Below are 114,688 nucleotides of genomic sequence, written 5' to 3'. Positions count from 1 at the left end.
ACAGGTAGCTGTGCACCTCAACACTTTTGGAGTGACAACACATGGCTGGAAAAGCTAAAGGCGGACGGAAGGTCCGTGGCGCAGAAAAGATCGTCAAGGCCAAGGCCTGCACTTTCTGCAAAGAGAAGAACCTGCTGATCGATTACAAGGACACCGCGCTTCTGCGTCGTTTCTTGTCTGACCGTGGCAAGATCCGCTCGCGTCGGGTCACCGGTAACTGCGTCCAGCATCAGCGGGACGTGGCCATCGCGGTGAAGAACTCGCGCGAAGTTGCCTTGCTGCCCTTCACCTCCACCTCTCGATAAGCGGAAAGGACCAAGAACATGAAACTGATCCTCACCGCAGAGGTAGAGAAGTTGGGTGTCCCCGGCGACACCGTCGAGGTCAAAGACGGCTACGGCCGTAACTTCCTGCTGCCTCGTGGGCTGGCCATCGTCGCCACCCGCGGAGCAGAGAAGCAGGTCGAAGGCATCCGTCGTGCACAGGACGCTCGCGCAGTGCGCGGTCTCGAGCACGCCAACGAGCTCAAGCAGGCCATCGAAGGGCTCGCCGAGGTCACGTTGGGTGTCAAGACCCACGACTCGGGCAAGCTGTTCGGTTCGGTCTCGGCCGCTGACGTGGTCAGTGCCATCAAGAGTGCCGGCGGACCTGCTGTCGACAAGCGCAACATCGAACTGCCCAAGGGCCACATCAAGGCCACCGGTACCTACCCGGTCTTGGTGAACCTGCACAGCGACGTTGTTGCACAGTTCAACCTCACCGTGACTGCCGGCAAGTAGTCACCAGGTTCTACACACAACAAACCCCCGACCACATGTGGCCGGGGGTTTGTTGTATCTGCGATCGATCAGACGGTGCAGAGCGGACGGATCTCGTTCGAACCGCCGGTGGTCGGAGAGGTGAGGAGCAGGCAGGCGTTGTAGCCGCGGTCTTCGGCGACCTTGCGGATCTGCTTCCACTGGTCGGTGCTCACGGCCGGCTCACGCGACAACACGAATGCTGATGTGCGCTCGGGGCTTCCGACAAATGCCCAGGAGTAGTCATCGGCGATGTAGGTGACCACATAGTTGGTGGGCCCATCCTTGGACTCCTGCGTCGGAACGCCCGGGAAGCTGACGTGAAGCTGGGCGCCGGTCACCTTGTCGTTGACCCGAGCGTTGCCGACGATCCGGTTCTCCTGGTTGGTCCAGGTGGTGCAGGTGTTCTCCACCCGGATGTTCGTCGGGTCGATCAATTGGTAGTTCGCCATCGTGTCGCGCGCACAGATGAGGTTGAACGGCTGCGGGATGGCGGCGATCTGATTCCAGTCACCGAGATAACGCTGGGTGTCCAGCTTGGCCACCGGCTTCAGTGGCTGGGGTAGCGAGCTGGTGTCCGCCGAAGCGGGAGCCGCACAGGCAAGAGCGAAAGCGATTGCAAGACCGCCGATCACGATGCGACTGAGTCGGCGAGGTGAAAACGCCATGGTGTCATCTCCTACTTCTGTTGTTGTAATTCCGGTTGTGGACGCGCTTTTTGGTCCACGGTGCCTGGCCACCAGATGCGGGGCCCGATCACGCTGAAGAGCGCGGGAATCACCACGGTCCGAACCAGGAACGTGTCGAGAAGGATTCCGAGTCCGACGATGATGCCCAGCTGGGTCAGTGTGATGAGCGGGAGGATGCCGAGCACGCAGAAGACTGCGGCCAATACGATTCCCGCACTGGTGATCACGGCACCGGTAGAGGCCACTGCGCGCACGATGGCGTCTCGCGTGCCGTGGCCAGGTGTCTCTTCCCTCGCGCGGATCACCAAGAACATCGTGTAGTCGATTCCCAGGGCAACCAGGAAGAGGAAGGAGTAGAGCGGGACGTTGTTGTCCAGGGCCGGGAAACCGAAGATGTGTTCGCTGATGAGGCTGCCGATTCCGATGGCGGCGACGGTGCTCAGCACTGTTGTCGCGACCAGCACCACCGGTGCCACCAGAGCGCGCAGGAACACGATCAGGATGACGAACACCGCGGCGAGGATCAGCGGGATGATCAGGAGTCGATCACGTTCGGACGCGTTTGCGACGTCGAGGGCTTCGGCATCGGATCCGCCGACGAGTGCCTGCGCATCGGGAACGTCACCCGTGACGTCGCGTATTTGATCGATGATGTCGAAAGCCCGCTCGGACGCCGGGTCGGCGTCGATGACCACGGACCACTTGGTGAGGCCGTCGTCGGACCGGCCCGTCTCGGTCGCCGAGATCACTCCGTCGGTGCTGTCCAGGACGGACTGGATCTCTTCGGCCGCAGCGGTGTTCGCGATGACGATCGTGGGGTCGGACTGCCCGGCGGGGAAGTGTTCGGCGAGGGTGTCGAAACCTTCGACGGAGTCGGCGCTCACGCGGAACTGCTCGGTCTGTGAGAGGCCGATGTTTGCGCCGAGCAGGCCCAACGAGCATGCGATCAATGCCGTGAGGGCGACGGCGAGAACGCGAACCGGGTGCCGGGAGACGGCGTTTGCGATCTTGAACCAGTTACCGCCCTCGGTCGGCACCGGATCGCCCACCTTGGGGATGAACGGCCAGAAGAGGCGAGTTCCGAACAGCGCCAACAGGGGTGGCAACACCAGCAGGGCGAAGATCACTGCGACAACAAGTCCCGCAGCCGCCAGTGCGCCGAGACTGCGGGTACTTGGTAGTGCGGCGAGCAGGAGTGTGAGCAGTGCCAGTACCACTGTCGCGTTCGAAGCGAGGATGGCCGGGCCAGCATGACGGACCGCGTGCTGCAACGCAATCCGGTGGTCCTGCTCTTTGCGCAGCTCTTCCCGATATCGCGAGATCAGCAGCAGGGCGTAGTTGGTGCCCGCGCCGAACACCAGCACGCTGGTGATGCCCGAGGTGGATCCGTCAAACGAGAGGCCGGTCAGCTCGGCCAGCCCGGTGCCGACCGAACTCGCCAGCCGATCGGCAAACCCGATGACCAGCAAGGGAACCAGCCACAGAACCGGCGAGCGATACGTGACGATCAGTAGAAGGGCAACAACGAGTGCCGTCACTGCCAACAGTGTGACGTTGGCACCGGAAAACGAGTTTGCGGTGTCGGCGCCGAACGCCGGGCCACCGGTCACGTAGGTGGTCAAGCCGCTCGGTAGGCCGTCGTCGGCGGCGTCTCGCAACTCGTCGACGAGGTCGGTGAGCTTGAAGCCGTTGAGCTCGGCGCTGACAGGCACAACGGAAATGGCTGCGATTCCATCTGGAGAGACAACAACGCCCGGACCGGCCGATGCATCGGTGGGCACCGAGCGGTCGACGGCGAGCATGCGCTGTTGTGCTTGCTCGACGGCGGCCTTGTCGTCGCCGGACAGCGGAGCGCCGTCGCTGCGAACCGTGACGAGTACGGCTGCCGATACGTCCGAATCGGGGAAGCTGTCGAGCAATTCGTTGACCTGTGCCGAATCAGCCGATGGTGGAAGCGAATCCGGCGCTTGATCTCCCGAGTCGTTCTCGCCGATGAGTCCCATGGCGGCGCCGGAGATCAGGATGACCGCCAGAGCGATCCACCACGATCTACGGCCGCTCACTGCGGCAGCAAAGCGATCCCACCAGGTGGGTGAATGAGTCGACGTCTTTGGGGTCGCCATGTCCCAACAATCTCACATTTTAAAATATTGAGCAACTAAACTATCTCCAGGCCTTATAGTCCTGGCAGGAGGTACCCATGCCCGACAATCAACCGGCGCAGGACAACCGCGCAGCGCTCGAGTCCCAGATCTCATCGGATGTCCGGGCGCTCAACGCCGAGTCCGACCAGATCTCGCGTGTGTTCGCGACCCTGAATGACCTCAGTGCAAACGACTTTCGAGCCCTGCTGCACGTGATGGTCGCTGACGCGGCGGGCGCGCCGTTGACGTCGGGTGGTCTCGGTAAGCGTTTGCAGGTGTCGGGCGGGGCTGTGACGCATCTCGTGGAACGCATGATCGGTTCGGGGCACATCCGGCGGGAGGCCGACGAACGCGACCGCCGAAAGGTGATCCTGCGCTACGACGAGCACGGGATGGCCGTGGCGAGGGCGTTCTTCGCGCCGCTGGGCAAGCACACCCATGACGCGATGGTGGATCTTCCCGACGAAGATCTTGCTGCCGCCCATCGGGTGTTCACGGCGTTGATCTCCGCAATGCACACGTACGAAGACGAACTCGGCAATCCCGGTGGGGCGACGCCCGGGCGGTGACTCGTGGGCTCGGTGTGTGTTCCCCAGACCCTCCGACTCCGGCGACTTCCTCCGGTTGCAGTCGGAGGATGTGACCACTGTCGGAGGGTTTGTCGCCCAAGGCGATTGGGTCAGCGCTGATCGGGAGGAAGGAACTCGGGGGACCGGTTCGCGTCGTGGTACTGGTCGCCCGCGGGCGTCACGAACTTGTACCAGGACTGGGTCAACGTGAACGCTCTCGGACCGGCCACACACGTCACGCCGACGGGGCTCACCGCGCAGCTCGATCCGTCGACGGTGATCGACTCACCGATCTGAAGCAGGGGTGGTTGGAACCAGCCCCGCGGACGCACCGTGTACGAAGTGTTCGGAGGGACCCAGTAGGGGCCCGTCTGGCCCGCAGAGATGGCCGCACCGACGATTCCCGGAGGCGCGGTGGACGGGTGGCCGGTGCACGCCGTGTAGGCGTAGCCGGGGCCCAGGGCGCAGACCCGGCCGCTGGAAGTGACGAAGAACGTCTTGCCGTTGTCGGCGAAGTCGGGGGATCGGTAGCCGTAGGGGTCCACGGGCACGTAGCCGGCGAGATCGGGGACCTGCGTGTACGTGGGACCCGGTACCGCCGAGGCCGGGGAACCTGCCGACAGCAGTCCGACAGTGGCCGCAACAGCGGCAATCACCCCGATGATCTTCCTCATGAACGCCTCCCCAGATCATTCGTTCGTGCCCGATCATTGCACCACTGTTGGCCCGCTCGTGTGACCGGTTCGGTGAGCACAGATCTATGCACGTCACGGTCACTTTAGGGCAAGTGATGGAAGTTCGTGCGTTTGTAGTACAACTCGATTTGTCAAACCGAACACGCCCGAAACCGCACTTGCAGAGACACGCCGTGTGAATGGGTATCCACAGTAAGAAAAAGTGAGTGACCATGGCTGAGCTGCGATGATGCTTCTATTCACCTCACTTATCCACAGGTAGCCAACAGGGCGCTAACAACTATCCGCACACCGTCCACAGTTGGTGCACAGGATGGTCCACAGCTCCGTTTGGCCGGATCGGCCTGAGCCCTTAGTGTCTGGCGGGTGCGCATGCAGATCGGCGGCGATCTGAGGCGATTGGGTTGTCAGACCCTCTTGAAATAGTGGTCCAGACAACCTGAAGCGAAAGGGGTGGCACGTTGGCCGTAGTTGACGATCGTGGGCATACAACTCCGCGTGAACAGGTGCCCCCGAGCGAAGACTTCGGCCGCCAGCCCCCGCAGGACATGGCCGCCGAGCAATCTGTTCTGGGCGGCATGATGCTGTCCAAGGACGCCATCGCCGACGTGCTTGAGAAGCTCCGCCCGGGCGACTTCTATCGGCCCGCGCACCAGGCGGTCTACGACGCCATTCTCGACCTGTACGGCAAGGGGGAACCTGCCGATGCTGTGACCGTTGCCGGGCAGCTCGACCGCGCGGGCGAGCTTCGACGTATCGGAGGGGCGCCGTACCTCCATACGCTGATCTCGACGGTGCCGACCGCGGCCAATGCCGGCTTCTACGCGGAGATCGTCGCCGAGAAAGCGATTCTTCGTCGCCTGGTGGAAGCCGGCACCCGCATCGTCCAATACGGCTACGCCGGGGCCGACGGCCAGGATGTCGCCGAGGTCGTCGACCGCGCGCAGGCCGAGGTGTACGAGGTCACCGAGCGTCGTACCGCCGAAGACTATGTGGCGCTTGAAGAACTGCTTCAGCCAACAATGGACGAGATCGACTCCATCGCGTCGCGTGGTGGTCTATCCCTCGGTGTGCCAACGGGTTTCCACGATCTTGATGAAGTGACCAACGGTTTGCACCCGGGTCAGATGATCATTGTTGCGGCGAGGCCTGGTGTGGGTAAAGCGCTCGCACTGAGTACGCCTCTGCCGACGCCGTCGGGTTGGACAACGATGGGGCAAGTCAAGGTCGGTGACCACCTGATCGGCGCCGATGGCAAACCAACCCGAGTTGTTGCGGCGACCGAGGTGATGCAGGATCGGCCTTGCTACGAAGTCGAGTTCTCGGATGGGTCTGTGCTGATCGCTGATGAGCAGCACCAGTGGTTGACGGACACCCGTGCTTCGCGCCGCTCTCCCCGCTTTCCTGCGGAGGTACGCACCACGGGACAGATCTTCTCGACGCTTCGCACCAATACCGCGGACCAACGAGCGAACCACTCCGTTACGAACGCGCGGGCGGTTCAGCTTCCGAAACAGGATCTCCTGGTTCAGCCGTACACGTTGGGCGCTTGGCTTGGCGACGGGTCATCCGATGGTGCGGTCCTGACGTCAGCAGATCCCGAAATCCCGATGAGAATCGAAGGCGAGGGCTACGTCTGCCGGAGGAGTGCAAACGTCAAGCTCCGATACGGAATCAGCTTGCCTGGCGATGAACCGTTTGCGAAGAAGTCCTGTGTCGTGTGCGGCAAGGAGTTCTCTCCGGCGTTCGCCCACGTCCGTACATGTGGTCAGTCATGTGGCGGCAAGTCGCGGTTCATGTCTGCGGCAGTTGCTCCGAACCCGTGCAAGTGGTGTGGTCGAGAGTTCACCGGCAAGTACGCCTGCCAGGAATGCCTGTACTCGGTCGGTAGCGTTCAGGGTCGGTTGCGCATGCTCGGGGTGTTGGGCAACAAGCACATTCCGACTCAGTACCTGCGCGCATCTGAGGAGCAGCGGCGGGCATTGCTCGCTGGGCTTCTCGACACCGATGGCACTGTGACAGCGGGCGGCTCGGTTCAGTTCACTGGGACAAGCCCGACGCTGGTGGCCAATGTGCGCGAGCTCATCGTGAGTCTCGGGTACCGCTGCGGCACATCGACGAAGCGGGTCGATGGTCATACCGAAGCCTCATCGACCGCGTACTCGCTGACATTCGCGACCGACGATGAGGTCTTCGGTCTTGCTCGAAAGGCTTTGCTGCACAAAGAACGTCGCCGCGCCAAGAACTTGTCACGCTCGTCTTCTCGGTTCATCGTGGATGTGCGGCCCATCGACAGCGTTCCCGTGCGGTGCGTGCAGGTCGACAACAACGACCACATGTACCTCGCCGGTGAGGCCATGATCCCAACTCACAACTCGACACTCGCGATGGACTTCCTGCGGTCTTGCTCCATCAAGCACCAAATGACCAGTGCCATGTTCTCTTTGGAAATGAGCAAAACCGAGATCGTGATGCGGTTGCTCTCCGCCGAGGCGAAGATCAAACTCGGCGACATGCGCTCGGGCCGGATGAGCGATGATGACTGGACCCGATTGGCTCGTCGAATGGGTGAAATTTCCGAGGCGCCTTTGTTCATCGACGACTCGCCCAACCTCACGATGATGGAAATCCGTGCAAAGGCAAGGCGTTTGAAGCAGCGTCATGATCTCAAGCTCGTGGTCATCGACTACATGCAGCTGATGTCGTCCGGCAAGAAGGTCGAGTCGCGCCAGCAGGAAGTCTCCGAGTTCTCGCGAAGCATCAAGCTGCTCGCCAAGGAGCTCGAGGTTCCAGTGGTCGCCATCAGTCAGCTGAACCGTGGTCCCGAGCAACGTACCGACAAGCGCCCGCAGGTCTCCGACCTCCGTGAGTCCGGTTCGCTGGAGCAGGACGCCGACATGGTGATCCTGCTACATCGCCCCGACGCGTTCGAACGCGATGACCCCCGTGCCGGCGAAGCCGACATCATCTTGGGTAAGCACCGTAACGGCCCCACGTCGACGATTACCGTTGCGCACCAACTGCATTTGAGCCGGTTCGTGGATATGGCGCGCGGCTGACCGGTTGGTATCGTGGCAGTGCGCCTGGGCCAGCGATGCTGGGGTTCGAATGCTTGGGGCGAGTCCGCACTCAGTCCAAACTCATCTACGTTTCCTGTCCGAGAACGAACGGTTGTACGGCATCGCGTCGATTGGATTGCCCGCGTAGATGTCGGCCTCTTCGGGCGTGATCAACGCTCGTTGGGTGCCGCAAATCTCACCGAGTTCAGGTCGCAGAAGTATGGCCGCGTTGTCGGTTCAGATGACGCCATGGAATGCGGGGCTATCGGCCAGCGGGTGATGCAGTGCTTTTGTCGTCGACCTGGGTGCGTTGCGCAATGATCTTGTGTATGTAGCCAACTGATGCTGTGTCCATTGCGCTGCCGTGCTCAGTCAATAGTGGCATGACGACGTTGACGATCAGGTCAAGGGCGTCGTCGTCATCCGCACAAGCGGGAATGAGTCGGACGCCATCGGCCACGTGGGCTGCTTTAATATCGCAGATCAGGCCGGCGAGACCGCCTGGCGTGCCGATGTAGTTCAGGCGGCCGGTGAGTGTGTGGGCGACCGGTGCGGCTTGTGTGCGGGCGGTGTCGGCGTTGGTGGCGACGTGAAAACGTAGCTCGGCGAGAACGCACGGGCGTGGGAACCCTGGTTGGCGGTGATCGAGAAGCGCGCGGCGAGAGAGTTTTTGCGCATCCTGCAGGTCGGCAGGAGCGGTGATGATCGGGTTCGTCGGCATTGGGAGTGTGAGTCCTACGACTCCGAGTGCCTCATGGACGAAAGTGACGATGGGCGCGAGTTGACGGGCCATGTGCACTCCTTCGATGGTAGGGAATGTCTGCGTCGGGACAGATGGGTGGCTCGCTGGGCGTGTTCACGGCCAACGAATGAAATCAACAGGAGGACGGTGTCAGTGTTGTCCCGCAGGCGGCACAACGTTGGACGTCGGGATCCAGATTGGTCAAACGCCGTTGAGGTAATGCGCTGCGCTGGAGGTGCTCTCGGTACCGGAGAAGCGGTCGTTGCGACGCACCGTGTCCGCGGTCGAGGCGCGCCGTCGGGTGGCTATTGCGCATTGCTGTCACGGCCTCGTTGGCAGGTGACCTACACCTGACCCTATGACGCGAGCTTTCGGAACGCGCTGCGATGGAACACGATCGGTTCGACACCGACATCCGTGTTGCCGCTGTGGACGGCGTTTATCCGCATCACCACGATGGTGTGGTCTCCGGCGAGAATTTCTTGGTGCACCGTCACGTCCATCCAAATTCCGCACCCGGTGACGAACAGAGCCCCGCCGTCGTGGGTTTGGGTTTCGATACCGGCGAAGCGGTCGCCGTTCTTGGCAGCGAGGACCCGAGCGGCCGTGTCGTGATCGGCGCTGAGGACACTGACACCCAGGCGCGGTAGAGCAGCGAGCTTCGGCCAGGTGGTGGAGGTGTTCTGTACGCAGAATGACACCAGCGGCGGATTCAGGGACACAGGGACAAATGTGCTCGCTGCCATCCCGATCCGTTCAGTACCGGTGTCTGCACAGATGGCGATGACTCCGGCGGGAATGTGCGCGAAGGCGCGTCGTAGGGCGGTACCGTCCAGCGGTTCGATACTCATGCTGCGTCCGTTCGTCGAGTCGACCGCAGGGTAGGAGCCCAGCGTTTGGTGTACTCGTCGATCCGGGTGTCGGTGGTGTAGCTCGAATCGATCAGGTAAAGGCCGGGGGACGGACAGGTGGCACCGAGTTCGACGAGCACCGGTTTGAGTAGTAGATCGGGGGCCATCGCGTGGGCCGGCCCGGCGCCAAGCATCAGGGGCACCGCGGTGACGTCACGCAGCCCGTCACCGGTCGCGAACTGGTCGAGGAATAGTTTGAGGATGCCCGTATAGGTGGCTTTGAAGGTGGGACTCGCGATTACAACCAGGTCCGACGCGGACACAGTCTGCACCGCGGCCTTCACCTGGGCATCACCCCACCCGAGCAGGCCCGGTCCGAGGTCGACGACGTCGATGAGGTGGTCGGGTTCGGTGTTGGTGAGCGCCTTCGCCAGCTGACGTGCGGCGTCGAGGGTGCGTGAACCGGATTTCGGATTGCCTGCAACAACGGTGATTGTCATGGAATTACCTTTCTCGTGAGAAGACGTGAGTGGGTCATGTCGCCGACCGTGACGTGGTCCGGCGCCGAACGGCGCCCGATAGCGCCACGGCGACGATCAGAGCGCCTCCGTAGAACAGCTGTTGGACAAAACTCGCAGCACCGAGCATCTGCAGACCGACGACGCCGGCGACGAGGAAGTAGACCGCGATGAGCGTGCCGAAGGCATTGAAGCGGCCTGGGATGATTGCCGTGGCACCCAGGAACGCGGCTGCGAACGACGGCAGCATGAACGACTGCCCCGACGATGGGTCGGCCCCACCGAGCATGCCGGCGTAGACGACTCCGGCCAGCGAAGCGACCAGCGACGACATGACGAGTGAGCCGCCCCGGATGCGGTCGACGTGCAGTCCACTCAGACGAGCCACTTCAGCGCCACGGCCGACGAACAGCAGCCGTCGGCCCACCGGCGTGTAACCGAACACCAAAGCGATGACCACGACCAAAAACAGTGCGTAATAGAACTGCAGAGACACACCGAAGAGTCGGGTGCCGACGGTGGCGTCGACGAGGGCGGAGTCGATACCAGTGACGGATGTGGAGCTCGACATCCACTGCACCACAACGAGGACAACCGTTCCGCTGCCGAGGGTGGCGATGAAGGAGTCGATACGCAGTTGCACCACCAGGACTCCGTTTACCACGCCGACTATCAGGGCGGCGAGGATCGCCACCACGATGGCCGACGGTAATGACCAACCGTGCTGCACGTTGAGCACTGCAATGGTCATCGCGGACAACGACATTGTCGACACCGCGGACAGGTCGAACTCACCGGCGGTGAGGGGGATGATCAGGCCGAGCGCCAGGATGAGCAGCACTGCTTGCGATCCGAGAATGTTCTGCAGGTTGCTTGTGGTCGGATAGACCTGCGGCCGTAGCACACTGAATACGACGACCACGACGATGAGCGCGAGCACCAGCGCGTACTTTTCGAGGGCAGGCCCGCCGCTGACGCGACGGCGTCGCCGGGTTGGCTCAGTGGCGGGAATGTCGTTGGTGGACTTGGTATCAACGGTGAGGGACATCAGACGGACACTTCCTCTGGGGTCACGCCGAGAACGCTGTCGGATATATGGCGTTTGTCCAGCAGTTCGCCAGTCAGTTCAGTAGCGATCCGACCGCGTGACATCACGATCACGCGGTCACACAGCACGGACAGTTGTTCGTAGTCCGAACTCGCCACGACAATCCCCGCGCCGCTGCGGGCGGTGTCGCGGAGTATGTCGAAGATGCGAGCGCGCGCTCCGACGTCAACACCCTGGGTGGGTTCGGCGAGCAACACCAACTTGGGATCGGTCTGCAACCATTTACCGATCAGTGCCTTCTGCTGGTTGCCGCCCGACAACGACCCGTACACGGCACGAGGATCACGGGGTCGTACATCGCATTGCTCGGCGATTCGTCCGGCGATCGCATCAACCGCCTTCGGTCGCAGGATCCTGCCGAGCACCGGAAGGGTGACGTTCTCTGCGACGGTGAGTTCCGGTGCACTGCCGTCGATCTTGCGATTGGGCGGTACGTACACGATCGAGGCCGCGAGCGCGCCGATCGGAGTCACCGAGCTCAGTGCCAAGGTGCGCTCACCGATGGTCAGGATTCCTTCCCGGGCGGGGTCGGCGCCGTAGAGGGCGGGCAGGACATCGTCATAACCCGATCCTGCAATGCCGGTGATGCCAACGATCTCGCCCGGAAGGATGTCGACGTCGAGGCTGTCGATCGTGGCGGTACCCAATCCTCGCACCGCCGCCAGCGGTGGATCGTCCCGCGCCGCGGCGGGAGCCGGGGCGCGCCGTTCGGCTGCCGCAAGTGTGCGACCGACGATCAGATCGATCAGTGAAGACGAGGTCAGTTTGGCCGTGTGATGAGTGCCTTGGGACACGCCGTCTCGGAGCACGGTGACCCGGTCGGTGTGTGCGAGAACCTCGTCGAGATCATGTGAGACGAACAAGACGGCGGCCCTGCTGTCGGCAACGATCTCCCTGACCACCGAAAACAGCAGGTCTGTGCCCTCGCGAGGAAGGAAGACGGTCGGTTCGTCCAACACGAGCAGGGTGCGTCGGTCGCCGAGGTCATCGACGGCACGCAGGATCGCCAGCAGGGCGCGGTCGGTGGCACCCAGTGACGACACCGGCGCGGTCGGATCAATACGTAATCCGTATCTGGCAAACAACTCTCGCGCGACCTTCTTCTCGCGGCGCCAAGAGATCCACGGTCTTGACCCGGCGATGGTCGAACCGACACGTAGGTTCTCGACCACCGAGAGGTCCGGGACGAGCGCGAGATCTTGGTGCACAAAACTGATGCCGATATCGCGGAATCCCCCGGACGCGATCGGGAGCGCGACATCTCGCCCGCGAACCTGCAGGGCTGCACCGGGATCCGGTGCGTGAAATCCTGCGAGCACCTTGATGAGGGTGGATTTACCGGACCCGTTCTCCCCGAGCAGACCGTGAACCTCACCGGCGTGGACGGTGAGACCGACGTTCTTGAGGACCGTGTTCTCACCGAACGTCTTCGACAGGCCAACGATATTGACGATGGGGTCAGGACTGGGCACTGGTGCCCCACAGGGTCTCGTAACCGGTGACATAGGCGGTTCCGTAACCTTTGTCAGGTTGCGGCGGGGTGCCGGTTTCGCCGATGTTGTCTTTGGTGATCAGTTTGAGCGGTGTCTGTTCGGCGCCGTCGGCAACCGGAGGCAACCCGAGCAGAAGCCGGCCGGCCTGATCCATCGTTGCCCAGGCCAACCAAGGGATGGATTCGCCCACGTTCATGGTCACGATGCCGTCGTCCTGCTGAATCTTCAGCACCGCCGGGGTGCCGTTGACCGACGAGATCTGGACCTGGCCGGCTTTGCCCGCTGCTTTGATACCAGCCTGGGCGTAGAGCGACATCGAATCGTAGATGGGAAGAACGAAATCGATCGACGGGTCCGCCGACAGTGCGGTCTGGATCTCCGGCTGAATCTTGGTGGCCCATTCGGCGACCGGGACGTTGACGACCTTGTAATCGCAGTTTGGACAGTATTTGTCGATCTCATCCTTCATCGCTGCCACCTCCGCCTTGGCGGGCGGGACTTCATCGGAGGTGATGATGAGGGCATTGCCCTCGCCGCCGGTCTGATCGATCATCCAGTCGACGGTGAGCCGGTTGGCCTCGGCGAGGGGCGCATCGGTGTAGGCGTCGATGAGCCCTTCGAGACCGGCGGGGATGGTCTCACCCCGAAGGATCGTGTGTGTCAACAAAACCGGTATGCCTGCCGCGTCGGCCTTCTGCAGAGCAGGTTTGATGAGTGAACCGTCAATGCCCTGAGAGAGGACGATGAGGTCCACCTTCTGGTTCACAGCCTGTTCGACCCCGGTGCTCCACTGGGCCGGTTTGCCCTGATTGACGTATTCGATCCAGGTGGCTCCATACCTTTCGGCCACCTTCTTGGACTCCTCGTCCACCGCGACGTTGTAAGGGTTTTCGCTGTTGGTGGGAATCGCGAAAATCTTCTTGCCTGCGATGTCCTTCATCGGAAACGGGTCGGCCTGCAGCGTGAAACTGGGATCGCCGGTGAACTTCGCGAGCTGGGATTGGGCATAGGCGATGCCGGCAGACGCGTCGCCACCGGCGCCCCCGTTGGATCCGGAACTGCTACACGCCGAGAAGCCGAACACGGCGGCGAGACCGATCGCGGCGATCGAGACGCCACGAGATGACGATGGTGCCATGAAAACTCCTGATGAGTAAGGGAAGTCGATCAAAATTGAGTGCGACGGGGGCGGCGTTGCCGAGTCGGAGATGCAATCATGACTTCGAATGCATTGACCCGAATCTATCGGATCACGTATTTCAACAGGCAACCGTTTTGGTTCGGTCGTGTTAACTAAACGGCAGCGACGCTGCTCATGTACTCCTGGGCGCGAGACAGCGGCCAGACCTCAGCCATCTTTTGCTGCATGTCGAAGAGGTTGGACGCGTTGATATCCGGATCACGGTCCCCGACAGCATCTTCCACGACGATAGGGATGAATCCGTGCTGCATGGTGTCGAGGGTGGTCGCCCGGACGCAACCGCTGGTGGACAGTCCGGCGATGAGGACGGTGTCCACAGCGAGCGAGGTCAGGTACGAGCTCAGCGATGTGCCGAAGTAGGCACTCGCGTACTGTTTCGTCACCAATAGTTCGCCCTTGCCTGGCGTGAGCCCGTCGATCAGTTCACCGAACGGACTTCCCTCACAGAACGCCACGAGTGTGCCCGACTTCCGGAAGAACACCCCAGCGTCCGCACCGTCGGCGCGTAGCCGCACCTCGGTGAACACAATCGGAATACCGGCTGCGCGGGCCGAACCCACAAGGGTTTTCATGGCTTCGACGTTTTCTTCCACTCCCGCGTACAGAGGACAGTCGGGATCGACATAGGCTCGGGCGGGATCGACGACGAGCAGGGCGGGGCGTGTACCTGGTTCGAGCTCCTGTCCGAATCCCGCGCGTGCATAGTCGGCGGCCTGGGCGGTTCGACTGGTAGGGGGTGGGGAAGAGATCATGCGGATTCCTTTATCGTCGTGACGGATTCGGGCGGTGTCCCCCGCGATGGGGCGAGAACCTGCCGCCGTGGAAAGGCAAGACAGACGACCACCCCGACAACGGCGATCAACGTCAGCACCACTCCAGCGACACGGAGATCGTCGACATAGTCGACGAGTTCGTTATGCGACGCGGCTGCCCCGATGCCGGTCGGCACTATCGCCAGCACGAGGGCCGTGCTCAGCAGGTTTCCGACGTTCTGCATCGTCGATCTCATCCCGTTGGCGATTCCGCGGCGCTCGACCGGGACGGTCAACATCAACGCACTGGTGCTAGGGGTCATGAACATTCCGATGCCGCATCCGACGACAAACAGGAATGCCGAGCTGACTAGCAGGTGGACGCCGTTCACGGACAGCGTCAGTGTCATGCCCAATAAGCCGACGACGTTGAGCGCCATGCCGATTGCGGTGAGTGTGCGCGGCGCTGTGCGAGTGACCAGTGCGCCGGCGACCACCGCCGCGACGATGGTGCCCACCGCGACCGGAGTGACCAAAAGGCCCGCGACGAACGGCGACGTGCCGTCGACTGCCTGCTCGAACAGCGAGATGATCAGTGGTACTGCATAGGTGGCGGCACCGGTCAGCATGCAGGCGACGAGAACCAGTGCTATCCCGCGGGTGCGGAAGAGCTGCGCATCGATCAGTGGGTGAGCTCGACGGACCTGTACCAACACGAAGACGAACGCCGTCGCGATGGCCACGCCACCGCAGAGCCACGGCAGCCAGGATGACGTGGTCAGCCCAGGGGTAAGTGCGAGGACGACGACGGTGAGGAGAACGGTCGACAGCATTGCTCCGGTCAGATCGAAGGGCTCGCGGTCGGCGGTACTGGTCGACGTCCGGGGAATGACTGCAAACGATGCCGCCGTGGCGATCAGGCCAATCACCAACACCACTACGAACAAACCGCGCCACCCGATGAGAGCGGTCGCTGCACCGCCGATCACGGGTCCGATCACCTGGGCCACAGCGGCGACGGTTGCATTCCAGCCCAGGGCGCGACCGAGCACGTGCCGGGGGAAAGTGTCGGTGAGCAACGCCGTGTTGTTGGTGACTACCGAGGCCGCCCCGACACCCTGCAGAACTCGTGCGGCGATCAACCATCCGGGCGACGGCGAGACGATGCAAAGGCCGCTGGCAACGGTGAACACCACTAGGCCGGCCAGGTACAGGGGACGACGACCGACGATGTCCGCGAGTCTGCCGAAGACCAGGATCAGTGCCGTTGTCACCACCATGTAGCCCACCAGGATCCATGTCGACTGGGCCGGCGACGCATCGAGTTCGGCCGCCAGGGTCGGCAGGGCGACGGTCAGTCCGCTCATGCTGACAAAGACTGCTATCACGCCGATACTGGTAACGGCGAAGACCCGCCACGGGTGCGGCTGGCGTGGGGCGACAACGCGATCGTTCGTTCCACGGGCCCGAGGTCGGCTACCCACGAGGCCGGTCATCCATGCGCACGGCGATGGTGGTGGCCGGTGACGTGCTGAAGTGCCCGGGCGAGGCCGATGACCATCGCATCCGACCACGGGCGACCGACGATCTGAACCCCCACGGGCATGCCGTCGACAAACCCTGCCGGGGTCATCACGGCCGGGAGTCCGAGATGGTCGAACAGCGCAGTGTTGCGGCCGACAACAGACTGCATGGGGTGCCGAACCCCGTTGACCTCGAGTGTGACGTCGGACAACCGTGGGGCGGTGGCGCCGACGCCAGGGGTCACGAGAATGTCGACTTCGGCGTCGTCGAACGCACGCAGTGTTGCGCGTAGGGCGCCCGCCCGACGTCGCAGAGCGCGGAGGTAGTCCACTGCCGACGGCACGGTGCCGCGAGCGATACGAATCTGGGTTCCGATGTCGAAGCGGTCGAAATGACCCATCGCGCCCTCCTGATTAGAGGCCAGTTCGGTGGTCAGCAGAATAGTGAAATCGTCGTGGAGCAGGGAAGCGTCAGGGATCTCGACCGGCACGGTCTGTGCCCCGTGTCGCCGTAGAACGCCCAGCGACTCTTGCCACGCCGCGATGACCGCGTCATCGCACATGTCGGTGAACCAGGCGGTAGGGATGCCGATACGGAGTCCATCGAGTCGAACGGCGCCCGACCCGTTTGCGCCGAGCCGGTCACGTACCTCCTCGGCGCGCACCGATGGCGCTGCCCCGGAATCGGCGGCGTCAGGGCCGAGTAGTACCCCGAAGACGGCGCTCAGGTCGGCGGCTGATCGAGCCATCGGCCCGACGTGGTCGAGGGTCCACGACAACGAAGCCACTCCCGTACGCGGGATCAAACCATAGGTGGGTTTGATTCCGGTGAGGTTGCAGAGCGCGCTGGGGACCCTAATAGATCCGCCGGTGTCGGTACCGAGCGCCAGGGGTATCAACTCCGAGGCCAGTGCACCCGCCGATCCCGTAGATGACCCTCCCGTCCAGCACTGTGGGTCCCACGGGTTGGTGGCCACTCCATAGCGCGCGTTGTGCGGTGCGCCGCAGGCGAACTCGGTGGTCGCGGTGATGATCGCAGGGATGGCGCCTGCCGCGCGCAACCGGGCGATGACAGTGGCGTCACGGGCAGGCACGCGGCCGCCCGTCAGATGCGATCCAGCGGTGACCGGTGTACCTGAGACGTCGATGATGTCCTTGACGCCGAAGAAGATGCCTTCGAGGGGCCGCGGTGTGCCGTTGTCCCACCGGCGGTCGGCCTCGGCCGCCGCCGCGGACGCGGTCTCCACCACGGCGAGAATCGAACCGCCGGCCAGCTCAGGGTCGGACCATCGCGTCCGCAGCGCTGTGAGCACATCGGTCGGGGTCGTGATTCCCGATCGGTAGGCGGCGAGCAGGTCCAGTACGCCGAGTCCGTGTAATGCATGGTCGGTGTCCGGCACATAGTCGGGGGCCGAAAAGTGTTGATGTGGAACCGATGTTGATGTCAACTCCAGAGCAAAGTCGGCCGGCTCGGTGCCGAGGGTGTTGGGTGAGGCCGGTAGGGGCAATGATCGCGAGGAAGCGATGGGCTCGCTCATGTCGATACCGGCCTGGGGGAGCAGGTCACCGAGGGTGTGTGCGGCGGGTGCGGTGAGGTCGGGATAGTCGGTGCTCGTCACCCGGCGGCCTCCACCGCGGTCGGCGCAGCCGCGACTGTGGCCGACCGGGACAGGGCGGACGGCCGAGATAGAGGGGCCGGCCGCACCGTGCCGTCAGCGAGTCGTGCAAGTAGTTCGAGCACGTCGGGACGGCGGTCACGACGAAGTGGGAATGCTGCGCGCACCGACGCGACTAGGTCGAGGTCAAGTGAAAAGCGAAGGGTGGCACCGTTTTGGTGCGCCGGTGCCTGGGCGACAATCGTCCCGTCCGGTGCGATAAGGCAGGACAGTCCGAAGTAGTCGACGGTCACGTCGTTGAGCGTCTCGGGGCCGGCGCGGTTCGCTGCGATGATCCACATCTGCGACTCGAGGGCACGAGTCTGCAGTTCGGCGAGAAACAGGTTCTCCCGGGTGCCGAGTGATGAGACGATCGCCAGCATGACCTCGGCGCCGAGACCGCGTGCCACGCCCCAGTTCTCGGGGAACGTGCGGTCGTAGCAGATCACGCAACCAAATCGGGTTCCGAGGAGATCGGCGGTGGCCGGAGAAGCACCGGGGGCGAAGTGGTATTTCTCGTCGATGTCTATGCCGCTGACCTTGTTCGCGGGCAACGACAACTTTCGGTACGCCGGGACGTGCCCGCCGTTTGGGGTGTCCCACCAAACGATCTCGCCGGTCGGGTCGATGAGAACCACGGAGTTGTGCGTGATGTCATCGACGGTGCGCTCGTAGGTGCCGAAGGCGATTGCGCAGCCGAGTTCGGCCGCGATCTCGCCAAGCACCTCGGTTGCCGGGCCAGGCAGGGTCTGAGCCCAGGCGGTGCGGTCGACGTCGTGGCTGGTGCAGAAGTACGGCGTGGTGATCAATTCGGGCAATACCACCAGATCTGGTGTCGCGCCGTGTTTATCGGGCGCCCCGGCCTCGCGTACGCGAGCGCCGAGCCTGGTCAAGTTGGCCGGGATGTCTTCGGTGAGTTCACCGATTTGAACGATCGCAACGTCGAGTGTGCGCGAGTACAAGGAGGGCTCCGTCGGGCTGGTGGTGGGTGGACGGGCGAATCGCCCACCCACCATCGGATTCAGGCTGCAGCGGTGGTGATGGATTCACGGCTCTTCATGAGCGGCTGAATGCGGGTTCCGAAGTTCTCGATCCCCTCGACGAAGTCGTCGAACGTGAGCATGATGCCCTTGATCCCCTGAAGTTCGGCGACCTCGTCGAGCATCTTTGCGATCGACTCGTAGGACCCGACGAGCGTTCCCATGTTGAAGTTCACCGCGCCCTCGGGAAGTGAGATGGTCTTGGCGGTCGAGGAGTCGTCGGCGGATGCGTCGGTCGCCGACTGATCGGCCATGTACCCGAGTGCGGCAAGGTCGGCGTTGTCGTGGTAGTCCTTCCACTTCGCCTGTGCCGCTTCATCGGTCTCGTCGGCGATGATCATGAACAGAGCCATGGCGCCCACATCGCGACCGGTGGTCGCGGCGGCCTCGACAAGAGTGGAGGTGGCTTCGGACATGGCGGTCGGAGTATTTATCCCGGTGCCCATGATGAAGTTGAAGTCGGCCATCTCGGAAGCGAACTTCATGCCGGTCTTGGACTGACCGGCGGCCACGATGGGAACCGCACCCCCGGTGGGTCGCGGCGACAGCACGCAGTTGTCCATCGTGTAGTGCTTGCCCTTGAAGTCGGACACGCCGTCGGCCCACAACTCGCGCATGATCTGCACGTACTCGGTGGCCTGTTCGTAGCGGTAACCGAAGTATTCCTCGCCCGGCCACATTCCCATCTGGGTGTACTCGTTCGGTGCCCATCCCGTGACGATGTTGACCCCGAACCGGCCGGGTGCGATCGAGTCGATCGTCGATGCCATGCGGGCGACCATGGCCGGCGGAAGGGTGAGGATCGGAGTCGAGGCGAAAAGTTTAATTCTGTCTGTGGCCGCGGCGAGTCCAGCCATGAGGGTGAACGACTCGAGGTTGTGATCCCAGAACTCGGTTTCGCCGCCGAACCCCTTCAGCTTGATCATCGAGAGGGCGAAATCGAGTCCGTGGTGTTCGGCCTTTTGCACGATGGTCTTGTTGAGCTCGAACGATGGCATGTACTGCGGTGCGCTCTTGGAGATGAGCCAACCGTTGTTGCCGATGGGGATGAAGACGCCGATATCCATGTCACTCCTGAAAATGCTGTGGGGATGGGTGTTCACAAGCTGGTTGGCGCGCCGTCGAGTCAGCCATGACTTCGAATGTATGCAGGGCTTTTTGCGGTCCCGTGGCTGCAAGGTAACGAAGGTGTTGCTTGGTCAGTGATCCCGGGCACAGGGCCCGGCGCTGCCCCGGCGAACCCACTCGACACCGAACTCGCGATGGACCGGAGTGCCCGCGGCGCCGTTGATACGAGCCAGTAGCAGTTCGGCCGCGGCAAGTGCCATGTCTTCGAGAGGCTGGCGGACCGTGGTGAGATCGAGGATTGACCACCCCGAGATGTCGAGGTCGTTGTAGCCCACGACCGACACGTCGTCAGGGACGCGGAGGCCGAGACGCTTGGTCGCGTCGAGGGTGCCGAACGCGACGTAGTCGGTGACGCAGAAGATCGCGGTCGGCCGGTCGGCGCGGCCGCATAATTGCAGTCCGCCGGTGAGTCCAGTCGTCGCATCGACGGCGCCCCGATGAACCAGACTCTCGTCGAGAGGAAAGCCATGCTGCGCCAGACCATCTCGGAACCCAGACTCGCGGAGCTTGACGCTTGCGTTCGCCACCGGTCCCGAGATCAGGCCGATCCGACGATGCCCCAGCTCGATGAGATGGTCGGCGACAAGTCGTCCGCCGCCGACGTTGTCCGAGGTGACACGATCCACCCGGCCTGCCTGGGCGCCATCGACGTCGCGACTGAGAATCACCAGCGGGATCTTCGAGTCGATCATCTCCGACACGATAGGAGAGTCGAGCCGCGCAGAGACGAACACGACGCCGTCCACGAGACCTCCGCGTAGCGCCAAGATGTCCTTCTCGAGCGTCCCCTCGGTGCGGTCACTCATCAGTAGTACGCGGTAGTCGTCGCGGGCGAAGCGGTCCTGCAGTGTATTCACCAGCGTGGGGTAGGACGGATTACGCAGGTCCCCGCTCACCACGGCAATCGACATCGAGCGGCGCGTGATGAGACTGCGGGCCGTCACATGCGGGACGTAACCCATGTCCTTGGCGAGCGCCTGGATCTCGTCCCGGGTCTGCTGAATTACACGCGGATCGCCGCGAAGCGCCCGCGAGACCGTCGACTGCGACACCCCCGCACGCCGTGCGACGTCGTAGCTCGTGACCGGCTTGTTCCGCACAGTCCGATTGTATGGACAAGCAAGCGCGGACCCTTGGTCGAGACCGCGCGTGTGCAGGGCCGCAACCTCCAGCTGCGATCCAGTGGGGGTGGTCACTGTCGCATACTCGTTGACCTTCGGAGGCCTACTGCTGACCGCCGGGTCGGTCGCCGACAGATTCGGCCGCCGACGGGTTCTGCTGATCGGGCTCGCGTTTTCGGCACGTTGAGCCTGCTGGGTCCTGGCCGTGACCACGACGGGCGAACTCCTTGCACTACGTGCGGCCCCTGGTCTTGCTGCCGCCGCCATGGCCCCGATCACGAACTCGCTGGTCTTCCGACTCCCTGACGACAAGACGCTGCGCATGCGCGCCATGACCGATCGCTTGCCTCATCGGCGCCTGCCGTCTCGCTGGATCCCTGGCCGGTCTGTCGTGGGGCGTCGAACACGGATATCTCGCCATCGCCGTCTGCATGGTTGTGATGACGATCGGGCTGCGCACCGTCATGACGATCTGCGCAGTCGCGCTTGTCGAGGCGATGCCTGCCAATCGCACCTCGATAGGCACAGCTCTCAACGACACCGCGCAAGAGGTCGGCACCAGTGTCGGTACCGCACTGGTCGGAACTCTCATCGCAGTCCTGGGCACCACCCAACTGCCCGTCGGCACCTGGAGCAGCAGCCTCGTGCACTCGTTCTTCGACGGCGAGCAAATCACCTATGGAGTCCTAGCTGTCGTCGTCGGGCTGATAGCCGCGGGCGGCGCGCTCATGCTCACCAACTCACGCACCACCGACGACGCCGATCGGTAACATCAGCACTGATCCTCGGTCACTGCGAAAGCCCTTGAGAGCAGGCCGAGTTCACACTGCAATCGCGAGAGCATGTGTCCGAATTGCTTAGAGAAAGCAGTGTCCGCAATCTCCTGATTTATCAGACCGCAATTTCCGCTTGAATTGGGTATAGCTTCACCGCGCGGTGAAGAGGGAATCGGCGACGTCTTTTCGTAGGAGTCACACGCCATGCGACGCTGAAGTACCCCGAGAACTAGATCCGACGAGTGTCGAACTGGCTACTCGATGACGATGTCGAGGCTGTCGGAAACAGGCACGGACTGACATGCAAGCCGCACGCCTTTGCCTATTTCGTAGTCGTCGAGCGTGTCGTTGACACGCATCTCGACTTCGCCGGCTTTGAGGGTGAAAGCGCATGCGCCGCAGTTCCCTTCGCGGCAGACGAACGGCGCGTCGATACCGTTGTCGAGCATCGCGTCGAGGAGAACGGTGTCGGGCGGGCAGCGGAAGGTGTAGTCCTCCCCTTCGACCTCTGCGGTGACAAGCGTACCCACGTCCGTTGCGGACGGAGAATCGGCGACCGAGGTATGAAACGGGTTGGCCTGGATGGAGGTGAAGACCTCTCGATGAATGGCATCGGGGGAGAGCCCCGCGGCGACGAGGGCGTCATGCGCGAGGTCCATGAATACTGCAGGGCCGCACAGGTATGCATCCGAATCGGGCGATGGCGTCACCAGGTTGCGCAGCCCGGTGACGGTCGGCAAACCGTGGTCGGACTCGAACCAGTGGATCACCTCGAGGCGCGTTGGATATCGCTGGAGTAGGTCGGCCAGGGTGCTCGCGAACATCACCGATTCGGTCGACCTGTTCGCGTAGACCAGCACGACCCGCTCCTGGTGGACTTCCAGCGCGGTTTTGAGGATGGACAGCACCGGGGTGATGCCACTGCCGGCCGCGACAAGAACGAGTGGCTTGTCCCACCGTGACGGCACAAAAGAGCCCGCAGGCCTCAGCGCCGACAGGGTCATTCCGACGGTGGCGTTGTCGCAGAGCCAATTGGACGCGTAACCGCCCAGGGTGCGTTTGACCGAGATTGCCGGCCGATCGTCGCAGTCTGGGCTGCTCGACAGCGAGTAACAACGTGCCACGGACCGGTCTTCTTCATGCGGGATCTCGAGGGTGACGAATTGTCCGGGCCGGTAGTCGAACGGCGCCAGACGGTCGGTCTCGGGAGTGGAAAAGACGAGGGTGACGGCGTCGGATGTTTCCTCGATGACGTGCTCGACCTGCAGCCGAAGGGTCCGTGCACTGGTGGCCGCGCCGGCCGAATCGATCGTCAAGAGTCATCCTTTCGTGCACTGTCTGCACTCGGCCGACACTGGCAGGCCTGCTCCGGTGGGATGAAGTGCGTTGATATGTGTGAACAAACCGTACCATTGACAAATGGCACAGTTTCCGATGATGCTGTCGTTATGACAATGAGAGGCGCGGTCGTGCCACTGCGGGGATCCCTGCGGTCCCGGTGTGCTGCGCGGGTGACGGCAGCGACGCTGCGTCCGGTCGCGTCGCGGCTTCCGTACGACAAGGGTGGCGTGCAGGTCGCGCGTGTTCTCGTCGAGGTCGCAATGCGTTTGTGCGGCAGCCGCTTGCGCGGAACCAGGGTCACGGCGGTCAGCGACGACGGTGTCGTCGGTGAGTGGGTAGACGCCACGAAACCGGGGTTCCCGGACCAGAATGTCGCGGGCGGGGCCGCCGGGGTGGTGCTGTATCTGCACGGCAGCGCCTATGCGATCTGTTCGGCGCGCACGCACCGTGGCCTGGCATCGCGGCTTTCCCGTGAAGCGGGTCTGCCGGTGTTCGTGGTGGAGTATCGACTCGCACCCGAGCATCCGTTCCCGTCTGCCGCCGACGACATCGAGCGGGCGTATCGATGGCTGCTCGAGCGTGGCTATGACCCCGGCAACATCGTCGTCGCGGGAGACTCCGCGGGCGGGCACCTCGCGCTGGACCTGGTCATCGACAATGCCCGCCGCTCAATACCTCAGCCTGCTGCGGTGGTGCTGTTTTCCCCCTTGATCGACCTGACGTTCGATTTGGCCGAGGGCCGCGAGCGCGTGCGGCGCGATCCGATGATCTCCGCTGCCGGCGCGCGGGCCCTCACCACGCTCTACACAACCGGGCAGGAACCGGATATCCCGCGCCTGCGACTGGCGGTGGAGGCCGGAACGGTGCTGCCGCCCTTCCTGGTTCAGGCGGGCGGCGCCGAGATGCTGGTCGCCGACGCCGAATACCTGCGTGACCTCGTCGAAGCCAACGCGGGTACATGCACGCTCGAGATCTGGCCCGACCAGATGCACGTCTTCCAAGCGCTTGATCGCGTGTCTCCGGAAGCGGCGCCCGCGTTGCGGCGGGCAGCACAGTTCCTCCGCTCCGAACTCGGTCTCACCGCAGCCCCTTTCGGCCACTCAGCCCTCTAACAGAAATCGAGAAGTCATGTTCGGATTCCGATCGACCCCGCCACCGTCATACGGCGCCGATGCCGTGGTGACCGGCGCGGGAAGCGGTATCGGCCGCGCCTTTGCCATCGAGCTCGCCCGGCGCGGAGGCCGCGTTGTGTGCGCCGACATCTCACTCGAACGGGCGGAGGAAACCGTTCGGCTTCTTGCAGGCCGTGGCTACGCAGTGCAGTGCGACGTCGCCGATCGCTCGCAGGTGGAAGATCTCGCCTTGTTCGCCGAACTCGAATTCGGTGGTGTCCCAACGGTGGTGATCAACAACGCCGGCGTCGGCATCGGCGGGCAACCGGTGGGCAGCATCGGTTTCGACAACTGGAACTGGGCCTTGGGCATCAATCTGTGGGGCGTCATCCACGGGTGTGAAACGTTCGTTCCACAGCTGCTCGCAGCCGGGCGCGGGGGCGTCATCAACGTTGCCTCTGCCGCGGGGTTCGCCGCCGCGCCGACCATGGCCCCCTATAGCGTCGGCAAGGCCGGTGTCATGTCACTCTCGGAAACCTTGGCGGCGGAGTTGTCGGGAACCGGTGTGCGCGTGAGCGTACTGTGCCCGACGTTCGTCAAGACCAACGTCGCCGTGGACGGCCGTATCACCGCGAAGTCGTCCCAACTCGCGCAGAACCTGATGCGGTGGACCGGCTTCTCGCCCGAGCGCGTCGCCGTCGGCACGCTGGATGCCTTCGACAAAGGCCGCCTCTACGTCGTTCCGCAGCTTGATGCCAAAGCAATCTGGCTGGCCAAGCGACTCACCCCAGCTCTCTATGCCCGCGGTGCCGGGCTGCTCAATCGACTGATGCCGGACGAGCCCGCGCCGCACAGCCAGCTCCAATCCGCTTCAACGACAGGAAAGTGACGATGACTCAGAACTTCGATTTCGATGCCATGCTGGACAAGATCAAAGACCGTCAATGGGCCCTCGCCGACATCGACTGGGACGCACCGGGTGCGGAGCTGATCAGCCCCGAACTGCACGCCAAACTCAAGCCGTTCATGTCGGATCTGATGTGGATCGAGAACGTCGGTGCCCGCGGCTTCGCCGCCATGGCCCGCAAGGCCCCGACCGAGACCCTCCGAGACATCTACCGCCACTTCCACGCTGAGGAACAGAAGCACGCCAACGCCGAACTGGCGCTGATGCGCCGGTGGGGGATGCTCGAGAACGACGAGATCCCTCAGCCCAACGTCAACGTCAAACTCATCATCGACTGGCTGGACAAGTACTCCGACCAGACCCCACTGGCCGTGCTCGGCACAGTGATTCCGATGCTCGAGGTAGCCCTCGACGGTGCGCTGGTGAAGTTCATCGTCGATGAGATCGACGACCCGGTGTGCCAAGAGGTGTTCAAACGCATCAACGCCGACGAGTCACGGCATCTCGCAGTCGATTTCGAGGTCATCGAGCTGCTCGGACATGCGAAGATGCGCAAGATCATCGTGGAAACCGTCGGCGCCTGGATGCACCCGTCGCTGATCATCGGCACCCTGCGTTACATCCCGTTGCTGAACAAGATGCGCGACAACATCGTTGCGATGGGTGTTGACGAGGAGCGTCTCTACACCGCCATGAAGCGATTCAAGAAGGTCGGTGAGCGCACGCCGTTCCCGAAACGCTTGCCCATGTACCGCTTCATCGCCTGGCACGGATCGGTGGTGATCAATCGCGACCACCCGTACCATTACTTGGCCGATTCGATGGTCACTCTGACCGCCAAGTACCCCAAACGTCTGCTCCGCAGCCAGCCCACCTGGTCGAAGGAACTGACCTACGAGCCTGTCGCATGAGCGGCCGTGAGGTGTTGTCCGTTGCCGTCATCGGCGGCGGTTTCGCCGGCGTCGGCGCGGCGATCCGGCTCAAGCAACGCGGCATCGGCGACATCGCCATCTTCGAGCGGGGCACCCGTCCCGGGGGGACGTGGCGTGACAACACGTATCCCGGTGCAGCGTGCGACATTCCGTCGCGGCTGTACTCCTACAGTTTCGCGCCGAACCCGGACTGGTCGCACACCTACTCCGGCAGCGAGGAAATACTCGCTTACGTCGATTCGATGATCGACAAGTTCGAGCTGGGCCAGTATTTCCGGTTCGAACACAACGTGGCCGATCTGACCTGGCACGAGGACTCGTCGCTGTGGGAGGTCACCATCGACGACCGCGAGCCGGTCTTCGCTCGCGCCGTTGTCATGGCATCGGGCCCCCTTGCCAACGTGAGCCTCCCGAAGATCCGCGGCATCGAATCCTACGAGGGCGAGAAGATCCACAGCGCCCGCTGGAACCATGACTACGATTTCGCGGGCAAAAAGGTTGCCGTCGTGGGCACCGGGGCGAGCGGGGTGCAGATCGTGCCGGAACTGGTCCGTGTGGCGGACTCGGTGAAGGTCTTCCAGCGCACACCCGGCTGGGTTCTTCCGCGCACCAACCTGAGCACACGGCCGGTGACCCGCGAGGTGTATCGACGCCTGCCGTTCACGCAGTCGCTGGCTCGCAAAGCCTGGTTCTGGGGCCACGAATCCGTCGCCTTGGGTGTGGTGTGGAAGTCGCCGCTGACCCGCGTGGTCGAAGGGGTGTCCAAGCTGCACCTGCGCGCTCAGGTGCGCGACCCGTGGATGCGCCGTCAGCTCACACCCGAGTTCCGGGCCGGATGCAAGCGGTTGCTGATGACCAGTCAGTACTACCCGGCTCTGCAGAAGGACAACTGCACTCTGGTGACATGGCCGATAGCCAGTATGTCCCCGAAGGGGATTCGCACGGTCGAGGGAATCGAGCACCAGTTCGACGCCATCGTCTTCGCAACGGGGTTCGACGTCTCCAAGGCGGGCACACCGATTCCGATCACCGGCCGCGGCGGCCGAGTCCTCGCCGAGGAGTGGAGCAAAGGCGCGTACGCCTACAAGTCCGTTGCCGTCTCGGGATACCCGAACATGTACTTCACCTTCGGTCCGAATTCCGGCCCAGGCCACAGCTCAGCGCTGGTGTACATGGAAGCGCAGATCGACTACATCGTCGACGCCATCGCCACCGCGGTGAACCAGGACTTCGTCCTCGACGTCCGCGCGGATGTGCAGGCGGAGTACAACGAGGATCTGCAGCGACGGTTGACCAAGACCACGTGGAACTCGGGCTGCTCGAGCTGGTACCTCACCGAAGACGGCTTCAACGCCACCATGTACCCCGGCTTCGCGACGCAGTACGTCAAACAGCTCGACACGGTTGTCTTGCCGGACTACTCGATCACGGCCGCGAACACCGCCGGCGTGGATGACGCTGTTCTGGCTGGGACTCCGTGATCTTCACAGCCAACTAGGGGACCCAAGCCCCACCGCTGCAGGGATACACGAGGGGAGTGATGCGGAGAACCGCATCACTCCCCTCGCTCGTATGTCCGCCGGGAGCTAACGCGCAAGCTGTGCCGTCAGGACGGGACCACGGAGCGGGAACTGCCCGAGACCAGCAACGCCTGGTCGTCAGCGAGAAGCCGCAGAGTGAATCGCGCACCGAATCGATGTCTGAGCTCGTCGATGATCGCCCGACCCGACACAATGCCGTCGGCGTGGGGCACGATGACTTCGTCGATCCAGCCGAGCCCGGATGTGGAGTCAAGACTGCCCGCCTCGGCCGGATCGTCGAGCAGCGCGAGCGGTTCGATATCTGCGCCGATGACGCACGCACCTGCACTGGCGCCGATGTAGGGCAGGCCGGCCTCGACGCGTTCGGTGAGGACATCGGCGAAACCCGTGCGCCGCAACACCTCGAGCAAGTGGAAGACGTTGCCGCCGGAGACGAAGACGGCATCAACCGCGTCCAAGGACTTTGCGAGGTCGATTGCCGTCATGGCTTCGATGTCGAGTTCGACTGTAGGCCAGCCCTGTTCGTGGAGAGTTGTGCGATCGAAGTCCACCCAGGCTCGGTCGTCATAGATCGACGATGCGGTCGGAATGAAACCGATGGTTGCGCCAGGGCGGGTTCGGGGCGTCAGGAAGCCCGGTACCGCCGACAACCATCGGCTCACCAACAGGAGTTCAGCCACAGCACCAGCCTGCCACGTTGCGTATTGGGACCGGCAACTATTGCGGTGGGCACAACAGCAGTATTTCGCGTCAGAGCGGGGTGAGGCCGATCATCCGGCGGTCGGAGGAGAGAATCCACCCATTGTCGTACGGTGTCACCGCACGGCCCGAACGGAACGTCTCGGGATCTGCGTCGATGGCCACAAATGGCGCTGTCCACACCATCTCGCCGGTACCGATGTCGACTGCCATCAGCGCCTCGGACCCGGCGACCAAGCCGGACCCGGTGAGCAGCCCGCCGCCGGCCGAGAGGGGGGTGAAAGAACCGTCCCCATCGGTGCGCCACATCTGCTTTCCTGTTCGCAGGTCGACGCCCATCGCGCTAGAACGCGTCGGATCGCTCAGGTAGGCCATGTTCCCGACAATGGCCGAAATGGTTCCTGACCGCCCAGCGACGAGATCCGGGTTTTTCCAGAGAAGTTCACCGGTGGTGCGGTCGTACGCAGAATCGCCGAGAAGGACGGGGTCCTCTGCGTCGGCGTGCTCGAATACCGGATGCTGCACTTCCGGACTCTGCGATGTCGCGAGCACCTTCCCGTCCGGGGCCCGAAGAATTTGCTCTGACTCGGTGTCGCCGGACCCACAGCCGCTGTTCGATTGCACCACAACACCTCCGGACTCGAGGGTGGCGCTGGAGACGCAGCTCTCGCCGCTGCCCCACAACAAGTTGCCGGAATGGGCGTCGAATTGGGCCATAGAGACGCCCATCCGGACGAGCCCGACCCCGTCGGCCACGGTCAGTACGCCCGACTGGTACATGTCCCATCCGCCGCTGACGTCAAAGCTCTGCGTCCAGTTGGCAGAAACGTCGTCGAAGCTGCCCGAATGGACCCGTACCCCGCCGTCTTCGGGGCTCCCTTCGATGATGAACAAAGCGTCGGCGGTGGTCGTGATGCCAAAAACGGACTCCTCGACGGGATGCCTTTCGGACGCACCCGACTTCAGGTCGTATGTGACGATCGCGTGCCCATCGGTTTGTGCGTAGCAGTAGATCTTCCCCTCGATCGGCTGCGCGCTGCATTGCTCGAGATCCGCGGCGGGCGCTCGCCAGCGGACAGAACCGTTTTCGGGGTCGACACCGATCAATGCGGCCTCGTCGAGGACGTACCTATCGGTCGGGATACCGACAAGTGTCACGAGAGTGTCTGCTGCCAGGATGAATCCGGGGGTGCCCGACATATACGACGATCCCCCACGGGGATCAGAGAAGTCGGCGAAAGGACGGCCCAGGTACTCCGCGGCATCGAGCGACCAAGCGAGCCCCGGCGTGTGTTCGTTTGTCCCGGTGATCTTCTTGACCGACGTCGGACCCTGGTCGGCCACCACGACCGCCGCTGCAGTGACCGTCACGACGGCGGCTGCCGCAGCTGCGATAAGCGCCCGCGTACTCCTGTTGGGCACAGCTACAGCTCCAATCCGTCTGTGAGTGCAATCGATTCGAGCTCCTCCAACGAAAGTGGCGTTGTGGGTACCACGGCGCTGGAACTGACGGAGATCTGAGTTCCACCGGGACGCGTCACGATGACGGAGTTGGTAATCTCCCTCTGCGAGTTGTCGGGACTGTACGTTGCTGAGAATGAACCGGAGGACTGTTGCGTCTGCACGACGGTCCCGTCAGGAAGCGTCCGCATCTCCCGCTGGTCACTCGACCCGGGGACCGGGCGTTCTGCGGTAGGAAGTGGCTGACCTCCGGTGATCGATATCTTGAGTCCTGCACCGTCCTTCACGCCCGGATTGTCTGAGCACAGAACATCATTCCCGGACCCGCCCGGTTGCAATGGATTCAAGCGCGGCCCACCGAGGTCGAGGGTGGCAAGCACAGAATCCAGCCTCTGCGCCTGCTGGCGGTCAATACGTGGGGCGTTCAGGTCACTGTTCGAGCCAAAAGAGTGGCGACAATCTTGTGGCGGCGGGGGTGTGCCCGGCGGTGCGGGGGTGCTGACGCGAAGTCGAGGGTCGGTGACGATTCGCACCAGGTCATCGATCGTCAGGGGAACCTTGCCGGTCTGCTCGAATTGTCCGTCGCCCGAATTGTCGTATGAGGTTGCGTGAATCCATGATTGGTCGGACACGTACGCGTGTGCGGACCTTGTCAACGTTCGGACCTTGTCCACTTCGCGCCACGTGTCTTGTACATCGACCACGATGCCCTCAGCCGTGGTGCGACGCTCATCGAGATAGCCCGCCACACATGCGGGAATAGGGTCGGAGTTCTTCTGGACCTGTAGGAAGACGCTGCCTTTGGCGTCACCGTTGACCATCGCGGCAGTAGCGTAGGTATAACCTTTCGGCTCTGGTTGCGCGTCGCCGAAGTCAGAGATCGGCTGGAACACAAGTGACCGCTCCGGGCTTGCGAACTCGATCTCGGCACTTGGGGGCAGCGACTCGACCGCAGCGTTCGACATCGCGGTCGCCTTCGGGCCGTTGAACCAGGGGAATTTGGGGTTGTCGTAGCTGTCTTCGGCGATCGAGAAGCTCGAAGTGTACTCAGCCTCGCCTGGTATTTCGACCGTCTCGCACCCCGGAATCGGTGCGGTCGGGTCCACAGGTTCTTCAACGATGTCGACGTCCACAGGCGCAGCCGGATCGGGCTCCGTCGTCGATGTTGTTGGAAGCGTAGTCAGTTCCGGATCCGGCGATGGCCTCAGCAGACCGGCCACCGCGATCACCAGCGCTACGACGGACACCATGGTCAGCGCGTAGGTCCATGCCTGCTTCGCGCGTGACGATTCCTGCTCGTTCATCCACTTCCTCCCCGTTGCGGACGCTACGGCAGCGATGGCGATAAGGCCAGCGCTGGCCACCTCGGCCGGTGGCTACAGCGCCGTAACGGGCCCTACTACCTAGATGCGAGGCTCACCCGCGGCGCTCGAGAGCACGATCCCGAGCGAGCAGGAAGAAGGGGATCGCGGTTGCGATACCCACACCGAAGGTGAGCACAAAGGACGCGACCCACCATCGGATGATGTTGAGTTTCTTCGCTTCCGAGAATGCCCAGATATGGAATCCGATGACCACGTACATGAGGTCGACCATCGCGAAGCGGCCCGGCGTTGTCTTGTGGATGTCTCCGATGAAGAAGTCCAGCACCGACTTCGGGCCGTTCTCGCGGACGTAGGGAATTGCGATGGCGTTCTGGGTCACCAAGGCCGCCACGAACGTGACCATGAGTGACCGGCGCCGCCATATGTCATTGGTGGTGGGTGATTTCGACATTTTGCTCCTCTGTCCTGAGTTTCAGCTGCACAAGTCTCATCTGCAATATTCACGTCGGGGCCTAGCTGACTCTCGTCAGTCACTTCACTTTGCGTCGACCACTTCCTCACTGTCGGCGGCACTTCGGGCCAGTGCAACTGCGGCGGCGACTGTGGCGACGAGCGCGATGGCCAGGATCGCGGCCACTGCCTTGTCGGCATGCAGGTACTCGCCGAGCACAACGAAGCCAAGCAGCGACGCGACCATCGGTTCCATCACCGTGGTTGCCGGAAGCGAGGCCTGCAATGCGCCGACCTGAAAAGCGGACTGCTGCAGCGAGATAGCGATCACCGCCACAACGATCAGCGCGTAGGGTTCCACTGACGTGAGCAGCGCACCGGGGCCGCGCCCGACGAGGTGGACAACCCCTTTGGTCAACACTGCTGCAACGCCGAAGAGTGCGCCTCCGGCGAGTCCGAGAAGTAGCGCACGCCGCGACCTGGACCCGGTCCGCGACAGCAGCACACACGCTGCGACAAACGGTAAACCGATGGCGCAGATGATGATCCAGTGCTGCGTCTCGGCGCGTTCGACACCGGGCCGCGGGTCGCCCACCACTACGAGTACGGCGACAGACAGGGTCAACGCCGCCGCCCACGCCCAATCCAGTGGTCGGACGGTACGTCCGGAGAACTTCGCGCCCAGCGGTAGGGCGAACAGCAACGACAACACAAGAAGGGGCTGCACGAGCAGAAGTGATCCGAGCCCCAGCGCAACCGCCTGAAGGCCGTAACCACCGAATCCCACCAATGTGCCCAACCACCATTCCGGTCTGCGGACGAGTGTGGTGATCGGCCCGAGTGCGCCCACGTCGTCATCGCTGATCACCGACGCCGACCGCTGTCGGATCACCGTGCCCACCGCGATACACAGAGCGGCGCCGATCGCGCACAGAACCGCCAGGAACGAGTTACTCACTCACAGAACGTACCGTGAGCGCATCACGTCCAGCAGTAGTTGTCTCGCAGCACAGGAGATGACACCTGATGTCGGATGATCCGATCTGCACCCGCGTGAACGGCGGCGAAACAGCGCGTGTACCAACGGCTGTAGATGTGTTCGCCTCAGGAGACGCGCTCTGCGGCGAGGCGCTCGATCCGAGGCACCGCGATCGCCATGATGCTCAGGTAGGCCGGCGCCCACACCGGCACAGCCATGCTGAGCACGCAGCCGCCCCGTGTCGGGATCACCTCGTGCCGAGTGGCGGGCACACCCGCCACTCGCCAGGCCCATACCCGGCCGTCGATGAACTCGTTGATCTCGAACGGCAGCGGCACGCCGACCGGCGTCCACACCTTGCCGTGGGCTCCCAGCTTCAGCGGCCCCGGCTCATCGAGTTCAGCGCCAGCAACTGTCGGGCCCCACTTCGGCCATGACGTCAGATCCACCAGGACGTCCCACACCGCATCCGACGGCAACGACATTGAGAGTTCCACAGTCGGCATTCGATGTCGGAAACCCAGGCGCATGGGTAGGGCGTAGCCAGAACGCCTCGGATTCAAACCGGTCTCGCCGGTGCTGCTGGACCGAGCCGGATGGAGCGGTCAGGGAATCGGTGTGGGCGCGAGGCTGTTGCCGGGGGGAATGCCGGCGCAGTTGCTACGGGTGGGGATACCCGCAAAACGCTCGGTCAGGTACTCGAAGCCTTGTGCTTCGAACGGTGGGAACGATTCCTGATGCGTGAGACCGTTGTACTGCGCGTAGGTGACATCGACTCCGCGGCCGCAGTATGCGTGGGCCAGACCGACCACGTCGTCGGTGACCATGATGGTGTCGCCGATGGGGTCGGCATGCCCGACAGCCAGGAACAACGGCGCCTTCGGGGTTCCCTGGCTACCCATGATGTTGTCGTCGATCGCGCCGACGACCTGCGGCACCTGCAACAGCGAGGTGTACGGGGCCTTCACCATCTGCGCGTCCGTCAGGCCGGGATAGTCACCGGCAAAAGTGGCGATGCACTCCGAGCTCACTGTTTGCATCAGCTGCTGGCCGTAGTCGGAGATGAACTTGCTGGTGTCGAGGTTGTAGGCGCGCTGGTAGGCGACGATCAGCGCCGGGATCACGCCCGCCCACTTGGTGCCGCCGCTGATGTAGGGAAGGTTGTGGGCGAGGTCGACAGGCAATCCTCCTGCCGCAACGCCGATGATGTTCAGTTCGGGCGCATACTTCGGCGCCACTTCGGCACCCCACTGGGTGGGTACCGAACCGCCTGAGTACCCGAGCAGGCCGACCGGGGTGGAGACCGGCAACTTCAAGAACGCCTCAGCAGCCCGGACACCATCGAGCGCGGCATAGCCGGACTGGCGTTCGATGGTCCACTCCAGCTCTTCACCCTCGTAGTCGGGCGCCACCACGGTGTATCCGGCGGCCAGGTAGCCGGCGATCACCGCTTGCTCGGCCTCGGCGATGGGACTGGATGACCCGCCGCTGAGTGTGTACGACGGATCGCACTGAGACCCGAGCGCGTCGTAGGCCATGTGGTACGAGATGAGTTTGGTAGGTCCGGGGACCAGCGGTCGCAGGACTGTTGCGACGGTGACCGCGCCTCTGCCTTGTTGATCGGTTGTGCGGTAGAGAACCTGGTCACCAGTGATCGGGGTGTCGAGCGTCGGGGTCCGGAAAGTCATCGGCCGGCTCCTCAGTACCGTGCCCGGCGTGATGTCGGTGAGCGACCCGTCGTAACTGTAGAAGGGGTCGGCCGACGGAAGCGGTGACCCGGGCCCCGGATCTGCCTGCGCGGCAGGGACACCCGCCAGGGCCAACGATCCGACGAGGAGACCTACTGCGGCGATGACACGGAGGGCGAGAGTCCGACCACTAAATGACATGGCGATATTAGAACACCGGTGTCGCGACCGCGGTGACAGTTCGACGACTGTTCACGAAACCTGATGCACCGCAACAAAACAACGATCATTCATTTCAGTTTTGGGAAAAGTCATTCGCTAGCGGATCCTGCGGTTACTGCGAGTGCAGGTAAGCGATGATGGCGTGAACCAGCCCGTCGCGGGCGTCGTCGAGGTCACCGTACGTTCCCAGGGTTCGCTCCGAGGTGATGCCGCGCATGGCTGCCGGGATCAGTGCCGCCATCTGCCGGATTCGCACCGGATGCACACCCAGGTCGGCGAATGCACGCTCACACGCATTGTCCCAGCGTGGTTTCCACGAAGCGAGCTCGGCTGCGGTGAGCGGGAAGTCGCGCTCTAGCTCCGTGCGTTCGCGAGGCAGCGCAGCACGCAGAGTCTCGATCGCCAGCGATTCGGGCGATCGCAGCCCGACGTACATCGCCTCGATGAGCCCGGTCACCCGTTCTTCGAGGGTGCCACCCGGCTTGACGTTCGCGGGCAGATCGCCACGTTGCTCGGCGGTGTAGCGGAGTACGGCGGCCCACAATCCGTCGATGTCGCCGAACTGGTACTTCACCACGCCCCAGGTGGCGCCGATGTCCCGGGCGATCCGGTTCCCGGACACGGCGCCGGGGTCGCCCGTTGCCAACGCGGTGATCGCGGACTTGATCATGCTCTCGCGGGTGGCGATTCCTCGCTTGTTCGCCCGCCTGCTCGGCGCCGCCACTTCGGTCATGACAGCTGATGGTAGTCGGTGTCGGCCGCGACGCCTACTTTCAAAGAACCCTCTTTACAAGTTTCACAGATGGTTCTACGGTTGTGGTCAGCGCGGCCGCCGCAGGGTGCGTGGTCCATTCGAGTGGCTGCTCGGCGTCTACTGCGGCACAACGTAATTCGGAGAACGTGGAGGTTCGGAGTGGCCAAACCCACACTGTCCATGAAGCCCACCGGCTGGTTTCAGGTGGCATGGTCGGCCGAGGTCACCGTGCGCGAAGTCCACCGGATGACGTATTTCGGTCGCGAGATGGTGGCATGGCGAACCACGTCGGGCCAGGTGGCGGTCTTCGACGCGTACTGCGAACATCTCGGCGCGCACCTCGGCTACGGCGGACATGTGGAGGGCGAGAACCTGGTCTGTCCGTTCCACGGATGGGAATGGAACTCCGAAGGCCGGAATGTCTGCATTCCCTATGAGAACCATCCGAACAAGGGCCGTCGGATCCGCAGTTACCCCGTCGTAGAGCGAAACGAATCCATCTGGATCTGGCACGACGTGGAGGGCCGAGCTCCCTACTTCGATGTTCCGGATGTGTTCGCCGATTTCGACGACGGCAAGAGCGCGGACGACTATTACCCATCGTTCCCCGTCGGCGTGCTCTACCGCGAACGTCTCGAACTGCATCCGCAATACATCATGGAAAACGGCGTGGACTTCGCCCACTTCAAGTTCGTGCACAAGACGCCGTTCATCCCCGAGTTCACCCGGCAGGACTTCGACGAGCCGGTCTCGTACGTCGACTTCACGGTGGCCTTCGACGATGCGGTGTCCGAAGACGATGTCAGCAGCGGGGTGGAGGCCATCAACGGTGGACTCGGCGTGGCGGTCACCAAAAGCTGGGGCATGGTCGACAACCGCACTCTGTCCGCGGTGACCCCCGTCGACGACAACACGTCCGATGTCCGGTTCACGGTGTGGATCGGGCGCAAGCCCGGTGACCAGTCCGCAGAGATGAACGACTACGCGAAGACGATGGCGAACTACATCATCGAACAGTTCGCGGCCGACATCAACATCTGGGCGCACCAGCGGTACTCCGACCCACCGGCGCTCTCGCGCAAGGAGTTCGAGGGCTTTCGAGCCCTGCGCGCCTGGGCCGCGCAGTTCTATCCAGATGAGCAAGACCGCGCCCACGCTCGCACGTCGACAGTCGAGGCCACGTCGTGATCGGTGGTCGAACCGCGGGTCCGATGATCCGTACACAAGCCGAGATCAACAGGGAGACAACACATGAGTGCTGCTGAGAAGATTCGCGTATTCCAGGTGGCCACAGGAAATGTGGGAACCGAGATGATCAAGCGCATCGCAAGTCATCCCGACCTCGAGCTGATCGGCTTGCACTGCTACACCCCGGAGAAGGTGGCCCGGGACGCGGGTGAGATCGCGGGACTGGCAGCAAACGGAGTCATCGCCACCGGATCAGTGGACGACATCATCGCTGCGAAGCCGGATGTGTTGACCTTTCACGGGGTGTTCCCGGACGAAGAACTGTACGAGCGTGTGCTCGAAGCCGGCATCAACATCGTCACCACGGCCGATTGGATCACGGGGCACCACAGAAACCAGAACCACCCGCACCCGTCCGGCAAGAAAACCACCGAAGTCCTCGAAGCCGCTTGTAAGCGTGGAGGTTCCACCTTCTATGGCACCGGTATGAACCCGGGACTGTGCCAGATACTCGGAGTTGTCCACTCCGCCGATGTGGCAGACATCGAGAACGTGACCGTCATCGAATCCGTGGATGTGTCGTGCCACCACTCGGTGGAGACGTGGAAGGAGGTCGGGTATGGACGTCCCATCGACGACCCGTCGATCCCCGGATCACTGGAGAAGTACACGAGAGTGTTCTCCGACAGCGTCTACATGATGGCCGACTGTTTTGATCTGAAGCTGGACGAGGTCAAGTTCTCCTACGAGCTGGGTGCGTGCACCAAAGACGTGGACCTCGGGTGGTACCAGATGCCGAAGGGTTCGCTGGGCGCGAATTACATCAAGTACCAGGGCATGGTGGACGGTGTGCCGCGGGTCGAGTCACACCTGGAATGGCAGATGACGCCGCACACCGCGCCCAGCTGGGATATCAAGGGTTGCTACATCACCCATATCCAGGGCGACCCGAACATCTACAGCAAGCACATGATCTTCCCGAAACCCGGAGTGCGGCTTGACAATCCCGAAGATTTCGCCTCCATCGGCATGACCGTCACCGGTTTGCCCGCGCTGAACTCGATCCGCTCGGTGGTCAACGCGCGACCAGGAATCATCACAAGCGCAGACATGCCCTTGCGGGGCATGGCGGGCCGTTTCAAGCTCTGAGCCCCCAGCCGATCAGGACGCGTCTTGCAGGCCGGAGGCGCGGCGGATGTCGACGACCGGAGCAGGTGCTTCGGTGAGCAGGCGCTCGTCGGCGAACAGTTCGAGGACCTGACGCGCTGGACGGACCGGCGCGAAGACCCTGAAACTGTCGGGCCGGTGAGCGTATGCCTCGAGCACCACGTCGACGGCGGCAGAAGAGAAGAAGTTCACCTGAGACAGGTCGAGTACCACCTCTGAGTAGTTGCTGATCGCTGCATTGATCACCGCCAGCAGCTGCGGAGATGTGACCATGTCTGCATTGCCGCTCACCCGGACGACTGCGTGTGCGTCGGTGAAGGATTCGACACTGATCTCGAACGGCCATTCGTGGTCGGAGAACTCGGTTGCCAGGAAATCTGTGCTCATTGTTCTGCCTTTCTCGTTCGATACGGGAATCCACGCAAACTCGGGCGTCAGGTTGGTGGGTCTGTTTGAACAGTAGAAAGTTGCACTCACCCAAGCAATACTCACCGAGCTTTGGCGCGCAATCGTGACGAACGGTAACGGAAAGGTAACGGCGGGCGAGGTGCGCCCCGGATGTGCAACCACGGCGCCGGCGCGCACCTCTGCCGGTGTCAATCGATCACGGCGCGATGAATCCGCCACCGCCAGGAAGGGAGGGCTGGCCCGCATTCGGGTATGCGGACGATCCCTTCAACGAAACCGTGAAGGCGACGGGCCCCGATCCGGTGTTCACCGTCTGGTGGGTGGGGGCGGGATCGAGGAAGTAGCGGCAGGGTTTGACCGTGCTGCTCCCGCGAATGCCGGTGGAGAGATTGATGTAGTTGATCTGCACAAGTGCGCCTGCTGCAGTGGTCGAACATGTCACCGGGCTCGCGGGAGCGGAGAACGTGGTGAGTCCGGGAGCTTGCGCACTGGCCTGGACTGATGCCAGGAGAGGGCCGCCGGTGAGGAGGCCACTGATCTGTAGCCCGATTGCCGGAATCTGGTAGACGGTGACCGGCGCTGCGGTCAGCGTCGGTCCGACTGGAGCGGCACTGGCGGCCGGTGCGGTCGCCACCGAGATGGCAAGCGCTGTCATCGCGGCCCCTGCTGCTGCCACGCACCTTTTCACAAATCGCATTCCTGACCTCCACGCTGTTCGGGATTCTCGAACGTATTTTGATTTCGTCGAACAATCGCAAAGCAGAATTGCGATGCGATCGTATTGTCGATATCGAAGAATCCCGGCCGCCGTGTTACCTACCGAACAAAGGTGGTCCAAGTGAATGACGTTCGTTCGATGGAGTCGTCTGTTCGATCAAACCGTTTGGGCGAGATTTCCGGATCGGGCTAATCGCGAAATGCCTCGACCACGTCCGCAACCCGTTGCAGTTGACCGAGGTCTGAACTGGTCGGGATGAGGTGGATTTCGTCGGTTCCGATGGCAGCGAACTTCGCCAGTACCTCGGCCAGCTGATTCTCGTCGCCCGCCCAGCCGGTGGTGGGAGCGATGGCGTCGACGAAGTCGGCAGGAATCCAGTTCATGTACCGACGTAGGTGATGGTGGATCTGCGCGCGGGCGGGTTCGGGATCGCCGAGTGCGAACCAGAAGGACGTCGCCAGATGCGGTGGCTTCTTACCCGCCTCCGCCCACGAGGTGGTCGCGACGTCGAACAGCTCTTTCTGCTTGTCGACGTCCAGGTCAAGCGTGGTCCCGGCCAACCCCTCAGCCCAATGTGCCGCAGAGCGAACCGTTTTCGGGCCGATGGTTCCCACCATCAGCCGAGGCCCGCCCTCCTGCTCGGGTGGGGGACCAACGGGGAGCACCGAATCGGTGATCCGTTCGCCGGCCCACACCCGTTTCATGATCGCGACGCGGTCGGCCATGCCGCGGATGGTCTGAGTCTTCGGGTCGGCGCCGACTGCTCGATAGTCCTCGTGCCGTCCGCCCACCCCGAGCCCGACCGTCAACCGCCCGCCGGAGAGCATGTCGCCCGTCGCGAGCGCCTTCGCCAGCATGACCGGGTCGTGGAGCTGGGGCACGATCACCGTGGTGACCAGCTGCACCCGATCGGTCCAGGCGGCAACTGCACCCAGCATCGTGAGACTGTCCGGGTTGTCGAAGGCCATACGCTCGCCCCAGCAGATGGACGAAAAAGGCCCATCGTCAACGGCTTTCGCCCATTGTTTGAGAACAGTTGCATCGAGATCCGGTTCCATCACCGGCAACGTCATTCCGACCTGCACGAACCTGATCCTCCATCATCGTCCAGGGTGGGGTGCCGGTTTCGCCGAACTTCAGATCAGGCCCTGCGCGAGCATCGCGTCGGCAACGTGGGTGAATGCGCTGATGTTTGCTCCCGCGGTGTAGTTGCCGGGAAAGCCGTAGGCCTCTGCGGTGTGCAGGCACCGATCGTGGATCGAACGCATGATCTCGGCGAGCCGTTCCTCGGTGTGGTCGAACGACCACGAATCCCGGGACGCGTTCTGCTGCATCTCCAGAGCGCTCGTCGCCACGCCGCCGGCATTGGCTGCCTTGCCCGGAGCGAATCGAACACCGGCGTCAGAGAACAGCTTGATGGCCTCAGGTGTGGTGGGCATGTTCGCGCCCTCGGCCACGATGCGGCAGTCGTTGGCGATGAGCGCTTTCGCGTCATCGGCGTCGAGTTCGTTCTGCGTGGCACACGGCAGTGCGATGTCGACCGGAACATGCCAGATACTCCCGGCCGTGCCGAGCTGGGCACCCCGGCCTCGTGCCTGCACGTAATCTGCGATCCGCCCACGCTGATTGATCTTGACGTCTTTGAGAAGCTCCAGGTCGAGGCCGTTGTCGTCCACCACGTATCCGCTCGAGTCAGAGCAGGCCACCGCGATCCCGCCGAGTTGCTGGATCTTCTCGATGGCGTAGATGGCAACGTTGCCCGAGCCTGACACTGCGACACGTTTGCCGTCGAAGGAGTCGCCCATGGCTGCGAGCATCTCGCTCACGAAGTACACCGTGCCGTATCCGGTGGCTTCGGTGCGGACCTGCGAACCACCCCACGACAAGCCCTTCCCGGTCAGAACTCCGGACTCGTAGCGGTTGGTGATGCGTTTGTACTGGCCGAACAGGTATCCGATCTCTCGTCCACCGACACCGATATCACCGGCGGGGACATCGGTGTGCTCGCCGATATGCCGGTAGAGCTCGGTCATGAACGACTGACAGAACCTCATCACCTCGTTGTCGGAGCGGCCCTTCGGGTCGAAATCCGCCCCGCCTTTGCCGCCACCGATCGGCAAGCCGGTGAGGGCATTCTTGAATATCTGCTCGAAGCCGAGGAACTTGACGATGCCGAGATACACGCTGGGGTGAAAGCGCAGACCGCCCTTGTAGGGGCCGAGTGCAGAGTTGAACTCCACCCGGAACCCGCGGTTGACCTGCACGCCGCCGGCGTCGTCGGTCCACGGCACTCGGAAGATGATCTGCCGTTCGGGTTCGCAGAGGCGACGGATGATCGCAGCGTCCGTGTAGTGAGGGTGTTTGGCCACCACCGGACCGAGACTGTCGAAGACCTCGCGTACGGCTTGGTGGAACTCACCTTCGGCGGGGTTGCGGGCGACGATGTCCTCGTAGAGGTCATGTAGCTTCTCATCGATCACTTGGAACAGTGCTCCCTCTGCGGTCTTGTCGAGGTGTCGGACGTGCCGTGTTGCCCGATCAGCCTATCGATCGACAGAAATTGCCTTTCGCCGGAGATGTCCATCGCTCAGTGTCTATTCACGCTGCGGCCATCGTGAAAGAGTTGCGCCGATCATGTGACCGAGGGGGCGAGCGTGCCGTTGTACTACCCGTACTGGTGGGGGATGTATTGGTGGGGGCCGTACATGCCCTACGTGACACTCATCGTGCTGATGTTGATGATCGCCTCTCTTGTCGACATCGTCGGCGGGGAAGGTGAGCCGAAAGGCATGCCGCGGTGGGGCTGGCTGCTGTTGGTGATCATCCTCCCGTTTGTCGGACCGGTGGTGTGGTTTCTCAGCGGTCGCCCTCGTGTCCGCAATCGTCGCCGGCCCGCCGACCGTGGCGCCGGGTCACTGTTTCCCGAATATGACCGCAAAGGCCGGTTCGTCCCGCAAGACCCCGTCGCGGACGCGGAGTTCTTGCAGCGCTGCCGCGAACGAGCTGAACAGCAGCGGCGTGACGCCGATCTCGAATGGCGGCGGCGCCGGCGCGAGGAACGCTGACAGCCCGTCCGGTCACGCGAAACCCACTCGGACCTGCGAACCGACGACGTACCGTTGGCAGAGTCGTCGAAAAAGGGGCCCGATATGCGCTCACTGGTCAAGACATCCGCCGCCGCAGGTCTGGCAGCAGGCATCGGCGCGCTGGCGTCGCAAGACGTGAACACCCGCTGGTACCGCAAGCTGTCGAAGCCGCCGTTCCAGCCACCGTCCGTCGCGTTCCCGATCGTGTGGACCGCGCTCTACAGCGATGTCGCCATCAGCTCAGCAGTGGTGGTCGACCGGCTGCATGAGCAGGGTCGGCACATCGACGCGGCCGCGTTCGAACGCGCGCTGTACCTGAATCTTGTCCTCAACGGATCCTGGACCTGGGTCTTCTTCAAAGCGCATCGTCTCGATGCCGCGACCGCGACCGCAGGTGTGCTCACGCTGAGTTGTGTCGATCTGGTTCGGCGCGCGCAACCAGGGTCACCGATGGCTTCGGCGGCGCTGGTTCCGTACGCCGCGTGGTGCGCTTTCGCGACGGTTCTGTCGGCCGCGATCTGGCGTCGTAATCGCTGACCGCAGAATGTGCAGGCTTTGTGTTTCCTTACAGACGTTGCAACACCTGTAAGGAAACACAAATCCTGCGTTTGGGCGCCGGTATTGTTGTGCCGGTGTCCGAGGGCGACGACGACCTGACGGCCCGGCCCATGGAGTACCCCGGCCGAGCTGTCGCGGGCACCGGCGTGCTCGTACGCGGCGAGTACCGCCAGCTTGCAACGGTGGAGGACATCGAGCGCGAACTGCACAGGGCGGCGAAACCTGCACTGTCGCAACGCCGACCGGTGGTCGCGGTGGGATCAAATGCCTGTGCGGCGGTGATGAGGCGAAAGCTCTCGAAGGTCGATGGATGTGTTCCCTTCCTCCGTGGCACCGTCAGCGACATCTCGGTCGGTCACAGTGCGCACCGCAGCGTCGCCGGATTCATCCCCGCGGCCCCGTTCCGTCGCCCCGGCCCGCCGATCCCGGTGGTGATGACAATGCTGACGCCGGAACAGCTGAGCGCCGTCGACCGCACCGAGCCCAACTACCGCCGCGTCGAGATCGAGTGCGACACCGCCGGGCTCGGAGTCGGTACGGCGGAGGTGTACGTCTCGCTGTGGGGTGTGATCGCACCACCGGGCGAGGAACCGTTCGGTCTGACCTCACAACAGCTGTTACACAACGAATTACGAGCCCGCTGCCCACGATTCGGCGTCACCGAGCCTCCTTGCGCCACCGTCGCCTTGTCGAGGGTGCTGGCGGAGGAAGGCTGGGTGGCCGACAGCAACCTATGAGACGAGCCGAAAGTCAGTATTCGATCGCCTCGACGAGAGGCGACGGCTGGTCCATCAGCGCCCAGAACCTGTCTCTGATCGCAACCGTCATCGGACCGGGCTCACCATCGCCCAGTGCCTCGCCGTCGAGTGAAGTGATCGGGGTGATCCCACCGGCGGTGGTCACTGCGATCAGTTCGTCGGCCTCGTACAGCTCGCGGCTTGTGATGTCGCGCAGGGTGAACTCAATCCCCATGTCGGCCGCAAGCTCCATGACCGTGAGCCGGGTGATGCCGGGCAACGCATTCCGTGACGGGGACGACAACTTGCCATCCTTGACCATCACCACGTTGAATCCTGGACCTTCGGCGACGCAGTTGTCCGAGTCGAGCAGGATGGCGGTTCGGGCGCCGCGGTCCTTTGCCTCGAAGCTTGCGGCGGTCAGGTCGCCCCACTGGTAGTTCTTCACCGTGGGATCCACCGTGTTGCGTCCGGCGCGGCGCACGTGGCGGGGCACGATTGCCGACGTGCCGAAGATCTGCTCCTCGGGCGGAAATGCCCACAGGTATGGAATTGCGTAGATGTAGATCTGAGACGTCAACTTGCTCAGGTCTTTTTCGCCCTTCCGTGCCCCGTAGCCGCGAGTGATCGTGATGTTGACGAAGGACTCGCGTAGTTGCGACAGACTGACGCATCGCTTGGTGATGTCTTCGACCTCTGCCTTCGACAGCGGCGACTGCAAACGAAGCTTTCTCGCGCCGTCGAAGACCCGGTCGATGTGATCCTTCAGTCGGAAGATGTTGCCATGCCACACATGTGCCACGGTGTACGTCAAGTCTGAGTGGCCGAAACCGGTGTCGAACAATGAGATCCGAGCTTCGGCTGCCGGAACGTACTCGCCTTCGATCCATGCTGCGCCGCCGGCGAACGGGCTCGATTCGTCGAGTTCGTAGTCGCTGTACTGGATCACCGAGCCCGGAGGTGTTGGTTCCCGGATCGCGCCTGGCGCGACGCTCACGAGGTTGCTGGCGGAGTAGTCGATGTCTTTGCTGATGGTCATGTTCGAAGTCCTTTCGATGGTTCGATTGGGAGGGAGGTCTGCTTCAGTCGTGCGTGGCTGCGAAGTCTTTGCCGGCGTCACCACGTTGAAGGCGTGGTCGCAGTGCAGCCACCCACCAAAGGGCGCCGACTGCAACCACTCCCAGGAACACCCAGCCGTTGCCTGCGAATTGCGGGAGCACGAGGAGGGCGATCTCGACAGCACAGAAGACGATGAGCCCGACGATGTAGATGGGCATGCGGGCGCGTCCGAGATCGAAAGTCCCCGGCTCGGCAGCAGGGATGGTGCCCCGCCGGGCTCCGACGATCAGGCCTGCGGTCTGGAGGATGTAGACGGAGAAGAATGCGAGGGTCGCGATCCCGAGAATGTAGGTGAAGGCCTGCTCGTTGACCAGTGCCGACATCAACAGTCCCGCTGACAGGAGTCCCAGCGCGACAACGGCATACATCGGTGTCTGCCGGGTGGGGGACACCCGGCGCAGGATTCCCGAGAACGGAAGCATGTTGTCACGGGCCATCGAATAGGTCAGGCGGGTGGCGACCAACATGTTGGCGAGCAGGCACGCAAGAATGTTGGTGAGCGCGATGGCGATGATGATTTTGGTGGCCACCGAGCCCACCTGCTGGTTGAGGATCTCCTCGATCGGGGACACCGTCGCCGCTTCCAGGGCGTCGGTGTCGCGGATCGCGAGAACGTAGACGATGTACATCGCCAGTTCGATGACAACAGAGGTGGCGAGAGCGTAGAACATCGTGCGTGGCACCACATGTCGAGCCGATTTGGTCTCCTCGGCCACGTCGGCTCCCGCTTCCACGCCGAGCAGGCCGAAGAACGGTCCGAGGGCCGCCGCAAGCCACGCGGCCACATACGTGTCGTGATCGCCCTGGGTTCCGCCGGTGAAGAGAACCGAGATCGGCTGGTGGTCGTCGTGGATCAGCAGCGCGATGACGGCGATGACGATGGTGGCACCGACGGTGATGAGCAGTTCCAGGCTGACGCCGATGTTGTTGACCGTGGTAGCAAAGCGGACACCGTAGATGTTGATGAGAACGCAGACCGCCACCACGGCGATGGTCATCAAGATCTGCTCGGTCTGAGTCATGGTCCAGCCGACGACCCCGCCGAAGTAGCCGGTGAAGACGTATCCGACACCGGTCATTCCGCTGATCCAGCCGATGAGGGCGACATAGCCGGTGAACCAGCCGAGATCGGAACCGTTGATCCGACTGGTCCACTGATAGGCATAACCGGCCAGGGGGATTTTGGCGGCGAGATCAGCGGCTATCAGAGCCCAGATCGCGAACACTGCGGCGGCGAGCACAAGAGTCCAGACGAACGGTGCCCCTGCGGTGAAGTAGCCGGTACCGAAACCGGAGAACACCGCGGTCGTCGCGCTGATGGTTGCGAAGCCGATGGCGAACGACGCGAGCTTTCCGACCGAGCGATCGAGCTTCTGCGTGTACCCGAACTCGGCGAGTTTCGCGTCTTCGGAATTGCCGGCGGCGGCCGGTGCTGCAGCGCGACCGGCGGGAGGCCTGTGCGCGGTGGTGTCTGTCATGGTGGGCTCCAGGTGAGGCATTCGAACGATGCGTGGCTACGACTACGGAGCCGACTGCGGTTAGACAACCCCGTTGCGGGTGGGGCCGGAAGTTCCGAATATCAATCGGGTGATAACCCTGGGTTATCGGACCGCCCGCGATAACCCGAGCGGAATGGTTCAGAGGTCGAGCACCTCTCCGAAGTTCCATTCGGCCTGAACATGGCTCACCATCGCCTCGGCCTCCCGGCTCAGGTGCCGGGGGTTCCACGCCAGCGCTGTGTAGCTGGGCGGGCGGTTCGCAATCGGGACGTAGACGATGCCGGGTCGCTCGTACAGTCGGGCACATGCCGAGGTGGTGAAACTGATCCCGAGACCACGGGAGATCATCGTCGTCTCCGTTTCGTACGTGGCCGCGACCGCCGCGATCGTCGGTTCACGTCCTGCGCGAGCATCCATGCCCAGCCAATAGTCGCGCCAGGTGCCCGCGCTCATCGGGGCACAGACGATCGGATCGTCGAGCAATTGCTCGATGACGACCTCATCTGCGCCGGCGAGACGATGGTCGCGGGGCAGGCAGGCCACCCAGTTCTCGGAGTCGAGGATCAGCATGCGGTGCTCGTCGAGATCAACCGGGGGCCGGATCAGCGCGACTTCGCTCGTGCCGTCGGCGAGGCCGGCGGTCGGGTCGGCGAAGTCGTACTCCGCGGTCTCCACCGTGACGTCGGGGTGCGCGGCCTCGAAGTGACGAACAACCTTGAACAGCAGGTCCGCCCCGGTGCCGATGAGATAGCCGATCCGCAGTGTGCCGTCCAGAGTCCGCGACCGGGTGACAAGGTCATCGATCGCGAGGTCGACGCCGTGCAACGCCTCCCGTACGCGCGGTAGCCACTCGCGTCCGGTGTCGGTGAGCGACACCTCTCGGGTGTTACGGGTGAACAGTCGGACGTCGAACTGCAACTCGAGTTGTTTGATCGCCGTCGACAACGCGGGCTGGGAGATGAACAGCTTCTCGGCGGCCCTGCGGTAGTTCAGCTCGTCGCCCAGTACGGCGAAGTAGCGGAGTTGGCGAAGTGTGACCTCGGTGCTCGTCGTCGTCCTCCTTCACTCCGAAAACCAGGCGACACAAGAGATAACGACTGGTCATCGATAATTACGCAGCCTAACGGACCAGCGGTCGGAAGGCCGGTCAAGTGCAGAACGACCTCAGCGAACAATCTCGAACACCGCGGCCAACCCCTGCCCGCCGCCGATGCACATGGTCTCCAGCCCGTATCGCGCATCTGTGCGGCGCATCTCCCGGGCGAGGGAGGCGAGCATTCGCCCGCCCGTCGCGCCGACCGGGTGACCGAGCGAGATCCCCGAACCGTGAACGTTGGTGCGGTCGAGGTCACCGGCACCGAACTCCCACTCCCGCATCACGGCGAGGGCCTGGGCCGCGAATGCCTCGTTGAGTTCGATGAGATCGATGTCCGACAACGTCAATCCGACCTTGGCCAGCGCCTTCTCCGTTGCCGGGACAGGACCGATGCCCATCACCTCCGGCGCCACGCCGGCGATCCCCCACGACACCAGCCGAACCAGCGGATCGAGGCCGAGTTCAGCCGCCTTTTCGGCAGTGGTCACCACGCAGAGCGACGCCGCATCGTTCTGGCCGCTGGCGTTGCCTGCGGTGACGGTGGCATCGGAGTCGTCAGCAGCCATGATTGGACGCAGTGCACCGAGCTTCTCCAGAGTCACGTCGGCACGTGGATGTTCGTCGGTGTCGATCACCTTCTCGCCGCCGCGAACCGAGACACCGACCGGGATGATCTCCTCGGCCAGGACGCCGTCCTGCTGTGCGGCAACCGCGCGTGCATGAGAGGTCACCGCAAGCTGGTCTTGTTCGATGCGGCTGATGCCATACCGGCGGCGCAGATTCTCGGCAGTTTCGATCATGCCGCCGGGCACCGGGTGGTGCCTGCCACCTGCCGTGGACCGGGCGCGGACGAGGCTGTCGTGCATCTGGACGCCAGTTCGCGCGGCGCCCCAGCGCATGTCGACCGAGTAGAACGACGCGTTGCTCATCGATTCGGTGCCACCGGCGACCACGAGTTCGTTGTCGCCGTTGCCCACCTGGAAAGCAGCCTGGATGACGGCCTGCAGACCTGATCCGCACCGGCGGTCGACGTGCATTCCCGGCACGGTCACCGGCAGGCCGGCGTCGAGGGCCACCACGCGGCCGATTGCAGGGGCTTCACTGTTGCCGTTGCAGTGGCCCAGGATCACGTCTTCGATCAGGTCGGGTGCGATCCCGGTGCGATGGATCAGGCCGGTCATGGCGGCAACACCGAGATCGACGGCGCTCAGCGACTTGAACATTCCGCCATACCGACCGATCGGGGTCCGAATCGGCTCACAGATCACCACATCGCGCACATCGGCTCCTCTCAGCGGATCCATCATGCACGTCGAAGACCGAGAACATGGTGGGTCGGTGCATATGGACCTTCGGGCCGATGCCGGGCAGGGTGTTCCCATGACCATTTGCCTGCAACCCGTGGACCGCCTGCGGTGACCGACGTGCCGACCTCGCCCCTGAAGGGGCTGCGGATCGTGGAGGTGTCGAGCTTCGTCGCCGCCCCTCTCGCGGGGATGACACTGGAAGCACTTGGCGCCGAGGTCATCCGAGTCGATCCGATCGGCGGAGCCGCGGACTATCACCGTTGGCCGGTCACCGATGAAGGTGAATCCATCTATTGGGCGAATCTGAACAAGGGCAAACGGTCGGTCGCGGCCGACTTCCGCGACCCCGAGGCGATCGCACTGATCCGAGATCTCATCACCGAAGCCGGTGTGCTCGTGACGAATGCGGCCGGACGAGATTGGCTGGACTACGACTCCCTCGCCGCGATCCGTCCTGATCTCATCCACGTTCAGATCCTCGGCCGCGCCGACGGTTCCGGTGCCCTCGACTACACGGTCAACGCGGCCACGGGGTTTCCGCTTGTCACCGGCCCAACGACCACTGCGGGTCCGGTGAACCATGTGTTGCCGGCATGGGATGTGGCGTGCGGTCTGTACGCGGCGCTGTCGGTGGCCGCGGCGGTGATCCGTCGATCGGAGACCGGCGCCGGTGCACGGGTGGTGCTGCCGCTGGAGGATGTCGCGCTGGCCACCACCGGGCATCTCGGATACCTGGCCGAGGCGCAGCTCGGCGGCGATGATCGACCGCGGGTGGGTAACGGAATCTACGGCACGTATGGTTGCGACTTCCCGACAGCCGATGGTGAGCGGCTCATGGTGGTTGCGATCACGCCCCGGCATTTCCGCGACCTCGCCGAGGTCACCGGAACGACTGAGGCGGTCAGAGCGGTGGAAACCGCACTGCGGGTGGACTTCACGAAGGACGGTGACCGCTACCGACACCGCCGGGTACTCGACGGTTTGTTCGGGGTGTGGTTCGCCGAACGCACTGTGGACGAGGTGGAGGCAGCCCTCGCGACGACGTCGGTGGTGTATGAACGCTACCGCACCTTCGCGCAGGTTGCCTACGACCCAAAGGTTCTGGAAAACCCCATGTTCGGCCGGGTCGAGCAACCGCGCATCGGCAGCTACCTGGCACCGACCACGCCGATGACGTTCGAGGGCGCCCATCCACCCGTCCGTCCCGCACCGGCCAACGGCGACGACACGGCACACGTGCTGGCGACATACCTGAACCTCACCGACGCGCAGATCGCCGACCTCCACAACCGCGGCGTGGTGCGCGTAGCCACTCGACCAACCACGAAGGACACCGAGTGACCCGACTCGCGCAAACCCCAGGCCTCACCGACGTGCAGAGGGAGATCCTTTCCACGGTGCGCGATTTCGTGGAAAAGGACGTGATCCCGAACGCCCAGGAACTCGAACACTCCGACACCTACCCTCAAGCTCTGGTCGACACGATGAGCGATATGGGACTGTTCGGGTTGATGATCCCCGCGGAGTACGGGGGACTCGGTGAGTCGTTGCTGACCTACGCCCTGTGTGTCGAGGAGTTGGCGCGCGGGTGGATGAGTGTGTCGGGTGTGCTCAACACCCACTTCATCGTGGCGTACATGATCCGACAGCACGGCACTGCTGAACAGAAGTCGCACTATCTGCCGCGGATGGCGACAGGGCAAGTGCGCGGTGCCTTTTCGATGTCAGAGCCCGAGCTGGGATCGGACGTGGCCGCAATCCGTACCCGCGCCACACGCGACGGCGACGACTACCTCGTCAACGGCCAGAAGATGTGGCTCACCAACGGTGGAAGTTCCACTCTCGTCGCGGTTCTCGTGCGCACCGACGAAGGGTCGGCGAAGCCGCACGAGAACCTCACCACGTTCCTGGTCGAAAAGCCGGTTGGGTTCGGTGAGGTGGCGCCTGGGCTCACGATCCCCGGCAAGATCGAGAAGATGGGCTACCGGGGCATCGACACCACCGAGCTCTTCTTCGACGACTACCGGATCTCGTCGGACATGGTCCTCGGTGGCAGCCCCGGCCAGGGATTCCGGCACATGATGGACGGCATCGAGGTCGGCCGCGTCAACGTCTCGGCCCGCGCATGCGGTGTTGCACTACGCGCCTTTGAACTCGCCGCGCGATATGCACAGCAACGCAGCACGTTCGGCAAACCCATCGCGCAACATCAAGCCATCGCGTTCTCGCTGGCGGAGATGGCGACCAAGGTCGAGGCGGCGCACCTGATGATGATCAACGCTGCGCGGCTGAAGGACTCGGGAGAACGCAACGACGTTGCCGCCGGTATGGCCAAATACCTGACGAGTGAGTACTGCTCCGAGGTGACCCAGGCCAGTTTCCGTATCCACGGCGGATACGGCTACTCGAAGGAGTACGAGATCGAGCGTCTGATGCGTGAGGCGCCGTTCCTGCTCATCGGTGAAGGCACCAGCGAGATCCAGAAGACCATCATCAGCAAGGGTGTGATGCGCACATACGCCCTGTAGAAAACCTATCGGGCACGAAACCGGCTCAACGGTGGGCAGATTGGCGTCGAGCCAAGCGTCTGCGGGCGAGTTCCCGGTACGTCCGCTGGAACAACGACGACGGTGCCTGCTCGGGATCCATCAGCTCGTTCTCGGCGAGGGGGTTCTCCTCGCCGTCGATGGCCTCCCGGTCGAACTCCACCAGCGTCTTGCCTTCTCCGCGAAGCGCATCGACGGTGGCCACCAGTGAATTGTGTTTCGTGAGCGCGTCCATGAAGCCCTCGGTTCCGACGTCGAGGTGCTCGCCGAGGAGGCGATCGCGAACGTGCCGAATGCTTGCCCGGTGCTCATCGGCGGTGGCATCGTCGTCGCGGATCTCGACGGCGAGGTCGCATTCGCTGTCGAAACCGAGCGAGCGGTTGTTGAGGTTGGACGAGCCGACCCGCAAAACACTGTCGTCCATGATGAGAATTTTGGCGTGCACGTAGATTGGCTCACCCCCTGTCGTCACGGGATGGAATGCACGGAAACGGTTGTGCACGTCCGCCTTCCACAGGAGCTTGAGCAGTCGGTGGCGGGCACCGTCCATGGTCTGCTGTCCGAGCCAGCCTTCGGCGTTGCGTGGCAGAACCACCATGATCTCGGGGCCGTCGGGCTCGCCGAGACGCTTGGCCATTGCTTCGGCGATGGTCCGTGACGCCAGATACTGGCTCTCGATGTAGAGATAACGCCGCGCACTCGCGATGGCTGCCAGGTACAGCGCCTCGATCTCCCGCACCTCGTCGCGGCCCGGAATCTCCGGCAGGGTGCGTGCGACGGCCACGTCCACCGACTCCAGCGTGGGGACCAGTCCCTTGGGCCACTGGTCACCCTCGGAATCAGCGGCTATCTGCTCGAGCGTTGTGCCGGTCGCGGCCTTCCACCGGTCGCGGGCCATCTCGCCGATCGCTCGCGCGGCGTCCCCGTCGACGGCCGTGGTCGCGTCATGCCATGGGCCGTAGGACTTTCCGCTGGGTTTGGTGCGGAAGTCGTTGCTGTCCTTGTGGTCTGAGGTGTCCCACCGGTCGACCGTCATGTCGATGCCGCCGCAGAACGCGAGCTGGTCGTCGATCACCAAGATCTTCTGGTGATGTGCGGCGCCCACGGGGTGCGCGCCGTCGAGTTCGAAGTGCAGGCTTTCGTCGGTCAGCCAGTTCTCGACGAAGATCGGGGCCATTCCCCGGGTCATGGCGGTCAGAGCGCCGAGATTCCACTTCAGCAGGTGGATGTCGAGGCCGGGCCGGTGTTTCGGCAACCACTTGAGGAAATCGCCGAGACGATTGGGGCCTTCCAGGGTCTGGCCGCCCGGCTCGAGCTTGATGCGGGTGTCGAAGTCCCAGCCGATCAGAATGATCCGATGGCGTGCCTCGAGCATGGCCGACTTGGCGTAGAAGAAGTAGTCGGCGGCATCGATGATGCAGGCGAGGCGGTCGGCTCGAGCGATCTGCCAGCAGGTGTCGCCGGGAACCAGCACTCGGCTGTCTTCGGTCACTGATGTCCTCGACTTCTTCGATGAATAGCGATGCTAAAAGTACATGGTCCGGTTGGACTCATCCATTCGGCGGCGCTGACCAGCGAAGCGAGGGTGCTCAGTCGGTGACGGGAGCGGGTCGCGTCCCGCGAAGATGCCTGCTGACGTCGCCGACCAAATCGATGGTGACCACCCGTTCGGTGAACTGCCAGCCGTCGGCGGTTCTCGTGAAACGATCCCGGTACCGCCCGGCGATGATCGGCTGCAGCGACAACCCGGACACCGCCTGAAGGACCGTGAAGTACGACCGCACGGACGCTGACGTGCCGTCGGTCTCGAGGTGGATGTTCGTCGTCACGTGCTTGGTGCGGGGAGTGCCGTCGTCGTAGGTGATCACGGACTTCTCGAACATCTCCGCGATGGCATCGGCGCCGGTCAACGACCCTTCTGCGCTGCCGAACGACGCATCCGCGAGCAGCTCACCGACACCGGAGAAGTCACCTGCATCGACCAGTTCGGCGTACGACGCGATCAGGTTGGTGATCGCACGTTCGTCGTTTTCGGCCACGGCAGGACAGTAGGCGATCCATACAGGCTTTGTGTACGAATACCGGTGTTGCAGTGCCTGCGGACGAACACAAACCCTGCACGGATCGGTGTTCGGTTGGCATCGGAACCCAGGCGCTCAGCAGTTAGAGTCGCTGGTGTGACCTCCACTTACACCGCACCTGTTGTCGCTGCCGGACTCATCGGTGGCTTCGCCGCCGCCAGGTACTCGGGACGCCGTGAACTCGGCGGAGTCGTTCTGGCCGCGGCCGGCGCCTGGAGCACCGCCCAGTGGTGGCAGACCAAGGGACCTGCTGTGGCGGCCCCGCTGCTCGGTGGCTACCTGTTCGCATTCGGGGCCTCGCATCCTCTCGCCAAGAAGATCGGCGCGTGGCCGTCGGTGCTCACCGTCACCGCGGCAACCTCCGCAGCCGCGTACGCCCTCGGCGACCGCTAGTCCGGTCGCGAGCGTGATGACCCGCTGATGTCCGGTATCGCGCTCACCCTCGCGGTCATCGCCGTCCTGCTTGTCGTGGTGGCGGTGCTGGCCCTGCGCGTGCGCACCCGGCCGACGCTGACGACGCCGGCCGAACGCGTCGTTCACGCAACACTTCACACGGCTTCACTCGCGGCTGTCCCGCTACGCCGCGGCCTGGGGGCCGACTCGGCGGCCGAAGCAGCACCGCATCTGCGGGAGCTGACGTCTGCTGATGCGCTCGGTCTTGCTGACGCGGACGGAACGCTCCTGGCCTGGACGGGGCCACACGAAGCGCTGATCGACGCCTTTGCCCAGGCCGCGGTGCGCGCCGCCGACGAGGGTCGCCGCATCCTCATCAAAGCTCCCGACCTCGACGAGCCCGGTGTGCGCGCGCTCATCGTGCAGCCACTGCTGCTCGAGGATTCCGCATCGGTGGGGGTGATGGGGGTGGTGACGCGCATCCAGCCGGGGCCGGGCATGTTGTCGGCGATCACGGAGGTTGCCCGATATGCGGGGAGCCAGATCGAACTGGCCGAACTCGATGCCTCTCGGGCTCGGCTCGACCGCGCCGAGGTGCGGGCCCTGCGTGCGCAGATCAGTCCGCACTTCATCTACAACGCACTGAACACGGTCGCGTCCTTCGTGCGCACCGACCCCGACCAGGCGCGCGAGCTGATCCTCGAGTTCGCGGACTTCACCCGGTACTCCTTCCGGTCGGCAGGTGAATACACGGTGCTCGCCGACGAACTCCGGAACATCGATCGCTACCTCACCCTGGAGCGGGCCCGTTTCGGCAGTGCCCTGCAAGTCCGCCTCCAGGTGGCCCCAGAGGTGCTCAACGTGGTGCTGCCGTTCCTTGCCCTGCAGCCACTGGTCGAAAACGCTGTGCGGCACGGTATCTCGAGCAAGCCCGACGGTGGCACGGTGATCATCGTCGCCGCAGACGAAGGCACTGACTGTGTGATCAGTGTGGAGGACAACGGGGTGGGAATGGACCCGGATCTGCTGCGATCGGGTGATCTCGACGCCATCGTGTCCGGTGCCACCGCGACTGCGACCGAGTCCGCACACGTGGGTCTCGCCAACGTCGACGACAGGCTGCGGGCAGCATTCGGCAACGACTACGGTCTGGTGGTCGAGACCGCGCCGGGAGCGGGAACCAAGGTGAGCATGCGGGTGCCGAAATTCCGCCCGGGCATCTCCGCGTGAGAAGAGCCGCGAGGACCGATGTGCGTGGCACCATGGATGCGTTGTGACGCAGACACCGAACACTTCAGGACGACCGGGCCGGCATGCGCTGACCGTGCTCGCCGTGGATGACGAATGGCCCGCGCTCGACGAGCTCAACTACCTCCTGGGTGCTCAGGAGGCCGTCGGAGAAGTGCTGACTGCAGGCGATGCCACCACTGCCCTGAGGTTGATCAAGGACCGTCCGGGATCGATCGACGCGGTGTTCCTCGACATCAACATGCCCGGACTCGACGGCCTGGAACTCGCGGGTGTGCTGGCCGCGTTTGCGCACCCGCCGGCCGTGGTGTTCGTGACCGCCCACGAGGATCGCGCCGTCCGGGCGTTCGACCTCGGGGCCGTCGACTATCTCCTCAAACCACTGCGAGCACAGCGTCTGGCGGAGTCCGTTCGCCGGGTGCTCGAGCACAGGGAGCAACGGGGAACATTGACCCCCGCGGGTTCCCGGCCGGACTCCGCGGCGGACGGCGACACCGATGAGGTGATCCCGGTCGAGATGGGTGGGACCACCACGCTGGTGCCCCGGTCGACGGTGAACTGGGTGGAGGCCGACGGCGATTACACCCGGTTGCACACCGCCACCGGTTCGCACCTGGTCCGCATCCCCATCTCCACGCTCGAGGATCGTTGGCGCGACGCCGGATTCCTGCGGGTTCATCGGTCCTACCTCGTGGCCTTGCCCCTGGTCACCGGCATCCGCACGGTGGGGTCGGGGACCGTGGTGTGCCTGCGTTCGGTCCGGGACGGGCGGCCGGTCGAACTCCCGGTCAGTCGTCGGCACACCCGTGAGCTGAAGGACCGCCTGGTGCGGATTCCCCGGCAGACCCGGAACGCGCCGTGACGTCGCCCGCCGACGGTCAGCCGCGGCCCCGTGAGCGGGTGGTGCTCGCCAAGCGGCGTGGGGCCCGCCGGGTCCGGTCCCGGGTGGAGGTGCAAGAGCAGACCGAGGTCGGTGACGCCCTCATCCGCGGGTTGATGCGGGCGCAGCTGGGGCTGGCTCTGCGGCTCGCCGGGTTCACCGTGGCCATGTTGTGTGCGATCCCGTTGCTGTGGGCGGTTTTTCCCGATCTGTCCGAGGTGACCGTATGGGGGATCCGGCTGCCCTGGGTGGTTCTGGGAGTGGGCGTCTATCCGGTGCTGCTCGGGGTCTCGTGGATGTACAACCGGCTTGCCGACCGCAACGAACAAGAGTTCGCCGACCTGGTCGACGATTGACCGTCCGCCATGGAAACCATCACCGGACAATCGGTACCGACTGCGACCTTGCTGGCGCTGATCGCCGCGGCGGTGGCGACCGTGGCGATCGGAACGTACGGAGTGCGGCTGGCGCGCACCACTTCTGACTTCCTGGTCGCCTCGCGCAGTGTCGGGCCGAACTGGAACGCCGCCGCGATCTCCGGCGAATACCTGTCGGCTGCATCATTTCTCGGCGTAGCGGGCCTGATCGCGAAGTATGGGACCGACGCACTGTGGTACCCGATCGGATTCACCGCCGGCTACGTCGGACTGCTGCTGTTCGTCGCGGCACCACTGCGGCGATCAGGGGCCTACACCGTTCCCGACTTCGCCGAATTCCGTCTCGGGTCAACACTGTTGCGCAAGCTCGCAACCGGCGTGGTCGTGTTGATCTGCATCCTCTACATGGTCCCTCAGCTCCAGGGCGCGGGACTGACCCTCAACATCCTGCTGGGTACGTCACCGTGGGTGGGGGCAGTGCTGGTCGGGGTCATCGTGATCGCCAACGTGATCGGCGGCGGCATGCGGTCGATCACGTTCGTCCAGGCTTTTCAGTACTGGCTCAAACTCACGGCCATCGCGGTGCCTGCGATCGTGCTGGCGATCCACTTCTACGGAGAAGACCAGGAATTGGGGTCGGCCGCCCCTCCCACCGTCGCCGAACAGACCACCGTCGACGTCACCACTGACGTGGTGGTGCAGGTCAACAGCGACCTCTGGGTCACCGCGGACGGCACGGTCGACGGTGGGGAGGTGAGCGGCCCGATCAGGCTGACCGCGGGCGACCATGACGTCAGTGCGGGTACGTCTTTGGTGCTGGCGCCGGGCGCGGCCGTACCGGTGGTGTCGGGTGCGCCGGCCACCCACGATCAATGGGCCACTCCCGGATGGGGATTCGGTGGCGACCACCCGATGTACCAGGTGTATTCACTGATCATCGGCATCTTCCTCGGCACCATGGGATTGCCGCATGTCCTGGTCCGCTTCTACACAAACCCCGATGGGCGGGCCGCCCGCGCAACCTCGTTGGCGGTGGTGGGTCTGCTGGCGGTGTTCTATCTGTTCCCCACCCTGCTCGGCGCATTCGCACGACTGTGGGTGCCGCAACTGCTGATCACCGGTGCATCCGACGCCGCGGTACTGCTCCTTCCTGGATCGGTGGTGTCCGGGCTGGGCGGACAACTCCTGGCCGCGCTGGTGGCCGCGGGAGCGATCGCGGCGTTCTTGTCCACCTCGTCGGGGCTGCTGGTGAGTGTGGCCGGCGTGCTGAGTACCGATGTCTTGCGTGGTCGGGTGCGGGACTTCCGGATCGCCTCGCTGCTCGCCGGACTGGTGCCGTTGTTCCTCGCGGTGGCCGTGACGTCGATCGACCTGTCGCGCACGGTGGGCCTGGTGTTCGCGGTGGCCGCGTCGACCCTCTGTCCGCTGCTGGTCCTCGGTATCTGGTGGCGCGGACTGACGGCGGCAGGCGCCGCAGCGGGGCTGATCGTCGGCGGGGTGGTCGCCGGGGGCGCGGCCCTGGCCACGTCGATCACCGGCATCGCCGACGTCCTGCAGGAAGGCTGGATCGCCACGATCATCGGCTATCCCGCAGCAGTGAGTGTGCCCCTCGCGTTCGCTTCGATGGTGCTGGTCAGCAAGCTCACCCCGCATCAGATCCCAGCCGATGTCGGCCGGCTGCTCACCAGGCTCCATGCGCCCGAACGTCTTGGTGTCGGCAAGGACCGAGAGGCGAATCTGCGGCCGGAGTAGGTGCCGTTCGTCGCGCTCAACCGACCGTTCATCGCACAGTTCGACAGCTCGCCGTGTGACTGCGACCACAGTCTTCTGCTGTGACCGGCATCTCACTAACGTCCCATACGAGCTTTTCCCATCACCCCAGGAGTCGTCATGACCACATCCGACCTGACCCCGGAGGCGTCGCCACAGCGACCCGCACCGGACGCGCAGGCATTCATCGACATGCAGGCAAGCCCTGAGTTCCAGGACCTTCGCCGCCGCCTACGCGTCTTCGTCTTCCCGCTGACGGCCTTCTTCCTCGCCTGGTACATGCTCTATGTCCTGCTCGCTACCTACGCCAGTGACTTCATGGCCACCAAGGTCTGGGGAAACATCAACCTGGGCATCATCCTCGGCCTGGGTCAGTTCGTGTCGACGTTTGTGATCACCGCCGTCTACGTCCGTTTCGCCAACCGTGACCTCGATCCCCGCGCTGCCGCGATCCGCGACGAGCTGGAAGGACCGCTCAAATGACCTCGCTCGCTGCAGGCGCCGCCTCTGTCGGCAACCCCGCGCTCAACATCGCCATCTTCGTGGCGTTTGTTGTCATCACCATGACGATCGTGATCCGCGCCAGCAAGACCACCAAGAAGGCTTCTGACTTCTACACCGGTGGCGGTCAGTTCTCCGGGCCGCAGAACGGCTTCGCGATCGCCGGTGACTATCTGTCGGCCGCGTCATTCCTCGGAATCGCCGGTGCCATCGCGGTTTACGGCTACGACGGCTTCCTCTACTCGGTGGGCTTCCTCGTCGCGTGGCTGGTCGCTCTACTTCTTGTTGCCGAATTGCTGCGCAACACAGGTCGTTTCACGATGGCCGACGTGTTGAGTTTCCGGCTTCAGGAGCGCCCGGTGCGGATGGCTGCCGCACTGTCGACGCTGACGGTCTCGCTGTTCTACCTGCTCGCCCAGATGGCCGGCGCCGGTGGACTTGTGGCGCTGCTGCTCAACATCGACGGCAAGTTCGGTCAGGGTGTCGTCGTCGCGGTCGTCGGTGTGCTGATGATCGCGTACGTCCTCATCGGCGGTATGAAAGGCACCACCTACGTCCAGATGGTCAAGGCGGTGCTGCTGATCGCCGGCGCCGGCGTGATGTTCGTCCTGGTGCTCTTCGCTGTGAAGGGCAACTTCTCGCAGTTGATCGCCGATGCCCAAGCCACCGTGAGTGGTTCGGCGAGTGAAGCCGTCGCCGGTCGTGACATCGCTGCACCGGGCGCCAAGTATGGCATCAGCGACATGTCCAAGCTCGACTTCATCTCACTGGGCATCGCTTTGGTCCTCGGCACCGCAGGCCTGCCCCACGTGCTGATGCGCTTCTACACCGTGCCCACCGCCAAGGAAGCCCGTCGCTCGGTCACCTGGGCGATCGCTCTGATCGGCGCGTTCTACCTGTTCACCCTGGTGCTGGGATACGGAGCCGCCAAGTCGGTGGGACCGGACAAGATCCTCGCGGCACCGGGTAAAGAGAACTCGGCGGCACCGTTGCTGGCGTTCGAACTCGGCGGAACCATCTTCCTCGCGGTGATCTCGGCGGTCGCCTTCGCGACAATCCTCGCCGTGGTTGCCGGCCTGGCGATCACCGCGTCGGCATCGTTTGCCCACGACATCTACGCCAGTGTCATCAAGCGCGGCAACGCCACCGAAGAACAGCAGGTCCGGGTCTCGCGGATCACGGTGGTCGTGATCGGTGTCATCTCGATCGTCCTCGGCATCGCGGCCATGGGACAGAACATCGCCTTCCTGGTGGCACTTGCCTTCGCCGTCGCAGCCTCGGCAAACCTGCCGACGTTGCTGTTCTCGCTGTTCTGGAAGCGGTTCAACACCACCGGCGCACTGTTCAGCATCTACGGCGGCCTGATCACCTGCATCGGGCTGATCGTGATCTCGCCTGCGGTGTCGGGCAAGCCGACCTCGATGTTCCCCGACGCCAACTTCGACCTCTTCCCGATGTCGAACCCGGGCATCGTGTCGATCCCGGCCGGCTTCCTGCTCGCGGTGATCGGTACCTACATCGGTGGCCGTCGCAAGGAGAACGCCGCCAAGCAGGCCGAGATGGAAGTTCGATCGCTGACCGGAGTGGGCGTCGAGAAGGCAGTGTCTCACTGAGTCTTCTGCTCGCTCCGCTCGCTTTGTCGGACGTGGCCATCAGGCGGTAGTTCTTCCTTTCTCCTCACATCGCTGCGCTCGCTCGTCGGCAGTCCAGAACGACCGCGGCCACATCCTCCGAAAGACTCGGCCCCACCAATTCAAATGGTGGGGCCGAGTTGGTTTGTCCGCAGGCTCGGGTTGCAGTCGGAGGGTGTGTGGTCGTGCGGGTAGTTCCTCCGACTTGGGTCAGATCCTCCGGTTGCAGTCGGAGGAAGTCGCCGAAACCGGAGGGTGTGGGCCGTGCGGGCCGAAGGCTGGGGTTGCAGTCGGAGGTTCTGTGGCCGTGCGGCTAGTTCCTCCGATTGCAGTCAGTTCCTCCGGTTGCAATCGGAGGAAGTCGCCGAAACCGGAGGGTGTGCACGCACGCCCCGGAAGGTCAGACGAGCAGTCGCCACAAACCGATCAGACCGACCAGGACGATGACGCCCCGCAACGCCGACGGTGACAACTTCCGGCCGTACTTGGCGCCGATCACTCCGCCGAGGAGCGAGCCGATGGCGATGAGACCGGCAGCGGCCCAGTCGATTCGGTCGAACGCAACGATGGTGTAGGTGACCGCGGCGACCACATTGACGATGAGGGAGAGCAGGTTCTTGGCGGCATTGAGGCGTTGCAGGTTGTCGGCGACGAGCACGCCCATCGCGCCCATCAGCAAAATGCCCTGTGCTGCAGTGAAATAACCGCCGTAGATACCGACGAGCAATGTCGCCCCGGTGACCAGGGCCAGACGCGTGGGACTGAGCACGGTGTCGTTGTTGTCGTCGACGGGTGCCGAGGCCATCCGAGAGGCTGTCCAACGCTGGATCCTGGGCTGAAAGATCACCAGTGCCAGTGCGAGGACGAGGAGCACCGGGACAATCGTCTCGAACGCCTTTTCCGGTAGGTGCAGCAGCAACCAGCTGCCGATGAGTGCTCCGACGAACGAGGCGGGGATCTGCCACCGCAGCCGCGGCCACTGTCCGCGCAGTTCACGCCGGTAGCCCCACGTACCCGATACGCCGCCGGCCACCAACCCGATGGCGTTGGTCATCGTTGCGGTCACCGGAGCGAATCCGAACGCAATCAGTGTGGGGAACGTGATGAGTGTTCCGCTGCCGACCACCGCGTTGATCGCACCGGCGCCCACGCCGGCGAGCAGGATCGCGACCACTTCCCAGACAGACATTGCTTCACCGTGCCACGGACGTCGAAGCAGGTTGGTAGCGGCCTGACGTAGCGGAGGCCGGCGTGTGATGACGCAGACGGGCGGTCCCCGGCCACACCCGTGCCTGAACTAACGTGGGCCAGAAGGTTGTGATCGTTGGGGTCGAGAGGGTGATGGATGTGGCGTGGCTGATCGTCGTCGCCGCGGTGGTCGTCGCCGTGCTGATGCTGCTCGGGGGCCTGTGGTTCGCCTACGACTCCAACAAGCGGGTGCGACGGTTCGCCCGCTCCACCGACCTGGTCCCGGGCAAGCCCGGGCGGGCGCCCGCTGAATGGACCACCGCCACCGATCCAGAGGCTGTCCTGCACCGGCGTATCCGCTACGCGATGGGTCTGGTGTACGAGAACCCTTCGCTGCGCAGCGACGACGAACTGCTGGCCGCACGAGGCCGCCTCGACGATGCGGTGTTCGAGCTCGATGACCGGCTCATCGCTGCCGCGGCGTCGCCAGACAAGAGCGGCGACACGTTGCGCGACATCGGGTGGTCGGTGCGTTGGCTCGAGCTGCTTCCCGGCGAGATCTTCTACGCGTCGAAGACGAAGGCGCTCGCCGATATCGATGCGGCGATCGCCAACCTTCGCCGTCCGGTCGAACCCCCGCCCGAGGAACCGGAAAATCCCGACGATCCGGACAACGACCGAATTCTCTAGCGATCATCCACGAGCGACGCCACGGCCTCTGCGATCGACAGGCAGGACGTCAGGCCGGGTGATTCGATGCCGAACAGATTCACCAGTCCGGGCGTCCCGTGTGCGGCAGGGCCTTGGATGAGGAAGTCGCTGTCCCCGTCTCCCGGGCCCGACAACTTGGGCCGGATTCCGCAGTACGCGGGTACCAGTGAGTTGTCCGGCAGGCCGGGCCAATAACGCCGGATCGCGGCGTAGAACTGATCTGCTCTGGCGGCATCGACGTGGTAGTCGATGTGGTCGGTCCACTGGACGTCCGGGCCGAACCGAGCCTGGCCGGCGAGATCCAGCGTGAGGTGCACGCCGAGACCGCCGCCGACGGGTACGGGATAGACCAACTGCGAAAACGGAACTCGGCCGCTCTCGAGAACAAAGTAGCTACCCTTTGCCAGAAATCGCCTCGGGATGGTCTCTGGTGGTACACCTTCGATGCCTCGTGCGACCTCCCAGGCGCTGAGCCCGGCGGCGTTCACCACGGTTCTGCAGCTGATCGCCGTGACGTCGGCCTCGATGACGAGCTGCCCGCGCCGGATGTGCCCGCCCGTGATCCTGGTGCGCAGAGCGGTTGTCGCACCGGCGTCTTCGGCATCGCGATGCAGGGCCCTCATCAGTCCGTGGATGTCGATGATGCCCGTCGACGGTGAGTGAAGTGCGCCTGCACAGTCGAGTCCGTGTTCGATCGAGGCCAGGTCGTCCCGGTTCAGTAGCCGAAGGTCGTCGACCCCGTTCGCGGCGGCGGCCGCCGCGATCACGTCGAGGCGGTCGAGCTGGTCAGAATCGGTGGCCACGATGAGCTTGCCGATCCGCCGATGATCGATGCCCCGGTCGTCGCAGTAGCGGTACAACATCTGCCGTCCGGCCACACAGTGCCGGGCCTTCGCGCTGCCCCGCGGGTAATAGATGCCGGCGTGGATCACCTCGGAATTGCGCGAACTCGTCTGCGTGCCGATCGCATCCGCCTCGTCGACCACCACCACGTCCCGCCCGCCCACGGCCAGGCGCCTTGCGACGGCCAAGCCGATCACGCCGGCCCCGATGACCAGGCAATCGACGGTCACGGGCATGGTGCCAGTCTGACGCATTCCTACCGTGCCGGCGGGACTCTTCGCCAGGTCCGCGGTCACGTCGCTCTGGTATCTCCGTACCGTATGGTGATACGGTACGAACATGAGTGAAACGAGACCGAGTCGCAGTCGCCGAGCGGGCGGCTCGAAGCGCACGGCCGTGCTCGACCAGGTGATCGCGACACTCGCGGACCGCGGGTACGGCGGCACCCGCTACACCGACGTCGCTGCCGCGTCGGGTGTGGCAGTGAGCACGCTGCAGGGCTATTTTGGCTCCCGCGAGGACATGCTGATCGAGGCGTTCGATCGCGCCACTTCCATTGCAGTGGACGCAATGAACGAGTTCGCAGCACAATTCGAAGATCCGTGGGAGCAGCTCGTTGCGATGGTCGACCGCGGGCTCGCCACGGACGTTGCCACCTGGCGAATGCTGATGGAGTTCTGGACCGCCGCCGCGCACGATGTCGAGCTGCAGCAACATGCGGCCACGCTCGCAGAGCAGTACCGCAAGCCCTTTGCCGATGCTGTCCGGCGCGGCATCGATGCCGGTGATTTCCGCCCGCGCTTCGGCTCGGACGCCATCATCGAGGTTGTCGTGGCGAACATCGTCGGTCTGTTGTATCCGGTTGTGCTCGAACATCTGTCACCAAGGAATGTCGACTACCGCGAGGTGGTTCTCGCTCAACTCGCCTTCGCCCTCAACACATCAGAGCACAACCCGACCGACGTCTGACGGACGTCTCGAGAAGAAACGAGTGAAGTCATGTCCCACACCATCGTCAACCCCGAGGGGTTACATGACCCGATTCCGTTCGGGTACAGCCACACTGCGAGCGTTCCGTCCGGCGCAGAGTTGGTGTTCGTCGCGGGCCAATACGGATCGGGCCTGGACGGCATGGTCACCTCGCCAGACTTCGCCGGACAGGTGCAGCAGGCGTTCAACAACCTCGGGGTCGCCCTCGCCGCCCACGGGCTCGACCTCGGCGACGTTGTCCAACTCAGGACCTATGTGGTGGATCCTGACTTCGAGAAACTCGGTGTGATCGGCCAGGCAGTGCAGGGCAGTGGCGTCGCACCGCCCACGCAAACGGTCATCGGAGTTGCGGGACTTGCAATGCCGGACATCCTGTTCGAGGTCGAGGCGGTAGCCGCCCGGCCCTTGGCTGATAAGACCTAGCCGAGGCTTCCGCGCGAAAGTGTCGACACCGCCTCGCCTTTGCGATCGCGGGCCACGGACTTCACGATCTCCCCGGTGCGAACGGCGATGTTCGACAGCAGTGACGACGAGATGCCGTGCGTGTGCTCGGTTCCGCCCTGCAAGAAGATTCCCCCGGGCATGGGCGAGGTGGTGATCAGGCGGTAATCGCGGGCGACCTGAGGGCCGGCAGCGTCGTACGCCACGCTGTCCGTCAGATCTCCCAAGATCTCCTTGAGGTCGAGCGGATCGAAACCGGTGGCGCACACCACCGCATCGCAGACGATGTCCTCGGTGAGGCCTGTCGGCTCGTGACGAACGGTCACCGTCACGCCGGTGCTCGATTCGACCACCTGGGTCACCTCGGAGGCGCCGTGGACGAACAGACGGCGTTGGCCGCGCACCCGTTCGTCGTATTCGCGGGCGTACAACTCCTCGATGAGCGGGAGGTCCACCGCAGAGTAGTTGGTGCTGCGGTGATAGTTCTGCAGCCGACGCCGGAACTCGGGAGCTGACGAGTGGAAGTCGTTGACCGCGTTGGGATCGAAGATCCGGTTCGCGTACGGACTGTCGTCGGCGGGCGTGTATCCGTACTTGGCGAACACCGCGTGTACTTCCGCACCGGGATAGTTGGTGTGCAGGTACTCGGCGACCTCGGCTGCGCTTTGGCCGGCGCCGATCACCAGGAAACTGTCGGCGGTGGGCTCGGGCAACTCGGCGAGGTGCGGGAGCAGTTGGTGGTTGTGGAACACCCGCTGCGACGCCGTGATCCCGAGGGGGAGCCTGGCCACCAAACCGGCTGCGACGACGATGTTCCGGGCCCTGATGATGCCGGCGTGCCGCCCTTCCACGTGGATCTCGAAGCACTCTCCGGAGTTCTCGATGAGCACAGCGCGGGTGCCGTACGAGACGTCGGCATCGACTTTGCGAGCCGCCCATTCGAGGTAGTCGTGGAACTCGTGACGGGTGGGGAAGAAGGTCTGGAAGTTGACGAACTCCGTGAGCCTGTTCACCTCTGCGAGATAGTTCAGGAAGGTGTACTCGCTGCGAACGTTGCGCTGTGTCGCCAGGTCTTTGAGGAACGACACCTGCATCGTCGTGCGGGGCAACAGCATTCCAGGGTGCCAGCCGAACTGCTCCTTGCCCTCCACGAATCGGGCGGTGATCCGCTTCTCTGGGTCCAGTCCGGAGTTCAGTTCCTCCACTGCGATGGCGAGTGCGAGGTTCGACGGACCGAAACCGATTCCGAGGACGTCGACGACCTCCGTGTTGTGGTCATTCATTGCTCCGCGTCCCTTCCGTGTCCTTGGATCGTCCATGCCGCCCACATCCGGGCGAAAAGTCCTTCAGATGCCAGCAGTTGAGCCGGCGTTCCCTGTTCGATGACCGTGCCGCGATCGAGCACGACCACCTCGTCGCATTGCATCGCCTGACTGAGCCGGTGCGCCACCACCAACGTTGTTCGTCCGGCCGTGGCAGCAGCGGCCGAGCGCTCCAGATCTCGCGTGCCGAGACTGCCCGCCTCGGCGGTGGCCTCGTCGAGTACGGCGATCGGCGGGTCCACCAGGACCAGGCGGGCGAGTGCTATCTGCTGAGCCTGCGCATCGGTGAGCTGATGGCCGCCCTCGCCCACAACGGTTTCCAGACCATCGGGCAGATCGCGAACCCACTCAAGTGCCCCGATGGTGTCGAGCGCAGCAGTGACCTCGTCCGTGCCGGCCGACGGCCTGGCCAGACGGAGATCGTCGATCAGTGGTCCGGCGAACACATGGACCTCTTGACTGACCGTGGCCACGTGTTCCCGTACGACGTCGGCAGGCAACGTATCCAACGGGACGCCGCCGATCATCACCGATCCCGATGTCGGGGTGAGGTTTCCGGCGACCATGGCCGCCAGCGTCGACTTGCCGGCGCCGCTCGCTCCGATCAACGCCACTCGGGTGCCCGCCTTGATGCGTAGATCGATCCCGCGAAGAACGGGGCGGCGTGCGTCGTAGCCGAAATGAACGGCGCGCAATTCGACGGCGCCTCCCCGAGGCGTCGTCCCGCCGATCAGAGTGTTGTCGGTCTGGGTGCCGGAATCGACGTCGGTCGAGATTGCCACGCCGATCAGCCGCGACAGGCCGGCCGCTGCGAGCTGGAGGTCGGCGAAGCTGTACAGGATCATGCCGATGGGATTGAAGAGGCGGTGGAACAGCAGCGCGGCGGCGGTCGTCGCGCCCACCGACACGGCACCATCCTCGACGAGCATGAAGCCCACCACCAGAACCGCTGCCAGACCGACGAACTCGGCCCGGTTGACCCGGCCGACCATCCGGGTGAACACCGTGAACGCGGCGATGGAGATGTCGCGGGCCGCAGCGGACTTCGTCTCGACGATGCTCGCCTGCGATGCCTCGAGTCCGTACGCGTGCACGGTGCGAAGGCCGGTGAAACTTTCCACCATGGCCTGGGAGCGCTCGCCGACTGCACGCCGTTCGGCCGCGTAGCGCGGGGACGACCGAGGCAGGTACCAGTGCAGAGCCAGCCCGTAGAGCGGCAATGCGACAGCACCCGCGAGACCGAGGCGCCAATCGAGACCCACCATCGTGGCGATACTCACCACGGTGAGGATGGTCGCGATCACCACGGTGGGCAGCACGGTGATCACGGCTTTGCTCACGGCCGCAACGTCGTTGGTGACGCGCGACAGCAGGTCGCCCCGCCCGGTGTCCTCGATCACCCGGGTGGGCATGCGGAGCGCCCGCCGGATCACGCTCTCACGGAGGTCGGCAAGCAACCCGGCCCCCAGAGATGCCACGGAGTAGACCGAGAGTCCCGCAGCCACTCCGCCGACCAGCGCGGCGGCAGCGGCGACTGCGGCGATGGACACCAGGACGGAGCTACCGGAACCGGCGACCACACGATCGACCAGCACTCCCAGCGCCAACGCCGGAGTCACGGATGCGATTGCGGCAAGGGCGGATACGGCGATGACACGGGCGACCGCCGCGCGGTGGTGGGCCAGGGCAGCGGCGAGCCACGACCTGGTCTCTCGCCCCGAAGCGACCGGGAGGACCCGAGTGTCCTCGTGCAACTGAGGAGTCATCGCAGGACCGCCTCGCGGTACCGGTTGTCCATGGCGGTCAAATCGGCATGCGCGCCGTCGCGTTCGGCCCGGCCTCCGTCGACCAGCACAACACGGTCCATCACCGACAGCAGGGTTGGGCTGCTGGTGATCACCACAGTGGTGCGGTCGGCTCGTCGCTGGTGCCGGAGACGATGGACATGATGCGCCACAGTGCGTTCGGTGACGGCGTCGATCGAAGTGGTCGGGTCGTGCAAGACCAGGACCGCGGGGTCGGCGAGCAGTGCGCGGACAAGTGCCAGTCGCTGTCGCTGCCCTCCCGACAACGAGTAGCCACGGTCCGCGACCACGTGATCGAGGCCGTTTGTGTGGGCCGCGACGACGTCTTCACCCGCCACCGTCCGCAACACCTCGCCGACCGCGGTGGGGTCGAGGTTGTCGTCGCCGGCACGGAGATTGTCCATGACGGATCCCGTGAAGAGGTCAGTCGCGTGCGGAGCGACCAGTATTGGCCGAGGCCGTTCGGATGTGTCAGTGCATTCGGCGGGCACATCCGACACCCAGACGCCCCCGGCCGACGGTGTGGCAACGCCGGACATCAGGGCGAGAATCGCCTGGGCGTCGTGGGCACTGGTGGCGACGATGCCCACGCATTCACCGGGTTTCACGATGAGGTCGAGGCAGCGCAAGCTGCCGTACTCGACGCCTCTAAACTCGATGCCGTGGGGTCCAGGCCCGAGCGGCATGGTCGTCCGCGACTTCACCACGTCGGCGTCTGAGATGAGCGCAAGTCGTTCGGCCGATGCGCGGGCGGTCGACACCTTTCCTGGCAACATCGAGAGCACGGCGAGGGGCTCGAGGAAGAACTGCGCGATCCCCAGCACGGTGACGAGCTCGCCGACGCTGATCCGGCCACTGAGCGCGAACCATCCGGCAGCGGTGGCGACGCCCACGGCGAGGATCGCGCTGATTCCCGCGGCCGCCCCCATGAACATGCCCTGCCCACGCGCCGCGCGGCGCATGGCGACCAGAGCATCCTGGCTCGACTTCTGGTAGCGCGCCGCGGCCGCTTCCTCTGCGCCGATACCGCGTAGCGGTCTCAGGCCGGCGATGAGGTCTGCCGCTGATCCCGACGTCTCGGCCACGCCCTGTTGCTGAGTGATCATCTGCCGGGTCAAACCCGGTGCGGTGAGCTGCAATTCGAGCAACAGCACCGGCACGCCGACGAACACGGCCAGTCCGAGTGGGATGTCGATGACCAGCAGAGCACCGCCGCACACCGCGACGGCGGCCAGGGCACCCGCCGCCTGCGGCAGATACCGGAGCAGTGCCCCGGTTTCGTCGGCATCGGTGCCCGCCACCGCCATCAGTTCACCGCTACGCAGGTCGGTGTCCAGCATTGCGCGGTCGAGCACGCGGCGCGTGGCCTGGACACGCAGCCGATGTGCCTGATCGAGGGCGGCACGCATCGCGAGCCGTGCGCCCAGTCGATAGCAGATCGTCAGGGCCACGAACACCGCGGCGAGCCAGGTGATTCCGGCGGCGAGGGAACCAAGATCGCCGTTGGTCACCGCCCGGTCGATGATCACACCGATCAGAACGGGGACCGCAACCTCACAGGCCTGATGGAGGCACAGCAGAAGTGCTGCGCCGGACAGCAGTGGGACATTACTTCGCACACTGTCGCGGAGAATGGTTGCACCGGAACGGGTGTGCCGAGGCCTCATGTCAGTGTTCTCCGCCGACGAGTGTCACGTCGGACCGGCGGGCGAGATGGCGTGCGATGGAAGGGCCGGTGAGACGAAGCGCGGCGGGGCTGCACATCTGCCAATGGGTGAACGGGATGGCAAGCGTGGAGATCTCGCCTTTCACATGCGACAGCCACGAGTCGGCAGCAGCCGTGGACCCCGGTGAATCACCGTCGGCGGTGACGAAGAGCAGGTCTCCGGTGTAGATGCCCGGTGAATGCTCCCGCAGCAGTGTGCTGTTGTGCTCGGCGAAGTCGACCAAACGCTGAACCTGATGACGCTCGACCCCGTGTGGCAGATCCTCGATCACGGCGAGCACGTCGGTGAGGGAATCCGCGGACATCGCTCCCAGTTGCTCCAGTACGGCACCGTCGAAACCCAGTCCCGCCAGCAGATCTCCCGCGTGAACGGACTCGCCGCCTGCGGATACCGGTGGTGTTGCGAAGCTGTCGAGCATCACCAAGCCGGCCACTTGGCCACCCTGTTCTTCGATCAGCACAGCCATCGCATGCGCGAGGACGCCGCCGAGCGACCAGCCGAGCAGATGGTAGGGGCCGTCGGGTTGTATGCGGCGAATCTCCGCGACGTAGCGTGCGGCCGTCGCCTCTATGGACCGTGGTGGCTCGCTGTCGTCGGTCCCGGGTACCTGGATGCCGTAGATCGGCCGATCCTCTGGCAGTTGCTGCACCAGAGGTCGATAACACCAGGACAATCCGATGATCGGGTGTATGCAGAAGAGCGGTGCTGCCGAGCCGGTGCGGCGGATCGGCAGCACCACGTCGAGGGCGGCGTCGTCCTGAACGGGATCGGTCATATCGATCCGTCGGGCCAACGCCATCGGGGTGGGGTCGGCGAACAACCACTGCAGCTGGACTCGTCTGCCGAGTTGCTCGCCGATCGAGCCGACCATGGCGATGGCCGACAGGGAGTTGCCGCCGAGTGCAAAGAAGTCGTCGTGCACGCCGACTTGCTGTCGTTCGAGTGATCGAGCGAAGGCAGCCGCGACGACGACTTCGGTATGTGTGCTCGGAGCTCGGTACGGAGTCCGCGAATCGAAAGCTGCCGCGGGCAGGCGTGGTTCGTCGAGTTTGCCGGTCGGCGTGACCGGGATGCTTTCCACCGCAACGATTGCGGCAGGCACCATGTGCCGGGGAAGGAACTCGCTGACGAACACCAGGAGGTGCTCGGTGTCCGGTGGGTTGGCGTGTGTCGCCGGCACCACATACGAAACCAGGGCCGGCTCGCCGGTGGGGGTGGCGGTGCCGACAGTGACGGCTTGCCCGACCGCCGGATGTTTCAGCAGAACTGCGTTGATCTCGTCGAGTTCGATGCGGTGTCCGCGGATCTTGACCTGGCTGTCGGTGCGACCGTGATAGCGCAGTTCCAGATCTGCAGTCCAGGCGACCACATCGCCGGTGCGGTACATCCGATCGCCCGGCGCGCCGGATGGATTGGCGACAAACCGTTTTGCTGTCAGGCCGAATCTGCGGTGGTAGCCGCGAGCCAGGCCGGGTCCGGCGAGATAGAGCTCGCCCGGCACCCCAACCGGTACCGGATTCAGGCGGTCGTCGAGCACAAGCAGCGTAAATCCGTGCACTGCAGCGCCGATGGTGACCGGTTCGCCTGGCCGCAGATTGCCGACGGTGGCGATGTCGGTGGCTTCGGTCGGTCCGTATCCGTTGCGCATGTGCCGGCCGGCAGCCCACCGGTCGACAAGCGCTGCGGACACTGCCTCACCGCCGACCCCCAGCACCCTGACATCGGGGAGGTCGTCGTAAGCGAGCGCGGCAAGCATGGTGGGTGTCATCAGGGCGTGGGTCACTCGCTCTGACCGGATGAAGTCACCGAGCGAAGCCGGTGACAGGTGCGGGGGTGAGATGACGAGGGTGGCGCCTGCGGAGAGTGCGGCGATTTGTTCGCCGATGGCCATGTCGAAGCTGGGTGAGGTGTTGTGGAGGAATTTCGAGTGGGGTTCGACGAGGTAGTTGTGTTTTCTTTCGGCGGCGAGGTTGGCCAGTCCGCGGTGGGTGATGACAACACCTTTGGGCGTTCCTGTGGAGCCGGAGGTGTAGATCATGTACGCCGGATGGTCCAGCGAGACCTGGGGTTTCGGCTCGAATGGAACCACATGCCCGGGGGCGGTGAGCTGTTCGTCGATCACCAGCCACTGGACAGTGTCGGGAAGCTGCGAGCGCAAGTTGCTGGTGGTGATGCCCAACCGAGCGCCCGAGTCGGTGAGCATGTGTGCGATGCGGTCGGCCGGGTAATGCGGATCCACCGGGACAAACGCCGCGCCGGTCTTGGCAACCGCCCACATACTGCGCACCGAGTCGGCAGACCGGGGCAGAGCGATGGCGACAAAACGCTCTGGTGCGGCGCCATGTTCCCGCAGGACTCGGGCGTAGCTGTCGGCCCAGGCGTCGGCCTCTCGATAAGTGTGCGCACGGCCATCCCAGATGAACGCGGCTTCGTCGGGGCGTTGCCGCACGGCCGATCCGATCAATTCGGCCATCGACGCTGCCGGAACAGATGCCGGCCCGCGTACGGGCACCAGCTTCGCGTTCTCCTCGGCGGTCAACAGCGGCAGGTCAGCCAGGGGTGCGGCAGCCTCGACGGCGACCGCATCAAGAATCCGAACCAGACGGTCGGCGAGGTCTTGTGCCGAGCGGCGATCGAAGATGTCGGTTGCGTAGCGCAGCGACCCGCGCAGGCAGTCGTCACCGGGGGCCGGCTCGGTGATGGAGAACGCGAGTTCGAACTGGGCGATACCTGGGTCGAGGGGGACGGGAGTCACAGTGAGGCCCGGGAGCTCGAAGCTGCCCGGTAGCCCGGGTTCGAAGTTCAGAACCACTTGGAACAACGGCGAATACGCTTGGGTACGCGGCGGTTGCAGGATGTCGACAAGACGCTCGAATGCGACATCACCATGGGCGTACGCCCCGAGATCAACGGCTCGGGTCTGGGTGAGAAGGTCGGTGAAACCGGCATTGAGGTCCACCCGTGTCCGCAGGACAAGCGTGTTCACGAACATGCCGATGACGTCGTCGAGTTGTTCTTCGCCGCGCCCTGCGATCGGCGTGCCGATCGCGATGTCCCCGGTACCGGACAGCCTTGCGAGGAGCGTGGCCAGTGCGGCGTGAACAACCATGAACATGGATGCACCACGCTGTCGCGCGAGTTCACGCAGCGCGGCGCCGGTCGAGCTGCTGATCTCGAAATCGAGGGACGCGCCGCGGTGTGAGGCGACGGCGGGCCGTGGGCGGTCGGTGGGCAGATCGAGCACCGCGGGCAGGCCGTCGAGTGTTTGTCGCCAGTATCGGACCTGCTGTGCTGCAACAGAATCGGTATCGCTCTCCGAGCCGAGGACACGATGTTGCCACAGCGTGAAATCCACATACTGGACGGGCAACTCGGGCCAGCTGGGCGTAAGCCCCTCTGTGCGTGCGTTGTAGGCGAGCATCACGTCGCGAGCGAGTGGTCCCATGGAGACCCCGTCGGCGAGGATGTGATGGATCACCAGTACCAGCGTGTGGTCGTCGGCGGCGCTGCGAAATAATCGGCTTCGAATCGCGACCCCCGCCGCGACATCGAAACCGTCGCCGGCGAGCGCCAGCACGGCCGCGGCGATGTGGTCGGCCTCGATCGGTCGCGGGGTCAGATCGAGCGACACCGCAGTCGGTGGCAGAACCACCTGCCTGGGTCCGCCGTCGTCATTCGGGAACGTGGTGCGCAGCGACTCGTGGCGGCGGATCACGTCATCGACGGCTGCGAAGAGGGCACTCGTATCGAGTTCTCCGGTGAGTCGGATGGCCAGCGGCAGATTGTATGTGGCAGCGGCAGTGTCGAACTGGTTGAGGATCCACATGCGCTGCTGCGCCGGGGACAACGGCAACCGGGTGGGACGATCACTCCGCCGCAGAGGCGGACGCGCTGCCTGTCCGGTGGTTCCCGCCGCCGCCGCGGCGATGCCGGACACAGTCGGGCTCTCGAACACCGTGCGAACGGTCAACCCGCAGCCCAACTCTGCGTTGATGCGGGAGACCACCCCCATCGCAGACAGTGAGTTGCCGTGAAGGTCGAAGAAGCTGTCGTCAGCCCCCACGTCTTCCTGGTCGATATTGAGCACCTCGGCAAACACCGCTGCGACAACACGTTCGGCGTCGGAACCCGGCGCGCGGTAGGCGCTACGACGGGTGAGTTCGGGTACAGGTAATGCCCGTTCGTCCAGCTTGCCGGTAGGCGTAAGCGGTAGCGCGTCGATCAGCACGACTGCCGCCGGTTGCATGTGGCGGGGGAGCCTGCGCGCGGCGAACTCACGGAGGCGGTCTGCCGAGTGCGGCGCACCCACCACATACGACACCAAAGCCGGATGGCCGCCGGCGAGTTGGCGCACCGCTGTCCGTACGTGCCGGACATCCGGAGAGGACCGGAGCACCGCGTCGATCTCGCCCAGTTCTATTCGATGCCCACGAATCTTCACCTGGCTGTCGGCACGTCCGTGATAGCGGAGCTGGTGGTCGGCAGCCCAGCTGACGACGTCCCCGGTCCGGTACATGCGATCGCCGGGGCTACCGAATGGGTTGGCTACGAACCGTTCTGCGGTCAACGCATGTCGACGGTGGTATCCACGGCCGAGGCCGGGTCCGGCGAGATACAGCTCGCCGGGTACACCGGCAGGCACAGGCTGCAGGCGGGCGTTCAGTACCAACAGCTCAAAACCGTGCACGGCAGTACCGATCGACACCGGTTTGCCTGCCCGCAGGATGGAGACGGTGGCGATGTCGGTGGCCTCGGTCGGTCCGTATCCATTGCGCATCTGCCGTCCGACGGCCCAACGGTCCACCAGGTCGCCGGTGACCGCCTCGCCGCCGACGCCGAGCACCTCGAGCGTGACCAGCGCGTCCGGATCGAGCGCCGACAGCATGGTCGGGGTGATCAACGCGTGGGAGACCCGTTTGCCGACAATCCAATCGGTGAGCTCCGATGGGCTCAGGTCCGGGGGTGAGATGACAAGGGTGGCGCCTGCGGAGAGTGCGGCGATTTGTTCGCCGATGGCCATGTCGAAGCTGGGTGAGGTGTTGTGGAGGAACCTCGAGTGCGGTTCGACGAGGTAGTTGTGTTTTCTTTCGGCGGCGAGGTTGGCCAGTCCCCGGTGGGTGATGACAACACCTTTGGGCGTTCCTGTGGAGCCAGAGGTGTAGATCATGTACGCCGGATGGTCCAGCGAGACTTCGACTTCCGTCGCGCCGGTCGTCGACGCGGTTACCTCGCTGTCGATCCCCAGTTCGTCGATCACCAGCCACTGCACGGTGTCGGGAAGCTGCGGCCTCACGTCGCTGGTGGTGATGCCCAGCCGGGCCCCCGAGTCGGTGAGCATGTGTGCGATGCGGTCGGCCGGATAGTGCGGATCCACCGGGACAAACGCCGCTCCGGTCTTGGCAACCGCCCACACGCTGCGTACGGAGTCCAGTGACCGGGGCAGGGCGATGGCAACAAATTGCTCGGTGGATGCGCCGGCATCGCGGAGCTCTCGGGCCAGCTGATCGGACCAGGCGTCCACTTGGCGGTACGTATGCGTCGTGTGCATCTCCAAGGCGACGGCATCCGGGTCGGCCCGCACTGCGGCCCTTGTCATTTCGTTCAGCGTTGCCCGGGGCACAGCCGCCGGGCCACGAGATGGCACAAGCGTGCGGCGATCGTCGGCTGTCAAGACATCGAAGCCGCCGACCGCGGCGTCGGGTGGGGCTGTGGCCATCGCCTGCAGGAGTGTGACGAACCGGTGGTGGTGCGCGCGCAGCTCATCGCTCTCGTAAGCGTGCCGGTTGGCCTCGAAGTCGACGCGGGTGTTGCCGTCGGCACTCGGGTAGAGATTCACCGACAGGTCGTGGACCGGCCCGGTCGACAGGATCTGGAACCGCCCGGTGACCGGCCCCAGACGGATGTCCGACGGGAAGTTCATGATGTTGATGACCGGCCCGTAGAAGCCGCGCGAGTCCTCGCCTGCACCGAGATCGCGTCGCAGATCCTCGGCCCGGTAGCGCTGATGGCGCAAGGCCCCGGTGAGTTCGAGCTGGATGTGCGAGACGAGGTCGCCGACTGTCGTTGTCGGCGTGATCGACGCGCGGATGGGCACGATGTTGGACACCATCCCGCCCGACTTGCGAAGCACCGCGTTGGTCCGGCCCGACACCGGAAGGCTCAGGACCACGTCCGTCGAACCGGTGATCCGGGCGATGTAGACGGCGAGGGTTGCGATCAAGAGCGGGGTCTCGAAGGTCTTCAATCTCGTTGAAGCGGCCTCGAGTTGCCGGGTCACCTCGGTCGAGAGGAGCTCGCCGACTCGCCGTGGCGTGACGTCGGGCGCGGATTCGGACGGCGACAACGACTGCGGCTCGGGGAGATTGGCGGCCTTGGCCAGCCAGTAGTCGCGGTCGCGCTGGAAACGGCTGGACGACCGGTAGTCGTTCTCGGTGGTGATCAGCGCCTGCAGCGGAGGGACGGCCTGGGTGTCGGCCTCGCGTCCGGCCAGCTTTGCGGTGTACATCTCGGCGGCACGATTGATGAACAGGATGGCGCCGTAGCCATCGATGACGATGTGGTGGATGCAGGAGTACCAGAGGTAGTGCTCGTCGCCGACGCGGAGCACCGCACCCTTGATCAGCCGGTCGGAGAGCAGATCGATCGGCGCCGAGTAGTTCGCGTGAATCCATTCCTGCGCGGCCAGTTCGGGGTCGTCTTCGCCGCGCAGGTCGATGCGTTCGAATCGATCCGAGAGGGTCTGGTCGACCACCTGGAACGGCTCACCGTCGATTTCGACGAGGCGGAGCATCCCGCAGTCGATCTCGTGCATGCAGGCGCGGACCACGTCATCGAGCAGGTCAATGTCGAGTGGGCCGTGGATCTCCGCATAGTTCGCGATGACGATGGGCGTCTGGGGCGTCAGGTGCTGGGCGAACCAGATACCGCGTTGGGCCGCGGTCAGCGGAAACGGTGCCGATCCGGCAGCCTGAGTTGTCGGGGTAGGCGCCGAGGGGGTGGGGTTCCCGGTCAAGGTATGTGCGGAATCCACCTGAGGATCTCTTCTGTCCGGAGCGCGCTGACCCACTCGGCGAGGCCCCGTTGCATCGCTGGGTGAGTTTAGGGAATGCTGCACTAACTTCAATGGTGAATGTAGGTTTGCATAACCTATCTCTGTCGGTCAAGCTGAACGCACATTTGTGGTGCACTCGCGGGCGCCACGTACTTCCGACGACTGAAGAGGCCAGTTTCATGCGAGTAGCGACCTTCGGCTATCAGACCTGGGGACACAAGACTCTCGAAGCACTCATCGAGTCGGATCACGAGGTGGTTCTGGCCGTCAGCCACCCGCCGAGTGAGCACTCGTACGAGTCCATCTGGTCGGACTCGGTCGAGGAACTGGCACGGGCCAACAACATCCCCGTCCACCTCGCGCAACGACCCGACAGCGAACTGATCGAGCAGGTCAAGCACGCCGAGCCCGACATCATCGTCGCGAACAACTGGCGCACCTGGCTACCACGTGAACTCTTCGATCTACCGCCGCACGGCACCCTGAACCTGCACGACTCGTTGCTCCCCAAGTTCACCGGTTTCTCGCCGGTCATCTGGGCGCTGATCAGCGGGGAGAAGGAGGTGGGCCTGACCGCCCACCGCATGGACGACGACCTCGACACCGGCGATGTCGTGGTGCAACGGGCCGTACCGATCGGGCCTCGTGACACGGCCACCGATCTCGTGCGCGCAACCATCGACATCATCCCAGAGGTCCTGATCGAGGCCCTCGACCTCATCGAGTCTGGCAAAGCCGTCTGGAAGCCGCAGAATCTCGCCGACCGCACCTTCTTCCACAAGCGCGCGGACATCGACAGTCAGATCAACTGGAACTGGCCCGCCGAGGACATCGATCGGCTCGTCCGCGCCCAATCGGATCCCTACCCCAACGCCTTCACCCACTTCCGTGGCGAGCGCATCCGGATCACCAAGGCCTCCGTCTCCGAAGGCATCTACGGCGGCACCCCCGGCCGGGTGTTCATCCACGAGGGAGACGGCATGGTGATTGTGGCCGGAGCCGACGCATACCGCGGAAAGAACCACGGACTGGTCGTGGAACGACTGCGGACCGAAGACGGTGTGGAGCATGCGGGTAAAGACTTCTTCCCACGCGGTGGCGGCTATCTGACGTGACGCCGCGCGCGGCCTGAGTCAGGCCCGGTCATGACCCGAACCGCATAACATGATTCGAGTTGTGAACAAGCGGGTATCGCTGCGCCGTCTTGCAGCGAAAGGAGTTGACACCGAATGACTGCACCCGGCCGGCCCCATGTGTTGATCGTGGGTGGAGGATTCGGAGGTCTCTACGCGGCGAAGCGCCTCAAGCGCGCCGATGTCGCGGTGACCGTTGTCGAGCGCGGCACCAGTCACGTGTTCCAGCCGCTGCTGTACCAGTGCGCAACCGGCCTGTTGTCGGAAGGATCCATCGCAAGTCCTCTGCGGCACCTGCTGCGCAATCAGGACAACGCGCACGTTGCGCTCGGTGAGGCGAACGCCATCGACACCGAGGCGCGAGTGCTCACAGCGAGCCGCTTCGACGGATCGACTTTCGAGCTGAAATACGACTACCTCGTGGTGGCTGCAGGAATGCAGCAGGCGTACCACGGTCACGAGGAGTACATCCAGTGGGCGCCGGGCATGAAGACCCTCGACGATGCACTGACCATCCGTCGAAAGCTGGTGGCCGCCTTCGAGATGGCCGAATCGCTGCCCACACCGGAAGAACGCCAGCCCTGGCTGACCTTCGCTGTCGCGGGCGGTGGGCCCACCGGTGTCGAGCTCGCCGGACAGATCCGCGAATTGGCCACGCGCGCACTGACACACGAGTTCCGGTCGATCGACCCGGGTGAGGCGCGGGTGCTGCTCCTGCACGGTGGCCAGCGTGTTCTGGAGTCGTTCGACAGCAAGCTGAGCGACAGCGCGCTGCGCACACTCGACAAGGTGGGGGTCGAGACCCACCTCGGTGTGCACGTCACCGACGTGACCGCCACGGACGTGGAGATCACCACGAAGGCCGAACCGAAGACCAAGACCCGGTTCGACACCCGGACGGTGTTGTGGACGGCAGGCGTGGAAGCGGTTCCTTTCGCACGGACGCTGGCCACCGCCTTGGGTGCCGAGCAAGACCGGTCCGGGCGCATCGCGGTCGAGGCCGACCTGTCCGTTCCGGGGCATCCGAATGTGTTTGTTGTCGGAGACATGATGTCGCGCAACAAACTTCCCGGTGTCGCCGAGGTCGCGATGCAGGGTGGGCGGCACGCCGGCGCGGTCATCGCCGCTGCGGTGGAAGGCAAGACCGACAAGAGGCGGCCGTTCAAGTATCGAGACCTGGGCAACGCGGCGTACATCGCCCGGCATCACGCGTTGGTCCAAGCCGGACCCCTGCACATGTCGGGTATGGCGGGATGGCTGTCGTGGGGCGTCATCCACATCGCGTTCCTCTCCGGCGCGCGCAATCGCACCGGCACTCTGCTGAACTGGGCAGCCACACTGGCGACCGGATCGAGGCGTGAACGCGCGATCACCTACGGCGACCCGGAGACGGCCCGCAAACCGTATACATGACGAGCCGGTCGGTTTCGCGCCATGAGTGAGACAGAGGTGACCGTGCTGACCGCGGCAGACACGGTGGCGCCGATCGACTTCTACAGAGATCCGCCGGACGGTGTGCGCGTCAATATGGTGAACACGCTGGACAACGAGGCGGCATTCGACGGCCGCGTCGCCGCGATCTCCGACCCGACCGACCACCAATTGCTCCTGGATCTGCGCGCGTTCGCCGATGTGTTGCTCGTCGGAGCGGGAACGGTCCGTGCGGAGGCGTATGGGCGAGTGATCCTGACGGAGAGGCAGATACGGCTCCGCCAGGCCACGCTGGGTCTCACCGGCCCGCCACCGGTTGCGGTGGTCACCACCCGAGGGGGACTGCCGAAGGAATCCAGGCTGTTCGGTGTCGAGCCTAGACCGTTGATCATCACAACCGCAGTGGCCGCCGAGGCGGTCGATCCTGATGACGCTCACGAGACGATCGTCGCCGGCCACGACCGTGTCGATCTACCACAGGCAATAGATGCTCTGCGGGGGCGTGGATTTCAGCGGATTCTGTGTGAAGGTGGGCCGTCGTTGCTGCAGGCCCTGGCAGAGCACGACCTCATCGACGAGATGTGTGTGACCGTGTCGCCTATGATTGCCGGCGGACAGGGCGGATCGGCCCAGTCGAAGACCACTTTGGGTGGACCTCGACGGATGAAACTGGCACACGTGCTCTCGCACAACGATTTTCTCTATCTGCGGTACACCCGCTGATTCCTCAAAGCCATGTGGCGGGGGGAGATCAGTAGGGCGGGTACTGGGTCGACCGCAACTGCGCGGCCAGATGTGCCGCGTTCCTCGCCACGGCGGCAGTGGTGGTGGCCACGGGCTCAGGTGTCTCGTCGAGCTCGTTGTAGTCCGTTCCCTGCATCGCCTCACCGTTCCAATAGGTTCCGCCCTGAGCCGGAATCGTGAAACCGATGTCGTTCAGCCCCTGGAAGAGATCTGCTGTGATCTTGTGTGCGCCGTCCTCGTTGCCGACCACCGCCGTCACCGCGACCTTGCCCACCATTGCAGGCCGTCCCTGATCGTCGGTTTCCGACAACTCTGCGTCCAGGCGCTCGAGAACACGTTGGGCGACACTCGACATGTGGCCGACCCAGGTCGGAGTGGCCACCACGAGGATGTCGGCTTTCCGGATCGCTTCTCGGATGACCGGCCACTCGTCGCCGTCGCCCATGTCGCCTTCCACCCCGGGCCTCACGTCGTGGTCGACCACGCGGATCTTCGAGCCGGACACCCCATGGGTTCCGAGCTCGGCGAGCACCTGTCCGGCAAGCAAGTCGGTACTCGATGGCGCAGGTGACGGCTTGAGGCTGCAGATCAGGGCAAGGGCACTGAGTTCAGACATGGCCGTGGGATAGCCATCGACGCCGCACCTAAAACATGGAGGCCGCGACCGTGCGGTTACGCGCCAGACGACTTGGCCCGGTCGACGAGTATGCGCACCGACGCAGCAACTGTCGCGGCCAGGACGTCGGGCGGGTCGCCCTCGAAGACGCGCTTGGTGGCGTCCACCGAGCCGTGATCGAAGACGCCGAACCAGACCGTCCCGGGTTCTTTGTCCTCTTGCGGTTCGGGTCCTGCCTCGCCGGTGACGGCAACCGCGAGGTTGGCGCCCATCAACTCGGCTGTGCTGCGTGCCATCGCCAGAGCCGCCTCTTCGCTGACAACCGGACCCTCGGGCACCTTCAGCAGCGAGTACTTGACCTCCTTCTGATAGGCGATCACGCCCCCGCAGTACCAGTCGCCCGACGACGTCGCCCGGCCGAGTTGCGAAGCGAGGTTACCGGCGGTGAGGGATTCTGCAGTCGCGATGTTCAGGTGGTGCTCGCCCGCCAGCTTCGCCAGTTCCTCACACAGGTCCTGCACCTCGTCCTCGGTGGGCACTCGGTCGTCGGGATCGGCAATCATGTTGTCCTCACGTTCTTTTCGGGCGCGCTGCATCGCTGCTGCAAACATCGTGCAACAGTTGCCATTCGGTTCGCAGGACCGGTGTACCCCGGCTACGGTGAAGTTATGTATTCCCTCGCAGACACAGTCCGAAACGAGTTGAACGTCCGCGCCGACATCGATGTCGACGCGGAGGTCGAGAACCGGGTGCAGTTCCTGGTCGACTACGCGCAAAACGCCGGAGCAAACGGTTTCGTCCTGGGTATCAGTGGTGGGCAGGACAGTTCGCTGGCCGGACGTCTGTGCCAGCTGGCTGTCGACCGGATCAATCAGTCGGGAGGATCGGCCGAGTTCGTGGCGGTCTTGCTCCCGTACGGCGTACAGGCCGATCAGGCCGATGTCGACACCGCCATCGACTACATCAAGCCGAGCCGCACGATCAGCGTGAACATCAAGGACACCGCCGATGCCGCAGCCAAGGCCACGGCCGCTGCGCTGGGCATCGACGAACTCACCGACCTGGTCCGAGGCAACGTCAAGGCACGTGAGCGGATGATCGTGCAGTACGCCGTGGCCGGCCAGTTGAACCTCATCGTCGTGGGCACCGACCACGCGGCCGAGGCGGTGACCGGATTCTTCACCAAGTACGGCGACGGCGGCGCAGACGTGGTTCCCCTCTCGGGGTTGACGAAGGGGCAGGGCGCGCGACTCCTGGAGCATCTGGGGGCGCCCGACAGTCTGTGGACCAAGGTGCCGACCGCCGATCTGGAAGACGATCGGCCCGCCATCCCGGACGAGGAGGCCCTGGGTGTCACCTACCGCGAGATCGATGCGTACCTGACCGGAGAGGCGGTCTCCGACGAGGCCGCCAAGACCATCGAGCAGGCCTTCGTGAAGACCAGGCACAAGCGCACCGTTCCGGTTGCCCCCACCGACCTGTGGTGGCGGGACCCGACGGGCTGACCGTCGTCGACCGGGAGGTGGTGTGCGAGTGCACAACTCGTCGAAAAAAGTACTTGGCACTCACCGCTGATGAGTGCTAAAAATGTAGTGCACAGTGATTGGCTGCCCGCCAGGGTGGCGGGCCGAAGTGTCGAGCAGGAGGTGGGTTGCTGTGCTTCGGTTTGATCCTTTCAGTGATGTGGACACGTTGGCGCGGGGACTGTTGACCGGCCAGGCGGTGGGGTCATCTCGAACGCCGAGGTTCATGCCGATGGACCTCTACAAGGTCGAGGACCATTACGTTCTCACCGCCGACCTGCCGGGCGTGGACCCGGGCTCGGTGGACGTAAGCGTGGACAATGGCACGCTGACCCTCACCGCCCATCGGACGGCCCGGTCGGAAGACTCCGTCCAGTGGATGTCGAGTGAGCGGTTCTACGGAACGTATCGGCGCCAGCTGACGCTGGGCGACGGAATCGACGCGGCGGGCATCACGGCGAGCTATGAGAACGGTGTGTTGTCGGTGACCATCCCGGTTGCCGAGAAGGCCAAGCCTCGCCGCATCTCGATCAACCATACGGATTCGCAGAAGTCGATCGAGACGAGTTCGTCCTGAGAACCACTGACTGACATCACAATTGGTCAACCGCGAAAGAGGGGTGATGCTGTGGAGTTGGATGAAACCGTGATCTGGCCCGAGCCCAGTCCGTTGAACGACTGGTGGGCGAATGTCATGACAACCTCGAAATAACGCAAACACGCTTGTGCCCCTGACCTTTTGGCCGGGGGCACAGGTGTGAGAACTCAACAGAGCAAATATCAATCGGCGATGACGGGCAAGCTCAGGGTCAGCAGCATCAGGACAAACAGGAACCATCCGGCGCCCTGCCATACCGGCCAGCCGCCACCGCGTTTCCACACGCGGTACGTCTGAAAGAACGCCCCCAGTCCGCCCAACAGCAATATCGCCGGGACTCCGATCGCCCAGACCGAACTGCTGGGGTCGATCACAAGGTAGATGATCAGCCAGCCGAATGCCGCGGCGATCACCGCCAGGTCGTAGAGCACAGCCGCCCGGTAGGCCGTCGGGTCATTCCAGCGTTTCTCGACGTCGTCGGTCATGGTCGACCCCCGATGCTGAGAGTTCAGCGGTTCTTTCGCGGGTACTTTGCGCGATAGCGCACTCGGTCGCGGCGAGCCTTGAGCTCTGAGACGTGGTTGTCCTTGAGGCTGTCGGTCGCGCGGTAGGCGAAGAAGCCCCACGCGAACAGCAGCACTGCTCCCAGGCCGAGGATGACCGCTGCGATCATGTGACCGCCGGCAAGTGTCAGGATCGCCATCGCCACGCAGGCGGCACCGCCTGCGATGGCCACGAAGCCCGACCAGCCGACTGGTAGGGAGAGCTTGTTGCGGGTTTCGTCTTTTGTGCGCTGATCCATGTCGTCCTCCTGGTTGACATCAGTCCTTCGGGAGGTGAATACCCCTGCGAGCGCTCCCCGAAACCATCAGCTGCCGGCCGTTTGCCGCGATCGACGCGGAGGTACTTTCCCACTGCGGCGTAGGTCGAGTCGGATGCCGGCGTCGGGTGGGATCGGTCGGGGGACCTGAGGAGGTGTGTGGTGGCCAGTACGGGTTTGGATGTTCCCACGTTCGGTGTCGAAGAGGAGTTGCTGCTCGTCGAGGAAGCGACAGGTGAACCGTTCATGGAAAGCGCCGCGGTTGCCCACGTCGCGAAAACGCTGGGACTCGACCTGGATCTCGAACTCACGCCGTGCCAGATCGAAACCGCCACGCCGATACTCGACTCCATGTCCGACCTCAGGCAGCACCTCGTGGAGAGCCGGAGCAAAGCCGGTGCCGCGGCTCGGGAGATGGGCGGCCGAGTGCTAGCGGCGGGCGTGCCGCCGATCGTCGGAGAACGTCAGCCGGTATCGAAAACCGACCGCTACCAGCGCATCGCACAAAACTTCGGCCTCATCGCTGCCGAGCAAGGCGTGTGCGGGTGCCATGTACACGTGGCGGTGCCGGACCGCGCACGTGCAATCGAGGTGAGCAACTCGTTGCGCCCGTGGTTGCCCGTTTTGGTTGCGCTGACAGCCAATTCGGCCATCCACCGATCATCGGACAGTGGGTACAGCAGCTGGCGGACCATGCTCTGGTCGCGATGGCCGAGCGCAGGGGCTCCTCCTCATCTCGAATCGGAGGACGAGTACGACGCCGCCATAGCGCGGCTCCTCGAGGTGGGCGCTGCGCTCGACGAGGGGATGATCTACTGGGATGTGCGGCCTTCCAGCAACTTTCCGACCGTCGAGGTCCGCGTCAGTGATGTTCCCGCGACAGTGGACGAGACAGTTCTGTACGCAACCCTGGTGCGTGCGCTGGTGATGACGGCCCTCGCTGATGGTCCACCCGCCGCCGCGAGGGCGATCAGTTCCGACGACATTCGCGTAGCAAAATGGCGCGCAGCACGCGACGGTCTGACCGGCGAGTGTCCAGATCTGCTCTCCGGGAGTATGGTTTCGACGCGCGTCGCCGTGGGCAGGATGCTCGCCCACATCGGCCCCGCCCTCGACGCCCTGGGTGAGCGCGCGGCCGTGGATGACGCGCTGAACACTCTCTTCCGCCGTGGGAACGGCGCGATGCAGCAGCGCCAAGTATTCCAGCGGTGCGGCGCTCTGGCGGTTGTCGAGCATGTCGCGGCGCGCACCCTGGACGCAGACACCTTGCGGTGATTCAGCCGATCTCTGGACAGGAGGATGTGATGAACCAATCTCGCGCACCACTGGTCGAGGCACTGGCGGATTATCACAACGCCGGCCGATACGGCTTCACCCCACCGGGACACCGGCAGGGAGCAGCCATCGACGAACGCACGAAGTCGGTCATCGGGGCGGACGCATTCCGCGCGGATGTCCTGGCCTCGGGCGGACTCGATGATCGTTCGTCCAGCAACGGCTACCTGCGGGACGCGGAGTCGTTGATGGCAGAGGCTGTCGGCGCCGACGATGCATTCTTCTCCACCTGTGGGAGTTCCCTGTCGGTCAAAGCGGCGATGATGGCCGTCACGGCGGCGCCAGGGGAGAGCTCCTGGTCACCCGCGATGCTCACAAGTCGATTGTCGCCGGGCTCATCTTCTCGGGTCTGCAGCCACGGTGGATTCGTCCGAGGTGGGACGAAGAACTGCACATCACGCATCCGCCGTCGCCTGCGGCGGTCCGCGAGGCGTGGCAACGTCACCCCGATGCCGCCGGAGCGTTGATCGTGTCCCCGACGCCATACGGCACCTGTGCGGACATCGCCGGGATAGCGGAGGTGTGTCACGAGTACGGCAAGCCGCTGATCATCGACGAAGCGTGGGGCGCGCACCTGCCCTTCCACGCGGAACTGCCGACTTGGGCGATGGACGCCGGTGCCGACATCTGTGTGGTCAGCGTGCACAAGATGGGGGCTGGATTCGAGCAGGGATCGGTGTTCCACGTGCAGGGCGACCTGGTGGACCGGGCCCAGCTCTCGGCATGCGCCGACCTGCTGATGACAACAAGTCCGAACGTCCTGATCTACGCGGCCCTCGACGGGTGGCGGCGGCACATGGTGGCCTCGGGTGAACGGATGCTCGACAGCGCGTTGCATCTGGTGAGGGGCGTTCGCAAGCAAATCCAGGAGATCGACGGTCTGTCCGTGATGCACGAGCGGCTGGTGGCGGAGGAGGCTTCACACGATCTTGATGAACTGCAGGTGCTCATCGACGTCGACGATCTGGGTATCAGCGGATATCAGAGCGCGGACTGGCTACGCGAGCACTGCCGAATTGATGTGGGCCTCAGTGACCACCGGCGCATACTGGCCACGTTCTCCATGGCGGACACCGAACAGACCGCCGGCAGGCTGCTCTCCGCGCTTCGTCAGCTGAGCGAAGCCGCACCATCGATGCCGCAGCCGCACAACGTGTTTCAGGCGGATCCGCCGCAGCTGGAACTGGAAACCGTGATGTTGCCACGCGATGCCTTCTTCGGCGACGTGGTATCCATACCGGCCGACGAGGCAGTCGGACGCATTGCGGCGGAGCAGATCACGCCCTACCCGCCGGGCATACCGGTGGTGGTGCCCGGCGAGCGGATCAACGCTGAGGTGGTCGAGTACCTGCAAACCGGCAAGGCCGCAGGCATGAATCTTCCCGACGCCATCGACAAATCCCTGGAGACCATGAGGGTGGTGCGTTGATCATCCGGCGCGGAAGGTCGCCCGATACTGGCTTGGCGTGGTGTTCATCAACCGGGTGAAGTGATGTCGAAATGTCACAACGGACGCGAATCCCACCAGCGCGGCAACGCGTTCCACGGGTTCGGATGATGTTTCCAGCAGTTCCAGGCTCACATCGATCCGGCGGGCGATCAGCCACTTGATCGGTGTGGTGCCGGTTGTCTTGGTGAACTGGCGCAGATAGCTGCGCCTCGACATATTGCACTGGGCGGCAAGGTCGTCCAGGCTCAGCGGGCGGTCGATGTGTGCGAGCGCCCAGGCCATGCTGTCGGCGATGGCGGTATCCTCCTGGACTGCGGGGAGCGGGTTCTCGATGAATTGGGCCTGTCCGCCCGAACGATGCGGCGCGATCACGAGGCTTCGCGCCACTTCGTTCGCCACGGAGGGACCGTGGTCATTGCGCACGATGTGCAGGCACAGATCAAGCCCGGCCGAGCAACCTGCGCTGGTGAGCACGTCGCCTTCGTCGATGTAGAGGGGTAGGCGGTCCACCTCGATGTCCGGATGGCGCTGCTGGAGCTGCTCTGCGTAACGCCAGTGGGTGGTCGCCCGCCGCCCGTCCAGCACCCCGGCGGCGGCCAGCACGAAAGCGCCCGAACAGATGGAGACCAGACGTGCCCCCCGCCCCGCGGCTTCCCGGACTGCGGAGATGACATCGGGAGAGATGGGGGCGTGTATGTCGCGGATGCTGGGGATGATCACCGTGTGTGCTGCGGCGAGTTCTTCGAGTCCGAATGCTGCTTTCAGGGTCGCCCCGCCCACAACTCTCACCGGATCGGCTGTCTCCGTGCACAGTTGCACCGAGTACCAGGGTCGCACCATGCCCGGCCAGAATGACTCGGACAGCTCGGACAGGCCGAATATCTCGGCGGCGATACCCATTTCGAAAGCGGTCATCCCGTCATAGGCGAGGATGGCCACGGTGCGTGCTGACTCCGGACGGGATCGCTGCGAAGACATGGCACTATCTTAACGAAGATCGGCATCAGTGCCACTTCTTGTTGTCGGCCATGTCCGCCACCCTTGGTACATGGACAAAAAGAACGTGACTGTGATGCAACGATTTTGGCGAGCACTCAGAGAGTTCGCGGCAGGGGTGGACGCGGCCAACGCGTTGGCCCACAACAAGACCCCGTCCGAGGAGTCGGTGGCCAGGGTTCGGCAACGCGAGTTCTGGAAGTCGAGGTCGGTGACATGTTCGCTTGCCGGGGCATCGGCAAAGGCTGACCGGAAGGCAAGTGATGAGTGAGTTCAGCCCTTGGGGTGAGGCCGGATCGGTATGCAGGTAGTCAGTGAATCGGCGCGTCGGCGTGACTGATCTGGTTGCCTCCGGCGCGTTTTGCCTCGTACATTGCGGTGTCGGCTGCTGCGATCAGACCGCTGATGAGCTCGCGGGTGTTACCGGTGACCTCGACGAGGCCGATACTCGAGACGCCGAGGCTGGCTGTCACATTCCACGACATCGTGGCGATAGCTGTGCGGAGGCGTTCGGCGGTGTCGTCAGCTTTGCCGGCTGGCGTGATCTCGGCTACCAGGAACTCTTCGCCGCCGATGCGGCCCACGACCGCGTCCTCGGGACTGGCTCTACGCAAGCTGTCGGCGACGGCGATCAGGGTCATGTCGCCGACGGCGTGGCCGTAGGCGTCGTTGACCGCCTTGAAGGCGTCCAGGTCGATCATCACGACGGTGATGGTTCTCTCGGGATCACCGGCAGCGCCGGTGATGAGATCGGACGCGGCACGAAGAAAACCGCGACGGTTGCGCAGGCCGGTCAGAGCGTCGGTGGACGACTTGAGTGCGTCGACAGACAGCCAGTGAACGAGTACCTGACCACAGAATGGCACCGCAAGGATGCCGCCGCCCATCACCAGTAGCTTCGACAGCGCCATGGCAGGATCGCCGGCGACCGCGATCCGGACAGCGCAGATGATGGCGGTCACCAGCGAGATGGCCAGCGTGAGCGACAGGTAGCGAGCACAGTGGAAGAAGCCGATATAGCCCGCAAGACCGATGAACGCCGTGCATCCGAGCATGCCTGCACGCGGATCGGAGTCAGCCAGACAGGCCGCCGCGATGAAAAGCGTTCCTGCGACCGATACGAGCTGTGACTGCCTGCGCGTCGGCCAACGCCACGCGTAGCCGGCGGCGATCGCGGATAGACCGACCATCACGGCGATGGACACGATTTTTTGGGACGTGTTCTGTGGACCCGAGGGACTCAACATCATCAAGAATGTCGCCACCGCCAGCATGGACAAGATCGCCGCAAGGACGTATCTGGTCGCCGACGTCAGGCTGCGGGCGGCCAAATAGTCAGAGAGCCAGTCAAAGTGGTCTGGCTGCCGCCACCACAGGAGGAGTTGGCGCACTTGACAACCCCCCGTATCGGGACGGTTCGGATGGCCGAATTCAGCCTTGATGCTACCCGTGCACGCCTGAATAGATGAGGCCTTCAGTGAACCCAGCTAACCGGACAGCGCATCGGCACCGGGGTCCCGAAAGCGACCGCCGAGGTGAGATCAGGTTGGAACGAGGTGGCCGCGTGGGACGCGCTCAGTTGTCGTTCTTCTTCTCGCCGTTGCCGTTACCGTTGCCCTCTTCCTTCTCTTTCTCCTTTTCTTTTTCTTTCTGCTTCTCGTCGCCGGTGATCGGTGGCGCCGGAGGAACGGTGGGAGGCGGCGCGATGGGTTGAGGCGTGTTCGTGGTGGTGGGCTCTGTTGCCGTGGTCACCGGTGCCGGCGCGAGTTGCGGAGCGCTCGAGGTCGAGACGCTGGTGGTGCCCGGTGTGGTCGCCGGGGCATCGGAGGAATCGGACCCGAGTGACACCGCGAGGACCCCGGCCACCACCGCGACAATCGCAGCGACGATCGCTGCTACCACCAGCGGTCGACGCCGAGACCGCGACGCGGGTGCTGGTGCCGCTTGTGCCACGTAGGCAGCAGATGGCGGGATGGGCGAGGTGAACGCCCGGGTCGCCGGCGGAACGGCCGCGGGCACCGGTGGCGCAGTGGGGGGATGCATCGGTCCAACCAGCAAGGCTCGCCGCATGCTCTCGGCATCGGGGAAGCGTGCAACAGGGTCCGGTGCCATCGCACGTTCGATCGTTCCGACGAGCATCGGATCGGCAGAGGGCAACAGCGCGCGAAGCGGAGTCGCGTCGTGCTGCAAGATGGCCCGCGCCACCGACAAGATGTTGTCGCCGGCGAACGGACGGAACCCGGCAACCATCTCGTAGCCCATGACGCCGACTGCGTACAGATCGTCGGTGACACCTGCCGGTTTGCCCTCGATCCGATCAGGACTCAGATAGGCCACGGTTCCCAGCACTTCGCCGGTTGCGGTCTGGTTCGACTCAGCGGTCTTTGCGATGCCGAAGTCGGTGACCTTCACGGCGCCCGCCGTACTGAACAGCACGTTTCCCGGCTTGATGTCGCGGTGCAGGACTCCGGCGGCGTGCGCGGCACCGAGGGCGGACAGCACGTCGGCGAGCACCACTCGGACCCGGTCCGGGGTCACGGGAGCCTCGGCGATCTCGTCGGCGAGCGTGCGACCCGGTAGTCGCTCCATGACGATGAACGGGCGGCCACCGTCCTCGCCGCTGTCGTACACGGCCACCACATTCGGATGGTTGATGGTGGCAGCAGTACGCGCTTCACTCTCGAATCGCAGCCGGATATCGGCGGCTGCGGCCAGATCCGAGCGCAGCACTTTCACCGCCACCGGACGTCCGAGTCGCAGATCCCACCCGTCGTACACGTCACCCATGCCGCCGTGGCCGAGCAGACCGCGCAGTTCATAGCGGTCGGCGAGCGTTTCGGGAGCGGGCATTCCCTTACGCTAGCGCCCTTTGTTTCGGGTTTCGCGATCGCTAGTGGTTTCATCTGCCAGTTGATCTGTCGAGACCCGCTTCGAGTGGCGAGGCCCCGTGCCCTGTGGGAGCGTGAACGCTCCTGAGGACGGGACGGAAAACAGTGTCAGAGCAGATCGTCGACAAGGCCGCCGCGGGGCGTGGTGCCCGGCAGTACCACATCGGGATAGCGCCCGGTGAGGTCGGAAGCGTGGCGCTGCTGCCGGGGGATCCATTTCGCGTGCCGTTTGTGGCGGAGTTCCTGACCGACGTCACCGAGGTCGCGCACAACCGCGAACATCGGACCATGACGGGCATGTATCGCGGGAAGATGATCACCGCGACGTCGACCGGAATGGGTTGTCCCTCCACGGCGATTGCGGTGGAAGAACTGGCCCGCGTGGGTGTCACATCCATGATTCGCGTGGGCAGCTCGGCCGCACTGCAGCCGGGTATCGAGCCGGGTGACCTTCTTGTGAGCGAAGGTTCGCTCCGTAATGACGGAACCACTGCCGCCTACGTGCACCCGGGGTTTCCGGCGGTGCCCGACATCGGGATCGCCGGCGAACTGCGTCGCACCGCCGAGTCGATGAGGCAGCAGCGGGGCGGATTCGGCGTCTATTCGGGTATCAACGCCACCGACGACGCCTTCTACGCCGAGGGGCCAGAGTGGATAGCGCAGCTGACCGCGATGGGGATTCTCAACGTGGAGATGGAGAGCTCCGCGCTGTTTGTGGTGGCAAAACTGCGCGGTCTGCGTGCGGGGATGATCTGCGCCTGCTCGAGCAACCTTCTCGAGGGCGTGAGTGTGTATGACAAGAAGGACTCGGCACTCAAGGACGGTTGGATGCGCAGCATCGAGGCGGCGCTCGATACCGCTGTGGCCCTTGACTTGTGACTAGCTGTCCAGAACTTCCTCGACCCGGTCTCCGAGGCCGTTCACGCCGTCGAGGTTGATCCCGAAGTCGCGTTGCAGCACCTCGATCACCTCATCGGCCGATTCGAGACGGGTACGGGTCGACGAGCCATCGCGTCCGTGTACCGCCAAGTTGCGGCCACGCAGATTCCACCGTGCGTCGTCGGTGACCCGAGCCGCGCTCAAACCGACCACAAAGACCGACTCCGGATGTGTCGAGACGTACCAGCTCCCGACTTCCAGATCGATCTGCGGCTGCGGGTCCTCGGTGAACCGGTACAGCGGCTGCCATTCGTCACGGATCAGCGCTTCGAGCACCAACTCCTGATCGCGGCGTCGGATCCGGTAGGGCTCGTGACGCGTCGACTGCACTTCGTCGGTGACCATCTGGATGGGCGATGACAACGTCTGGCCCCCGAAGCCGACGTCGACGAGGTACTTGCCGGCAGTGCCCGGAATGGTGACTGCACACACCTGGTGAGTTCGCGCCGGTAAGTGGTCGTCGGCCTGCATCCACACCACGCGACCGGTAAGAGCCTGAACTTCAAAGCCCAACTCGGACAGCACGTATCGCATCAGACCGTTGTGTTCGTAGCAGTATCCCCCGCGCCCTCGGTGTACCAACTTGTCGGTCAACGCCGCGGCGCTGAGGTCGGCGACGGGCACGCCGAGCAGGGGATCGATGTTCTCGAACGGGATGGTCCGGGTGTGCGCTGCCACCAGCGCGTGCAGTGTTTCGATCGTCGGTGTCGACGGCCCGGTGTGATGGATGCGCCGAAAGTAGGCGTCGATGTCGATGCCGGATGAGTTCGTGACCGCGGGTGCCGGAAGTGTGCTCATGACAAGGATGGTCCAACTTCAAGTACGGGTGAAGTCAAGGGTCTCGATTTTCCACTGAAAACTGTCGGATAGCGGCCTTCCGAGGGCAATATGCCCTCGGTGTCCTCGTATACGGCAGATTTGAGGGAGCAACAGAACAAAACTCTTGCTGAGACAAACCCGTGGCAACCGGCTGTTCGTGTCGTAAGGTCACCGGCGGTCGAACCCGGCCGGCACCGTCATGTCTGGAGTGAGTCACGTGAAAGTCTCTGTAGTCGTCGGAAACCCCAAACCGCAGTCGCGGACCCGCACTGTGGCGGAGGCGCTGGTGCCGGCGCTGCTGACTCCGGGCAGCTACGACCTCGAGGTGGTCGAACTCGCCGACTACGCATCTGAATTGTTCGAGTGGTCGTCGGAGCGACTGAAGGCGGTGACCACCGCTGTCGCCGACAGCGACCTGGTGATCTTTGCGACGCCAACTTACAAGGCGTCCTATACGGGTCTGCTCAAAGCGTTCCTCGACCGCTACGGAACCGACGGGCTGCAGGGTATGGTTGCGATCCCCTTCTTCACCGGCGGCGATCTCACGCATTCGCTCGCTCCCCAAACCACACTGTTGCCACTGCTCGCCGAACTCGGCGCGGTGGTGCCGGGCCGCGGGCTGTATTTCGTGATCGACGACCTGCCCCGACTCGACGAGTTCATCGGCGAAGCTGCTGCTCGGTACGCGAAGGTGTTTGCGTCCCTGACCGCGGTCGCAGATGCGGTCGTGGAGGTTGAATCTGCTGACGTGTCAGGGGAGTAGCGCATCGGGGTGCGTAAGTTGTTGTTACGGTGCAAAGATGTCGGTGACCGCGCACTGGTCTGCGCTGCTCGAGACGATCCATAAGACGCCCTCCAGGACCTTGACCTTCCGTCCTGCTGCGGCGGCGAGTGAAATTGAGCGAGCTGAGGCGTCGACAGGGGCGACGTGGCCCGGTGAGTTGCGGGAGTTCTACTCGCTCCAGGCCGGGCGGGACGCAGATGACCTGGGGGAGCTGTTGCCTCAATCGGAGCTTTTCGGTCTCGAGCGGTTGCTCTACGAGCACAGCATGATGGTTGAGCTCGGCCAGCAGATGATCGCGCACGATCCCGAGTACTACTCGCTTGAGGGCGCCACAGGCCCCGCAGGAGCTGAGGCTGGGGTGTTCCTGCCGGCCTACATTCCGATCAGCGGAGCTGATGGTTGGCTGTTCTACTGCGATACGCGGGCGGGGGACAACTACGGGTGTATTCGGCAGTGGGACAAATACGAGGCCGACACCGCGGGACCTAGTTGGCACTCGCTGACCGACATGCTTACCGCACTACGCATCAGCATCACCGAAAACTCTCAGCTCAACGAGTTTTCTGGATCCGCCGGTTGGTGGCCGCATAATTACGATGGCCAGCTGACGTGGAGCCCGGGCGGACCGGGCGATGCCTAGGATCTAGGGGCCCCAAAGCGGAACCGGAGAACTTCATTACGGTCCTCAGCGGCGACGAGGCTCACGAGTGCGCAGCGGATCTGAAGTTGACTCAACCGCTGCCCCAGCACGAGCGTTCATCCGCGCGTGATCGAGTGTTGACTTCATGCTCACTTGAAGTCTTAGCGTCGTGTCATGACTCAACAATCAGACCCCGTCGTGGCGCCAGAGACTGCTGATCTCAATGCAATCCGAAGAATCATCACCGATGTTCAAGAGGGGTTCAACAACAACGACCCTGTTCAGATGAACTCGCACCTTGCCGAAGACGCGGTCGTCGTGAACGCCCGTGGGGCAGTTCTCGAAGGTCGCCGGGCAATCGAGGAGTCCACGAAAGATGGCCTGGCGTCGGGCTTTCTGAGAGACGCGACCGCCTACTACGAATTGGTCGATGTCACGCTGCTGGCCCAAGACGTCATCGTTGCTCGCAAGAATGCGTGGTCCACCTCGGAGGACGCGCTCGACGGCAGTGCCCCGGAGATGAACGCGTTGTATGTCTTTGTCCGTCGCGAGGGTCGTTGGGCGATCTGGCGTCGGCAGAACACACTCGTCGTATGAATCGATCGACGAGCTAGAGGGCCCGCGGTCCGGTCACAGCAACACACCGCCGGACACTTCGATGCGTTCACCTGTCGCCCAACGGAACTCACGGGATACCAGGGCTGAGATCGCGTCTGCGATATCATCTGGGTTGCCCACTCGCCCGAGCGCGGTTTGTCCGGACAATCCCGCGCGCATCGCTTCGTCGTCGCGCATGGCTCCGCCGTTGAAGTCGGTTGCGGTGGGGCCGGGTGCGATCGAGTTGATCCGGATGCTCCGAGGGCCGAGTTCGGCAGCGAGGCTGCGGGTAAGTGCTTCGAGGGCCTTCTTCGAGGCCGCGTAGACAGAGGTTGCCGGGCTGACGTGTCGGCTGAGCGAACTCGATACGTTCACGATGCTTGCTCCTTCCGACAGGTGGGGCAGGAAAGCCTGGAGGACGAAGAGCGGACCGCGGACGTTGACGGCGAAGGTGGCGTCGAAGTCTTCGGCCGTGATGGCGCCAAGCGGCGCGAACAGGCCCACCCCCGCGTTGTTGACCAGCACGTCGATGGTGCTGGCGTTCCACTCCCGCTCGATGTCGGTGATTACAGCGACACGTGCCGCCTCGATGGAGGCGAGGTCCGCGACATCCACCTGGACTGCGATGGCTTCGCCGCCCAACTCGACGATCTCATCCACGACCTCGCTCCCACCGCCCCGCGAAGCCGCGACAACCCTGATCTTGTTCCTGGCCAGAGCGAGCGCGGTCGCGCGTCCGAGTCCGCGGTTGGCGCCGGTCACGAGGGCAATACGGGGCATGTTGCCTCCAGTCAGATAAGTAAATGAATACTTACTTGTAAAGTAGCTCGTACTGTAGTGCCCGTCAATACGAAGCAGGGAGAGAACCATGGCCCGCGACGCCGAAGCCACCAGAGAGCGGATCCTCTCTGCGGCAACCGACGAGTTCTCCGCGCACGGATTTGCGGGTGGCCGAGTGGATCGGATCGCTGCTAAAGCGCATTGCAACGTTCGGATGATCTACGCGTACTACGGCGGAAAAAGCGGCTTGTTCGACGCGACCCTGGCGGCGGCGCTACGTCGGATGGCCGAGAACGTCCCGCCGCGCCCTGAAGACCTTGCCGGTTGGGCCGGTGATGTATTCGACCATCATCAGCGTTTCCCCGAAGTACTTCGGCTGAGCATGTGGGCTCAGCTCGAGCGGCCAGAAGCAACTGCTGAGCCCAGCCAGATTTATCGGGACAAGGCTCTCGCCGTCGCGACGGATGCGGCTCAACCACTGTCGGCTGTCGACGTCCTGGTCTTCATCTACGCCATCGCGCAAGCCTGGCAGCTGTCGCCCAAAGGGCTTACCGGACTTGACGAATACTCAACCGACGGTGATGGGGTTGCTGCACACCGGCAATCGGTGGTCACCGCAGTCGAGCGAATGTTGCAGGCCCGATCCTGAGTCGGAGACGTCCCAGATGCCGCACGCCGACCTGCTGCTGAACCCAGGCGCCTAATTGATGTTGTACGTGACAGTGTTGTTCGCTGGTGCGGGGTCGCCTGTGGTGGACAGCGCGGCCGGCGGCCATGTTGCCGAGATACCGCGTCGGCCCACCTGCCAGCAGCGCGACCAGGCTGCTGGCGTGTCCTGAATTCTGCGGCGCCCGCGCAGGTGTATCACGCCCATGTTTGGGCGGGGGCGTGGTGCACTTCCGTGGGCGCGGGTTCTACGCGCCTGATGCGATCGACCGCGCCTGACGGATCCGATCAGGAACCCGACCTTTGCGCGAGGCTGGCCTCCAGCATCTCGAGGAGTGATTGCAAAGCGTCAGGGTCACCATCGATCTTGACGAGACCGTTTTCGATGGCCTCGGTCACGGTCATTCGATTGCCGGCGATGGCAGCCATTGTCGGGGGCTCCGTCCAAATGACCGCGTCTGCAGGCGTTTCGGGCGACCCCGCTTGGACTCGGGAAGACCCGTCTTGAAGTTGTAGTGTCGCAACGCTATTACCGACGTTGAACTCGTATCTCGCAGTCACTCCTCGAAGTGATTCCTTGTCGAGCATGCGCGCGAGGAACAGCAGTGACCACTCCGCGTGAAAACTCTCATCAGACTTTGGATCTTCGCTGGTGTGATGTCGAGCCCCCCACAATGCCAGCGGCACCATCGCGTCAGCGAGGTCTTGGCCTGGGTCGGTCAGTTCATAGACGGTCGAAGCGGCAGGCGGGCTCAGGTACCGCCGCCGGACAATCCCGTCGGCCTCGAGTTGTTTGAGCCGCGACGCCAACAAGCTGGTGCCGATGCCGGTCAGCGCGTCCGAGAGGTCGGAGTACCGCTTCGGCCCCGACATCAGCTCGCGCACGATCAGCAACGTCCACCGCTCGCCGACCACATCGAGCGCACGGGAAAGCCCGCAGAACTGGTCGTAGCTACGTCGCACCATGCCCACCACCGTACCTCAGGGTAGTGATAACAAAAGTGGAGACTTCGATTTGTTACTTGTGTACTTCTAAAACTTATGTAAGAGTCGAATCAGCACGGCGGCCCGCGAGGCATCGCCCACCAACGGCGCCCCCTCGGGCTGCACGCATATCCAGGACCACTGACACTGTGAGGCGATTGACCATGGCTGACAAGATGCTGTCCCGCTTCCACCGAGGCCAGCTCGTGGCCCACACGACAACCCGTCAGGGCGGGCCGATTGTTCTCGGCTGCAACGGTTCCGAAGCATCGATTCGAGCAATTGCAGCAGCAGGCCGGTTGACGAATGGGCCCGCGGACGTGATTCTCGTGTGCGCGATCAGAGCGCCCTCCCCACCTCCGCGCCCGACCCGATTGCACGACGCTTTGAAGGCCGAGGCATACCTGCTCACCGACCGGGCAACAGTCGATGAGGTCCTCCGCAGAAGTACGGAGGTGGCAGTTGTAGCCGGTCTGCGACCCCTGGCCGCGCTCTACCTCCCCGGCGATCCCGTCCGCGTGCTGCTCAGCACCGCCGAGCGGTATCAAAGTCCGACCATCATCGCCGGTATGAACGGGCAGAGTCCGAGTCGCTTGGTACGTCGCCTGGCTCGACGACTACCCAGCGACGTTGCACTCATCGCCACTGACGGAACTACACATGTGCGAAACCGGCCGGCGTCAACCACACAATTGCTCAACCAGACGAAAGCATGGCGTGCAGTGCACAGGCCTGCGAACGCGTGAAAACACAAACAAGCCTCGTCAAAAACCGGCACCAGCAGGAGGAATCATGCACGCGCCATGGATGATGAAAGCCCTTGCCGCCGGACGGATCATTCTCGGCGTGACGTCTCTGGTCGCGCCACGAGCGTTCGCCACCGCCGTAGGAGTTGTAAGCCCCACCGACGAACTGTCATACATGACGCGCGTGTATGGCGCCCGAGCAGTTGCAATGGGAACCGGCTACCTCACCGCCACTCCACACGAGCAGGCGCGGTGGGCCAAGCTATCGCTTGCCATCGACATCTCCGACACCACCGCGGGAATCCGTCAGGCGTTCGAACAACCGAGTTCGCGCCGACCTGTTGCTCTCATGATCGCTCTCACCGCGACCTACGCCGCCGTAGGCCTGGCCGCAGCACGTGCCTAATGTGTGTCTACGTCTGCCCCGGCGGACCGCAGTCTGTCGCCGACGTAACCAATTGGCCCGCAGACTGTTTGATTCCCCGTGGTGACGGAGACCTACCGAGCCGGCTCGTAGCGGGCGGAATGCTGGAGACACTCAGCGACAGCGGAATCATCAGTGCTCGAACGGTGCTCGTCAGGGAGTCGCTCAGCCGGCCACCGCCATCGCGCTTCGTTTGCCGGTTTGCGCAGAGGATGCGTCTCGTTCGTAACTCTGGAGAGGCAATGCTGCATAATTCTCGCAGCCACGTCATCAGGGGAACACATGAGAACAGCAGGTATCGCCGCGCTCACCGTTGCGGCATGCATGCTCGCCGCCTGCACCACCAGCAACACTGACACGGGATCTTCCAGCACCTCCGAATTGCGTCCGGTCATCACATCATCGAACGCTGGTCCACCGGTTGTGATGGACCCTGCGGCACCCGACGACACCGTCCCGCAACTGCCGATCACCCTCACCGTCGACGGCCAAACCTTCACCGTGACCGAACGCGACGGTGGGCACGACTACACCTGGGACAACGGGCCCAACCCTGGCTACGGGTTCTCGGAAAGCGCGCCCATGACCGCGCAAGTCCCAGCAGACCAAGCAACCAAACGTCGACCACCACCGCAACGGGACACACTCGGTCACTACCGCAGCTCGATCCGAGACTTTCTCAGCTCGATCGACCCCAATACCGGATACCTGGAGGACTAAAGCGCGCCGAGACCGGCGCGGCTCACTCACTTCGATGCTCCTCCGGCCCAACTGACAGTTGACGCGCCCAAATGCGCCCGAGGTGGGACCATCACTGGTGTGACCGAACTGATCGAGGCCCGCGGCAGCAAAGAGAAGCGGGACCTCGCCCCCCACGTCGTTGTACTGTTCGGCGCCACAGGTGACCTCGCCCGGCGAAAGCTGTTGCCGGGGCTGTTCCACCTGTTCCTGTCGAAGCTTGCACCCGAGTTGCGAATCGTCGGTACATCGCTCGACGACTTCGACACCGAGGGGTTCCGCGAGGTCGCGATCAAGGCCTGCAGTGAGTTCTCCAGCAGGATGTTCACGCCTGAGGCTGCCGCCGAGTTCGCCCAGCACCTGACCTACGTGCCGCAGGGCGACGGGGCTGAGGCGCTCGCGGCCGGCGTCCGCGTGCAACTCGATGCGCTCGGCAGCGAAGCGCGCATGTTGCACTACCTCAGTGTTCCGCCGAAGGCGGCGATGGCAGTGCTGGAGATGCTGCACGCGGCCGATCTCGTCAAGCGGTCCCGCGTCATCATGGAAAAGCCCTTCGGTACCGACCACGAGAGTGCAGTGGCTCTCAACGCCTCAATCCACCGATGGTTCAAGGAAGAGCAGGTCTTTCGGATCGACCACTTCCTCGGCAAGGAGTCCGCGCAGAACATCTTGGCCTTCCGGTTCGCCAACGGTTTGTTCGAACCGATCTGGAACCGCAACTTCATCGACTACATCCAGATCGATGTGCCAGAGAAGCTGTCACTGGAGGGTCGCTCCCACTTCTACGAGTCGACAGGCGCGTTTCGGGACATGGTTGTGACACACCTTTTTCAGATCCTGGCGTTCGTTGCGATGGAACCACCCACGGCTCTGGCACCGGGACCGATCGGCGAAGAGAAGAACAAGGTCTTCCGATCCATGCGACCGCTCGATCCACGCAACGTGGTGCGCGGCCAGTATGCCGGATACCGCGACGAGCCCGGCGTGGCGCCGGAATCCGAGACCGAGACGTTTGTGGCGCTGAAGGCCGAGATCGACAACTGGCGCTGGGCCGGCGTGCCGTTCTACCTACGCACGGGCAAGAGCCTCGGCGAAGGCCAGCGCATCATCTCCATTGCCTTCCACGAGCCACCCAAGAGCATGTTTCCGCCGGGGTCCGGTGTGGGACAGCAAGGTCCGGACCACCTCACGTTTGATCTGGCCGACGCGTTCAAGGTGTCGCTGTCGTTCTACGGCAAGCGACCAGGGCCGGGTATGAAACTCGACAAGCTCAGTCTGCAGTTCGCCATGCAGGAAACCGACCAGGTGGGGCTTGTGCTCGAGGCGTACGAGCGATTGATCCTCGACGCGATGAAAGGCGATCGGACGCTCTACACAACCGCTGAAGGCATCGAACGTCTGTGGGAGGTATCGGCGCCGTTGCTCGAGAATCCGCCGCCGGTGCGCAGTTACGACCAGGGATCCTGGGGGCCGAACGCGATCCATCAACTCATCGCGCCCCACGCATGGCGCCTGCCGTTCGAGAGGATCTGGCGAAACAAGAAGGAAAGCTAAGACCCCTCGCGCGCATACTCTTTCATGAGCCGGCGTTCGTCATCGACCTTGGGATAACCGAAGAACACAACCAGGGCGCCGCCGAGCACAACCGCGATCGCCGCGGCGTAGGCGAGGTGGTCGCCGTGAACAAACGCATCCCGGGCGCCGGAAATGATCTCTTTGCCGTACTCGGGGTAACGCTCGGCCAGCACCTCGGCACTCGAAAATGATTTGGTCAGTGCAGCTTCGGTCTCGTCGGTGACCTTGGATGCATCGGGTGAATCCGAGATCGACTTGGAGAAGTCGCGTGCGTATCCGGCAGTCAGGATTGCACCCAGGATGGACTGCATGATGGCCCCACCGAGATCGCGCTGCAGGTCGGACATGCTGGACGCCATACCTGCGCGCGAGCGTGGCACTGATCCGGTCAGAGACCGCGATGCCGGCGTGCCGGCGAAACCGACACCGATGCCGACCAACCCGTACGCGGCCGCGATCTGCCAGTAGTGCGCATCCTCGGTCCACATCGTCAACGCCGCAACAAGACCGGCGAGGATGAACGCGAATCCGACCAGCAGGGTGATGCGTGAACCACGCGCCTCGACCATCCGGGCGGACAACGGCGCGAAGAGCACCATTCCGATCGCGGCGGGAACGATGGTGGTGCCGGCCTCCAACGTCGAGTACTCCAGCACGTTCTGCAGATACTGCTGGCCGATGAACATGACGCCCATCAGCGTGCCGAACACGACCACACCACCGAACGCCGCGACCCAGAAGGTCCGGCGGCTGGCGATCGCGAGGTCGAACAACGGTGTGGCGGCATGACGTTGCCGCACGAAGAATGCGATACCGGCGGCGAGGGAGATCGCGGCCAGCACACCCACAGCCGTTCCGGCGCCCGACATCGGGATGAAGTTGAGGGCCAAGATCATTGCGCCCACGAAGACGATGGAGAGCACGCCTCCGAGGTTGTCCACCGACTCGGACGCATCGCCGGAATCGGATGGCACGAGGAAAATCGCGGCCACCAGAGCCACCACGGCCAATGGGAGGGTCACCAGGAACACCGAGTGCCAGCTGAACACCTCGAGTAGCGCACCTGAAACGATCGGCCCCAGTGAGGAGATGGCGCCACCCAGCGCCGACCATGCGGCGATGGCACGCGTGCGACTCGGACCCGACCAGAGGGCGGTGATGACCGCCAGCGTCGTCGGAAAAGCCAGTCCGGCAGCGATTCCGCCCACCAGACGCGCAGCGAACAGTACCTCGATCGAGGGCGCGAAGCCGGCCACCAGCGAGGCAGGGATCGACAACAACATGCCGAAGACGAGCATCCGTTTGCGGCCGTGCCGGTCGCCGAGTGCGCCAAAGTACAGCACGGAGGCGGCCAATCCCAGCGAATATCCCACTGCCACAAGGTTCAGCCCGGTGGCACCCGCGTCGAAGGCTTTACCGATGTCGGGGAGTGCGACGTTGGCGACCGCAAGGTTGATGTTGGCCACCCCGGCGACGAGTATCAGGGTGCCCAGCACAACCTTGGCGCGTGGTGGCGCTTCCGATGTCACTGTGGCCGTCAAGGGTGGCTCCCTCCGTCGGTGCCGGGGCACCTGACAAGCAGTCTGACTCGATGATCGAACGAACATCCACGTGAAAACAACAGAGTGCGCAAAGAGTATCCCGCGACTGAGCCCGTAGCTCAGTGTTTGATCGTCGAACTGTTCCGCAGTCCTCGGGCTGTGTTCATCGAAGTAACCGAGGCAAACGGCCTGCGATCACAAGCCCAGCGTCGACCGGATGATCGCGGCCAACTCCAGCGGGGCATCACTCTGCACCGAGTGTCCCGCTCCGGGTACCGAGATGACCTCGGTGCCCGGCCGTCGACGGACGATCTCGGCAACATCGTCGTCTGTGACAAAAGCCGACGCACCGCCGCGGACCAGTGTGAAGGGAATGGCGCTGGCGGACAGAGCATCCCAGAGTGGACCGGGTTCGATGCTCTCGCGCATCTTGTCGTAGCGCCACTGCACGCGGCCGTCGTCGAGTTCGCGGGTGTTGTGGATGACCCCGCGACGGATCGACGACGTGCTGCGTCCGGGTGCGGCTGCGGCGGTGAGCTCGATCAATTCGTCGCGGCTACCGTAGGTGTCGGGCCCACTGACCAGCGCGACCGTGCCTCGATCGGCTCCGCTCAGTTGCTCGACCCGTTTTGGCGATTCGGGGCTCACGTCGACGATCAGGGCCCGTCGGATGAGGCTGGGCTCGAGTGCGGTGATGGCGATGGTGGTGAGCCCGCCTAACGACATACCGACAACCAAGTCGGCGTCGGGGGCGAGGTCACGGATGACCGGAGCGACGGCGACGGCATTCGGTTGCGGACGGTAATCGTGGTCTTCTCGCCAGCCGGAGTGGCCGTGCCCCGGCAGATCGACGGCGAGCGCCGGCAGGCCCAAGGCCAGGATCACGCTGTCCCAGGTGTGGGCATTCTGCCCGCCACCATGGAGGAAAACGATGCGGGGGGACTCGGCGGTCCACTGCAGGCTGCTGACCACGTTGCCGTCCACATCGGTATCGATGCGGGTCACCGCGGGGATGCGAGCGAGGTCGATGTCCAGTTCGGCAGCGTTCTCGGTCAGGAGGTCGAACTCCGAAGCCATGGTGCCCCTTCCACATCGATGGTGATGTGAAGGCTACGGGCCCGAGACATCGTGCCGCCACCGTTCCGGGCAGCCACAAGAGTCCAAACCTGTTCAGTCGGTCCGGTTCTTCAGCCGGCTCAGCCAGTCGGCCGGGACGCGATCACTCGGACCCGGCGTCGGCTGATCGACGGGGTGTGCGTGCGGCGGAGCGAGTTCGGGGCCGCGGTAGTAGTCATTGGTGGCGTAATTCCAGAACCAATCCTCACCGGGTTCGAACGACTGGATGACAGCATGACCCGTGTCGGCGGCATGGTGTGAGGCATGCCGGGACAGCGAATCATCGCAGCAGCCAACGTGACCGCAGGTTGCGCACCGGCGTAGATGGAACCACCAGCTACCCGTCTGGTCGCATTCGACGCAACCGGAACCGCTGGGTGGCACCGACGGGTTGATGTCTGGAGTTGTCATACCGGGCCTCTCGCTCATCGATCGTTACTTGACCACAAGATCAGTGTTCGATCGTTTGCGCATCTTGTCCACTGTGGATTCCGACCTATGCGGATCGAGTCCACCGCGCAGCCCGCCAGACCGCCTCAGCCGACATTGCGCCCCTTGCTGCCTCGATCGAGCAGGTCGAGTTCGAGCTCGTTGCGGGCCCGGCTCATCCCAGATCCGGCGTCGAAAGATGCCCGCGGCGACGTGCGATTTTGATACGTCGCAATCAATCCGGCAACCACGGCCGGCCCCAAGATCACCAAGATGTCCATGGCAGCAACTATCCGTTCGAATACATCGCGCCAACAGTGTCTGAATTGACAGTATTGGCAAATATCCTGCCAAGCGATCGCTCGACAGTGTTTGTGCAGGCCAGGACAGTGTCGGCGGTTCCGATGGCGCGGGGCAACCGATTTTCCGCGCATGAGCCGCTCGGAGTCGACCGTTCGTCGGACAGGCGGCTAAGTGCCCGGTCGGCTCAGCGGGGACGGCGTGGACGGTTCAGCAGCGCCGTACATCAGCTCGAGTTCGCCGAGATACGCACACGTGCCGATCAGTGGTCGCGCAGTGGCCATGTCGAGTGGGAGATCTACGGTGTCCGCGCGCAGAGCCGACACGGCATCCGCGGCGATCCCGACTCGGACGTCCGTGTGCGTGGTGTGGCCGGTCCGGATCTCGTCGGTGTGGCGCCTGACCACCGCCCCAAGTCGCGGGAGGCCGCCAGGGTGGGGCGGCAGCGGGAGATCTGCGATCGAGTCGGCCACCACGCGGAGGCGGGTGGCGTGCCCGAAAGCTCGGAGCATGGGCGTTCGCTCGTCGGTGGGACCGCCACTTTCTGAAAGATATTGGCGTGCTGCGTCATCGGCGGTGCGATAAGCGATGACACTCAGGTTGCGGTGTTTGTCGACGTCGGCGTTCACCGAGGGTTCGGTGCCGCGGAGTACCCGGCCCACCACGACATCGAGGTACTGCAAATACTGTCCAGTTGCGCCGTCGATGGCAGCACGTGCTGTCGCTGCGACACCTCGGGGCCAGAGAAGAAACGAGACCACCACTGCCACTGCACATCCGATGGCAACGTCCTCCACGCGGATCAGGCCCACGTGCCAACCGCTGGGTTTGAGAATGTTGAACATGGTGATCACCAGCACCGTGAACGCGGCTTGGCCGGCCGCAAAGGAGAAGACCTTGGGAATGTAGGCGGCACCGAAAGCTGCAAAGGGAAGCAGAATCCACAACAGGGTGGCGTTGGTACCCAACACGACGACGATGGCCCCGCCGATGACAAACCCCGCGGTGGTTCCCGCAACTGCCCGTACAACTTTCGAGCCTGTCGTGAGGGCACTGCTGCGCAGAACCGACATCGCGCCCAGCACCACCCAGAACCCGTGCTGCACCGGCACCATCTGAATGAGGGCCACTGCTGCAGCGAGGCCCACACCGGTGCGAAGGGCGTTGCGGGCGATCACCGACCGGGCGATGACAACCGGGGACGCGGCTTTTCGGGTGGCCTCGAGTTCGGACAGTACGAGATCGGCTGCGCCGGTCGGTGGCAACTGCCTGCCCAGCACCTTGGCGATCATCGGCCGCGCATCGGCAGCAGACGACCACGCGATCGTCCGCCCGACGAGAGCCACTGTTGTGCCGACGGTGTGAACCGTGAGCAGTCGTGCGCCAGTTGCCTCCGCCTCGGACTCGCTCGGCTCGGCCACGATCTGTTCGACGTTGTGACCGAACCGGTTTCGCAACACCGAGGTCAGGTCCGTTGCCGTGGAGACGAGTTGTTGCCGGTACACGTCATCGTCTCCTGATGACCTGCCTTCGCCGAGCACATGGACGCAATGACGAAGGACCGCCGAGGCAGGGTCTCGGACATCTTCGGGTAAGCGGGTCTGGCCGTGCGTGGTCTGAGCGGCAAGCCATTCGAGGTCGTCCACCACGCGCGCCAGAGCTCGACTGCCGGCCGTGAGCCCGGTGGGTCGGCTGTCGGTACCCAGGTACGCCTGACGCAGGTTGTTCATCGCGTCCATGACTCGCGCGGTGGACGCGGTGTCGTTGTGGCTCATGGCGATGTGTTCGGCAAGAACCTCGCAGACTTCCCGGGCCCGGCGGCGCAGCGCATCGTGATGATCCGGGGGCAGGAGGTACAGCGCGGCCGGGATACAAAACACCAGGGCCAGAGTCCAACCCAGTAGTCGGTCAGAGATCGGGCCGACATCGGGAACTGCCACCGGCAGGACAAATGCGAGGAGGGCGGCACGCTGGCCCGCGGCAAAGCTGGAACTGAGAATGGCCAGGTAGGACACCACCACCCCGACCACCAGCATCGAGACCACGCCGACCCAAGCAGGCGTCGCCAGAATCGTTCCGACGGTGATGAATACGTATCCGACCGCGGCGAGGCCGGCGAAGCTGACGGCACGTCGAGTGCGGTTGCCCGGGAAGTCGACCAGCACCAGTAGTGCAATGGTGCCGAAGATGGCGAACAACGGAGTCTGGGGGCCGCCGACATGGACGGCGATCGCAGCCACGATCGGGACGATGATCGCGGTGCGCACCGCCCTCCGCAACGCATCGAAACCGTGGTCGCGCGAACGCGCGGCGGCAGGCAGCGAGCGCAGTCGACGCGGGACGGGCAAGCCCATGGCGTGATGGTAACGGCAGGAGTCCGATCGCACGGGGCAACGGCGGCCGACGTCGAGATCGATGTCGTGCGACGCCGCGATCGCCTAACGTGGGTTGGGCGAGAGATCAGAACCCCTCGCCGAGCAGAACGAGAATGGAGATTCGCATGAGCGACAACGTCTACCGCGTCACCGAGATCGTCGGGTCGTCGACAACGAGTACCGACGATGCGATCAAGACCGCGATAGCCCGGGCCAACAAGTCGCTGCGCAACGTGGATTGGTTCGAGGTGATCGAGACCCGAGGACACGTGGAGAACGGAGAGCTCGCGCACTTTCAGGTCACCCTGAAGGTCGGGTTCAAACTGGAGGACTGAGGAGGTCCGTCGTCAGTCGAGGTCGTCGAGTATGCCGATGAACTCGGTGGCGTACTCGACGTGGGTGAGCAGGCGTTCGTAGCGGTTTCGGGCGTCAGCTCTCACCTCGTCGATGACGCTGCGGGCAGCGGGATCTGGCCCCTCGGAACCGTGCAGTGCATCCACGGCCCGTAAGAACATGCGCATCTCGTCGAGGCTGTAGCCCAGTGGTTTCATCCGCCGGATGATCAGCAGACGTCGCACATCGTCTTCGGTGTAGAGCCGGAAATTGCCTTCGGTGCGGGCTGTCGGCGCCACCAGATCGATGTCTTCGTAGTGACGAAGCGTCCGGACCGACAGCCCGAGCCGGTCGGCAACCTCACCCACCTTCATGCGGTCGCCGGCCATCAGCCCGGTGCGCCGAGTCGGCCCGACAACCGTTCGAGGCGCTCGAGCCCGGCGCCCTCCAGCCCGACAATCGTGGCCTGCTTGCCACGCGCGCGGTACTTGCCGAGTACGGCATCGAGACTGGCGACCGTCGACGCATCCCAGACGTCGGCATCGGTCAGGTCGATGATGACCCTCTCGGGATCGCCCGCATAGTCGAATTGATAGACGAGGTCGTTGCTCGACGCGAAGAACAACTGTCCGGTGACCCGGTAGCGACGCACCTCGGCGGAATCTGCACTCGTGGGGTCGTTTTCGGTGACCGGCGTGACCGTGGTGAGATGTGCGACCCGGCGGGCGAACAGCACCATCGCGGTGAGGACGCCGAGAACAACGCCGACCGCGAGATTGCTGGTGAGAACCGTTGCGACAACGGTGACCAGCATGACAAGAGTTTCCGGGAACGGCATCACCCGCAGGGTTCGGGGATGGACGCTGTGCCAGTCGAATGTACCGACCGACACCATGATCATCACGGCGACCAGGGCGGCCATCGGGATGACACCGACGATGTCGCCGAGAACCACAACAAGGATCAACAGGAAGAATCCGGCGAGGAACGTCGACAGTCTGGTGCGGGCGCCCGATTGCTTGACGTTGATCATCGTCTGACCGATCATCGCGCAGCCACCCATGCCGCCGAAGAATCCGGTGACGACGTTGGCCACTCCTTGGCCCCACCCTTCGCGGGTCTTGTCGGAATGTGTGTCGGTGATGTCGTCGACCAGCTTGGCTGTCATGAGCGACTCCATCAGGCCCACGAGGGCCATCGCCAGTGCGTAGGGCGCGATGACCGACAGGGTGTGCATCGTGAACGGCACGTCGGGGATCAGCAGTGACGGTAGCGAATCGGGCAATGCGCCTTCGTCTTCCACCGAGGGGACATCCCAGCCGAACGCGGTGACCACCACCGTCAAACCCACGATCGCCACAAGTGGCGAGGGGATGGCAGTGGTGATCCGGGGCAACAGCACGATGATCGCCAAACCCGTTGCCACCAGGGGATAGACGAGCCAGGGGATATCGTCGCCGATGAGATGCGGCAGTTGCGCTCCGAAGATGAGAATGGCCAACGCGTTGACGAACCCGGTCATCACGCTGCGGGGGATGAAGCGCATCAACTTGGCGATACCGATCACGCTGAGCGCGATCTGGAAGATGCCGGCGAGGATGACCGTGGCGATGAGGTAGTCGAGTCCGTAGTCGTCGACGACCGGCGCCACGACAAGCGCAACAGCGCCGGTGGCCGCGGAGATCATCGCGGGCCGGCCTCCGACCACGGCGATGGTGACGGCCATGGTGAACGACGCGAACAGCCCTACACGCGGGTCGACCCCGGCGATGATCGAGAACGAGATGGCCTCGGGGATGAGCGCGAGCGCAACCACCAGACCTGCCAGGACCTCCCGCCGGAGATCGCGTGGTGAACGCACGAGCGCGCGCACCGTCGCCGGCGGGTTCTGAGAATGGGTGACGGAGTTCGTGCTGGGCACGCGCGTCCTTTCGAGCTGATGTGGGGCAGTCGGTGTGGTGGCCGGCAGACGTGGCCGGGACGCCCGCAAACCTACCGTAACGAGAGGTTTGGCCCAAGTCGTGCCGTCGCGCCCGCAGTCACAGGGCCAGGTGCACGGGCCGGCCGCGGACAACGGTCGCGGCGACTCCGAGTGCGCGCAGACGGGCGCCCATCTGTGTCGAGGAGCCTGATGCGATCGGATTGTCGTCGAGCAGCACCACATCGCCCCGACTGCCCACCGCCACCGTGGTCTGCCCATCCGTACTGGCCGAAAGGGCTTGCGCCGGGGTGAGCGCCTCATCGGGATTCCACGGCGCGATTGTCGCGTCGGCGCCCCGATCGACGGCTGCCGCCATCGCGATTCTCGGATCGAGCGGGGCAACCGGCGCATCGGAGCCGAGCGCGAGTGTGACACCGCCCCGCAGCATCGAACGAAGGGCGAAACAACGGTCGGTGCGGTCGGACCAGCATTGCCGGGCCACCTCCCGGTCGTCGAGCAGATGGGCCGGCTGCACACTCGCCCGCACGCCCAGGGCCCGCATCCGATGGATGTCGCCGTGGCGGATGAGCTGCACGTGTTCGATGCCGCCGCGCGCGCCGGTTGCCTCGAATGCGCTCAGTGCCTGGTCCACCGCAGCATCACCGATGGCGTGCAATGCGATGTCCATACCGCCGCGGTGTCCACGGGAGAGCAAATCTACGAGAGACTGATGGTCGTAGGCCTGGTGGCCGAGTGTGTGGTGTTCGGTGTCGGTATAGGGCTCGCAGCAGAACGCGGTGCGGGTGTTGAGCGACCCGTCCGAGAAGATCTTCAACGGACCCATGGTCAGCAGTCCGCGTCCGTCGGCGAGTTCGCTGCCCGTTCGCAGACCTGCCGCCAGGACCTCGTCGAGTCTGTCGGGGTACGTGACCGGCCGGATGCGGATCTGGTCGATTCCGCGGGCAAATCGCTCCGGCCACTCCAGGTAGCCCGCAGCCATCTCGAAGTCGACGACCCCGACAACACCTTTGCTCGCTGCGTCCGAGATGGTCGCGCGCAGCAGGTCGTCGATGTTCTCTGATGCGGCGGTCAGGGCGCTGACCTGATGTTGCAGGTCGAACCACTCGGACTCGAGAAGTGGCCCGTCGCGATGTGGAACCCCCAGAAGGGCAAGAGCTTTGGTGTTCAGCCAGCCGGTGTGGCCGTCGCCGCTGGCCAAGATGACCGGGTGGGATCCGCTGACGGTGTCGAGCATGGCAGCGGTTGGCTGTTCGGGCCAGGTGGCCGTTCGGAATCCGTAGCCGACGATCGCGCCGGACCGCCAGGGGTGGGGCAGTGACGCCACGTGGTCGGCGACGATACGCAGCACGTCGCCAGGACCTGAAGTGCCGGATACGTCCAGTTTGGAACGGCTTTGGGCCCACCAGGTCAGGTGAGCGTGCTGGTCCCAGAGTCCGGGGATGGCCCAGCGGCCGTCTGCGTCGATCACCGTCTCCACGCCGGTTGGGCGAAGCCCGGCAGCGATCTCGGTCACCATTCCGTCGTCGATCCGGATGTCGACGGGAAGATCTGTGGGGGCTGATCGGCCGACCGGAACCAATCGCGCACCGCGGATCAGAGTGGATGAGACGGTCATGGCGCCCAGCTTCTCACGGCAGATGTGCGGTCGAGATACTTGGACTTCCTATAAAGTTTGTTCCCATGAGCACAATGTTTCGTGCCAGTACCGTCGACGGCATCCTGCGGCGGAGCGCGGCCAAGTTCCCTGATCGCATCGCACTCCGGTTCGCCGATCGCTCGTGGTCCTATCGCGACCTTGATGCCGCTGTCAGCAGGGCCGCGGGGCACCTCAGGTCGATCGGCCTGAGCGGAGGTGACCGGGTCGCGGCGTACGGCACCAACTCCGACGCCTACCTCATCGGGTTCTTGGCCTGTGCCCGCGCCGGACTGGTCCATGTACCTGTCAACTACGCGCTGAAGGGTGGCGAGCTCGAATACCTCGTCGGCCAGTCGGGAAGTCGGGCGGTGCTGGTGGACCCGGCTCTCCGGCCCGGCCTCACGCCCGTCGCCGAATCGCTGGGAGTCGAGCACATCATCGCGCTGCGTGACGACACGGATTCGCTACTGGAGCGCTGCAGTTCGGGAGACATCCCGGACATCGACGACCCGGTTGACGAGACCAGCCTCGTGCAGTTGCTCTACACCTCGGGGACCACGTCGAAACCCAAGGGCGCGATGATGACCCACGGCGCCATGGTCGACGAATACGTGTCTTCGGTGATTGCGCTCGCTTTCACCGAGTCGGACAATCCGCTCATCTGCATGCCGCTGTACCACTCGGCGGGCATGCACGTGTTCATGCTTCCGTACCTGTCGGTGGGCGCCACGATCAGCCTCATGGAGACACCGGACATCCCGGAGATCCTGCGGCGCATCGAAGCCGAGAAGATCGGGTCGCTGTTCCTGGCGCCGACCGTGTGGGTTCCGCTCGCCGGTCATCCCGATCTCGACACCCGCGATCTCTCGACCCTGCGTAAGGCCCAGTACGGTGCCTCCATCATGCCGGTCACCGTGCTGAACCGGCTACGCGAACGCTACCCCGACATCGCCTTCTACAACTGCTTCGGTCAGTCCGAAATCGGCCCGCTGGCAACGGTTCTGCAACCCGAGGAGCACGCAGACCGGCCGGCATCGTGTGGCCGAGCTGTGTTCTTCGTCGAGACGCGAGTGGTGGACACCGACGGCAACGACGTCGCCGACGGCACCCCCGGCGAGGTGCTGTACCGCTCTCCGCAACTGTGCCAAGGCTATTGGGACAATCCCGCGGCCACCGAGGAGGCGTTCCGGGATGGCTGGTTCCATTCCGGTGACCTGGTCACCCGTGATGCGCAGGGCTACATCACGGTGGTCGACCGGATCAAAGACGTCATCAACACCGGTGGGATCCTGGTGGTATCCCGTGAGGTCGAAGATGCGGTGTACACCCATCCCGGTGTCGCGGAGGTCGCAGTGATCGGTACCCCGGACGAGAAGTGGATCGAGGCGATCACCGCGGTGGTGGTGCTGCGTCCGGACGCAGGCGACGTGTCGCCCGACGACCTGATCGCGCACGTCAAAGAGCAGATCGCCCCCTTCAAAGTGCCGAAACGTGTTGTGTTCGTGGATGAACTGCCGCGGAACCAGAGTGGGAAGCTGCTCAAGCGAGAACTGCGCAGCGGACTGCAGGACTAGACTGCAACCCATGGCCAGAACAGTTGCGACCACCACAGACGTCGAACGCGAAGCGTTGCTGGACTTTGTCCGGCCGCGCCACCACATGCTGCTCAGTACGGTCCGATCCGATGGCAGTCCGCAGCTGTCGCCGGTCACCGGAGGAGTGGACGAGGAAGGCCGCATCGTCATCTCGACATACCCCGGCCGCGCCAAAACGGCCAATGCCCGCCGTAACAGTTCGGTGAGCGTGTGCGTGGTGTCCGACGAGTGGAACGGCGCCTGGGTTCAGATCGACGGAACCGCCGAGGTGCTCGACATGCCGGAGGCCGAAGATGCGCTTGTCGACTACTTTCGCAGCATCTCGGGTGAGCACCCCGACTGGGACGATTACCGCAAGGCGATGCGTGTGCAAGGCAAGTCGCTGATCCGCATCAGCCCGTCGCGCTGGAGTCCCATTGCCACCGGCGGATTTCCGGAAGACGTGGCTGCCCGCCTCGACGCACAGGACTGACACCGAAGGGGATTTCCCCCCGCACCGTCTTGTGCACCGCGCAACGGGTCGAACCGGTGCGCGGCGATCGAAACGCTGCGACAGCAACGACGACGCGCAGTCTGCTCATTGGGCAGGTGGTCGCACCCCGACGTAGACACCCTGCGGCCGGAACCGCAGTCTCGGCTCCTCGTACTCCTCGATGGCGTGGGCAACCCATCCTGCAATTCGCGCGATCGCGAAGATCGTCTCTGCCGCGTCGGGCGCCATGTCGAAGCGGACCGCGATCGCGGCCAGTGCCATATCCGAATTGAGAAACGCGGCATCGGTCTGGCCGGCCATGCCGCGCAACTCTTCGATGGTTCGGATGACTTTCCGGTTGCCGCCGGTGGTGGTGGCCATCAACTCGAACAGGGCCTCCGCGCGCGGATCGTGGTCCCGGTACACCACGTGGCCGAATCCAGGCGTGGCCTGGTCTAGCCCCGACCACAGCGCCAACGCACCCGAAGGATTGTCCAGAGCATCGGCCAGGAATCGTGACGCCCTGGTGGCGGCACCGCCGTGCAACGGCCCGTCGAGCGCACCGAGCCCCGCGGTGACCACGGAATAGATGCTGCCGCGCGCGCTCGCGGCCACCCTGGCCGCGACCGTGCTCGCAGTCAGGTCGTGGTCGGCCAGCAAGACGAGCGCGGCGTTCAGCAAGCGGACACGGCCGCGATTGGCCGGGATCGAGGTGAGCCGGGGCCACAGCCTCGCCGCGAGTGATGGCCCGTTTGCGTCCTGACCCGAGGCGACAGGTAGACAATCGACCACCGTGTCGAGGATGCCGGCGGCCTTGCGGGTCACCACATCGTGGGTGAGCTGGTGGCGGAGGTCGTCCCGGGAACCGAGTACGTCGATGGCCATTCTGACCATGTCGACACGGCGGCCGGCGGGGTTGCTGAGGGCTCTCAATTGTTTGATCACGCCGCGGGGCAGCATGTTTCGACCCCATTCGGGCTCGCTCTGCCACAGCAACGCAGCAACTGCCTCGAAGTCCACCGAGGTGGAGAGCCGGGCGGCATCCTGTCCGCGGTAGTAGAGGTGATCGTCGTCGAGCAGTGTGATCTGGGTTCGGATGCGTTCGACGACCCCGGCCGGAGGTCGGCCGGCGGAACGCCGGGTCAATGCGTCCACCTCGTCGACGGCGAACACGCTGCCCCGGACCCCGTCGACGGCAGCGCTGGTCAACAGCCCTCGGCTCACGTAGGCGTACACGGTTTGTGTTTTGACGCCGAGTACCCGGGCGACTTGCGCGGTGGTGAGGTAGTCGCGTCCATCGTGTCGCAGCGGTGTGGGCCGCCTCCGACGGTGATGGGGCACGTGGTCGGTCGATCGAACTGCCATCGTCGAGGTCCCTTCACATTGATTCGATCAACATTGACACATGGCAACTGTCGGTCGAATGTGATTGCCAGACAACCACACTTATGGATCGGAGATTCACATGTCGGTGATGGTCGCCCCGCCGGGGTTGAGCAACGTGGTGGTCGCGGATACCGCGATCGGTGATGTTCGTGGTGACGAGGGCTTCTATCAGTATCGCCAGTACTCGGCCATCGACCTGGCCAGGACGAAGACGTTTGAAGAAGTGTGGTTCCTGTTCGTCTACGGTCGCCTTCCTGACCCCGACGAGTTGGACACGTTTGTCGCCACGACGCGGGCCCTTCGCGCGATCCCAGCGGAACTGTCGTCGCTGTTACGCACGATCGCCCTGGCCGGCAACGAGCGGCAGATGCTCGCGCGACTACGTACCGTGTTGTCGGCGGCCGCGGCAACCACATCGGTTGTACCGCTGTGGGATGCGGGTCCAGATCAAAGGATTGCCGACGCGCTGGCCGCCACGGCGATGACGCCGACCATTCTCGCCGCCTTGCACAGGATTCGATCGGGTGAGGATCCGCTGCCACCGCGCGACGACCTGTCGACCGCAGAGAACTGGTTGTACGGATTGACCGGCAAGGAACCGGAGCCAGAGCGCGCACGAGCGATCGAGCAGTACCTGATCGCCACCGTCGATCACGGATTCAATGCATCGACGTTCACCGCCCGGGTGATCGCGTCGACCGGCGCCGATGTCTTCAGCGCGGTGTGTGGGGCGCTCGGCGCATTCTCCGGACCCCTGCACGGCGGCGCGCCGGATCGGGCACTCGATGCGCTCGACGAGATCGCCGAGACAGGCGATGCGACCGCCTGGGCCAAAGCCCAGCTGGCGGGGCGTAGCCGCATCATGGGTTTCGGTCACGCGGTCTACCGCACCAATGACCCTAGGTCGGACTTGTTGCGCGACATCGCATCCCGACTCGGCGGCCCACTGGCCGAGTTCGCGATCGATGTGGAGAAGGATGTGGTCGCGGTGTTGGCCGAGGCTTACCCGGATCGTCCTTTGTACGCGAACGTCGAGTTCTACGCCGGGGTTGTCATGGACAGTTGCGGAGTGCCCCGACAGATGTTCACCCCCACGTTCGCGGTGAGCCGGATGGTGGGGTGGTGCGCCAATATCCTCGAGCAGGCCGAGGACCGCAAGATCATTCGGCCGAGCGCCCGATACGTTGGCCCACCGGTTATTCGGTGAGCGCAGTGGACCCGGTGAGGTGATCTCACCGGGTCCAAGTGTCGGGTGACGTCGTTGTGATCAGCGCACCAACGGCATGATCGAGCGAACCGTTGCGCTGCGCAGCCACAGCCCGGCCCACACTGCGATGCCGACCACGACAGGCAGGAAAATGCCTACACTGAGCGACTTTTCGTCAATCATGTGAGATGTGGTCGCGCCGCCGAAGTACCCGGTCAGAAGTACCGCACCGAGAATCGCGGTCCGCGGGTAGAGGTACAACGCAAGGCACCCCAGCATCACCACGCCCATGGCAACGATGTCGCCGTCGGTGAAGCCGAGCTCGTACGACGCCTTCGTCACCTCTTCCGGCAAGGCCAGGTGCGAGATCGCGTCGACGAGCAGCAAGATGCTGACGAGTCCGGTCACCACTCGGCCGGCGATCTGAGACCTCCGGCTGATGGGGCCCGTGGTCTGGGCGGAGGTGGCTGGGTTGTCGGCGATGGCGGTCATGATGCGCTCCTGGGGTCGTGGCGGTTTTTCGGTCTTGTGAAGTGAGACCGTGCCGGAACGCAGAAGTAATCGGCGGGAGCAGCGCCAGTTGCTGTCGCATGTAGGCGGAGGCGAGAGGTCGTCCCGCTGAAAATGACTTAGCTTTCAGCTCTCGGAGCAGCACAATGGCCGGATGCAATCAGTAGCGTCGGAGCGCGAGTGCCCAACTCGGTTTCATGTCACGTCCGCGAAGAATCGTGCGTCCATCTCTCGGAGCGGGTTGGACTGGCGCCTCATGGGTGCCGCACCAGGAATCGCCGGTTCGGATCGGCCGGAGCAAGAAGGGTGCTTCCTCGCTGCCAATGAGTACGAGTGTGACTGGTTCGTTCGAATGAACAACACCGGTGGGCCTGTTGACGTGTGGGAAGTGAGCGGCGTGGACGCCGATACTTTGGTCGAGTCACCTCAGGGGTACTACTTCTTCCCCGGTGTGGTCGGCCGCGATCGGGTTCGGCTGGTCCAACGGGACATCCCGCCTGTCAACCGACGATGAACTCCTACCTGACCTGGGTCGGACACTCAGCCGGTGAAGGGTGGGACGAACTCGCATCCCACTGCCTGCGGGTGTGCCGGGTCCAGTGCGTTCAGGACGAACTGCGCCGCACGGCGAGATCCCGCGATGCCGGTGTGCTCGGAGTAGTCCAGTGAACATCCATCTTGCACAACGATGTTCGTGGCGTTCTCAGCTCGCAGCTCGCCGCTTGTGTACGGAACAACGAGTTCGTCGAAGCGGGTCATGATGTTGGTGTAGGTGATGTCGGGGTCATAGAGGCCATCACGCTGCAGCTTCTTGAGCATGTCCGAACCCTTGGTCATCTGCAGGCACGCCGCGCAGATGGCCCCGATGGTCTGCTGCTGAACCTGGTCTATCCCAAGCGCTTTGGAGTAGGCAGCGATCTCGCCGGCCGCGGCGACGTTGGTGCCGTTCCACAACGGCGC

At 64.0% G+C, this 114,688-nt stretch carries 108 protein-coding genes and 3 pseudogenes (1 of these 111 running past the window's edge); 49 read left to right on the top strand and 62 right to left on the bottom strand.

All coding sequences use genetic code 11. The features are described from left to right. Positions 1 to 41 precede the first annotated feature (41 nt). Complete coding sequence (gene rpsR, locus KXR83_RS00845; protein ID WP_023958686.1) at positions 42 to 305, top strand: 30S ribosomal protein S18; 264 nt, start codon at positions 42 to 44, stop codon at positions 303 to 305. Between the two features lie 18 nt (positions 306 to 323). Continuing rightward, positions 324 to 779 carry a 50S ribosomal protein L9 gene (gene rplI, locus KXR83_RS00840; RefSeq protein WP_023958688.1) on the top strand — a complete coding sequence of 152 codons (456 nt, stop codon included), beginning with the start codon at positions 324 to 326 and terminating at the stop codon, positions 777 to 779. Positions 780 to 847: 68 nt separating this feature from the next. Here the strand turns inward: rplI and KXR83_RS00835 are convergent, their stop codons facing one another. Both KXR83_RS00835 and KXR83_RS00830 read right to left on the bottom strand, forming a co-directional pair. After that, positions 848 to 1,465, bottom strand: a complete 618-nt coding sequence (locus tag KXR83_RS00835) for a lipocalin family protein (protein WP_247206572.1) — start codon at positions 1,463 to 1,465, stop codon at positions 848 to 850. An 11-nt stretch (positions 1,466 to 1,476) separates the two neighbouring features. After that, entirely contained in the window at positions 1,477 to 3,609 is a 2,133-nt protein-coding gene (locus KXR83_RS00830; RefSeq protein ID WP_437423162.1) for an MMPL family transporter, read from the bottom strand. 77 nt (positions 3,610 to 3,686) lie between these two features. Between KXR83_RS00830 and KXR83_RS00825 the strand changes: the two genes are divergently transcribed. Continuing rightward, on the top strand, positions 3,687 to 4,199 hold the full coding sequence (locus tag KXR83_RS00825; protein ID WP_437423161.1) for a MarR family winged helix-turn-helix transcriptional regulator: 513 nt from the start codon (positions 3,687 to 3,689) through the stop codon (positions 4,197 to 4,199). Positions 4,200 to 4,309: 110 nt separating this feature from the next. Here the strand turns inward: KXR83_RS00825 and KXR83_RS00820 are convergent, their stop codons facing one another. Then, complete coding sequence (locus KXR83_RS00820; RefSeq protein WP_437423160.1) at positions 4,310 to 4,873, bottom strand: hypothetical protein; 564 nt, start codon at positions 4,871 to 4,873, stop codon at positions 4,310 to 4,312. A gap of 482 nt (positions 4,874 to 5,355) precedes the next feature. Between KXR83_RS00820 and dnaB the strand changes: the two genes are divergently transcribed. Further along, positions 5,356 to 7,953 carry a replicative DNA helicase gene (dnaB, locus tag KXR83_RS00815; protein ID WP_437423159.1) on the top strand — a complete coding sequence of 866 codons (2,598 nt, stop codon included), beginning with the start codon at positions 5,356 to 5,358 and terminating at the stop codon, positions 7,951 to 7,953. Between the two features lie 262 nt (positions 7,954 to 8,215). On the opposite strand, the gene KXR83_RS00810 is transcribed toward dnaB, so the two are convergent. From KXR83_RS00810 to KXR83_RS00755, 12 genes are all read right to left on the bottom strand, one after another. Beyond that, positions 8,216 to 8,746, bottom strand: a complete 531-nt coding sequence (locus tag KXR83_RS00810) for a hypothetical protein (protein WP_437423158.1) — start codon at positions 8,744 to 8,746, stop codon at positions 8,216 to 8,218. A 305-nt stretch (positions 8,747 to 9,051) separates the two neighbouring features. Then, entirely contained in the window at positions 9,052 to 9,546 is a 495-nt protein-coding gene (locus KXR83_RS00805) for a flavin reductase family protein (protein ID WP_437423157.1), read from the bottom strand. After that, positions 9,543 to 10,046, bottom strand: a complete 504-nt coding sequence (locus tag KXR83_RS00800; protein WP_437423156.1) for an NADPH-dependent FMN reductase — start codon at positions 10,044 to 10,046, stop codon at positions 9,543 to 9,545. Before KXR83_RS00800 ends, KXR83_RS00805 begins: the two co-directional genes overlap by 4 nt. A 34-nt stretch (positions 10,047 to 10,080) precedes the next feature. Further along, the gene (locus KXR83_RS00795) at positions 10,081 to 11,112 is read right to left on the bottom strand and encodes an ABC transporter permease (protein ID WP_437423155.1); all 1,032 of its coding nucleotides are present in this window, start codon (positions 11,110 to 11,112) and stop codon (positions 10,081 to 10,083) included. After that, positions 11,112 to 12,644: a sugar ABC transporter ATP-binding protein gene (locus KXR83_RS00790; protein ID WP_437423154.1), complete on the bottom strand. Its 1,533-nt coding sequence runs from the start codon at positions 12,642 to 12,644 to the stop codon at positions 11,112 to 11,114. The genes KXR83_RS00795 and KXR83_RS00790 overlap by 1 nt, the downstream gene beginning before the upstream one ends. Continuing rightward, the gene (locus tag KXR83_RS00785; protein WP_437423153.1) at positions 12,631 to 13,803 is read right to left on the bottom strand and encodes a sugar ABC transporter substrate-binding protein; all 1,173 of its coding nucleotides are present in this window, start codon (positions 13,801 to 13,803) and stop codon (positions 12,631 to 12,633) included. Before KXR83_RS00785 ends, KXR83_RS00790 begins: the two co-directional genes overlap by 14 nt. Positions 13,804 to 13,958: 155 nt before the next feature. Then, positions 13,959 to 14,618 (bottom strand): isochorismatase family protein, encoded by a 660-nt coding sequence (locus KXR83_RS00780; protein WP_437423152.1) that lies wholly within the window; start codon positions 14,616 to 14,618, stop codon positions 13,959 to 13,961. Next, the gene (locus KXR83_RS00775) at positions 14,615 to 16,114 is read right to left on the bottom strand and encodes an MFS transporter (protein ID WP_437423151.1); all 1,500 of its coding nucleotides are present in this window, start codon (positions 16,112 to 16,114) and stop codon (positions 14,615 to 14,617) included. Before KXR83_RS00775 ends, KXR83_RS00780 begins: the two co-directional genes overlap by 4 nt. After that, positions 16,111 to 17,760 carry an amidase gene (locus KXR83_RS00770; protein ID WP_437423150.1) on the bottom strand — a complete coding sequence of 550 codons (1,650 nt, stop codon included), beginning with the start codon at positions 17,758 to 17,760 and terminating at the stop codon, positions 16,111 to 16,113. The genes KXR83_RS00775 and KXR83_RS00770 overlap by 4 nt, the downstream gene beginning before the upstream one ends. Further along, positions 17,757 to 18,758 (bottom strand): carbon-nitrogen hydrolase family protein, encoded by a 1,002-nt coding sequence (locus KXR83_RS00765; RefSeq protein WP_437423149.1) that lies wholly within the window; start codon positions 18,756 to 18,758, stop codon positions 17,757 to 17,759. Before KXR83_RS00765 ends, KXR83_RS00770 begins: the two co-directional genes overlap by 4 nt. 59 nt (positions 18,759 to 18,817) lie before the next feature. Next, positions 18,818 to 19,903 carry a pyrimidine utilization protein A gene (gene rutA / locus KXR83_RS00760; RefSeq protein ID WP_437423148.1) on the bottom strand — a complete coding sequence of 362 codons (1,086 nt, stop codon included), beginning with the start codon at positions 19,901 to 19,903 and terminating at the stop codon, positions 18,818 to 18,820. A 132-nt stretch (positions 19,904 to 20,035) separates the two neighbouring features. Beyond that, complete coding sequence (locus KXR83_RS00755; protein WP_437423147.1) at positions 20,036 to 21,064, bottom strand: LacI family DNA-binding transcriptional regulator; 1,029 nt, start codon at positions 21,062 to 21,064, stop codon at positions 20,036 to 20,038. Positions 21,065 to 21,107: 43 nt separating this feature from the next. Between KXR83_RS00755 and KXR83_RS00750 the strand changes: the two are divergent. Continuing rightward, a pseudogene (locus KXR83_RS00750) lies at positions 21,108 to 21,855 on the top strand (MFS transporter); the annotation flags it as partial. A gap of 260 nt (positions 21,856 to 22,115) precedes the next feature. On the opposite strand, the gene KXR83_RS00745 reads toward KXR83_RS00750, so the two are convergent. After that, positions 22,116 to 23,177, bottom strand: a complete 1,062-nt coding sequence (locus KXR83_RS00745) for a 2Fe-2S iron-sulfur cluster-binding protein (RefSeq protein ID WP_437423146.1) — start codon at positions 23,175 to 23,177, stop codon at positions 22,116 to 22,118. Positions 23,178 to 23,372: 195 nt separating this feature from the next. Between KXR83_RS00745 and KXR83_RS00740 the strand changes: the two genes are divergently transcribed. Genes KXR83_RS00740 through KXR83_RS00725 form a run of 4 tightly spaced genes read left to right on the top strand, consistent with a single transcriptional unit; the run spans position 23,373 to position 27,634 of the window. Further along, complete coding sequence (locus tag KXR83_RS00740) at positions 23,373 to 24,314, top strand: alpha/beta hydrolase (protein ID WP_437423145.1); 942 nt, start codon at positions 23,373 to 23,375, stop codon at positions 24,312 to 24,314. 16 nt (positions 24,315 to 24,330) lie between these two features. Beyond that, positions 24,331 to 25,203, top strand: coding sequence for an SDR family NAD(P)-dependent oxidoreductase (locus tag KXR83_RS00735; protein ID WP_437423144.1), 873 nt, complete (start codon positions 24,331 to 24,333; stop codon positions 25,201 to 25,203). Between the two features lie 2 nt (positions 25,204 to 25,205). Further along, a complete protein-coding gene (locus tag KXR83_RS00730; RefSeq protein WP_437423143.1) occupies positions 25,206 to 26,132 on the top strand; it encodes a ferritin-like domain-containing protein in 927 nt (308 codons plus the stop codon). After that, a complete protein-coding gene (locus KXR83_RS00725) occupies positions 26,129 to 27,634 on the top strand; it encodes a flavin-containing monooxygenase (RefSeq protein WP_437423142.1) in 1,506 nt (501 codons plus the stop codon). Before KXR83_RS00730 ends, KXR83_RS00725 begins: the two co-directional genes overlap by 4 nt. Before the next feature lie 125 nt (positions 27,635 to 27,759). On the opposite strand, the gene KXR83_RS00720 is transcribed toward KXR83_RS00725, so the two are convergent. The 8 genes from KXR83_RS00720 to KXR83_RS00685 all read right to left on the bottom strand — a co-directional run bounded on the left by KXR83_RS00720 (position 27,760) and on the right by KXR83_RS00685 (position 35,251). After that, complete coding sequence (locus KXR83_RS00720) at positions 27,760 to 28,374, bottom strand: Type 1 glutamine amidotransferase-like domain-containing protein (protein ID WP_437423141.1); 615 nt, start codon at positions 28,372 to 28,374, stop codon at positions 27,760 to 27,762. A gap of 70 nt (positions 28,375 to 28,444) precedes the next feature. Beyond that, on the bottom strand, positions 28,445 to 29,815 hold the full coding sequence (locus KXR83_RS00715) for an outer membrane protein assembly factor BamB family protein (RefSeq protein WP_437423140.1): 1,371 nt from the start codon (positions 29,813 to 29,815) through the stop codon (positions 28,445 to 28,447). Between the two features lie 2 nt (positions 29,816 to 29,817). Beyond that, on the bottom strand, positions 29,818 to 31,158 hold the full coding sequence (locus KXR83_RS00710) for a hypothetical protein (protein ID WP_437423139.1): 1,341 nt from the start codon (positions 31,156 to 31,158) through the stop codon (positions 29,818 to 29,820). A 112-nt stretch (positions 31,159 to 31,270) separates the two neighbouring features. Continuing rightward, entirely contained in the window at positions 31,271 to 31,630 is a 360-nt protein-coding gene (locus KXR83_RS00705) for a DUF2834 domain-containing protein (protein WP_437423138.1), read from the bottom strand. A gap of 84 nt (positions 31,631 to 31,714) precedes the next feature. Further along, the gene (locus KXR83_RS00700) at positions 31,715 to 32,587 is read right to left on the bottom strand and encodes a DMT family transporter (RefSeq protein ID WP_437423137.1); all 873 of its coding nucleotides are present in this window, start codon (positions 32,585 to 32,587) and stop codon (positions 31,715 to 31,717) included. Positions 32,588 to 32,733: 146 nt separating this feature from the next. Further along, positions 32,734 to 33,138, bottom strand: a complete 405-nt coding sequence (locus tag KXR83_RS00695; protein WP_437423136.1) for an SRPBCC family protein — start codon at positions 33,136 to 33,138, stop codon at positions 32,734 to 32,736. A 75-nt stretch (positions 33,139 to 33,213) separates the two neighbouring features. Further along, the gene (locus KXR83_RS00690; protein WP_437423135.1) at positions 33,214 to 34,497 is read right to left on the bottom strand and encodes a lipase family protein; all 1,284 of its coding nucleotides are present in this window, start codon (positions 34,495 to 34,497) and stop codon (positions 33,214 to 33,216) included. Between the two features lie 133 nt (positions 34,498 to 34,630). Beyond that, entirely contained in the window at positions 34,631 to 35,251 is a 621-nt protein-coding gene (locus KXR83_RS00685) for a TetR/AcrR family transcriptional regulator (RefSeq protein ID WP_437423134.1), read from the bottom strand. A gap of 180 nt (positions 35,252 to 35,431) precedes the next feature. Between KXR83_RS00685 and KXR83_RS00680 the strand changes: the two genes are divergently transcribed. Then, positions 35,432 to 36,460 (top strand): Rieske 2Fe-2S domain-containing protein, encoded by a 1,029-nt coding sequence (locus KXR83_RS00680; RefSeq protein ID WP_437423133.1) that lies wholly within the window; start codon positions 35,432 to 35,434, stop codon positions 36,458 to 36,460. A gap of 63 nt (positions 36,461 to 36,523) precedes the next feature. Continuing rightward, entirely contained in the window at positions 36,524 to 37,609 is a 1,086-nt protein-coding gene (locus tag KXR83_RS00675) for an NAD(P)H-dependent amine dehydrogenase family protein (RefSeq protein WP_437423132.1), read from the top strand. Between the two features lie 12 nt (positions 37,610 to 37,621). Here KXR83_RS00675 and KXR83_RS00670 read toward each other — a convergent pair whose 3' ends face one another. From KXR83_RS00670 to gdhA, 4 genes are all read right to left on the bottom strand, one after another. Beyond that, positions 37,622 to 38,014: an STAS domain-containing protein gene (locus KXR83_RS00670; RefSeq protein WP_437423131.1), complete on the bottom strand. Its 393-nt coding sequence runs from the start codon at positions 38,012 to 38,014 to the stop codon at positions 37,622 to 37,624. Between the two features lie 217 nt (positions 38,015 to 38,231). Next, positions 38,232 to 38,732: a hypothetical protein gene (locus KXR83_RS00665; protein WP_437423130.1), complete on the bottom strand. Its 501-nt coding sequence runs from the start codon at positions 38,730 to 38,732 to the stop codon at positions 38,232 to 38,234. Positions 38,733 to 38,941: 209 nt separating this feature from the next. Then, on the bottom strand, positions 38,942 to 39,826 hold the full coding sequence (locus KXR83_RS00660) for an LLM class flavin-dependent oxidoreductase (RefSeq protein ID WP_437423586.1): 885 nt from the start codon (positions 39,824 to 39,826) through the stop codon (positions 38,942 to 38,944). A 63-nt stretch (positions 39,827 to 39,889) separates the two neighbouring features. Further along, positions 39,890 to 41,233, bottom strand: a complete 1,344-nt coding sequence (gene gdhA / locus KXR83_RS00655) for an NADP-specific glutamate dehydrogenase (RefSeq protein ID WP_437423129.1) — start codon at positions 41,231 to 41,233, stop codon at positions 39,890 to 39,892. A gap of 174 nt (positions 41,234 to 41,407) precedes the next feature. Between gdhA and KXR83_RS00650 the strand changes: the two genes are divergently transcribed. From KXR83_RS00650 to KXR83_RS00640, 3 genes are all read left to right on the top strand, one after another. Further along, complete coding sequence (locus tag KXR83_RS00650) at positions 41,408 to 41,818, top strand: PLD nuclease N-terminal domain-containing protein (protein WP_437423128.1); 411 nt, start codon at positions 41,408 to 41,410, stop codon at positions 41,816 to 41,818. A gap of 84 nt (positions 41,819 to 41,902) precedes the next feature. Further along, the gene (locus KXR83_RS00645) at positions 41,903 to 42,376 is read left to right on the top strand and encodes a TspO/MBR family protein (protein ID WP_437423127.1); all 474 of its coding nucleotides are present in this window, start codon (positions 41,903 to 41,905) and stop codon (positions 42,374 to 42,376) included. 95 nt (positions 42,377 to 42,471) lie between these two features. Then, positions 42,472 to 43,134, top strand: coding sequence for a gamma-glutamylcyclotransferase family protein (locus KXR83_RS00640; RefSeq protein ID WP_437423126.1), 663 nt, complete (start codon positions 42,472 to 42,474; stop codon positions 43,132 to 43,134). A gap of 13 nt (positions 43,135 to 43,147) precedes the next feature. On the opposite strand, the gene KXR83_RS00635 is transcribed toward KXR83_RS00640, so the two are convergent. The 5 genes and pseudogenes from KXR83_RS00635 to KXR83_RS00615 form a co-directional block, all read right to left on the bottom strand. After that, on the bottom strand, positions 43,148 to 44,173 hold the full coding sequence (locus KXR83_RS00635) for an aminotransferase class IV (RefSeq protein WP_437423125.1): 1,026 nt from the start codon (positions 44,171 to 44,173) through the stop codon (positions 43,148 to 43,150). A gap of 43 nt (positions 44,174 to 44,216) precedes the next feature. Next, on the bottom strand, positions 44,217 to 45,731 hold the full coding sequence (locus tag KXR83_RS00630) for an amino acid permease (protein ID WP_437423124.1): 1,515 nt from the start codon (positions 45,729 to 45,731) through the stop codon (positions 44,217 to 44,219). A gap of 159 nt (positions 45,732 to 45,890) precedes the next feature. Next, positions 45,891 to 46,628, bottom strand: a complete 738-nt coding sequence (locus KXR83_RS00625; RefSeq protein ID WP_437423585.1) for a LysR family substrate-binding domain-containing protein — start codon at positions 46,626 to 46,628, stop codon at positions 45,891 to 45,893. Further along, positions 46,617 to 46,772 (bottom strand): annotated as a pseudogene (locus tag KXR83_RS00620) (helix-turn-helix domain-containing protein); the annotation flags it as partial. The gene KXR83_RS00625 and the pseudogene KXR83_RS00620, both read right to left, overlap by 12 nt. A 144-nt stretch (positions 46,773 to 46,916) precedes the next feature. Next, positions 46,917 to 48,128, bottom strand: coding sequence for an acetyl-CoA C-acetyltransferase (locus tag KXR83_RS00615; protein WP_437423123.1), 1,212 nt, complete (start codon positions 48,126 to 48,128; stop codon positions 46,917 to 46,919). A gap of 135 nt (positions 48,129 to 48,263) precedes the next feature. Here KXR83_RS00615 and KXR83_RS00610 point away from each other — a divergent pair, with 135 nt between their 5' ends. After that, the gene (locus KXR83_RS00610; protein WP_437423122.1) at positions 48,264 to 49,496 is read left to right on the top strand and encodes a CoA transferase; all 1,233 of its coding nucleotides are present in this window, start codon (positions 48,264 to 48,266) and stop codon (positions 49,494 to 49,496) included. Further along, positions 49,493 to 50,683 carry an acyl-CoA dehydrogenase family protein gene (locus KXR83_RS00605; protein WP_437423121.1) on the top strand — a complete coding sequence of 397 codons (1,191 nt, stop codon included), beginning with the start codon at positions 49,493 to 49,495 and terminating at the stop codon, positions 50,681 to 50,683. The genes KXR83_RS00610 and KXR83_RS00605 overlap by 4 nt, the downstream gene beginning before the upstream one ends. Positions 50,684 to 50,708: 25 nt before the next feature. Here KXR83_RS00605 and KXR83_RS00600 read toward each other — a convergent pair whose 3' ends face one another. Both KXR83_RS00600 and KXR83_RS00595 read right to left on the bottom strand, forming a co-directional pair. Continuing rightward, positions 50,709 to 52,193, bottom strand: coding sequence for a phospholipase D-like domain-containing protein (locus tag KXR83_RS00600; RefSeq protein WP_437423120.1), 1,485 nt, complete (start codon positions 52,191 to 52,193; stop codon positions 50,709 to 50,711). 97 nt (positions 52,194 to 52,290) lie between these two features. After that, positions 52,291 to 52,740 carry a nuclear transport factor 2 family protein gene (locus KXR83_RS00595; protein WP_437423119.1) on the bottom strand — a complete coding sequence of 150 codons (450 nt, stop codon included), beginning with the start codon at positions 52,738 to 52,740 and terminating at the stop codon, positions 52,291 to 52,293. Between the two features lie 138 nt (positions 52,741 to 52,878). On the opposite strand from KXR83_RS00595, the gene KXR83_RS00590 reads away from it, so the two are divergent. The 7 genes from KXR83_RS00590 (at position 52,879) to KXR83_RS00560 (ending at position 59,564) form a co-directional block, all read left to right on the top strand. Further along, the gene (locus KXR83_RS00590) at positions 52,879 to 53,175 is read left to right on the top strand and encodes a hypothetical protein (RefSeq protein ID WP_023954574.1); all 297 of its coding nucleotides are present in this window, start codon (positions 52,879 to 52,881) and stop codon (positions 53,173 to 53,175) included. Positions 53,176 to 53,202: 27 nt separating this feature from the next. After that, a complete protein-coding gene (locus tag KXR83_RS00585) occupies positions 53,203 to 54,405 on the top strand; it encodes a sensor histidine kinase (protein WP_437423118.1) in 1,203 nt (400 codons plus the stop codon). Positions 54,406 to 54,448: 43 nt separating this feature from the next. Beyond that, on the top strand, positions 54,449 to 55,285 hold the full coding sequence (locus KXR83_RS00580) for a LytR/AlgR family response regulator transcription factor (protein ID WP_437423117.1): 837 nt from the start codon (positions 54,449 to 54,451) through the stop codon (positions 55,283 to 55,285). Continuing rightward, on the top strand, positions 55,282 to 55,659 hold the full coding sequence (locus KXR83_RS00575; RefSeq protein WP_437423116.1) for a hypothetical protein: 378 nt from the start codon (positions 55,282 to 55,284) through the stop codon (positions 55,657 to 55,659). Before KXR83_RS00580 ends, KXR83_RS00575 begins: the two co-directional genes overlap by 4 nt. 9 nt (positions 55,660 to 55,668) lie before the next feature. Then, positions 55,669 to 57,432 (top strand): cation acetate symporter, encoded by a 1,764-nt coding sequence (locus KXR83_RS00570; RefSeq protein ID WP_437423115.1) that lies wholly within the window; start codon positions 55,669 to 55,671, stop codon positions 57,430 to 57,432. Positions 57,433 to 57,570: 138 nt separating this feature from the next. Then, a complete protein-coding gene (locus KXR83_RS00565; protein WP_437423114.1) occupies positions 57,571 to 57,933 on the top strand; it encodes a DUF485 domain-containing protein in 363 nt (120 codons plus the stop codon). After that, positions 57,930 to 59,564, top strand: a complete 1,635-nt coding sequence (locus KXR83_RS00560; RefSeq protein ID WP_437423113.1) for a solute symporter family protein — start codon at positions 57,930 to 57,932, stop codon at positions 59,562 to 59,564. Before KXR83_RS00565 ends, KXR83_RS00560 begins: the two co-directional genes overlap by 4 nt. Before the next feature lie 418 nt (positions 59,565 to 59,982). On the opposite strand, the gene KXR83_RS00555 is transcribed toward KXR83_RS00560, so the two are convergent. Then, a complete protein-coding gene (locus tag KXR83_RS00555) occupies positions 59,983 to 60,771 on the bottom strand; it encodes a sulfite exporter TauE/SafE family protein (RefSeq protein ID WP_437423112.1) in 789 nt (262 codons plus the stop codon). Between the two features lie 152 nt (positions 60,772 to 60,923). On the opposite strand from KXR83_RS00555, the gene KXR83_RS00550 reads away from it, so the two are divergent. Beyond that, complete coding sequence (locus KXR83_RS00550) at positions 60,924 to 61,460, top strand: hypothetical protein (protein WP_437423584.1); 537 nt, start codon at positions 60,924 to 60,926, stop codon at positions 61,458 to 61,460. Here the strand turns inward: KXR83_RS00550 and KXR83_RS00545 are convergent. Next, positions 61,457 to 62,560, bottom strand: a complete 1,104-nt coding sequence (locus KXR83_RS00545) for an NAD(P)/FAD-dependent oxidoreductase (protein WP_437423111.1) — start codon at positions 62,558 to 62,560, stop codon at positions 61,457 to 61,459. The two genes, KXR83_RS00550 and KXR83_RS00545, sit on opposite strands and share 4 nt — an antisense overlap. A 103-nt stretch (positions 62,561 to 62,663) precedes the next feature. Between KXR83_RS00545 and KXR83_RS00540 the strand changes: the two genes are divergently transcribed. Both KXR83_RS00540 and KXR83_RS00535 read left to right on the top strand, forming a co-directional pair. After that, the gene (locus KXR83_RS00540) at positions 62,664 to 63,293 is read left to right on the top strand and encodes a TetR/AcrR family transcriptional regulator (protein ID WP_437423110.1); all 630 of its coding nucleotides are present in this window, start codon (positions 62,664 to 62,666) and stop codon (positions 63,291 to 63,293) included. 30 nt (positions 63,294 to 63,323) lie between these two features. Next, positions 63,324 to 63,737: a RidA family protein gene (locus KXR83_RS00535; protein ID WP_437423109.1), complete on the top strand. Its 414-nt coding sequence runs from the start codon at positions 63,324 to 63,326 to the stop codon at positions 63,735 to 63,737. Here KXR83_RS00535 and KXR83_RS00530 read toward each other — a convergent pair. From KXR83_RS00530 to KXR83_RS00515, 4 genes are read right to left on the bottom strand one after another with little or no spacing between them, the layout of a single operon-like run. After that, positions 63,734 to 65,038, bottom strand: coding sequence for a lysine N(6)-hydroxylase/L-ornithine N(5)-oxygenase family protein (locus KXR83_RS00530; RefSeq protein ID WP_437423108.1), 1,305 nt, complete (start codon positions 65,036 to 65,038; stop codon positions 63,734 to 63,736). The genes KXR83_RS00535 and KXR83_RS00530 overlap by 4 nt on opposite strands. Then, entirely contained in the window at positions 65,035 to 66,843 is a 1,809-nt protein-coding gene (locus tag KXR83_RS00525; RefSeq protein WP_437423107.1) for an ABC transporter ATP-binding protein, read from the bottom strand. The genes KXR83_RS00530 and KXR83_RS00525 overlap by 4 nt, the downstream gene beginning before the upstream one ends. After that, positions 66,840 to 68,501, bottom strand: a complete 1,662-nt coding sequence (locus KXR83_RS00520; RefSeq protein ID WP_437423106.1) for an ABC transporter ATP-binding protein — start codon at positions 68,499 to 68,501, stop codon at positions 66,840 to 66,842. The genes KXR83_RS00525 and KXR83_RS00520 overlap by 4 nt, the downstream gene beginning before the upstream one ends. A gap of 49 nt (positions 68,502 to 68,550) precedes the next feature. Beyond that, on the bottom strand, positions 68,551 to 75,639 hold the full coding sequence (locus tag KXR83_RS00515) for an amino acid adenylation domain-containing protein (protein WP_437423105.1): 7,089 nt from the start codon (positions 75,637 to 75,639) through the stop codon (positions 68,551 to 68,553). 200 nt (positions 75,640 to 75,839) lie between these two features. On the opposite strand from KXR83_RS00515, the gene KXR83_RS00510 reads away from it, so the two are divergent. The 3 genes from KXR83_RS00510 (at position 75,840) to KXR83_RS00500 (ending at position 78,947) form a co-directional block, all read left to right on the top strand. After that, the gene (locus KXR83_RS00510) at positions 75,840 to 76,775 is read left to right on the top strand and encodes a methionyl-tRNA formyltransferase (protein WP_437423104.1); all 936 of its coding nucleotides are present in this window, start codon (positions 75,840 to 75,842) and stop codon (positions 76,773 to 76,775) included. Between the two features lie 114 nt (positions 76,776 to 76,889). Further along, entirely contained in the window at positions 76,890 to 78,206 is a 1,317-nt protein-coding gene (locus KXR83_RS00505) for an NAD(P)/FAD-dependent oxidoreductase (RefSeq protein WP_437423103.1), read from the top strand. A gap of 21 nt (positions 78,207 to 78,227) precedes the next feature. Then, the gene (locus KXR83_RS00500) at positions 78,228 to 78,947 is read left to right on the top strand and encodes a pyrimidine reductase family protein (protein WP_437423102.1); all 720 of its coding nucleotides are present in this window, start codon (positions 78,228 to 78,230) and stop codon (positions 78,945 to 78,947) included. Between the two features lie 28 nt (positions 78,948 to 78,975). Here the strand turns inward: KXR83_RS00500 and KXR83_RS00495 are convergent, their stop codons facing one another. Together KXR83_RS00495 and KXR83_RS00490 are read right to left on the bottom strand one after the other, a co-directional pair. Next, entirely contained in the window at positions 78,976 to 79,584 is a 609-nt protein-coding gene (locus tag KXR83_RS00495) for a flavodoxin family protein (RefSeq protein ID WP_437423101.1), read from the bottom strand. Between the two features lie 56 nt (positions 79,585 to 79,640). Continuing rightward, positions 79,641 to 80,195 carry a CinA family protein gene (locus KXR83_RS00490; protein WP_437423100.1) on the bottom strand — a complete coding sequence of 185 codons (555 nt, stop codon included), beginning with the start codon at positions 80,193 to 80,195 and terminating at the stop codon, positions 79,641 to 79,643. A gap of 57 nt (positions 80,196 to 80,252) precedes the next feature. Here KXR83_RS00490 and nadE point away from each other — a divergent pair, with 57 nt between their 5' ends. Both nadE and KXR83_RS00480 read left to right on the top strand, forming a co-directional pair. Continuing rightward, entirely contained in the window at positions 80,253 to 81,089 is an 837-nt protein-coding gene (gene nadE, locus KXR83_RS00485; protein WP_437423099.1) for an ammonia-dependent NAD(+) synthetase, read from the top strand. 151 nt (positions 81,090 to 81,240) lie between these two features. Beyond that, a complete protein-coding gene (locus tag KXR83_RS00480) occupies positions 81,241 to 81,684 on the top strand; it encodes an Hsp20/alpha crystallin family protein (protein WP_030166227.1) in 444 nt (147 codons plus the stop codon). A 203-nt stretch (positions 81,685 to 81,887) separates the two neighbouring features. Here the strand turns inward: KXR83_RS00480 and KXR83_RS00475 are convergent, their stop codons facing one another. Beyond that, positions 81,888 to 82,190: a hypothetical protein gene (locus KXR83_RS00475; protein ID WP_437423098.1), complete on the bottom strand. Its 303-nt coding sequence runs from the start codon at positions 82,188 to 82,190 to the stop codon at positions 81,888 to 81,890. Between the two features lie 23 nt (positions 82,191 to 82,213). After that, a complete protein-coding gene (locus tag KXR83_RS00470; RefSeq protein WP_437423097.1) occupies positions 82,214 to 82,507 on the bottom strand; it encodes a hypothetical protein in 294 nt (97 codons plus the stop codon). A gap of 180 nt (positions 82,508 to 82,687) precedes the next feature. On the opposite strand from KXR83_RS00470, the gene KXR83_RS00465 reads away from it, so the two are divergent. Together KXR83_RS00465 and KXR83_RS00460 are read left to right on the top strand one after the other, a co-directional pair. After that, positions 82,688 to 83,800, top strand: a complete 1,113-nt coding sequence (locus KXR83_RS00465; RefSeq protein ID WP_437423096.1) for a carboxylate-amine ligase — start codon at positions 82,688 to 82,690, stop codon at positions 83,798 to 83,800. 29 nt (positions 83,801 to 83,829) lie between these two features. Continuing rightward, positions 83,830 to 85,289, top strand: a pseudogene (locus KXR83_RS00460) (aminotransferase class I/II-fold pyridoxal phosphate-dependent enzyme). Here the strand turns inward: KXR83_RS00460 and KXR83_RS00455 are convergent. Continuing rightward, positions 85,290 to 86,288, bottom strand: a complete 999-nt coding sequence (locus tag KXR83_RS00455) for a helix-turn-helix domain-containing protein (protein ID WP_437423095.1) — start codon at positions 86,286 to 86,288, stop codon at positions 85,290 to 85,292. 70 nt (positions 86,289 to 86,358) lie between these two features. Here KXR83_RS00455 and KXR83_RS00450 point away from each other — a divergent pair, with 70 nt between their 5' ends. After that, on the top strand, positions 86,359 to 86,577 hold the full coding sequence (locus tag KXR83_RS00450; RefSeq protein WP_437423094.1) for a hypothetical protein: 219 nt from the start codon (positions 86,359 to 86,361) through the stop codon (positions 86,575 to 86,577). Between the two features lie 40 nt (positions 86,578 to 86,617). On the opposite strand, the gene KXR83_RS00445 is transcribed toward KXR83_RS00450, so the two are convergent. Next, the gene (locus tag KXR83_RS00445; protein ID WP_437423093.1) at positions 86,618 to 87,511 is read right to left on the bottom strand and encodes a GGDEF domain-containing protein; all 894 of its coding nucleotides are present in this window, start codon (positions 87,509 to 87,511) and stop codon (positions 86,618 to 86,620) included. Between KXR83_RS00445 and KXR83_RS00440 the strand changes: the two genes are divergently transcribed. Further along, the gene (locus KXR83_RS00440) at positions 87,504 to 87,641 is read left to right on the top strand and encodes a hypothetical protein (RefSeq protein WP_437423092.1); all 138 of its coding nucleotides are present in this window, start codon (positions 87,504 to 87,506) and stop codon (positions 87,639 to 87,641) included. The two genes, KXR83_RS00445 and KXR83_RS00440, sit on opposite strands and share 8 nt — an antisense overlap. Before the next feature lie 240 nt (positions 87,642 to 87,881). Here KXR83_RS00440 and KXR83_RS00435 read toward each other — a convergent pair whose 3' ends face one another. Further along, positions 87,882 to 89,156, bottom strand: coding sequence for a serine/threonine-protein kinase (locus tag KXR83_RS00435; RefSeq protein ID WP_437423091.1), 1,275 nt, complete (start codon positions 89,154 to 89,156; stop codon positions 87,882 to 87,884). A gap of 143 nt (positions 89,157 to 89,299) precedes the next feature. Here KXR83_RS00435 and KXR83_RS00430 point away from each other — a divergent pair, with 143 nt between their 5' ends. After that, positions 89,300 to 90,073, top strand: a complete 774-nt coding sequence (locus KXR83_RS00430) for a nucleoside phosphorylase (protein ID WP_437423090.1) — start codon at positions 89,300 to 89,302, stop codon at positions 90,071 to 90,073. Here KXR83_RS00430 and KXR83_RS00425 read toward each other — a convergent pair whose 3' ends face one another. Beyond that, positions 90,074 to 90,931, bottom strand: a complete 858-nt coding sequence (locus KXR83_RS00425) for an arylamine N-acetyltransferase family protein (protein WP_437423089.1) — start codon at positions 90,929 to 90,931, stop codon at positions 90,074 to 90,076. Positions 90,932 to 91,169: 238 nt separating this feature from the next. Here KXR83_RS00425 and KXR83_RS00420 point away from each other — a divergent pair, with 238 nt between their 5' ends. The 3 genes from KXR83_RS00420 (at position 91,170) to KXR83_RS00410 (ending at position 92,973) form a co-directional block, all read left to right on the top strand. Then, on the top strand, positions 91,170 to 91,715 hold the full coding sequence (locus KXR83_RS00420) for an NADPH-dependent FMN reductase (protein WP_437423088.1): 546 nt from the start codon (positions 91,170 to 91,172) through the stop codon (positions 91,713 to 91,715). A 37-nt stretch (positions 91,716 to 91,752) separates the two neighbouring features. Continuing rightward, positions 91,753 to 92,376 carry an SMI1/KNR4 family protein gene (locus KXR83_RS00415; protein WP_437423087.1) on the top strand — a complete coding sequence of 208 codons (624 nt, stop codon included), beginning with the start codon at positions 91,753 to 91,755 and terminating at the stop codon, positions 92,374 to 92,376. A 174-nt stretch (positions 92,377 to 92,550) separates the two neighbouring features. After that, positions 92,551 to 92,973 (top strand): SgcJ/EcaC family oxidoreductase, encoded by a 423-nt coding sequence (locus KXR83_RS00410; RefSeq protein ID WP_437423086.1) that lies wholly within the window; start codon positions 92,551 to 92,553, stop codon positions 92,971 to 92,973. A 33-nt stretch (positions 92,974 to 93,006) separates the two neighbouring features. On the opposite strand, the gene KXR83_RS00405 is transcribed toward KXR83_RS00410, so the two are convergent. Beyond that, a complete protein-coding gene (locus tag KXR83_RS00405; RefSeq protein ID WP_437423085.1) occupies positions 93,007 to 93,753 on the bottom strand; it encodes an SDR family NAD(P)-dependent oxidoreductase in 747 nt (248 codons plus the stop codon). A gap of 88 nt (positions 93,754 to 93,841) precedes the next feature. Here KXR83_RS00405 and KXR83_RS00400 point away from each other — a divergent pair, with 88 nt between their 5' ends. Beyond that, positions 93,842 to 94,402: a TetR family transcriptional regulator gene (locus KXR83_RS00400; protein ID WP_437423084.1), complete on the top strand. Its 561-nt coding sequence runs from the start codon at positions 93,842 to 93,844 to the stop codon at positions 94,400 to 94,402. A gap of 305 nt (positions 94,403 to 94,707) precedes the next feature. Here the strand turns inward: KXR83_RS00400 and KXR83_RS00395 are convergent, their stop codons facing one another. Then, on the bottom strand, positions 94,708 to 95,385 hold the full coding sequence (locus KXR83_RS00395) for a winged helix-turn-helix transcriptional regulator (protein WP_437423083.1): 678 nt from the start codon (positions 95,383 to 95,385) through the stop codon (positions 94,708 to 94,710). A 182-nt stretch (positions 95,386 to 95,567) separates the two neighbouring features. Between KXR83_RS00395 and KXR83_RS00390 the strand changes: the two genes are divergently transcribed. From KXR83_RS00390 to zwf, 4 genes are all read left to right on the top strand, one after another. Continuing rightward, positions 95,568 to 96,149, top strand: coding sequence for a universal stress protein (locus KXR83_RS00390; protein WP_437423082.1), 582 nt, complete (start codon positions 95,568 to 95,570; stop codon positions 96,147 to 96,149). Positions 96,150 to 96,195: 46 nt separating this feature from the next. Further along, on the top strand, positions 96,196 to 96,555 hold the full coding sequence (locus tag KXR83_RS00385; protein ID WP_437423081.1) for a hypothetical protein: 360 nt from the start codon (positions 96,196 to 96,198) through the stop codon (positions 96,553 to 96,555). Between the two features lie 300 nt (positions 96,556 to 96,855). Then, positions 96,856 to 97,293, top strand: a complete 438-nt coding sequence (locus KXR83_RS00380; protein ID WP_437423080.1) for a hypothetical protein — start codon at positions 96,856 to 96,858, stop codon at positions 97,291 to 97,293. 99 nt (positions 97,294 to 97,392) lie between these two features. Then, positions 97,393 to 98,865, top strand: coding sequence for a glucose-6-phosphate dehydrogenase (zwf, locus tag KXR83_RS00375; protein WP_317712449.1), 1,473 nt, complete (start codon positions 97,393 to 97,395; stop codon positions 98,863 to 98,865). On the opposite strand, the gene KXR83_RS00370 is transcribed toward zwf, so the two are convergent. From KXR83_RS00370 to KXR83_RS00350, 5 genes are all read right to left on the bottom strand, one after another. Continuing rightward, a complete protein-coding gene (locus tag KXR83_RS00370; protein ID WP_437423079.1) occupies positions 98,862 to 100,427 on the bottom strand; it encodes an MFS transporter in 1,566 nt (521 codons plus the stop codon). The genes zwf and KXR83_RS00370 overlap by 4 nt on opposite strands. Positions 100,428 to 100,622: 195 nt before the next feature. Further along, positions 100,623 to 101,504, bottom strand: coding sequence for an alpha/beta fold hydrolase (locus KXR83_RS00365; RefSeq protein ID WP_437423078.1), 882 nt, complete (start codon positions 101,502 to 101,504; stop codon positions 100,623 to 100,625). A 93-nt stretch (positions 101,505 to 101,597) separates the two neighbouring features. Then, complete coding sequence (locus tag KXR83_RS00360) at positions 101,598 to 101,954, bottom strand: UBP-type zinc finger domain-containing protein (protein ID WP_437423077.1); 357 nt, start codon at positions 101,952 to 101,954, stop codon at positions 101,598 to 101,600. A 125-nt stretch (positions 101,955 to 102,079) separates the two neighbouring features. After that, positions 102,080 to 102,253, bottom strand: a complete 174-nt coding sequence (locus KXR83_RS00355) for a hypothetical protein (protein WP_437423076.1) — start codon at positions 102,251 to 102,253, stop codon at positions 102,080 to 102,082. A 189-nt stretch (positions 102,254 to 102,442) separates the two neighbouring features. Continuing rightward, complete coding sequence (locus tag KXR83_RS00350) at positions 102,443 to 104,626, bottom strand: FUSC family protein (RefSeq protein ID WP_437423075.1); 2,184 nt, start codon at positions 104,624 to 104,626, stop codon at positions 102,443 to 102,445. A gap of 146 nt (positions 104,627 to 104,772) precedes the next feature. On the opposite strand from KXR83_RS00350, the gene KXR83_RS00345 reads away from it, so the two are divergent. Beyond that, positions 104,773 to 104,982: a dodecin gene (locus KXR83_RS00345; protein WP_062797488.1), complete on the top strand. Its 210-nt coding sequence runs from the start codon at positions 104,773 to 104,775 to the stop codon at positions 104,980 to 104,982. Between the two features lie 12 nt (positions 104,983 to 104,994). Here the strand turns inward: KXR83_RS00345 and KXR83_RS00340 are convergent, their stop codons facing one another. The 3 genes from KXR83_RS00340 to KXR83_RS00330 all read right to left on the bottom strand — a co-directional run bounded on the left by KXR83_RS00340 (position 104,995) and on the right by KXR83_RS00330 (position 108,537). Then, positions 104,995 to 105,369, bottom strand: a complete 375-nt coding sequence (locus tag KXR83_RS00340) for a MerR family transcriptional regulator (protein WP_437423074.1) — start codon at positions 105,367 to 105,369, stop codon at positions 104,995 to 104,997. Next, on the bottom strand, positions 105,369 to 106,901 hold the full coding sequence (locus KXR83_RS00335; RefSeq protein ID WP_437423073.1) for a SulP family inorganic anion transporter: 1,533 nt from the start codon (positions 106,899 to 106,901) through the stop codon (positions 105,369 to 105,371). The genes KXR83_RS00340 and KXR83_RS00335 overlap by 1 nt, the downstream gene beginning before the upstream one ends. Positions 106,902 to 107,019: 118 nt before the next feature. Next, a complete protein-coding gene (locus KXR83_RS00330; RefSeq protein ID WP_437423072.1) occupies positions 107,020 to 108,537 on the bottom strand; it encodes an amidohydrolase in 1,518 nt (505 codons plus the stop codon). 65 nt (positions 108,538 to 108,602) lie between these two features. Here KXR83_RS00330 and KXR83_RS00325 point away from each other — a divergent pair, with 65 nt between their 5' ends. Both KXR83_RS00325 and KXR83_RS00320 read left to right on the top strand, forming a co-directional pair. Beyond that, positions 108,603 to 110,132 (top strand): acyl-CoA synthetase, encoded by a 1,530-nt coding sequence (locus KXR83_RS00325; protein ID WP_437423071.1) that lies wholly within the window; start codon positions 108,603 to 108,605, stop codon positions 110,130 to 110,132. 10 nt (positions 110,133 to 110,142) lie between these two features. Beyond that, positions 110,143 to 110,625 (top strand): PPOX class F420-dependent oxidoreductase, encoded by a 483-nt coding sequence (locus KXR83_RS00320; RefSeq protein WP_437423070.1) that lies wholly within the window; start codon positions 110,143 to 110,145, stop codon positions 110,623 to 110,625. A 105-nt stretch (positions 110,626 to 110,730) separates the two neighbouring features. On the opposite strand, the gene KXR83_RS00315 is transcribed toward KXR83_RS00320, so the two are convergent. Then, positions 110,731 to 111,990, bottom strand: coding sequence for a citrate synthase (locus tag KXR83_RS00315; RefSeq protein ID WP_437423069.1), 1,260 nt, complete (start codon positions 111,988 to 111,990; stop codon positions 110,731 to 110,733). Between the two features lie 100 nt (positions 111,991 to 112,090). Here KXR83_RS00315 and KXR83_RS00310 point away from each other — a divergent pair, with 100 nt between their 5' ends. Then, positions 112,091 to 113,218 carry a citrate/2-methylcitrate synthase gene (locus tag KXR83_RS00310; protein ID WP_437423068.1) on the top strand — a complete coding sequence of 376 codons (1,128 nt, stop codon included), beginning with the start codon at positions 112,091 to 112,093 and terminating at the stop codon, positions 113,216 to 113,218. A 60-nt stretch (positions 113,219 to 113,278) separates the two neighbouring features. Here KXR83_RS00310 and KXR83_RS00305 read toward each other — a convergent pair whose 3' ends face one another. Further along, positions 113,279 to 113,710 (bottom strand): DoxX family protein, encoded by a 432-nt coding sequence (locus KXR83_RS00305; protein WP_437423067.1) that lies wholly within the window; start codon positions 113,708 to 113,710, stop codon positions 113,279 to 113,281. 370 nt (positions 113,711 to 114,080) lie between these two features. Here KXR83_RS00305 and KXR83_RS00300 point away from each other — a divergent pair, with 370 nt between their 5' ends. Further along, the gene (locus KXR83_RS00300; protein WP_245968898.1) at positions 114,081 to 114,242 is read left to right on the top strand and encodes a hypothetical protein; all 162 of its coding nucleotides are present in this window, start codon (positions 114,081 to 114,083) and stop codon (positions 114,240 to 114,242) included. Between the two features lie 26 nt (positions 114,243 to 114,268). Here the strand turns inward: KXR83_RS00300 and KXR83_RS00295 are convergent, their stop codons facing one another. Then, positions 114,269 to 114,688 carry the final stretch of an esterase/lipase family protein gene (locus KXR83_RS00295; RefSeq protein ID WP_243404426.1) on the bottom strand. 531 nt of this gene lie beyond the right edge of the window, so the window shows 420 of its 951 coding nt (coding positions 532–951); the start codon falls outside the window, past its right edge — the gene reads right to left on this strand; it ends in the stop codon at positions 114,269 to 114,271.

The organism is Williamsia muralis, from assembly GCF_051487485.1.
GTDB classification, from domain to species: Bacteria; Actinomycetota; Actinomycetes; order Mycobacteriales; family Mycobacteriaceae; genus Williamsia; species Williamsia muralis_B.
The sequence above is the reverse complement of the archived record's forward strand: the minus strand, read 5'-3'. Positions and strand labels throughout refer to the sequence as shown.

Bases quoted from the DNA above. Each gene is read 5' to 3' on its own strand.
- KXR83_RS00670 (WP_437423131.1), bottom strand. From the start codon at position 38,014: ATGAGCACAGATTTCCTGGCAACCGAGTTCTCCGACCACGAATGGCCG.
- KXR83_RS00530 (WP_437423108.1), bottom strand. From the start codon at position 65,038: ATGAATGACCACAACACGGAGGTCGTCGACGTCCTCGGAATCGGTTTC.
- KXR83_RS00820 (WP_437423160.1), bottom strand. From the start codon at position 4,873: ATGAGGAAGATCATCGGGGTGATTGCCGCTGTTGCGGCCACTGTCGGA.
- KXR83_RS00685 (WP_437423134.1), bottom strand. From the start codon at position 35,251: ATGACCGAAGTGGCGGCGCCGAGCAGGCGGGCGAACAAGCGAGGAATC.
- KXR83_RS00405 (WP_437423085.1), bottom strand. From the start codon at position 93,753: ATGCCCCGTATTGCCCTCGTGACCGGCGCCAACCGCGGACTCGGACGC.
- nadE (WP_437423099.1), top strand. From the start codon at position 80,253: ATGTATTCCCTCGCAGACACAGTCCGAAACGAGTTGAACGTCCGCGCC.
- KXR83_RS00380 (WP_437423080.1), top strand. From the start codon at position 96,856: ATGAGAACAGCAGGTATCGCCGCGCTCACCGTTGCGGCATGCATGCTC.
- KXR83_RS00810 (WP_437423158.1), bottom strand. From the start codon at position 8,746: ATGGCCCGTCAACTCGCGCCCATCGTCACTTTCGTCCATGAGGCACTC.
- KXR83_RS00310 (WP_437423068.1), top strand. From the start codon at position 112,091: ATGTCGGTGATGGTCGCCCCGCCGGGGTTGAGCAACGTGGTGGTCGCG.
- KXR83_RS00560 (WP_437423113.1), top strand. From the start codon at position 57,930: ATGACCTCGCTCGCTGCAGGCGCCGCCTCTGTCGGCAACCCCGCGCTC.
- KXR83_RS00410 (WP_437423086.1), top strand. From the start codon at position 92,551: ATGACTCAACAATCAGACCCCGTCGTGGCGCCAGAGACTGCTGATCTC.
- KXR83_RS00780 (WP_437423152.1), bottom strand. From the start codon at position 14,618: ATGATCTCTTCCCCACCCCCTACCAGTCGAACCGCCCAGGCCGCCGAC.
- KXR83_RS00645 (WP_437423127.1), top strand. From the start codon at position 41,903: ATGCGCTCACTGGTCAAGACATCCGCCGCCGCAGGTCTGGCAGCAGGC.
- KXR83_RS00470 (WP_437423097.1), bottom strand. From the start codon at position 82,507: ATGGATCAGCGCACAAAAGACGAAACCCGCAACAAGCTCTCCCTACCA.
- KXR83_RS00330 (WP_437423072.1), bottom strand. From the start codon at position 108,537: ATGACCGTCTCATCCACTCTGATCCGCGGTGCGCGATTGGTTCCGGTC.
- KXR83_RS00500 (WP_437423102.1), top strand. From the start codon at position 78,228: ATGAGTGAGACAGAGGTGACCGTGCTGACCGCGGCAGACACGGTGGCG.
- rplI (WP_023958688.1), top strand. From the start codon at position 324: ATGAAACTGATCCTCACCGCAGAGGTAGAGAAGTTGGGTGTCCCCGGC.
- KXR83_RS00475 (WP_437423098.1), bottom strand. From the start codon at position 82,190: ATGACCGACGACGTCGAGAAACGCTGGAATGACCCGACGGCCTACCGG.
- KXR83_RS00400 (WP_437423084.1), top strand. From the start codon at position 93,842: ATGGCCCGCGACGCCGAAGCCACCAGAGAGCGGATCCTCTCTGCGGCA.
- KXR83_RS00835 (WP_247206572.1), bottom strand. From the start codon at position 1,465: ATGGCGTTTTCACCTCGCCGACTCAGTCGCATCGTGATCGGCGGTCTT.
- KXR83_RS00735 (WP_437423144.1), top strand. From the start codon at position 24,331: ATGTTCGGATTCCGATCGACCCCGCCACCGTCATACGGCGCCGATGCC.
- KXR83_RS00675 (WP_437423132.1), top strand. From the start codon at position 36,524: ATGAGTGCTGCTGAGAAGATTCGCGTATTCCAGGTGGCCACAGGAAAT.
- KXR83_RS00320 (WP_437423070.1), top strand. From the start codon at position 110,143: ATGGCCAGAACAGTTGCGACCACCACAGACGTCGAACGCGAAGCGTTG.
- KXR83_RS00350 (WP_437423075.1), bottom strand. From the start codon at position 104,626: ATGGGCTTGCCCGTCCCGCGTCGACTGCGCTCGCTGCCTGCCGCCGCG.
- rutA (WP_437423148.1), bottom strand. From the start codon at position 19,903: ATGGATATCGGCGTCTTCATCCCCATCGGCAACAACGGTTGGCTCATC.
- KXR83_RS00300 (WP_245968898.1), top strand. From the start codon at position 114,081: ATGAACAACACCGGTGGGCCTGTTGACGTGTGGGAAGTGAGCGGCGTG.
- KXR83_RS00555 (WP_437423112.1), bottom strand. From the start codon at position 60,771: ATGTCTGTCTGGGAAGTGGTCGCGATCCTGCTCGCCGGCGTGGGCGCC.
- KXR83_RS00365 (WP_437423078.1), bottom strand. From the start codon at position 101,504: ATGGCTTCGGAGTTCGACCTCCTGACCGAGAACGCTGCCGAACTGGAC.
- KXR83_RS00540 (WP_437423110.1), top strand. From the start codon at position 62,664: ATGAGTGAAACGAGACCGAGTCGCAGTCGCCGAGCGGGCGGCTCGAAG.
- KXR83_RS00435 (WP_437423091.1), bottom strand. From the start codon at position 89,156: ATGCCCGCTCCCGAAACGCTCGCCGACCGCTATGAACTGCGCGGTCTG.
- KXR83_RS00725 (WP_437423142.1), top strand. From the start codon at position 26,129: ATGAGCGGCCGTGAGGTGTTGTCCGTTGCCGTCATCGGCGGCGGTTTC.
- KXR83_RS00705 (WP_437423138.1), bottom strand. From the start codon at position 31,630: ATGTCGAAATCACCCACCACCAATGACATATGGCGGCGCCGGTCACTC.
- KXR83_RS00505 (WP_437423103.1), top strand. From the start codon at position 76,890: ATGACTGCACCCGGCCGGCCCCATGTGTTGATCGTGGGTGGAGGATTC.
- KXR83_RS00305 (WP_437423067.1), bottom strand. From the start codon at position 113,710: ATGACCGCCATCGCCGACAACCCAGCCACCTCCGCCCAGACCACGGGC.
- KXR83_RS00565 (WP_437423114.1), top strand. From the start codon at position 57,571: ATGACCACATCCGACCTGACCCCGGAGGCGTCGCCACAGCGACCCGCA.
- KXR83_RS00525 (WP_437423107.1), bottom strand. From the start codon at position 66,843: ATGACTCCTCAGTTGCACGAGGACACTCGGGTCCTCCCGGTCGCTTCG.
- KXR83_RS00730 (WP_437423143.1), top strand. From the start codon at position 25,206: ATGACTCAGAACTTCGATTTCGATGCCATGCTGGACAAGATCAAAGAC.
- KXR83_RS00825 (WP_437423161.1), top strand. From the start codon at position 3,687: ATGCCCGACAATCAACCGGCGCAGGACAACCGCGCAGCGCTCGAGTCC.
- KXR83_RS00395 (WP_437423083.1), bottom strand. From the start codon at position 95,385: ATGGTGCGACGTAGCTACGACCAGTTCTGCGGGCTTTCCCGTGCGCTC.
- KXR83_RS00690 (WP_437423135.1), bottom strand. From the start codon at position 34,497: ATGTCATTTAGTGGTCGGACTCTCGCCCTCCGTGTCATCGCCGCAGTA.
- KXR83_RS00535 (WP_437423109.1), top strand. From the start codon at position 63,324: ATGTCCCACACCATCGTCAACCCCGAGGGGTTACATGACCCGATTCCG.
- KXR83_RS00585 (WP_437423118.1), top strand. From the start codon at position 53,203: ATGTCCGGTATCGCGCTCACCCTCGCGGTCATCGCCGTCCTGCTTGTC.
- KXR83_RS00805 (WP_437423157.1), bottom strand. From the start codon at position 9,546: ATGAGTATCGAACCGCTGGACGGTACCGCCCTACGACGCGCCTTCGCG.
- KXR83_RS00795 (WP_437423155.1), bottom strand. From the start codon at position 11,112: ATGTCCCTCACCGTTGATACCAAGTCCACCAACGACATTCCCGCCACT.
- KXR83_RS00440 (WP_437423092.1), top strand. From the start codon at position 87,504: ATGGACACGATTTTTTGGGACGTGTTCTGTGGACCCGAGGGACTCAAC.
- KXR83_RS00455 (WP_437423095.1), bottom strand. From the start codon at position 86,288: ATGTCTTCGCAGCGATCCCGTCCGGAGTCAGCACGCACCGTGGCCATC.
- KXR83_RS00695 (WP_437423136.1), bottom strand. From the start codon at position 33,138: ATGCGCCTGGGTTTCCGACATCGAATGCCGACTGTGGAACTCTCAATG.
- KXR83_RS00785 (WP_437423153.1), bottom strand. From the start codon at position 13,803: ATGGCACCATCGTCATCTCGTGGCGTCTCGATCGCCGCGATCGGTCTC.
- KXR83_RS00415 (WP_437423087.1), top strand. From the start codon at position 91,753: ATGTCGGTGACCGCGCACTGGTCTGCGCTGCTCGAGACGATCCATAAG.
- KXR83_RS00830 (WP_437423162.1), bottom strand. From the start codon at position 3,609: ATGGCGACCCCAAAGACGTCGACTCATTCACCCACCTGGTGGGATCGC.
- KXR83_RS00360 (WP_437423077.1), bottom strand. From the start codon at position 101,954: ATGACAACTCCAGACATCAACCCGTCGGTGCCACCCAGCGGTTCCGGT.
- KXR83_RS00550 (WP_437423584.1), top strand. From the start codon at position 60,924: ATGGATGTGGCGTGGCTGATCGTCGTCGCCGCGGTGGTCGTCGCCGTG.
- KXR83_RS00425 (WP_437423089.1), bottom strand. From the start codon at position 90,931: ATGAGCACACTTCCGGCACCCGCGGTCACGAACTCATCCGGCATCGAC.
- KXR83_RS00495 (WP_437423101.1), bottom strand. From the start codon at position 79,584: ATGTCTGAACTCAGTGCCCTTGCCCTGATCTGCAGCCTCAAGCCGTCA.
- KXR83_RS00345 (WP_062797488.1), top strand. From the start codon at position 104,773: ATGAGCGACAACGTCTACCGCGTCACCGAGATCGTCGGGTCGTCGACA.
- KXR83_RS00450 (WP_437423094.1), top strand. From the start codon at position 86,359: ATGGACAAAAAGAACGTGACTGTGATGCAACGATTTTGGCGAGCACTC.
- KXR83_RS00665 (WP_437423130.1), bottom strand. From the start codon at position 38,732: ATGCGATTTGTGAAAAGGTGCGTGGCAGCAGCAGGGGCCGCGATGACA.
- KXR83_RS00545 (WP_437423111.1), bottom strand. From the start codon at position 62,560: ATGCCCGTGACCGTCGATTGCCTGGTCATCGGGGCCGGCGTGATCGGC.
- KXR83_RS00510 (WP_437423104.1), top strand. From the start codon at position 75,840: ATGCGAGTAGCGACCTTCGGCTATCAGACCTGGGGACACAAGACTCTC.
- KXR83_RS00325 (WP_437423071.1), top strand. From the start codon at position 108,603: ATGAGCACAATGTTTCGTGCCAGTACCGTCGACGGCATCCTGCGGCGG.
- KXR83_RS00630 (WP_437423124.1), bottom strand. From the start codon at position 45,731: ATGACAGACACCACCGCGCACAGGCCTCCCGCCGGTCGCGCTGCAGCA.
- KXR83_RS00570 (WP_437423115.1), top strand. From the start codon at position 55,669: ATGGAAACCATCACCGGACAATCGGTACCGACTGCGACCTTGCTGGCG.
- rpsR (WP_023958686.1), top strand. From the start codon at position 42: ATGGCTGGAAAAGCTAAAGGCGGACGGAAGGTCCGTGGCGCAGAAAAG.
- KXR83_RS00315 (WP_437423069.1), bottom strand. From the start codon at position 111,990: ATGGCAGTTCGATCGACCGACCACGTGCCCCATCACCGTCGGAGGCGG.
- KXR83_RS00660 (WP_437423586.1), bottom strand. From the start codon at position 39,826: ATGACGTTGCCGGTGATGGAACCGGATCTCGATGCAACTGTTCTCAAA.
- KXR83_RS00775 (WP_437423151.1), bottom strand. From the start codon at position 16,114: ATGACCGGCCTCGTGGGTAGCCGACCTCGGGCCCGTGGAACGAACGAT.
- KXR83_RS00490 (WP_437423100.1), bottom strand. From the start codon at position 80,195: ATGTTTGCAGCAGCGATGCAGCGCGCCCGAAAAGAACGTGAGGACAAC.
- KXR83_RS00710 (WP_437423139.1), bottom strand. From the start codon at position 31,158: ATGAACGAGCAGGAATCGTCACGCGCGAAGCAGGCATGGACCTACGCG.
- KXR83_RS00385 (WP_437423081.1), top strand. From the start codon at position 96,196: ATGCACGCGCCATGGATGATGAAAGCCCTTGCCGCCGGACGGATCATT.
- KXR83_RS00800 (WP_437423156.1), bottom strand. From the start codon at position 10,046: ATGACAATCACCGTTGTTGCAGGCAATCCGAAATCCGGTTCACGCACC.
- KXR83_RS00355 (WP_437423076.1), bottom strand. From the start codon at position 102,253: ATGGACATCTTGGTGATCTTGGGGCCGGCCGTGGTTGCCGGATTGATT.
- KXR83_RS00390 (WP_437423082.1), top strand. From the start codon at position 95,568: ATGGCTGACAAGATGCTGTCCCGCTTCCACCGAGGCCAGCTCGTGGCC.
- KXR83_RS00635 (WP_437423125.1), bottom strand. From the start codon at position 44,173: ATGACCATCAGCAAAGACATCGACTACTCCGCCAGCAACCTCGTGAGC.
- KXR83_RS00340 (WP_437423074.1), bottom strand. From the start codon at position 105,369: ATGGCCGGCGACCGCATGAAGGTGGGTGAGGTTGCCGACCGGCTCGGG.